Origin of the sequence: Tenacibaculum piscium, assembly GCF_021390715.1 — a bacterium.
GTDB classification, from domain to species: Bacteria; Bacteroidota; Bacteroidia; order Flavobacteriales; family Flavobacteriaceae; genus Polaribacter; species Polaribacter piscius.
In genome coordinates this window covers 154-115,496 of record NZ_JAJGWT010000004.1, presented here as the reverse complement: position 1 = coordinate 115,496, position 115,343 = coordinate 154, and the positions used below count along the sequence as shown (strand labels likewise).

81 protein-coding genes (1 of these 81 running past the window's edge) are annotated in these 115,343 nt (G+C 30.9%); 27 read left to right on the top strand and 54 right to left on the bottom strand.

The features are described from left to right. From L0U77_RS05565 to argS, 5 genes are all read right to left on the bottom strand, one after another. Nucleotides 1-35, bottom strand: the 5' end (the start) of a protein-coding gene (locus L0U77_RS05565; protein WP_233900862.1) for a porin. The gene continues 982 nt to the left of window position 1, outside the view; 35 of the gene's 1,017 nt are visible here — the first part of the coding sequence; it begins with the start codon at nt 33-35; the stop codon falls past the left edge of the window. A 199-nt stretch (nt 36-234) separates the two neighbouring features. Then, nucleotides 235-414 (bottom strand): hypothetical protein, encoded by a 180-nt coding sequence (locus tag L0U77_RS05560; protein ID WP_233860951.1) that lies wholly within the window; start codon nt 412-414, stop codon nt 235-237. A 24-nt stretch (nt 415-438) separates the two neighbouring features. Further along, complete coding sequence (locus tag L0U77_RS05555; RefSeq protein ID WP_233900861.1) at nt 439-6,135, bottom strand: M43 family zinc metalloprotease; 5,697 nt, start codon at nt 6,133-6,135, stop codon at nt 439-441. A 515-nt stretch (nt 6,136-6,650) separates the two neighbouring features. After that, nucleotides 6,651-8,039 carry a dihydrolipoyl dehydrogenase gene (gene lpdA / locus L0U77_RS05550; RefSeq protein WP_233897751.1) on the bottom strand — a complete coding sequence of 463 codons (1,389 nt, stop codon included), beginning with the start codon at nt 8,037-8,039 and terminating at the stop codon, nt 6,651-6,653. Nucleotides 8,040-8,307: 268 nt separating this feature from the next. Continuing rightward, on the bottom strand, nt 8,308-10,101 hold the full coding sequence (gene argS, locus L0U77_RS05545) for an arginine--tRNA ligase (RefSeq protein ID WP_233900860.1): 1,794 nt from the start codon (nt 10,099-10,101) through the stop codon (nt 8,308-8,310). A 113-nt stretch (nt 10,102-10,214) separates the two neighbouring features. On the opposite strand from argS, the gene L0U77_RS05540 reads away from it, so the two are divergent. The 4 genes from L0U77_RS05540 (at nt 10,215) to L0U77_RS05525 (ending at nt 13,968) form a co-directional block, all read left to right on the top strand. Then, nucleotides 10,215-10,742, top strand: coding sequence for a YkgJ family cysteine cluster protein (locus tag L0U77_RS05540; RefSeq protein ID WP_233884228.1), 528 nt, complete (start codon nt 10,215-10,217; stop codon nt 10,740-10,742). 210 nt (nt 10,743-10,952) lie between these two features. Continuing rightward, nucleotides 10,953-11,645, top strand: coding sequence for a toxin-antitoxin system YwqK family antitoxin (locus tag L0U77_RS05535; protein ID WP_233900859.1), 693 nt, complete (start codon nt 10,953-10,955; stop codon nt 11,643-11,645). A gap of 159 nt (nt 11,646-11,804) precedes the next feature. Continuing rightward, a complete protein-coding gene (gene mnmA / locus L0U77_RS05530) occupies nt 11,805-12,992 on the top strand; it encodes a tRNA 2-thiouridine(34) synthase MnmA (RefSeq protein WP_233900858.1) in 1,188 nt (395 codons plus the stop codon). Nucleotides 12,993-13,026: 34 nt separating this feature from the next. Continuing rightward, a complete protein-coding gene (locus L0U77_RS05525) occupies nt 13,027-13,968 on the top strand; it encodes an NAD(P)H-dependent flavin oxidoreductase (RefSeq protein ID WP_233900857.1) in 942 nt (313 codons plus the stop codon). 595 nt (nt 13,969-14,563) lie between these two features. On the opposite strand, the gene ribB is transcribed toward L0U77_RS05525, so the two are convergent. From ribB to tpx, 6 genes are all read right to left on the bottom strand, one after another. Beyond that, nucleotides 14,564-15,715, bottom strand: a complete 1,152-nt coding sequence (ribB, locus tag L0U77_RS05520) for a 3,4-dihydroxy-2-butanone-4-phosphate synthase (protein WP_193699848.1) — start codon at nt 15,713-15,715, stop codon at nt 14,564-14,566. A gap of 2 nt (nt 15,716-15,717) precedes the next feature. Next, nucleotides 15,718-17,169: an LptF/LptG family permease gene (locus L0U77_RS05515; protein WP_233884225.1), complete on the bottom strand. Its 1,452-nt coding sequence runs from the start codon at nt 17,167-17,169 to the stop codon at nt 15,718-15,720. Nucleotides 17,170-17,305: 136 nt separating this feature from the next. Then, entirely contained in the window at nt 17,306-17,956 is a 651-nt protein-coding gene (gene lolA1 / locus L0U77_RS05510) for an outer membrane lipoprotein periplasmic chaperone LolA1 (protein ID WP_101916957.1), read from the bottom strand. 101 nt (nt 17,957-18,057) lie between these two features. After that, entirely contained in the window at nt 18,058-20,958 is a 2,901-nt protein-coding gene (locus L0U77_RS05505; RefSeq protein ID WP_233900856.1) for a DNA translocase FtsK, read from the bottom strand. A 27-nt stretch (nt 20,959-20,985) separates the two neighbouring features. Next, entirely contained in the window at nt 20,986-21,366 is a 381-nt protein-coding gene (locus L0U77_RS05500; RefSeq protein WP_233884222.1) for a diacylglycerol kinase family protein, read from the bottom strand. Nucleotides 21,367-21,372: 6 nt separating this feature from the next. After that, nucleotides 21,373-21,870 (bottom strand): thiol peroxidase, encoded by a 498-nt coding sequence (gene tpx, locus L0U77_RS05495; protein ID WP_101916959.1) that lies wholly within the window; start codon nt 21,868-21,870, stop codon nt 21,373-21,375. Between the two features lie 123 nt (nt 21,871-21,993). Between tpx and L0U77_RS05490 the strand changes: the two genes are divergently transcribed. Then, complete coding sequence (locus L0U77_RS05490; protein WP_145993203.1) at nt 21,994-23,388, top strand: MATE family efflux transporter; 1,395 nt, start codon at nt 21,994-21,996, stop codon at nt 23,386-23,388. A gap of 21 nt (nt 23,389-23,409) precedes the next feature. Further along, nucleotides 23,410-23,634, top strand: coding sequence for a hypothetical protein (locus L0U77_RS05485; RefSeq protein WP_058885356.1), 225 nt, complete (start codon nt 23,410-23,412; stop codon nt 23,632-23,634). 73 nt (nt 23,635-23,707) lie between these two features. Here the strand turns inward: L0U77_RS05485 and L0U77_RS05480 are convergent, their stop codons facing one another. Next, on the bottom strand, nt 23,708-25,915 hold the full coding sequence (locus L0U77_RS05480) for an endonuclease MutS2 (protein WP_233900855.1): 2,208 nt from the start codon (nt 25,913-25,915) through the stop codon (nt 23,708-23,710). Between the two features lie 37 nt (nt 25,916-25,952). Between L0U77_RS05480 and ung the strand changes: the two genes are divergently transcribed. Beyond that, nucleotides 25,953-26,615, top strand: a complete 663-nt coding sequence (ung, locus tag L0U77_RS05475) for a uracil-DNA glycosylase (RefSeq protein WP_233897744.1) — start codon at nt 25,953-25,955, stop codon at nt 26,613-26,615. Here the strand turns inward: ung and L0U77_RS05470 are convergent. The 6 genes from L0U77_RS05470 to L0U77_RS05445 all read right to left on the bottom strand — a co-directional run bounded on the left by L0U77_RS05470 (nt 26,602) and on the right by L0U77_RS05445 (nt 33,627). Then, nucleotides 26,602-27,633: a glycosyltransferase family protein gene (locus L0U77_RS05470; protein WP_233897743.1), complete on the bottom strand. Its 1,032-nt coding sequence runs from the start codon at nt 27,631-27,633 to the stop codon at nt 26,602-26,604. The two genes, ung and L0U77_RS05470, sit on opposite strands and share 14 nt — an antisense overlap. A 14-nt stretch (nt 27,634-27,647) precedes the next feature. Next, a complete protein-coding gene (locus L0U77_RS05465; protein WP_233897741.1) occupies nt 27,648-28,517 on the bottom strand; it encodes a UDP-2,3-diacylglucosamine diphosphatase in 870 nt (289 codons plus the stop codon). 229 nt (nt 28,518-28,746) lie between these two features. After that, a complete protein-coding gene (gene secA / locus L0U77_RS05460; RefSeq protein ID WP_101916963.1) occupies nt 28,747-32,100 on the bottom strand; it encodes a preprotein translocase subunit SecA in 3,354 nt (1,117 codons plus the stop codon). Between the two features lie 133 nt (nt 32,101-32,233). Continuing rightward, entirely contained in the window at nt 32,234-32,455 is a 222-nt protein-coding gene (locus L0U77_RS05455) for a DUF2795 domain-containing protein (RefSeq protein WP_101916964.1), read from the bottom strand. Nucleotides 32,456-32,533: 78 nt separating this feature from the next. Further along, nucleotides 32,534-33,142: a cob(I)yrinic acid a,c-diamide adenosyltransferase gene (locus L0U77_RS05450; RefSeq protein WP_233884214.1), complete on the bottom strand. Its 609-nt coding sequence runs from the start codon at nt 33,140-33,142 to the stop codon at nt 32,534-32,536. A gap of 86 nt (nt 33,143-33,228) precedes the next feature. Then, nucleotides 33,229-33,627, bottom strand: coding sequence for an acyl-CoA thioesterase (locus L0U77_RS05445; protein ID WP_233884211.1), 399 nt, complete (start codon nt 33,625-33,627; stop codon nt 33,229-33,231). A 172-nt stretch (nt 33,628-33,799) separates the two neighbouring features. Between L0U77_RS05445 and dnaA the strand changes: the two genes are divergently transcribed. The 3 genes from dnaA to L0U77_RS05430 are packed head-to-tail and all read left to right on the top strand — an operon-like array spanning nt 33,800 to nt 36,406. Beyond that, nucleotides 33,800-35,224, top strand: a complete 1,425-nt coding sequence (gene dnaA / locus L0U77_RS05440; RefSeq protein WP_101916967.1) for a chromosomal replication initiator protein DnaA — start codon at nt 33,800-33,802, stop codon at nt 35,222-35,224. A gap of 5 nt (nt 35,225-35,229) precedes the next feature. Further along, nucleotides 35,230-35,709 (top strand): low molecular weight protein-tyrosine-phosphatase, encoded by a 480-nt coding sequence (locus L0U77_RS05435; RefSeq protein ID WP_233884208.1) that lies wholly within the window; start codon nt 35,230-35,232, stop codon nt 35,707-35,709. Beyond that, complete coding sequence (locus L0U77_RS05430; RefSeq protein ID WP_101916968.1) at nt 35,699-36,406, top strand: SAM-dependent methyltransferase; 708 nt, start codon at nt 35,699-35,701, stop codon at nt 36,404-36,406. Before L0U77_RS05435 ends, L0U77_RS05430 begins: the two co-directional genes overlap by 11 nt. A gap of 118 nt (nt 36,407-36,524) precedes the next feature. On the opposite strand, the gene L0U77_RS05425 is transcribed toward L0U77_RS05430, so the two are convergent. The 5 genes from L0U77_RS05425 to dapF all read right to left on the bottom strand — a co-directional run bounded on the left by L0U77_RS05425 (nt 36,525) and on the right by dapF (nt 44,597). After that, nucleotides 36,525-37,070 (bottom strand): peptidoglycan-binding protein LysM, encoded by a 546-nt coding sequence (locus L0U77_RS05425; protein ID WP_233884207.1) that lies wholly within the window; start codon nt 37,068-37,070, stop codon nt 36,525-36,527. A gap of 317 nt (nt 37,071-37,387) precedes the next feature. Further along, the gene (locus L0U77_RS05420) at nt 37,388-41,737 is read right to left on the bottom strand and encodes a collagenase (protein WP_233900854.1); all 4,350 of its coding nucleotides are present in this window, start codon (nt 41,735-41,737) and stop codon (nt 37,388-37,390) included. 280 nt (nt 41,738-42,017) lie between these two features. Then, nucleotides 42,018-43,046, bottom strand: coding sequence for an endolytic transglycosylase MltG (mltG, locus tag L0U77_RS05415; RefSeq protein ID WP_233897735.1), 1,029 nt, complete (start codon nt 43,044-43,046; stop codon nt 42,018-42,020). A gap of 170 nt (nt 43,047-43,216) precedes the next feature. Then, entirely contained in the window at nt 43,217-43,765 is a 549-nt protein-coding gene (locus tag L0U77_RS05410; RefSeq protein ID WP_101916972.1) for a GNAT family N-acetyltransferase, read from the bottom strand. A gap of 58 nt (nt 43,766-43,823) precedes the next feature. Beyond that, entirely contained in the window at nt 43,824-44,597 is a 774-nt protein-coding gene (gene dapF / locus L0U77_RS05405) for a diaminopimelate epimerase (protein ID WP_233900853.1), read from the bottom strand. A gap of 196 nt (nt 44,598-44,793) precedes the next feature. On the opposite strand from dapF, the gene L0U77_RS05400 reads away from it, so the two are divergent. From L0U77_RS05400 to L0U77_RS05385, 4 genes are all read left to right on the top strand, one after another. After that, nucleotides 44,794-46,191, top strand: a complete 1,398-nt coding sequence (locus tag L0U77_RS05400) for a trypsin-like peptidase domain-containing protein (RefSeq protein WP_193699842.1) — start codon at nt 44,794-44,796, stop codon at nt 46,189-46,191. Between the two features lie 111 nt (nt 46,192-46,302). Then, nucleotides 46,303-47,745, top strand: a complete 1,443-nt coding sequence (locus L0U77_RS05395) for a glyceraldehyde-3-phosphate dehydrogenase (RefSeq protein WP_193706598.1) — start codon at nt 46,303-46,305, stop codon at nt 47,743-47,745. Between the two features lie 335 nt (nt 47,746-48,080). Continuing rightward, complete coding sequence (gene ligA / locus L0U77_RS05390) at nt 48,081-50,078, top strand: NAD-dependent DNA ligase LigA (RefSeq protein ID WP_233900852.1); 1,998 nt, start codon at nt 48,081-48,083, stop codon at nt 50,076-50,078. A gap of 253 nt (nt 50,079-50,331) precedes the next feature. After that, entirely contained in the window at nt 50,332-51,021 is a 690-nt protein-coding gene (locus L0U77_RS05385; RefSeq protein ID WP_233900851.1) for a lysoplasmalogenase, read from the top strand. A gap of 21 nt (nt 51,022-51,042) precedes the next feature. Here L0U77_RS05385 and L0U77_RS05380 read toward each other — a convergent pair whose 3' ends face one another. From L0U77_RS05380 to fumC, 3 genes are all read right to left on the bottom strand, one after another. Further along, a complete protein-coding gene (locus L0U77_RS05380) occupies nt 51,043-51,516 on the bottom strand; it encodes a nucleoside deaminase (RefSeq protein WP_101916978.1) in 474 nt (157 codons plus the stop codon). A gap of 100 nt (nt 51,517-51,616) precedes the next feature. Beyond that, nucleotides 51,617-52,483, bottom strand: coding sequence for a YkgJ family cysteine cluster protein (locus tag L0U77_RS05375; RefSeq protein WP_233900850.1), 867 nt, complete (start codon nt 52,481-52,483; stop codon nt 51,617-51,619). A 279-nt stretch (nt 52,484-52,762) separates the two neighbouring features. Further along, nucleotides 52,763-54,163, bottom strand: a complete 1,401-nt coding sequence (fumC, locus tag L0U77_RS05370; protein WP_233900849.1) for a class II fumarate hydratase — start codon at nt 54,161-54,163, stop codon at nt 52,763-52,765. A gap of 168 nt (nt 54,164-54,331) precedes the next feature. Here fumC and L0U77_RS05365 point away from each other — a divergent pair, with 168 nt between their 5' ends. Then, nucleotides 54,332-54,505, top strand: coding sequence for a hypothetical protein (locus L0U77_RS05365; RefSeq protein ID WP_193699837.1), 174 nt, complete (start codon nt 54,332-54,334; stop codon nt 54,503-54,505). Between the two features lie 424 nt (nt 54,506-54,929). Here the strand turns inward: L0U77_RS05365 and L0U77_RS05360 are convergent, their stop codons facing one another. The 3 genes from L0U77_RS05360 to L0U77_RS05350 form a co-directional block, all read right to left on the bottom strand. After that, a complete protein-coding gene (locus L0U77_RS05360; RefSeq protein WP_233900848.1) occupies nt 54,930-57,389 on the bottom strand; it encodes a TonB-dependent receptor in 2,460 nt (819 codons plus the stop codon). 385 nt (nt 57,390-57,774) lie between these two features. After that, on the bottom strand, nt 57,775-59,646 hold the full coding sequence (yidC, locus tag L0U77_RS05355; RefSeq protein WP_193699836.1) for a membrane protein insertase YidC: 1,872 nt from the start codon (nt 59,644-59,646) through the stop codon (nt 57,775-57,777). Nucleotides 59,647-59,900: 254 nt separating this feature from the next. After that, nucleotides 59,901-61,520 (bottom strand): CTP synthase, encoded by a 1,620-nt coding sequence (locus tag L0U77_RS05350; RefSeq protein WP_101916985.1) that lies wholly within the window; start codon nt 61,518-61,520, stop codon nt 59,901-59,903. 231 nt (nt 61,521-61,751) lie between these two features. Here L0U77_RS05350 and rpmH point away from each other — a divergent pair, with 231 nt between their 5' ends. Beyond that, the gene (gene rpmH / locus L0U77_RS05345; RefSeq protein WP_058884776.1) at nt 61,752-61,913 is read left to right on the top strand and encodes a 50S ribosomal protein L34; all 162 of its coding nucleotides are present in this window, start codon (nt 61,752-61,754) and stop codon (nt 61,911-61,913) included. A 106-nt stretch (nt 61,914-62,019) separates the two neighbouring features. Continuing rightward, nucleotides 62,020-64,872: a carbamoyl-phosphate synthase large subunit gene (gene carB, locus L0U77_RS05340; RefSeq protein ID WP_101916986.1), complete on the top strand. Its 2,853-nt coding sequence runs from the start codon at nt 62,020-62,022 to the stop codon at nt 64,870-64,872. 182 nt (nt 64,873-65,054) lie between these two features. Here the strand turns inward: carB and L0U77_RS05335 are convergent, their stop codons facing one another. Together L0U77_RS05335 and L0U77_RS05330 are read right to left on the bottom strand one after the other, a co-directional pair. Beyond that, on the bottom strand, nt 65,055-65,600 hold the full coding sequence (locus tag L0U77_RS05335; protein ID WP_233860969.1) for an acyl-CoA thioesterase: 546 nt from the start codon (nt 65,598-65,600) through the stop codon (nt 65,055-65,057). A 25-nt stretch (nt 65,601-65,625) separates the two neighbouring features. Further along, nucleotides 65,626-66,009, bottom strand: coding sequence for a 6-phosphogluconate dehydrogenase (locus L0U77_RS05330; protein ID WP_101916988.1), 384 nt, complete (start codon nt 66,007-66,009; stop codon nt 65,626-65,628). A 166-nt stretch (nt 66,010-66,175) separates the two neighbouring features. On the opposite strand from L0U77_RS05330, the gene L0U77_RS05325 reads away from it, so the two are divergent. Continuing rightward, nucleotides 66,176-67,351, top strand: coding sequence for a GlmU family protein (locus L0U77_RS05325; RefSeq protein ID WP_233897726.1), 1,176 nt, complete (start codon nt 66,176-66,178; stop codon nt 67,349-67,351). Nucleotides 67,352-67,550: 199 nt separating this feature from the next. Here L0U77_RS05325 and L0U77_RS05320 read toward each other — a convergent pair whose 3' ends face one another. From L0U77_RS05320 to L0U77_RS05260, 13 genes are all read right to left on the bottom strand, one after another. Then, nucleotides 67,551-70,616: a type I restriction endonuclease subunit R gene (locus tag L0U77_RS05320; protein WP_233900847.1), complete on the bottom strand. Its 3,066-nt coding sequence runs from the start codon at nt 70,614-70,616 to the stop codon at nt 67,551-67,553. Further along, nucleotides 70,606-73,782, bottom strand: coding sequence for a sacsin N-terminal ATP-binding-like domain-containing protein (locus L0U77_RS05315; RefSeq protein ID WP_233900846.1), 3,177 nt, complete (start codon nt 73,780-73,782; stop codon nt 70,606-70,608). Before L0U77_RS05315 ends, L0U77_RS05320 begins: the two co-directional genes overlap by 11 nt. Before the next feature lie 48 nt (nt 73,783-73,830). Beyond that, the gene (locus tag L0U77_RS05310) at nt 73,831-75,171 is read right to left on the bottom strand and encodes a restriction endonuclease subunit S (RefSeq protein WP_233900845.1); all 1,341 of its coding nucleotides are present in this window, start codon (nt 75,169-75,171) and stop codon (nt 73,831-73,833) included. Beyond that, the gene (locus tag L0U77_RS05305; RefSeq protein ID WP_233900844.1) at nt 75,172-76,161 is read right to left on the bottom strand and encodes a PDDEXK nuclease domain-containing protein; all 990 of its coding nucleotides are present in this window, start codon (nt 76,159-76,161) and stop codon (nt 75,172-75,174) included. Next, nucleotides 76,161-78,512, bottom strand: coding sequence for a type I restriction-modification system subunit M (locus L0U77_RS05300; RefSeq protein ID WP_233900843.1), 2,352 nt, complete (start codon nt 78,510-78,512; stop codon nt 76,161-76,163). Before L0U77_RS05300 ends, L0U77_RS05305 begins: the two co-directional genes overlap by 1 nt. A 754-nt stretch (nt 78,513-79,266) precedes the next feature. Continuing rightward, nucleotides 79,267-80,316: a DUF3387 domain-containing protein gene (locus L0U77_RS05295; protein WP_233900842.1), complete on the bottom strand. Its 1,050-nt coding sequence runs from the start codon at nt 80,314-80,316 to the stop codon at nt 79,267-79,269. A 74-nt stretch (nt 80,317-80,390) separates the two neighbouring features. Further along, the gene (locus L0U77_RS05290; RefSeq protein ID WP_233900841.1) at nt 80,391-83,492 is read right to left on the bottom strand and encodes a restriction endonuclease; all 3,102 of its coding nucleotides are present in this window, start codon (nt 83,490-83,492) and stop codon (nt 80,391-80,393) included. Between the two features lie 5 nt (nt 83,493-83,497). Further along, nucleotides 83,498-85,342, bottom strand: a complete 1,845-nt coding sequence (locus tag L0U77_RS05285) for a site-specific DNA-methyltransferase (protein ID WP_233900840.1) — start codon at nt 85,340-85,342, stop codon at nt 83,498-83,500. A 185-nt stretch (nt 85,343-85,527) separates the two neighbouring features. Next, complete coding sequence (locus L0U77_RS05280) at nt 85,528-86,637, bottom strand: Fic family protein (RefSeq protein ID WP_233900839.1); 1,110 nt, start codon at nt 86,635-86,637, stop codon at nt 85,528-85,530. 154 nt (nt 86,638-86,791) lie between these two features. Next, nucleotides 86,792-87,706: a DUF6371 domain-containing protein gene (locus L0U77_RS05275; protein WP_233900838.1), complete on the bottom strand. Its 915-nt coding sequence runs from the start codon at nt 87,704-87,706 to the stop codon at nt 86,792-86,794. 201 nt (nt 87,707-87,907) lie between these two features. After that, complete coding sequence (locus tag L0U77_RS05270; RefSeq protein ID WP_233900837.1) at nt 87,908-89,374, bottom strand: DNA primase family protein; 1,467 nt, start codon at nt 89,372-89,374, stop codon at nt 87,908-87,910. A 200-nt stretch (nt 89,375-89,574) separates the two neighbouring features. Next, nucleotides 89,575-89,829 carry a hypothetical protein gene (locus L0U77_RS05265; protein WP_233900836.1) on the bottom strand — a complete coding sequence of 85 codons (255 nt, stop codon included), beginning with the start codon at nt 89,827-89,829 and terminating at the stop codon, nt 89,575-89,577. A gap of 1 nt (nt 89,830) precedes the next feature. Continuing rightward, nucleotides 89,831-90,163 (bottom strand): helix-turn-helix domain-containing protein, encoded by a 333-nt coding sequence (locus tag L0U77_RS05260; RefSeq protein ID WP_233900835.1) that lies wholly within the window; start codon nt 90,161-90,163, stop codon nt 89,831-89,833. Nucleotides 90,164-90,768: 605 nt separating this feature from the next. Between L0U77_RS05260 and L0U77_RS05255 the strand changes: the two genes are divergently transcribed. The 3 genes from L0U77_RS05255 to L0U77_RS05245 all read left to right on the top strand — a co-directional run bounded on the left by L0U77_RS05255 (nt 90,769) and on the right by L0U77_RS05245 (nt 92,095). Beyond that, nucleotides 90,769-90,972 (top strand): hypothetical protein, encoded by a 204-nt coding sequence (locus L0U77_RS05255; protein WP_233900834.1) that lies wholly within the window; start codon nt 90,769-90,771, stop codon nt 90,970-90,972. A 138-nt stretch (nt 90,973-91,110) separates the two neighbouring features. After that, nucleotides 91,111-91,386, top strand: coding sequence for a hypothetical protein (locus L0U77_RS05250; RefSeq protein ID WP_233900833.1), 276 nt, complete (start codon nt 91,111-91,113; stop codon nt 91,384-91,386). 265 nt (nt 91,387-91,651) lie between these two features. Continuing rightward, nucleotides 91,652-92,095: a hypothetical protein gene (locus L0U77_RS05245; RefSeq protein ID WP_233900832.1), complete on the top strand. Its 444-nt coding sequence runs from the start codon at nt 91,652-91,654 to the stop codon at nt 92,093-92,095. A gap of 454 nt (nt 92,096-92,549) precedes the next feature. Here L0U77_RS05245 and L0U77_RS05240 read toward each other — a convergent pair whose 3' ends face one another. The 5 genes from L0U77_RS05240 to L0U77_RS05220 all read right to left on the bottom strand — a co-directional run bounded on the left by L0U77_RS05240 (nt 92,550) and on the right by L0U77_RS05220 (nt 96,891). Beyond that, nucleotides 92,550-93,800 carry a site-specific integrase gene (locus tag L0U77_RS05240; RefSeq protein WP_233900831.1) on the bottom strand — a complete coding sequence of 417 codons (1,251 nt, stop codon included), beginning with the start codon at nt 93,798-93,800 and terminating at the stop codon, nt 92,550-92,552. Nucleotides 93,801-93,813: 13 nt separating this feature from the next. Next, on the bottom strand, nt 93,814-94,176 hold the full coding sequence (locus L0U77_RS05235; protein WP_233900830.1) for a helix-turn-helix domain-containing protein: 363 nt from the start codon (nt 94,174-94,176) through the stop codon (nt 93,814-93,816). A gap of 267 nt (nt 94,177-94,443) precedes the next feature. Continuing rightward, the gene (mnmE, locus tag L0U77_RS05230; protein ID WP_233897701.1) at nt 94,444-95,838 is read right to left on the bottom strand and encodes a tRNA uridine-5-carboxymethylaminomethyl(34) synthesis GTPase MnmE; all 1,395 of its coding nucleotides are present in this window, start codon (nt 95,836-95,838) and stop codon (nt 94,444-94,446) included. 30 nt (nt 95,839-95,868) lie between these two features. After that, on the bottom strand, nt 95,869-96,306 hold the full coding sequence (locus tag L0U77_RS05225) for a DUF4268 domain-containing protein (protein ID WP_101917001.1): 438 nt from the start codon (nt 96,304-96,306) through the stop codon (nt 95,869-95,871). A gap of 3 nt (nt 96,307-96,309) precedes the next feature. Next, nucleotides 96,310-96,891 (bottom strand): MiaE family protein, encoded by a 582-nt coding sequence (locus L0U77_RS05220; protein ID WP_101917002.1) that lies wholly within the window; start codon nt 96,889-96,891, stop codon nt 96,310-96,312. 155 nt (nt 96,892-97,046) lie between these two features. On the opposite strand from L0U77_RS05220, the gene L0U77_RS05215 reads away from it, so the two are divergent. From L0U77_RS05215 to L0U77_RS05205, 3 genes are all read left to right on the top strand, one after another. Further along, complete coding sequence (locus L0U77_RS05215) at nt 97,047-102,668, top strand: alpha-2-macroglobulin family protein (RefSeq protein ID WP_233900829.1); 5,622 nt, start codon at nt 97,047-97,049, stop codon at nt 102,666-102,668. A 421-nt stretch (nt 102,669-103,089) separates the two neighbouring features. Then, complete coding sequence (locus tag L0U77_RS05210) at nt 103,090-105,192, top strand: coiled-coil domain-containing protein (RefSeq protein ID WP_233900828.1); 2,103 nt, start codon at nt 103,090-103,092, stop codon at nt 105,190-105,192. Nucleotides 105,193-105,277: 85 nt separating this feature from the next. Further along, nucleotides 105,278-106,114, top strand: a complete 837-nt coding sequence (locus L0U77_RS05205) for a BT1926 family outer membrane beta-barrel protein (protein WP_233897694.1) — start codon at nt 105,278-105,280, stop codon at nt 106,112-106,114. Nucleotides 106,115-106,234: 120 nt separating this feature from the next. Here L0U77_RS05205 and L0U77_RS05200 read toward each other — a convergent pair whose 3' ends face one another. Then, nucleotides 106,235-107,479 (bottom strand): exo-beta-N-acetylmuramidase NamZ family protein, encoded by a 1,245-nt coding sequence (locus tag L0U77_RS05200; RefSeq protein ID WP_233897693.1) that lies wholly within the window; start codon nt 107,477-107,479, stop codon nt 106,235-106,237. A 170-nt stretch (nt 107,480-107,649) separates the two neighbouring features. Here L0U77_RS05200 and L0U77_RS05195 point away from each other — a divergent pair, with 170 nt between their 5' ends. After that, nucleotides 107,650-108,885, top strand: coding sequence for an ABC transporter permease (locus L0U77_RS05195; RefSeq protein WP_233900827.1), 1,236 nt, complete (start codon nt 107,650-107,652; stop codon nt 108,883-108,885). Nucleotides 108,886-109,139: 254 nt separating this feature from the next. Then, nucleotides 109,140-110,498, top strand: coding sequence for a pyridoxal-phosphate dependent enzyme (locus L0U77_RS05190; RefSeq protein ID WP_233899879.1), 1,359 nt, complete (start codon nt 109,140-109,142; stop codon nt 110,496-110,498). Between the two features lie 273 nt (nt 110,499-110,771). Here L0U77_RS05190 and lipA read toward each other — a convergent pair whose 3' ends face one another. From lipA to L0U77_RS05170, 4 genes are all read right to left on the bottom strand, one after another. Then, nucleotides 110,772-111,641, bottom strand: coding sequence for a lipoyl synthase (gene lipA, locus L0U77_RS05185; RefSeq protein ID WP_101917059.1), 870 nt, complete (start codon nt 111,639-111,641; stop codon nt 110,772-110,774). Between the two features lie 59 nt (nt 111,642-111,700). After that, nucleotides 111,701-112,933: an Nramp family divalent metal transporter gene (locus L0U77_RS05180; RefSeq protein WP_193706585.1), complete on the bottom strand. Its 1,233-nt coding sequence runs from the start codon at nt 112,931-112,933 to the stop codon at nt 111,701-111,703. 77 nt (nt 112,934-113,010) lie between these two features. Beyond that, nucleotides 113,011-113,574, bottom strand: coding sequence for an RNA polymerase sigma factor (locus L0U77_RS05175; RefSeq protein WP_233897691.1), 564 nt, complete (start codon nt 113,572-113,574; stop codon nt 113,011-113,013). Nucleotides 113,575-113,733: 159 nt separating this feature from the next. Then, nucleotides 113,734-113,940 carry a membrane or secreted protein gene (locus tag L0U77_RS05170; RefSeq protein ID WP_233884161.1) on the bottom strand — a complete coding sequence of 69 codons (207 nt, stop codon included), beginning with the start codon at nt 113,938-113,940 and terminating at the stop codon, nt 113,734-113,736. A gap of 149 nt (nt 113,941-114,089) precedes the next feature. Between L0U77_RS05170 and aqpZ the strand changes: the two genes are divergently transcribed. Continuing rightward, nucleotides 114,090-114,776, top strand: a complete 687-nt coding sequence (aqpZ, locus tag L0U77_RS05165) for an aquaporin Z (RefSeq protein WP_233897690.1) — start codon at nt 114,090-114,092, stop codon at nt 114,774-114,776. Nucleotides 114,777-115,343: the final 567 nt, after the last annotated feature.

Sequence of the window (115,343 nt, the reverse complement as noted above, 5' to 3'; positions counted from 1 at the left end):
AAAGCCATAGCGGTAAGCATTATTTTTTTTTTCATAGATATTTTATTTTTTAACAAATTTTTGTGATACACAAATATACTATATGAACTGTAATTCTCTGTATTTGATATTATTTAAACGAGTAGTTTTTAGAATATTTGTCATGCTAATTAAGCAAAAAATTAAGCAAAAAAATCTCCAAGAACAACTAAATGTTCTTGGAGATAAATAAATTAAGGGGGTCTTAACTATTAATTAAAAATCAGTACCTGGAGCTTCTGGACCTGTAGGACTTTGAGCTTGTGCCTTTTGAGGGCTTAAAATCATATACGTTCCAAGGGCTGTTAAAGCAGCATATTTTCCGTGTTTTCCGATTTTTTGTAAAGCCTCTTTACGGCTAATATTGGTATCTTTTGATATATGTTGTTTTTTCATGATGTTTTGTCTGTTTTTAAATAATTAATTTAAAATAATTTTTTTGTTTATCTTTTTTAAATCACTTGTTAAATTAACAATATAAACTCCTGCAGATACTTTAGGTAAATTTATTACAGTTGTTCCGTTTGATTTAAAAGTTTTACTTAAAATTTGTTTCCCTATCGTAGAATATATTGCAATCGTATTATTTTCTGATTGTAATCCTGTAATGGTTAACTCATTTTTAGCTGATTGAGAAATGAAGATGTTTGCTGTTTTTGCAACATCATTTACATTTTTTGAAGCTGTGTGTATAAAGAATTGACCTGAATTAGTCGTTTTCTTTAATCGTACACTATACTTTTCTTTTGATAAATTAATGAATTTTTCATTTCCTTTATCCTCTAAATAAACTTCGGTATTTTCAGGTAAGTTAAAAGATTTTGCAGAGAAAACAATAGTTTCATTTGCAGTTGCTTTTACACCAACAGGAACAACAGTTGTTGTTAAATCAGCAATTGGTAACGATTGAACAGCATAATCATTACTGTTTTCGTTGTTTACTAATTTTGTAAATACACTAAAGTTGCTTTTAGCTCCTTTAAATACACTTCCATCAAAACCATTATCAAAACCTGTAGTTGCTTCATTTAAATAATAGATTTTAGCTGTTTTAGCTGTTCCATTATTTGAAGTAACAGTTACGTTTACTTGCGTTTTAGGGTTTGCTTGTCTTTGAAAAGTACCCGCAGTATGTGATTGATTATTCTTATCAAAAGTTACATTGGTATTTGCATTGGCACTTACAAAGAAACCTTGTGTTGGTGCAATTTGATAATCAGTATCAATACCTGCTAATTTTAAATCATAACTATTTGTTGCTTGATTCCATAACCAAATTGTAGCTTCTTTTACAACCGTGTTTAAAGGATTCGCGTTGAAAAATTCTTCTAAATTAATATAAGAAGTATATGGGTTTCCAACTAAGTTATAACTATTTGTAGCAGTTGTTACAGGAATTGTTACATTTTCGTAATTCACATCACCTGTAAATTTAACATCGGCAACAGTCTTTAACTTAACAGAATATCCTTTTCCAGAAACAAAATTTCCTTTAGAACCTATCGTTTGATAATCCCAAACTGTTCCATCATTTTTATAAGAAGCTAAACCGATATTTCCAGCCGTTCCTGAAGCAAAATCATTATTTACAATAATATTTGCAAGCGTTTCATTACTTAGCGGAGAACTTACTAAATACCAGTTATTGGTAGGTAAGTTTCTGTTATAAGTAACGTTCGCATTTAATTTACTATTGGTAATTAAAGTAGCACCAGATTCGATGGTAACTTTATTTAAAGTAACTTCTTGTGTTAACGTAGGGAATTTAGTCGCATTTGCAGGGATAATAACATCATCAGCACTTGTTGGAACGGTATTTCCTATCCAGTTATTTGCATTATTCCAATCAGTATCTGTTGCTCCTGACCATGTAATTGTTGTTGGTAAGGTAGTTGCACCTGCTAAAATTGCTCCTTTTGGTTTAGTGTAAAAAGCATATTCTGTAATAGTGTATTGACTACCATCTGCTAGAACAGTCGCTTTAAACCAACCATATACGGTCGCACCTTGGTATAATGCTTCAAAACCAACATACCCAGTTTTTCCTGCCCATTCAGTATAAGAAGGTGTATGGATATTAGGTCCGTATTTATAAGTGAAATTATCTTTTTCTGAAATTAACTGCCCCTCGTTGATAAGTGTAATATTATCAGTACTATTATTTAGTATTAAATTTTTACCGCTGTTTTCAATTTTTAAATCACTTTCAGATTTCCAAGCACCAAATGATTGATTATTATTATCAGCATCTAAATCATAAAGATTAAAAGGACCCCAACCACTAGCGTTATTAGTACTAGCATTCAAAGTTCCTGTAATAATTTGATAAGGATCAGAGAAATTAAAGTCAAGGGTATTTACTTTATTATTGACATCAGCATAACCATTACTAAAAGCAGTACTGTTAAAAGTAATATCATAATTCGCAGAAGCATCATTTCCGTGACTATTTAACGTTCCTGTAATTGTTAAACGAACTTCTTTTTCATTTAAATAGATAACTTCAACATTGTAATCATTAGGAATTGTTGATGTAAAATCTGTTCCATTTACAAATGTTTTATTATTGAAATTAGCTACACCTCCAATACGAATTGTTGAAGTGAAATTAATAATTCCTGTGTTATCTTCGTTTTCAGCGACAGTTTTAGAATTAAATTCTAATTCAGAATTATCACCTCTAAATACTAATTGTCCTGCTTCGATATCTCCATTTGGTTCTGTAGAAAAAGCGTATTCATAAACAGTAAATGTTTTTCCATCGGCAGAAACACCTGCTTTTATCCATCCGTGAATGGTTTCTCCATCATGATCGGTTGTAAAACCAATATATCCAATTTTTCCGTCCCAATCGGTATATGCTTCATGTCTCATATCTAATTGACCAGGATACGCCTCAGGAGCTGTAAAATTACTTGCTGTAGAAATTAATGCATTTTGTGGTAAAAATGTAATATTTCTTGTTCCTGTATTGGTAACTAATTTTTTACCATAGGTTTCTAATTTTAAATATTCTTTATTAGTCGTATCATCTGTATGTGCCCAAACACCATAAAAATGAGAACCATCAATTTCTGTTAAATTGAAATTAAACCAATTATTAGCCTTGTTTGCTGATAAATCATCATTATCTACAAAAATAATTTCGTAAGGGTCTCTGTATTTAAGAGAAATACTGTTTTCTTTATTTGAAATTTTATCAAATCCAGAAGTAAAAGCACTACTATTAAAACTAATATCGAAACTAGTTGTTTCACTTTTAGCGTGACTTATAGTCGTTCCTGTAATAGTTATTTGTGCTTCTTTAGCATTTACATAACTAACTGCTACGGTAAAATCATTAGGGAAAGTAGTTGTGAAATCAGTTCCGTTTACAAATGTTTTATCGGTAAAGTTTGCAACGCCATCAATCGTAATGGTAGTTGAAAAATTAAAAGAACCTTCGTTATCAGTTGTTTCTCTAGCTTCATTAGATGCAAAAACTAATTCAGAAGCATCTAAATCAAATAATTTTTGTCCTGTTTTGATATCTCCTCTTGGTTCTGTAGAAAAAGCGTATTCATAAACAGTAAATGTTTGACCATCGGCAGAAACACTAGCTTTCATCCATCCGTGGATAGTTTCCCCATTATGTTCAGCTTCAAATCCAAGATATCCTGTTTTTCCATCCCAATCGGTATAGGTATCATAACTCATATCTAACTGTCCTGGATAGGCAGCAGGAGCCGTAAAGTTATCCGTTTTAGAAATTAAGGTGTTTTTAGGTAAAAATGAAATATCTCTTGTTCCTGTATTGGTAACTAATCTTTTTCCGTAGGTTTCTAATTTTAATTTACCTGCTTCAAAAAGCCAAACTCCATACTCGTAATTACCATTTATTTTGGTTAAATTTAAATTATCCCAACCAGCTCCTGTGGTAGCTGTAATATCTACGATGTCATCATAAATAATTTCATAAGGATCTCTAAATACAACATCAAAATCATTTGCTTTATTTACTACACTGTCAAATCCAGAGGTAAATGCACTGCTATTCAAACTAATAGTGTAATTAGAATTATCAGCCACAGTATGGTTTGTCGTTATTCCTGTAACTGTTACTTCAAGTTCATCTTTACTGATGTAATTAAAGGCAACTGCTAAATTACTTGGAAAAGTAGTTGTAAAATCAGTTCCTTTTACAAATATTTTATTTGAAAACTCTGCCGCTCCAGAAAGCGTAACTTTCGTTGAATAATTAAACGCTCCTGTGTTATCAGTTGCTTCTTTAATTTCTTTAGATACAAAAAGTAATTCAGATGCTGATGTATCGAATAATGTTTGTCCTGCTAAAATATCACCATTAGGTTCAGTAGAAAAAGCGTATTCATAAACGGTTAACGTTTCACCATCGGCAGAAACACTAGCTTTCATCCATCCGTGGATAGTTTCCCCATTATGATCTGCTTCAAATCCAATATATCCAGTTTTTGCATCCCAATCAGTATAAGTATCATAACTCATATCTAATTGACCAGGATAAGCCTCAGGAGCTGTAAAATTACTTACCGTAGAAATTAATGTGTTTTTGGTTAAAAGTGTAATGTCTCTTGTTCCTGTATTGGTAACTAATTTTTTACCATAGGTTTCTAATTTTAAATGCCCTGGTTTATATGCCCAAGTACCATAGGTATTACCACCATTTATTTTGGTTAAATTTAAATTATCCCAAGAAGCAGCTGTGCTTGCAGAAATATCTGTAATATCATGATAAATAATTTCATAAGGGCTATAAAATTTAAAGTCTAAACCGATAGAAGTACAGCTTAAGGTTTGCCCTGGACTAAACGCACTAGTATCAAAAGATAAGTTTACTGTTTCATTATTGGTTTCTAGGTGATTTGTTGCAATACCTGATATTGTTAGAGTAGCTGTTGTTGTAGAGGTAATTGCTACTGTAGAAGATAATCCTTGAGGTAAAGCAATACTATATTGATTACCTTGAGTTAAGTTACCCGTTGAAGCGCTAAAAGTAGCATTATCAAGAGTTATCGTTATTTCTTGGTTAAAGCTACCATCGTTTGCTACTAATTCTTTAACTGTATTATTATTTAAAGCAATGGCACCGCCAGTATTATTAACACCTGTATCAATTAAATTCTGAGCTTCCCATAAAGTTTTACGAGCAGGATGTTGTAAAGCTGCTAACATACGGTCTGTTTGACCTTTGGTAAACATTCTGTAACAACCATCAGCTGCACCATTATATCCCATATAATTTTCATAGTTGATAAAATAACCTTCACAGTTTCTTGTAGGAGAACAATTAGCACCAACTACATCTTTATCTTCGGCAGGCGTATCATCTACTTGATCATTTGGGTAGGTACATCCTCCTTGAAACGTATGTATCAGGTTAAAAAAGTGACCAAATTCGTGAGTAAATACAGAGGCAAATTCTTTCCCTGTATTTCCGTGTAAATAGGCTCCGTTATATACAACTCTTGCGGTATTTGCATCTGACATTGAACTGTTAGGGTACCAAGCAACACCAGATTGATTCGTATCACCATCAGCATATAATTCTGCCTGAATATATACATTCATATATTTATAATTATCCCAAGCATCAGCAGCAATTTGGTCATCGTATCCACCACCATTACCGTAACCAGCTTTTTCATCGTAAAAAATAACACCACTTGTACAGTTTCCATTCGGGTCTAATTTTGCTAATTTAAACTCGATATCTAAGGTGCTTTTTACAGTATTAAATGCAGGGTCAGTTCCTGCAAAATCATCATTTAAACCTTGAAAATCAAGATTAAGTTTATCTATAGCTGTTTTAACGATGTCTGTAGTAACTGTTTTTCCATTCTGATTTTCACCATATACATGAACAACAACTGGAATTGTGTATGTTCTAGCACGTTGAAGTTTTTGACCTCTTGCTAATTTTCTTGTTATTTTATTAAATTCAACATATTCTTTTCTAGCTTCAGGATTTTTATTGAATATTAATTCATTTTGGATACTTGCTTTACAAGCATGTTTGTTGTGTTCCGATTTTTGTGCAAAAATTTTGGATTGCAAAGAAGCGACCAAAATTAATAGCATGAGTGTAATTTTGTTTCTCATTTAGTGAGGTTTTTGAACTATTTTTTAGATAGTTAGAGGTTAATTTTGTGTTAAATTTGTATAAATATATAATTCGTAATATAAAAACAGCTGTTTTTGCTTCTTTTTCGATAAAATAATATACATATATGGTTGTATAGTATTTTATTTTTGTAGATTCGTCTATTTTTTTGATTTTTTGGAGGTGTTTTGAATCTAAAAATCTTTATTTTTTTTATGAAATAAAGATTCCATTAAAAACAGATTATTTATTACGAAGTTAAAAAAGAAGTGTTTTTTTCAATAAAAAATTATAATATCATAAATATAGTGAAAAAACATTAAAATAATTACATTTTCTTTAATCTATTATATACAAGAAAACCTCACCAAATTGATGAGGTTTTGTTGTATAAAAGATTATTTAGAGTAAGTTTACGAATAGAAATTATATAATTTACCCGTAATTTACTTAAAATTTACATCAATATTTATGTTTAAAAATTGATGTAAAATTTTTTAAATAATCAGAATCTCTATAAATGAATCACTTCATCATAAGCATCAGCAACAGCTTCCATAACCGCTTCACTCATTGTTGGGTGAGGGTGAATTGTTTTTAAAACTTCATGACCAGTAGTTTCTAATTTTCTACCTAAAACAGCTTCCGCAATCATGTCGGTAACACCTGCACCAATCATATGACAACCTAACCATTCTCCGTATTTTGCATCAAAAATTACTTTTACAAAACCATCTGTAGTTCCGGCAGCAGTTGCTTTTCCTGAGGCAGAGAAAGGAAATTTTCCAACTTTTAAATCGTAACCAGCTTCCTTTGCTTGTTTTTCTGTCATTCCAACAGAAGCAATTTCAGGAGTAGCATACGTACAACCAGGAATATTTCCATAGTCGATAGCTTCAGTATGTAAACCAGCTAACTTTTCAACTAACGTAATTCCTTCAGCAGAAGCAACATGTGCTAAAGCTGGTCCAGGAGTTACATCACCAATAGCGAAATAACCAGGAATATTTGTTTGATAAAAATCATTTACTAAAATTTTATCGCTATCAGTAATAATTCCAACATCTTCTAAACCGATGTTTTCAATATTTGTTTTAATTCCAACTGCCGATAATAAAATATCTGCTTCTAAAATAACTTCACCTTTTTTCGTTTTAACGGTAGCTTTTACGCCATCGCCAGAAGTATCAACAGTTTCAACAGATGAACTTGTCATTACTTTAATACCCGATTTTTTGAAAGAACGCTCCATTTGTTTAGATACATCAATATCTTCAACAGGCACAATGTTTGGCATAAATTCAACAACAGTAACATCCGTTCCCATTGAATTATAAAAATGTGCAAACTCAACACCAATAGCACCTGAACCTACAACAATCATAGATTTTGGTTGGCTAGGTAAGCTCATCGCTTGACGATAACCAATTACTTTTTCACCATCTTGTGGTAAATTTGGTAAAACTCTAGAACGTGCACCAGTTGCGATAATAATATTATCCGCAGCATATTCTGTTACAGAACCATCTTTAGCGGTAACATCAACTTTTTTACCAGTTTTAATTTTACCAAAACCGTCAATAATATCGATTTTGTTTTTCTTCATTAAAAAAGAAACACCTTTGCTCATTCCTTCGGCAACACCACGACTACGTTTAATAACTGCTCCAAAATCTTTATCGATTGCTTCCGCTTTTAAACCATACTCATCAACATGTTTTAAATAATCATAAACTTGAGCAGATTTTAACAATGCTTTTGTAGGAATACATCCCCAGTTTAAGCAAATTCCACCTAAACTTTCTTTTTCAATTACTCCAACCTTAAAGCCTAATTGCGATGCTCTAATAGCAGTTACATAACCTCCAGGACCACTTCCGATTATTAATACGTCGTATTTCATGTTGTTAATTTTTTACTTATTGTTTGTTTATTTTATATATTTTTGTCATTTCGAGTGATTTTATTTTCAAAATCGTATCGAGAATTTGGGCGTTCGGGCGGGCTTTCACTACTCGCTTTTTTTAAATATGAAAAATATTTAAAAAAGAGCTCAAACATGCCGTTCAATCCCTAACGCGAATTTTCGTTTTTTCAACCCTATTTATTTTTCAATTTTTAAAGTTTATCGCTTTTTTATCAAAAAATAAATAGGGCAGAAGCAACATTTTTTACATTCTTTCAGGAACTTCAATTCCTAATAAAGCAAATGCAGATTTAATAGTATCGGCAACTTTTTTTGATAATTGAACTCTGAATACTTTTTTATCTTGGTTTTCTTCTCCTAAAATATGTACATTCTGATAAAAAGAATTGAATTCTTTTACCAATTCGTAGGTGTAATTAGCAATTACGGCAGGCGAATAATTTTTAGCAGCTTGCTGAATTACTTCAGGATATAATTCTAATTGTTTAATTAATTCTTTTTCTTTTGCGTGTAAATCTATAGAAACAGGCTTTGAGTAATCAAAAGTTGCTTTTCTTAAAATAGATTGAATTCTAGCATACGTATATTGAATAAAAGGACCAGTATTTCCTTGAAAATCTACAGAAGCTTTCGGATCGAATAAAATTCTCTTTTTAGGATCTACTTTTAAGATGAAATATTTTAAAGCTCCCAAACCAATAACTCTATATAATTCTTCTTTTTCGATGTCAGAATAGCCTTCTAATTTTCCTAATTCTTGTGAAATAGTACGAGCCGTATCGGTCATTTCGTCCATTAAATCATCGGCATCAACGACAGTTCCTTCACGAGATTTCATTTTTCCAGAAGGTAAATCTACCATTCCATAACTTAAATGATGTAATTGTTCAGCCCAAGAATATCCTAATTTCTTTAAAATTAAGAACAAAACTTTAAAGTGATAATCTTGTTCGTTACCAACGGTGTAAACCATTCCGCCAACATCAGGCATATCTTTTGCACGCTGAATTGCAGTTCCAATATCTTGTGTCATATAAACAGAAGTTCCGTCAGAACGTAAAACCAGTTTTTCATCTAAACCATCTTCGGATAAATCACACCAAACAGAACCGTCTTCTTTTTTAAAGAAAACACCACTTTCTAATCCTTGTTCAACAACATCTTTTCCTAATAAATACGTGTTACTTTCGTAATATAATGTATCAAAATCGACACCTATATTTTTATACGTAACATCAAATCCTTTGTAAACCCAAGAATTCATTTCTTTCCAAAGTGTTACAACTTGTTCATCTCCAGCTTCCCATTTACGAAGCATTGCTTGCGCTTCTAAAAATAAAGGCGCTTGTTTTTTAGCATCATCTTCAGAAACACCTGAAGCCATTAAAGTTGCTATTTCTTTTTTATATTCTTGGTCGAATTTTACGTAATAGTTTCCTACTAATTTATCACCTTTTAATCCCGTATTACTAGGGTTTTCTTTTTTGCCATCACTCCCATTGGGAGCGAATTTTTGCCAAGCCAACATCGATTTACAAATATGTATTCCTCTATCATTAATGATTTGAGTTTTATATACTTTTTTACCCGATGCTTTTAAAATTTCAGCAACTGAATATCCTAATAAAACATTACGAACGTGTCCTAAATGCAACGGTTTGTTGGTGTTTGGCGATGAATATTCTACCATACGAGAAGAATCATCTGCCGAAGGTGAAATAAATCCATAAGAAGAATTTGCACTAATTTTATTGAAAAAATTCGTATAAAAGGTGTCATCAATCACTAGGTTTAAAAACCCTTTAACGACATTATAATTAGTGATTTCAGTAACGTTTTCAACCAAATACTTCCCTAAATCCTCGCCGATTTGAACAGGATTCCCTTTTTTATATCTTAAAAGAGGAAAAACCACGACAGTGATATCTCCTTCAAAATCTTTACGGGTTGCTTGAAATTCTACACTCGGAATTTCGATATTATATAAGGTTGAAAATCCTTCTTTTACTTTGGTTTCTATTAAGGTTTGTATGCTCATTAGTAGTTGAAAATTGAATAACAAAACTACATAATTTATTTTGATTTTCTATTTTGATTTTGACTCGCTGTATTTAAACTGATTCTAACAATTTATATGACTATTTTTGCACTATGGATAAAGATTTAGAGAACTTAGAGAAGTTAGCAAAAGACGTAGAGAAGGAGAATAAAAAATATTTTGCAACCATAAAAAAACGAGTACCTAAAAACTTCGATGTTGTCGTACAAGATTTGCACGACAAGGAGTTTGCAAAAACCGATTGTTTAGATTGTGGGAACTGTTGTAAAACAACCAGCCCTATTTTTACGGATAAAGATACTGAGCGTATTGCCAAGCATTTAAGAATGAAAGTTCGTGATTTTGAATCTCAATATTTAGAGCGAGATCAAGATGATTTTATGGTACTAAAAACAGCACCGTGTTCATTTTTAGATGAACGTGATAATTCTTGTTTTATTTATGATGTTCGCCCAAAAGCGTGTTCAGAATATCCTCATACAAACCGTAAAAAGTTTATCCAAATTTCAGATTTAACGATTGCAAATACGGCTATTTGTCCTGCAACTTATCGAATTGTAGAAGAATTAAAAAAACGTTTACCAGTTCATTCTAACGAAAAAATTAAAAGATTAGGATAATTGAAGCTTATTTTTCTTTAATTTCTTCGATTAATAATTACGAATCAAAAGCTATTTAGCGCTATTTATCAATTTTAATGATACATACGTTAAGTAGCTTTTTCTATTTGGTATGATTTATGTATTTTTGAACTTATTGTTTTTCATGTTTTTTTTGATAAATAAACTGAAAATCAGCTTGAAAATAATTAATCCATAAAAAAAACAGCAATGTTATATTCTAAAAATAAAACAATATTACTTCTTTTAATAGCTACTTTTTTTATGATTTCTGTAAATGCTCAGAAATTAAATAAACTGGATGCTAACGGAAAAAGAACTGGTGTTTGGAAAAAATTATATCCCAATGGAAAAACGCGCTATACAGGAACTTTTCAAAATGGAAAAGAGGTAGGTGTTTTTAAATTTTATGATATAAATTCATCATCACAACCAAGCATCACAAAAACTTTTGTAAACGGTACTGCTACGGTTAAATTCTATAATAAACTCGGAAAGGTAAAAACACAAGGTAAGATGATTGGTAAAAATCGTATTGGAAAATGGAATTATTATTTTTCAAATGGCAAACCTTTTTCCCAAGAAAATTATACAAACGGAAAGTTAGATGGTGAACTTATAAATTATTATCCGAATGGAAAAATTACCCAACAAATAAGCTATAAAAATGGGTTGAAAAATGGCGTTTCTAAAACATTTACCGATGCTGGAATTTTAATTGAAGAAGTACTTTATCTAAATGATAAGTTGGAAGGAAAAGCGAAATATTACGATTTGAAAGGAAATATCAAAGAAGAAGGCGTTTATCAAAAAGGAAAAAGAGTCGGGAAATGGGAGTTTTATATGGACGGTGAAAAAGTCGATAAAAAGAAAACTAGAAAATTAACCGACCTAAAAAATTAATCAAGATTTTATCAAAAGAAAATAAAAAAAAATAGTTGAAATTATAAAAAAACAATAGTAGTATCAATTTAATTGATGTTAGTATTGGTTTTTTCCATTGTAGAAACTTCCCAAAAAACAGAAACTTATTCGTAAATTTGTGGCTTACAAAAGTAAAAAATGAAAAGAGTAGTAGTAGGACTTTCGGGAGGTGTAGATAGTAGCGTAACGGCGTATTTGTTAAAAGAACAAGGCTATGAAGTTATCGGCTTATTTATGAAAAATTGGCACGATGATTCGGTTACAATTTCCGATGAATGTCCGTGGTTAGAAGATAGCAATGATGCAATGCTTGTTGCTGAAAAATTAGGAATCCCATTTCAAACAGTGGATTTAAGCGATCAATATAAAGAACGTATTGTCGATTATATGTTCAGTGAATACGAAAAAGGACGTACGCCAAATCCTGATATTTTATGTAATCGAGAAATTAAATTTGATGTTTTTATGGACATCGCTTTAAGTTTAGGAGCAGATTATGTAGCAACAGGACATTATTGCCGAAAATCAGAAGAAATTATTGATGACAAAGCAGTTTATAAATTACTAGCAGGAAAGGATTCGAATAAAGACCAATCGTATTTTTTATGTCAATTATCGCAGAAACAGCTTGAAAAAGCTATGTTTCCAATCGGTGAATTAACAAAACCCGAAGTGCGAGAAATTGCTCAAAAAGCCGATTTAATTACTGCCGATAAAAAAGATTCTCAAGGATTATGTTTTATCGGAAAAGTACGTTTACCCGATTTTTTACAGCAAAAATTACAACCCAAAGAAGGTGTAATTGTCCAAGTTCCAGCAAGTTTTGAACCGTATAATCGTGAAACTCCATCTTTTGAAAATAAAGAAGCTGAATTAGCTTATTTCGCAACAAAATTTTCTTACAAAAAAGAAAGTGGAAAAACAGTTGGTAAGCATCAAGGGGCACATTATTTTACCAAAGGACAGCGAAAAGGCTTAAATGTTGGCGGAATAAAAGAAGCATTATATGTTATCGAAACCGATGTGCATGAAAATATCATTTATACAGGAGAAGGTAAAAATCACGCAGGTTTATATCGAAATGTATTGTTTGTTTCTAATGAAGAATTGCATTGGATTCGTCAAGATTTAGCATTAAAAACAGGCGAAACGATGCAAGTAGAAGCAAGAATACGCTATCGTCAAAAATTAGAAAAAGCAACTTTGCATAAAGTTGAAAGTGGCTTATATGTCGAATTTGAAAATAAACAATCAGCAATTCAAGAAGGACAATTTGTCGCTTGGTATATAAATGAAGAATTGTTAGGCTCAGGAGTAATATCTTAATATTTTTTGTGAATTTTTATAAAATTTAAAAAAAATGCAAAATAAAATAACACAACTTTTCAAGATAAAATATCCAATTATTCAAGGTGGAATGGTGTGGATTTCTGGTTGGAAATTAGCTTCCGCAGTTTCTAATGCAGGCGGTTTGGGATTAATCGGCGCAGGGTCGATGTATCCTGATATTTTGCGTGAACATATTCAAAAATGTAAAAAAGCAACCGATAAACCTTTCGGTGTAAATGTACCAATGTTATATCCTGATATTGAAAAAATCATCAATATTATCATTGAAGAAGGCGTTAAAATTGTTTTTACATCCGCAGGAAATCCAAAAACTTGGACAGCCTTTTTAAAAGAAAAAGGAATTACCGTAGTGCATGTAGTCAGTTCTGTAAAGTTTGCTTTAAAAGCAGAAGAATCAGGTGTTGATGCTATTGTTTGTGAAGGTTTTGAAGCGGGAGGACATAATGGAAGAGAAGAAACAACTACGCTTACATTAATTCCGATGGTTAAAGAAAAAGTACAAATTCCTGTAATTTCGGCAGGCGGAATTTCATCAGGAAAAAGTATGTTGGCAACCATGATTTTAGGAGCTGACGGCGTTCAAATAGGAAGTCGTTTTGCGGCAACTTTTGAATCGTCAGCACATGCTAATTTTAAAGAGAAAATTATTGCTGTTCAAGATGGTGATACACAACTAACATTAAAAGAATTAGCACCTGTTCGCTTGATTAAAAATAAATTTTATCAAGATATTCAGGAATTATATCAGCAAAAAGCAACCGTTTTAGAACTCAAAGAATTATTAGGAAGAGCAAGAGCCAAAAAAGGAATGTTTCAAGGCGATTTAAACGAAGGAGAACTTGAAATTGGTCAAGTTGCTGGGTTAATTCATCAAATTAAATCCGCCAAAGAAGTTTTAGATGAAATTGTTACAGAGTTTGAACAGCTTAAAAAAGCTGTGCAATTGTTATAATTTTTTTTGAAGCAATTTCCCGCTTTCCGCACTCGCTTTTTTTTGAAGAAAAATCAAAAAAAGAGCTCAAACAAAGCTTCAATCGGGGCTAGGGATTTGAGTTTTATTTTAACTTTTTTACAAGTTATTTTATTTAAGTTCAAAAATATCAGAGCCTGTTTAAATTTCATCTAAAAAAGTTTTATAACAGAAAAATAGTATGGCAAGGGGTTAAAACCCCTTGTTTTAAAATAAAAATGTGTCAAAGGGATTTTATTTCAGTTTCCCATCCTAATTTGCCAGAATTTTTAGCTTTTTTTGTGATTTTAGCTTTTTTTAACAAGGGGTTTTAACCCCTTGCCGTCATTTTTTGCCACTATATTTTTTTCAGATGATTTTGTCAATTCGAGTGATTTTAATGAATAAAAGGAATTAAAATTGTATCGAGAATTTGAATTTTTATGTTGATGAATTTGATACTAAAAAGTTCTCGATACAATTTTTTTGAAGGAAAAAAATCACTCGAACTGACAGTTTATTTAATTTTTAAACAGACTTTAAAATAAAAAAAAGGAAGCTATTTAAAGCTTCCTTTTTTATCTTATAAAATAAGTTTTTAATAATTTACATAATCAACAATTTCCAAACCATATCCGATAATACCGACACGTTTGGTTTGTTGGCTGTTAGAAACTAAGCGTAATTTATGAATTTTTAAATCGTGTAATATTTGCGCTCCGATACCAAAATCTTTAGAATCCATGATAACTTTAGGAGCTTTCATTTCTCCATTCGCTTGATTTTCTTGTAATAAATTCAATCTTTTGAGTAAGTTTAGCGCTTGACTCTGCTGATTGATAAATAAAATAGCTCCTTTTCCTTGGTCGTTTACAAGCTTGAACATTTGATCTAACTTTTTATCGGCATTACTGGTTAGTGTACCAAGAATATCGTTATTAATTAAGGTAGAATTTATACGTGTTAAAACAGGTTCATTATGGTTCCAAGTTCCTTTTGTTAAAGCGATATGTATTTGATTATTCGTAGTTTGTTCGTAGGCTCTTAAACGAAAATCACCAAAACGGGTTTGAATATCAAAATCTTCTTTTTTCTCAATTAAAGAATCATGTTCCATTCTGTAGGCTACTAAATCTTCAATAGAAACGATTTTTAAATCGAACTTTTTGGCAACTTTTAAAAGCTCTGGTAAACGTGCCATTGTACCATCTTCATTCATTATTTCAACAATAACTCCTGCGGGTTGTAATCCTGCTAAACGAGCAAAATCAACAGCTGCTTCGGTATGTCCTGTTCTTCTTAAAACACCACCGTTTTTGGCTCTTAAAGGAAAAATATGACCAGGACGCGCAAGGTCAAAAGGTTTTGTTTCTGGGTTGATTAACGCTTGTATAGTAAGGGCTCTATCGGCAGCAGAAATACCTGTGGTTACGCCTTTTCCTCGTAAATCTACCGAAACCGTAAAACCAGTTTCCATCGGGTCGGTATTATTATGAACCATCATATTTAATGATAATTCATCACAACGATTCTCGGTAAGTGGCGTACAAATTAAGCCTCTACCGTGGGTTGCCATAAAATTAATCATCTCTGGAGTTACTTTGTCTGCCGCTGCTAAAAAATCGCCTTCATTCTCACGGTCTTCATCATCTACGACAATAATTACTTTTCCATCTTTAATATCTTGAATCGCTTCTTCAATAGAATTTAATTCAACTTTGCTGGTTTTAGTGGATGTTTGTGTTGTCATTTTTATGTTGTTTTCTCTTTTTTAGAGAATATGTTTTTAAATAAGTTACTAATCGGGATAAGAATAAAACTTTTAAAGTCAAATAAACCTTTATCTTTACTGGCTCTAATTGTTAATATGATAGCCAAAGGTAGCATTAAAAATACACTTAGCCAAGAACCTGTGATAGCAGTTAGTGAGCTTTCTTCTGCAAGATTTCTCCCAAAAGTGTTGGTGAAAAAATAGAGAACATAAATAGCAATTGCTAAAATCATTGGCAATCCCATACCACCTTTTCTGATGATAGAACCTAAAGGTGCACCTATAAAAAATAACAATAAACAAGAAAGTGAAAAGGCAACTCGATTATAAAATTCGATATCGTATAAATTTAAGTATTTTCGTTTTCTTTTTAAGGTTTCTTTATTCGAATCATGATTATTGATACTGCGTTCAATTTTGGAACTAGCACCATTTAAGATATTTTGTTGTTCAATAAGATTGAAATTATCAAGCACATTTTTAGCTACTTTTTTATTTACTAAAGAATCAGGATATGCGTGTAAATCTTTTATATCGAGGCTTAAAAATAAATTTTTGGCTCTACTAGCAATAAAAGCATCATAATTAACTTTTAATGTAGGAATAGTGTCTTTTAGTTGATTGATGCTCAGCATATTGTATTGAGTCTTGTATCGTTCTTCTTCTAAGTTTCCACCGCTTAATGATGAAATATCAATATTAATAGTATATTCATCAAAAGAGGCTTGTGAGGCGGGCATTTTTTGACGTTCTTTAAGAGGTGCGCCATTTCGAACATGATGTTCAAAATAGTAGCCATCTTCTAAAACAAGGGTCATATATCGGCTACCTTCTTCGGATAAAATTTCTCCTTTTTTAGCGGTGATAATTTTATTATTTCCTTTTTTAGCCGATAAATCATAAATCATTACATTTTTTAACAGATTTTCTTTTTCACCGTATTTTTCATCAAATTTAATTTGAAAATTGGGTAATTCAGTATTAAAACTTCCTGCAACTAAGGCGATAGCGGGTTGTTTCTTTTTGATGTTTACGCGCATATTTAGTTGTTTTAACATTGCGTACGGATACACATTGTTTAAAAACAGAAAATTTAATCCACTTAAAAAGAGTGTTAAAATAACCAAAGGACGTACCATTCTAGGCAATGAAATTCCTGCTGATTTGGTCGCAGCAAATTCATAATTTTCGGATAAACTTCCAAGCGTCATAATAGAGGAGAGTAAAACTCCGATAGGTAGCGCCTGTGGCGTAACAAGTAATGTCGTATACCAAAGGAATTTTAAGATAATTCCGATACTAATTCCTTTTCCTGCAAAACTATCAAAAGCAAGCCATAAAGCCTGCATTACCAATACAAATAGTATGATTAAGAAAGTTGCTAAAAAAGGCTGTAAGAAGCTTTTTAAAATATATTTGTCTAATGTTTTCACAGAAGCAAAGGTAAGTAGGTTAGTGGTGTAAATAAAAAAAGTTTTGTGAATAAATTTTATTTATTCACAAAACGTACTATTAAATATAATATTTAGTGATGTTTTTATAATTGAACATCAATTTTATTTATTTTAATTAGTCTATAAAATAACCTTGTTTTAAATATTTTTGTTTGTCAAATGAAAATAAATTACTTGAAATAGGTTGATTACTTTTAAATTTTACGATAGTAAAAGTTGTTTCAGCACCGTTTGAACCTATTTGAATTAACTTATAAATATGTTTTGTTTTAGCATCGATACCAAGCATTACTTTTACAATATCAGAATTACTATCTATTGGAAATAAATCTACAAATTGGACTTTTCGTCCGTTATTATTCTTTAATTTTCCCATCGAAAAAGTATAGCCTTTCTTATAGAATGTCAATAATTTAGAAGGATAAATAAAGCCATCATCTTCTAAATCGCTATCAGAAATGGTTATTTCTTTTTCATCCTGATTGATAACCACAAGTTTATTTCCATCAAAAATAAAATTATTACCCAGATAGTTTAGGTTATATTTTTCACCAGCGAGTTTAATTTCGCCACGGATAGGGGTATCATTTGTAATTCCTGCTTCTTTGTTGATTAAAGAAGAATTAAAATCGATAAACATATTGGAATAAGCACCCATTTTGTTGGCTACTTGGTCTAATAATTCTTTAGCTTGAGAAGAGGTATTTTGACCGATTGTGTTAAAACTTATAAATAATGCAATTCCTATTAATGCTAATTTTCTCATGTATGTATATTTAATTTTTCCTGTTCTATAACAGGAGTATTTTTATAAGTATGCGTTATAATTCTTGATTATTAGGTACACTTTTAATACTTTAGAAATCGTTATTTTATTTCGTCTTCTAATAATTTTTCTAGTGCGATAAAATCAGGAATTAAAACCTTTCTTGCTTTACTTCCTTCAAAAGGACCTACAATACCAGCGGCTTCTAATTGGTCAATAATTCGACCTGCTCTATTGTATCCTAATTTCAACTTTCGTTGCAATAAAGATGCCGAACCTTGTTGTGCGGTAATAATAACTTCCGCCGCAGTTTTAAATAATTTATCTCTATCATCAATATTGCTATCAAGATTTGTGCCAGTTTCTTCGCCAACATATTCTGGTAATAAATATGCTTCAGGATATGCGCGTTGCGAGCCAATAAAGTCGGTTATTTTTTCTACTTCAGGCGTGTCGACAAAAGCACATTGAATACGAATTAAATTATTTCCTCCAGAATACAGCATATCTCCACGACCAATTAATTGATCGGCTCCAGGAGCATCTAAAATAGTTCTTGAATCTATTTTAGAAGTTACTCTAAAGGCGATTCTAGCAGGGAAATTGGCTTTAATAATTCCTGTAATTACGTTTACAGAAGGTCTTTGTGTCGCTACAATTAAATGAATTCCAATGGCACGTGCTAATTGTGCTAAACGGGCAATTGGCGTTTCTACTTCTTTACCAGCGGTCATAATTAAATCGGCAAATTCATCAATTACCAATACGATATACGGTAAAAATTTATGCCCATTTTCAGGGTTTAATTTTCGAGCTTTAAACTTTACATTATACTCTTTAATATTACGAACCATGGCATTTTTAAGCAAGTCGTAACGAGCATCCATTTCCATACAAAGTGAATTTAAGGTATGTACAACTTTGGTGGTATCGGTAATAATTGCTTCTTCTGAATCGGGTAATTTTGCTAAATAATGACGTTCAATTTTATTAAATAATGTCAATTCTACTTTCTTCGGATCGACCAAAACGAACTTTACTTCCGCAGGATGTTTTTTATATAAAAGAGATGTTAATACGGCGTTTAATCCAACTGATTTTCCTTGTCCTGTTGCACCAGCCATTAATAAGTGAGGCATTTTAGCTAAATCAACCACAAGTGTTTCGTTGGAAATAGTTTTTCCTAAAGCAATTGGGAGTTCCATTTCACTTTCTTGAAATTTCTTTGAAGAAATAGCAGAATGCATAGAAACAATAGTCGATTTTTTATTAGGAACTTCAATACCAATAGTTCCTTTTCCAGGAATTGGAGCAATAATTCGGATTCCTAAAGCCGATAGCGAAAGGGCAATATCGTCTTCTAAATTTTTAATTTTCGAAATTCGAACTCCTGCATTTGGTACAATTTCATATAAAGTAATGGTAGGTCCTACGGTTGCTTTAATTTCAGAAATTCCAATTTTATAGTTTTGAAGCGTGGTTACGATTCGTTTTTTATTGGCTTCTAATTCTTCGGGATCTATAGAAATAACTTCGTTATATTCTTTTAACAAATTAAAGTCAGGAAATTTAAAATGTCCTAAATCTAAGGTTGGATCAAACTCACCAAAATCGTTTACCAATTGGTCTGATAAGTTTTCAGTAACACTTTTTTCTTCAGAATTTTGTTCAACAGCAACTTTAATTTCTTTTATTGTTTCTTCAGGAACTTCAATTTTAGGAGTATCGTTAGGTATTTCTGATATTGTTTTTACTGTTTCAGGTTGTGTTTTTTCTGCGGTTATTTCAGGTGTTATTTTTTGTGTTTCGGATTGTTTTTCAGTTTCTTTTTCAACGGTTTTTTCTTCTGATGGTACTATGTTTTTTTCGTTGATTTCATTACTTTTATTTTCAGGAATCAAAGGTTCATCTAAAGTTTCTTCAGATATTTCAGGTATTTTGCTTATGGTTTCTGTTGGGTTTTCTTTTACAATTTCTGTTGGAGTTTCTTCATAAGAAGGTTCTTCAATAGGAAAATCAACAGTAATAGGTGTATCTTCTAACGCTTCATTAACTGATGCTCTATCAACTAAATATTCATTTATTAACGCTTCATTTTCGGAATTTCTATCTACTGATGCTTCAATTTTTTGTGTTGATATTTTTACTTCAGCAGTATTTTCAATAATATTTTCAGCGGTATTTTCTGGTATATTATTGTTGTGTTCAACGGGTGCTTCAAAATTAGGAATCGGTGTTTGAGTACTTGTTTCTTGTCTTTCTTGTCTTTTTTCGATGGTTTCATCAATTATGATGTTCCTATTTTCGGCAGTAGTTGGTTGGTTGGTTTTAAAGTTTTGGTTGTTTAAACTTTCGTTTCTTAAATTTTCTTTTAGTTCGTTCTTTTTAAGTTGATTTTCTTGAACTATTTTTATTTTCTGATTAATTTTTTCAGGTGTAATTTTAAATCTGATAATTAGATAGGCAATCAACCAAAAAAACAGTAAAATAATAACGCCTGTTTTTCCTAAAAATGTTTGAAAATAAGCATTTAATTCAAAGCCTATAATTCCAGGTAAAATGGCGTTTTTAGGTGCTGAAAAACCTAAGGTAATTGCAATCCATAACATGATTAATAACGACCAATTCCAAGAGGTTATTATTTTCCTTAAATTGGTTTGTAATAAAATTCGAGCTCCTGTAAAAAACAGAGCGACAGGTATCAGAAAAGCACCTAAACCAAAGCCTTTATAAATAAAAAAATTACTTAAAATAGCGCCTATTTTTCCTAATAAATTTTTGGTAACAATTGTTTTATCGGAAAATTCTGATAACGTGCTTTGATCTTCTTGCCAAGAGAAGAAAAAGGAAATAAAAGCAACGATTAAGAATATCGAAAAAAGCACTAAAAAAGCGCCTAAAATAGTTACGTTTTGTTTTTTCGAGAAAAAAGAAGCAAGTTTAGTTCTAAAAAAATTAATTTTAGATTGATTCTTTAGTGTCGGTATCTTTCTTTTTGCCATGTATTTATGTTAGAAATAAATTGAAAGCTACAATATAGCTATTATTTTAGGAAGGTAGATTATTCCAGCAATAATCAAGGAAGTTAGTGCCGCAAAAGCTGGAGCTCCTGCGGCAATATCTTTTATGAATCCTATTTTTTCATGATACTCAGGATGTATAAAGTCAGCTATTTTTTCAACAGCTGTATTTAAAGCCTCTGCTACTAAAACAACACCGATAATCAAACATTGAATTAACCATTGTGTTATCGATATGTTAAAATACCAGCCCAAACAAGTTGCTAAAAAGCCAAAAAAAAGCTGTGTTTTAATACTATCTTCCGTAGTAATTAGAAGCCACATTCCTTTAAAGGCAAAGGTTACACTACGTAATCTTCCTTTTATAAAGCCATCATTTGGGTTTTTCATATAATATTATAAGGCGCTTAAAGCAGCTTGATAATTTGGTTCATCAGCAATTTCGCTTACTTGCTCGGTATGGGTAATTGTTCCGTTTTCGTCAATAATAACGATAGCACGAGAATGTAAACCTGCTAAAGGACCATTTTTAATCTCTAAACCGTAATTTTTTCCAAAATTTCCTGTTGAAAAATCAGATAACATAACCACGTTTTCAATTCCTTCAGCGCCACAAAAACGACCTTGAGCAAAAGGTAAATCTCTAGAAATACATAAAACTTTAGTGTTTTCTAAGTTGGCAACTTTTTCATTAAATTCTCTTACAGATGTTGCACAGGTTCCTGTATCAACACTAGGGAAAATGTTTAAAATTAATCGGCTTCCCGAGAAATCTGCTAATTTTTTAATTGATAAATCGGTAGCTACTAAAGCGAAATCAGTTGCTTTACTACCAACTTCTGGTAAATTTCCGATAGTGTCTATTGCGTTTCCTTGTAATGTTATTGAAGCCATTTTGTGTATTTTTTTCGGTATGTTTTATAAAAAACAAAGATAATTAAATTAATTAAAAAATGAAGAAGATAAAGACCTAGCGTATTAAAAAAGTTATCTTCGCGCTTTGATATAATATACGCTTTGAATTTACAACAATATACATCAGAATTTAAATATAATTGGCAACTAGCGGCTCCTGTAATGCTCGGAATGTTAGGGCATACTTTTGTTAGTTTTGTCGATAATATCATGGTTGGTCAATTAGGAACAGCAGAATTGGCAGCGGTTTCTTTGGGAAATAGTTTTATGTTTATTGCCATGTCATTAGGAATTGGATTTTCGACAGCGATTACGCCTTTAATAGCTGAGGCAGATTCTTCTAATAATTTTAAAGAAGCAAAATCAACTTTTAAACATGGGTTGTTTTTATGTACTGTCATTGGAATTTTAATGTTTTTATTATTATTCTTTTCAAAGCCGTTAATGTATTTAATGAAACAGCCTACTGAGGTTGTTGCTTTGGCGATTCCTTATTTAGATTTGGTGGCATTTTCTTTAATTCCGATGATTATTTTTCAGGCATTTAAGCAATTTAGCGATGGTTTATCGATGACTCGCTATCCGATGTATGCTACTATTTTAGGAAATGTTTTAAACGTACTTTTAAATTATTTATTAATTTTCGGGAAGTTTGGTTTTCCAGAAATGGGAATTGTTGGAGCGGCTTACGGAACGTTACTTTCTCGTTTTGTGATGGTTTTACACCTTTGGTGGATGCTAACTCAAAAAGAGCGTTCGAGAGCATTGGTTACGAATATTAAATTTTTTGTATTGGATAAATTAATGCTTCAAAGGATTATTAATTTAGGAACACCAAGTGCGATGCAAATGTTTTTTGAAGTTGGTATTTTCACTGCTGCGATTTGGTTGAGTGGATTATTGGGAAGAAATGCACAAGCGGCAAATCAAATTGCGTTAAATTTATCTTCGATGACTTTCATGGTTGCGATGGGATTAAGCGTTGCTTCGATGATTCGGGTAGGAAATCAAAAAGGTTTGAATAAATTTATAGATTTAAGAAGAATTGCTTTTTCTATTTTTTTATTAGGGATTCTTTTGGCAATCGGATTTGCAACTTTATTTTATTTATTTCATAAATCGCTTCCTAATTTATATATTGATTTAAGCGATGCTGAAAATTATGCCGACAATATGGAAGTAATGAAAACTGCGGCAAACTTATTGATAGCTGCGGCAATTTTTCAAATATCTGACAGTATTCAAGTTGTTGTTTTAGGTGCTTTGCGAGGTTTGCAAGATGTTAAAATTCCAACATTAATTACCTTTATATCGTATTGGGTTATTGGTTTTCCGATTAGTTATTTTTTAGGAACAGCAGAAACCTACGGAAGTTTTGGAATTTGGTTAGGATTATTAGCAGGATTAACTACGGCATCTATTTTATTATTTATTCGATTTAATAGATTATCATTAAAATTAATTAAAGAAAATCCCGAAATTACAGGGAATAAATAAAATATTAATACTACATTTTTTATGGAATTACCTAAATTTTTATTAGCAGATAACAGCAATCACCCCGAAGACGTTTTCGTATTACATACGGAATATCCACGTTTTTTAATCAATTTAAAAGATGATGAAGTAGAGTGGTTTGAAGATTTATCGGGAGAAATGGAAGAAGATATAACAACAGAACTTGCCGATTTAATGGACAAAGCAGGCGAGTTTTATGATAAAGAAATGGAAGGTTTAGAGTAATTTTCAAGATTTTACATTAAGACCTCACAGGTTTTAAAAACCTGTGAGGTCTAATTTTAACTAAATATAAAATTTATTTTTTGGCACGTTCGACCAATTCTAACTGTTCTATTTTTGCTTTGGTTGTAAAAAAACCATAATTGATAAAAACGGAATTTTTTTCAATTTTATCGATAGTTCCTACGGAGTTTCCATCAATTAAACGTACTCTGTCATTTATTTTATAGATATACGAAGCTTTTTCTAGGGCTATTTTTTTGGCTTCTTCTTTTTTCTGTTCTCTAATTTTGATTACTTTTTGAAGCACTTCTTTTTCTGTTTTTTTGATGGCTTCTTTTTGTTTTTGATTGGTAATTAAATCTTGTTTCTTTTCTATTTTAGATAATTTTTTAAGCGGTGCTTTTTTGATGCGTTTCGTATTTTCGATCGCAACCCATTTAAAGAATTCAGTTGATAATTCTTTTTTATTATTGGTTTGAAAATACTTGTTTAACAGCTCGTTCGTTTTTCTTCCTAAAGAAAGCATTCGTTGATTATTGTCGTATAATTCTTGAAAACCAGAGAGTTTGCTTTGTATTTTTTCTTCTTTTTCTTGTAAACTATCGATATGTTCTTGCCCTTTTGATTTTTGTTTAACCAAGCTATCAGACGTTTTTTGTAAGCGATTTCGCTCTTTCTGAAGATTCGAAATTGTTTTATCTAAACGGATTTTTTCAGTTTCAACTCTCTTTTTAGCTCTATTGATAATGCTATATGGAATTCCATTTTTTTGCGCTACTTCAAAAGTAAACGAACTCCCTGCTTGCCCGATAAATAATTTATACAACGGCTCTAAAGTTCGCTCGTCAAACTGCATATTTGCGTTGGTTACATTGTCCAATTCGTTGGCTAAAACCTTTAAATTAGCGTAATGTGTAGTGATAATTCCGAAAGCTTTTCGCTCGTAAAACTCTTCTAAGAAAATCTCCGCTAAAGCGCCTCCTAATTCAGGATCGGAACCTGTACCAAATTCATCAATTAAAAATAGGGTGTTATCGTTACACTTTCTCAAAAACGAACGCATATTTTTAAGGCGATAACTATACGTACTTAATTGATTTTCTATGGATTGATTATCGCCAATATCGGTTAAAATAGTATTGAATAATGTTGTTTCACTGCGTTCATGCACAGGAATTAACAAGCCACTTTGCAACATTAATTGCAATAAACCGATGGTTTTTAACGTAATACTTTTTCCACCAGCATTTGGTCCTGAAATAACAATAATTTGTTGTTTTTCGTCGAGTCGAATGGTTTGCGGAAAGGTTTCTTTATTTTGGTCTTTATTTTTTTTCCATAAAACAGGATGAAATGCATCTTTAAAAAATATCTTTTTTTCTTTTGATATTTTAGGTAATAATCCGTTGATACTTTTGGCATATTTTGCTTTTGCACCTACGGAATCTAAATGCGTTAAAAACACTAAGTATTCTTCTAATAAAGGCGTATAAGGATGAATTTTACTGGCTAAAGCTCTTAATATTTTAACAATTTCTTGTTTTTCATCATAGATTAAATTTTGTAGTTCTCGGCTAAAAGTAAGTGTTGCTTGCGGTGCGATATACACAATTGCACCCGTTTTTGAAGCGCCTAATAAACTTCCTTTTACCTTACGGCGATGCATGGCAGTAACTGCTAAAACTCGTTGATTATCAATAACAGTTTCTTTAATGTCGTCTAAATATCCGTTGGCAATATTTCGTGTTAAAGCGTGCGAAAAACTTTCCGATATTTTACCACGGATATTACCAATATCTTTTCGAAGCTGTTTTAAAACAGGCGAAGCATTATCGGAAACAGTTCCGTGAGCGGTAATTATTTCTTTAATGCTATCTGAAACAAAAGTTGTAAATTGTATTGTATCACTTAAAGAAAACAGCGTAGGGTAGTAGGTTTGAAATTTCTTCAAGAACTTTTTTTGTTCATTGACTGTTTCGGTAACCGTGGCAATTTTTAAAAAAGCATCGGTTTCTAAAAAGCTGTTTTCGATTGTTAATCGTTTTGTTTCTTGGGTGATATCTTCAAAAAAATGATTTGGAAGTCTGTTTTCATTTTCAAAAGAAGCAAGATATTCGTTTACTAAATTTAACTCAAAAAACAGCTGTCTTTTATTTGATATTGGTTGAATTTTTAGGGTTTGTTCTTTTCCTAAATTTGTAATACAATGTGTTGCAACTTGTTCTAAAACTGTTGTAAATTCTAAATCTTGTAGCGTTTTATCTGAAATGTTTTTATTCAAAATAGTATATTTGAAACCGAAGCAAAAATAACAAACAATGGTGTTAAATATTCCTGATAATTGGAAAAATATTTTAAAAACAGAATTAGAGAAACCGTATTTTAAAGATTTAGCTGATTTTGTAGCTTTTGAATTTAAAAAGAATACTTGTTTTCCTGATAAAAAAGATATTTTCAAAGCTTTTACTGATTGTTCTTTTGATGCGTTAAAAGTCGTTATTATTGGACAAGATCCGTATCACGGAAAAGGGCAAGCAAATGGTTTGTGTTTTTCGGTTCAAGATGGCGTTAAGCATCCGCCGTCATTGGTGAATATTTTCAAGGAAATCGAAGCTGATATGCAAATTCCACCGCCTATTTCTGGTGATTTATCTCGTTGGGCAAAGCAGGGAGTTTTGTTGTTAAATGCAACTTTAACGGTTCGAGAAGGCGAGGCAGGAAGTCATCAAAAACAAGGTTGGGAAACCTTTACAGATGCTGTTATTCAAAAAATATCCGAAGAGAAAACGGGCGTGGTTTTTTTACTTTGGGGAAAATTTGCCGAAAAAAAAGGAAGTATCATCAATTTAGAGAAACATATTGTTTTGAAAGCACCGCATCCGTCTCCATTAGGAGCTTGGCGAGGTTGGTTTGGAAGTAAACACTTTTCAAAAACCAATGCATTTTTGAAAAGTGTAAACCAAGAAACTATACAATGGTAGCAACGGGAAGTGTTGTTTGCGAATTGTAATTTTGATTATAATAAGGAGCTAAAACGCTGTCTAAAATATCTTGGGTAGCATCAGGATAATTTACGTTAATAATTTCTTTAGATGCTGTCCATCGAGTAATTTTTAAGACTTGTTTTTTGTTGAAATTTTTTAAAACGGTAACGCCCATTTCTTTTAATGAAAGTGCGTTGCATTGTTGTTCATATTGATTTTTCATCGGAATTACCAATAATTTTTTCTTTAAAAACAAGGCTTCTGCAGGAGTTTCAAAACCTGCTCCACAGATAACGCCTTTACAAGAACTGATGCTTTTCATAAAACTATCGCCATTTATTGGTTTTATAATCACATTATTTTTGATGATATTTTCTTTGGTATGTTTCGAGAATACTTCCCATTTAATATCGTCAATTTTAGAGAGAATTTTGATGATTTTTTTATCACCATAAGCAGGAAGATAGACGGTATAATGTCCTTTATTAACAACAGTGCTATGTCTTATTTTTTTGCGTATGATTGGCGTAAATATTTTTGAGGAATAGCTTTTAAAATGAAATCCGAATTTCTTTTTTACGGGTGCATAATATTTTAAAATAAGTCTTTCTAGCCTAAGCGTTCCATATTTTGGCGCATTTTTATCGAGTACCGCACTTTGATGACTTAATGAAATAATCGGAGTGTTTTTAAATTTGCTAGCCCAAGCGGTTATGGGTTCAAAATCATTAATAATTAAGTCGTATTGTTCTATCGGAACTGATTTAATTTCATTGAATAAATTTTTAAGTTTTGCTTTTTTGATAGTTTCCCAAAAGTCGATACCGCCTTTTTCTCCGAAGATAAAACTCAAACCATAATATTTATATTTCACTTCAAAAGGAAGTGCTAAATCACATTGGTAGCCACTAATTAACACATCGACTTCTCCTTTTTGTTGTAAATAAGGGAGTATTTCAGTAGCTCTACTTGCATGTCCGTTTCCTGTTCCCTGAAAAGCGTATAAAATTTTCATAAGTGTAAATTTTGTTATTTGTTGATGTTAAACTCTTTTAAAAGTTCTTCAAAAAGTTTGTTATTACTACTTTCTGCGTCTAAAAATTCGACTTCATTACTATTTAATCGGTCGTCTAATTTTTGGGCGATTTCATCTTTTTCGTATTCATATAATGACCACGTTTTATCGGTATATTCTAAGGCTGATAAATTTTCAATCCAATCACCAGAGTTTAAATACGTAGTTTCACCTTCTTCATTTTGTATAATTCTTATTTCAGGCTGATGTATATGTCCGCATACTACGTAATCATAATTGCTAGAAATAGCGATGTCTGAAGCCGTTGTTTCAAAATCATTGATGAATTTTACCGCACCTTTTACGCTGTTTTTTATCTTCTTAGAAAAGGATAATTTTCCATATCCGAGTTTGTTGCTAGACCAATTAACGGCAGTATTTATCAGAATTAAAATATTGTAGCCAATGCTTCCTAATTTTGCCAGCCATTTTGAATGTTGCATGGTAACATCAAACACATCGCCATGAAAAAACCAGCCTTTTTTTCCATCAATATCCAGAACGAGTTTATTGACAATTTCAAAACTTCCAAGTCGAAATCCTTTAAATTTTCGAAACATTTCATCATGATTTCCTGTGATGTAATATACTTTTGTTCCCGAGGTGATAAAAGACATTAATTGCTTAATAATCTTCATGTGAGATTTTGGAAAATAACTTTTTTTGAATTGCCAAATATCAATAATATCACCATTTAAAATTAAAATTTTTGGATTTATAGATTTTAAATAATTGTGCAATTCATTGGCACGACATCCGTAAGTACCAAGGTGAAGGTCGGAAATAACGGCAATTTCTAAAGCTCTTTTCGAATTTTTTTTCATCTTTTTTTTCATCTTAAAAAGGATACTTAAACGATATTAACGACACTTGCTGTGTTTTATCAAATATACTTTTTGAATATGTTTTTAAAGAGAATTATTTGTGAAGTATTGGTAATCAAATAGTTTTGTAAATGTAAAAAGTGATTCTAGAATCATTAAAACGATATCTATAAAACCAAAAAAAGCTCAGTTTTCACCGAGCTTTTTTAGATTTTTATACTATATTATTTTAAGAAACCAATACCCAAGTTCCTGCTTCTAATAGCGGAATTGCTTGTTTATATTTCACTTCTTTTTGTTCGCCGTTCATCACATTTTTGATGACAACTTTTTCGTTACGTCCAACTTTCGGTTCTTCACGTACAATTGTTTCTGTAATTGGTAATTCTTCTTGCGTTTGCTGATTACGAGCGCTATTCATCGCTTGTTGCGAAGAATTTTGAACTTCCTCTTTACGAGTATCTAATTGCTGAATTTCTTGTTGTTCAGGAGCTTCTGTTACTTGATCGACATCTTGGCTTGGTAAATGTCCTTTAAATAAGAAAGATAAAACTTCTTTATTTATTGTATCAACCGTTGCTTGAAATAACTCAAAAGCTTCAAATTTATAAACTAATAACGGGTCTTTTTGTTCGTAGGTTGCATTTTGAACGGTTTGTTTTAGTTCGTCCATTTTACGTAAATGATCTTTCCAGTTTTCATCAATAATTGATAACGTAATATTTTTTTCAAAATCGTTCACCAATGATTTTCCTTCCGATTCGTACGCTTCCTTTAAGTTGGTTACCACTTGTAATGTTTTTGAACCATCAGTAAAAGGAACAATGATGCGTTCGTAGCGGTCGCCTTCGGTTTCAAAAACATTTTTGATGACAGGAAAAGCCGTATGTGCGTGTCGTTCGGTATCATTTTTATAATGTGCCGAAACAATAACATATAATTTATCGATTATTTCTTGTGCAGTTAACTTATTGAATTCTTCTTCTGAAAAAGGAGAAGTCATTGCAGAGAAACGAATCAATTCGAACTCGAAATTTTTGTAATCGTTATTGGCTTTATTTTGAGTTACGATAGAATTACAGGTATCATAAATCATGTTGGCGATATCAATCTGTAAACGTTTTCCATCTAAGGCATGACGACGACGTTTGTAAACAAATTCACGTTGTGCATTCATAATGTCATCATATTCTAATAAACGCTTACGAATACCAAAATTGTTTTCCTCGACTTTCTTTTGCGCTCTTTCAATAGATTTTGAAATCATCGAATGTTGAATTACTTCCCCATCTTTTAAGCCCATTCTGTCCATCATTTTGGCAATTCTATCAGAACCAAATAAACGCATTAAATTATCATCCAAAGCCACATAAAATTGGGTTGAACCAACATCTCCCTGACGACCTGCACGACCACGTAACTGACGGTCAACACGACGAGAATCATGACGTTCTGTACCTACAATTGCCAAACCTCCAGAGGCTTTAACTTCTTCGGATAATTTAATATCTGTACCACGACCTGCCATGTTGGTAGCAATGGTTACAATACCAGGTTTTCCAGCTTCGGCAACTACGTCGGCTTCTTTTTTGTGTAATTTTGCATTTAATATATTATGAGGAATTTTACGCATTTGTAACATTCTTCCTAATAATTCTGATATTTCTACGGATGTTGTTCCGATAAGTACTGGACGACCTGCGTTTGATAATTTTACAACATCTTCAATAACGGCGTTGTATTTTTCACGGGTAGTTTTGTAAACTAAATCTTCTTTATCATCTCTTTGGATAGGTCTGTTTGTTGGAATTTCAACAACATCTAATTTATAAATTTCCCAAAATTCTCCAGATTCTGTAATTGCCGTACCTGTCATTCCAGATAATTTGCGATACATTCTAAAGTAATTCTGTAAGGTAACGGTTGCAAAAGTTTGGGTAGCATCTTCGATGTTTACATTTTCTTTTGCTTCTAAGGCTTGATGCAATCCATCAGAATAACGACGACCATCCATAATACGTCCCGTTTGTTCATCAACAATCATTACTTTGTTGTCCATCACTACGTATTCCACATCTTTTTCAAAAACAGTGTATGCTTTTAAAAGTTGATTCATGGTATGAATACGTTCACTTTTTACGCTAAAATCACGATATAACGCTTCTTTTTTATTGGCTTTATCTTCAGGAGCATCATCGCTTTTGTCAATTTGACCAACGATAACACTAATATCAGGCAATACGAAAAATGTATTATTTTGTGTTTTTTCTGATAAATGATTAATTCCTTTATCGGTTAAATCAATTTGATTATTTTTTTCTTCTACGGTAAACCATAATTCGTTATCTACCTGAGGCATTAACTTATTATTGTCTTGCATATAAAAGTTTTCGGTCTTTTGAAGAATTTGTTTGGTTCCTTCTTGAGATAAAAACTTAATTAAGGCTTTATTTTTAGGAAGTCCTCTGTAAACTCTAAATAATAAGAAACCACCTTCTTTTTCGTCGCCAGCTTTTAATAATTTTTTAGCTTCTGCTAAAACGCCTACTAAATATTTATTTTGAATAGCGACTAAGTCGGCAACTAGCGGTTTTAACTCGTTAAATTCATGACGATCTCCTTGTGGTACAGGTCCAGAAATAATTAAAGGGGTACGAGCATCATCAATTAAAACAGAATCGACTTCATCAATAATGGCATAATTAGGCGCTCTTTGTACTAAATCATCTTTTGATGATGCCATATTATCACGTAAATAATCGAAACCAAATTCGTTATTTGTTCCGTAGGTGATATCGGCATTATACGCTTTTCTACGTTCTTCGGAGTTTGGCTGATGAAAATCAACACAATCCGTAGATAATCCGTGGAATTCAAAAATAGGCGCCATCCACGCTCTATCTCGTTTTGCTAAGTAATCATTTACCGTTACAACATGTACACCGTTCCCTGTTAGGGCGTTCAAATAAACGGGTAGGGTAGACACTAATGTTTTCCCTTCACCAGTCATCATTTCGGCAATTTTACCTTGATGTAAAACAGACCCACCAATTAATTGGACATCATAATGAATCATATCCCAAGCAACTTCTTTACCCGCAGCATCCCAAGAACTTGCCCAAAAAGCTTTCTCATCTTGTAAGGTAACGTGGGCTCTTGTTGCTGATAATTCTCTATCAAAAGCAGAAGCGGTTACTTCAACGGCTTCATTTTGAGTAAATCGTTTTGCGGTTTCTTTAACTACGGCAAAAGCTTCAGGCATAATGTCTAATAAAACAGCTTCTGATTTTTCGTATGCTTCGTCTTTTAATTTGTCAATTTTAGTATAAATTTCTTCTTGACGATCGATATCCGCAGTTAAAACTTCTTCTTCTAATTTTGCAATTTCTTGTGTAAAAGATTTTGTAGCATCATTAATTTTAGTTTTAAATTCGATAGTTTTCGTTCGTAATCCATCGTTTGATAAACCACTTAATGAATTTTCGAAATATCGTACTTTTTCAACAATTGGTTGTAAAGATTTGAGGTCTTTTTGTTGTTTATCACCAACAAAAATTTTTAGAATCGAGTTTAACACGCTCATTTTTAAAATATTTTTTTATGACTTATTAACCGTTATTATAAGTCTTTGATAAGTCTATTATAGGTATGTAATTTGATGCTTAAAAGTAAGCAAAAAAAAAGCCTCTTAAAAGAGACTTCTTATATTTGTATTCTTAGTATTCGTCCTCGTTCCAAAGATAATCTTCTTCTGTCGGATAATCAGGCCAAATCTCAACGATTGAATCATAAGAATCACCTTCATCCTCAATGTCTTGTAAGTTTTCAACCACTTCTAGGGGTGCTCCCGTACGAATAGCATAATCGATTAATTCGTCTTTCGTGGCAGGCCAAGGTGCATCTGCTAAATATGAGGCTAGTTCAAGTGTCCAGTACATTTTTTTTATCTGTTTAAGTAAAGATTATTACAAAAATAATTTTTTATTTGTAATAAGCCAAGTGTTTTTTTATTGTTTTTATCGTTTTTCAGGAGTCCATTTAACCTCCGTTACTTTTAAGTTTTTGGTCAATTTTCGTGCCAGTACAAATAAGTAGTCAGAAAGTCGGTTTAAATAACTTAAAATAGCTAAATCAATCGCTTCTTCTTCGTGTAAAGCCACCGATAAACGTTCCGCTCTACGACATACACATCTCGCTATATGACAAAATGACACAGTTTCGTGTCCGCCAGGTAAAATAAAATGAGTCATTTGTGGTAAATCGGCATTCATTGCGTCAATTTCATCTTCTAAAAATTGAATAGAACCATCGGTTATTGTATCAATATTTAAGCGTTTTTTACCATTCTTTAACGTTTCTTTTTCGGGAGGTGTAGCAAGCATTGCTCCTAAAATGAATAAATCACCTTGGATTTTAAGTAACGTTTTTTGAATGTTTTTAGTGCTATTTTTATCGGTGTTTTCAGTATTATTTTCAGTGTTGTTTTTATCTCTGATTAAGCCGATATAAGAATTTAATTCATCGACTGTACCATAACTTTCAATGCGTAAATGATGTTTTGCAACACGAGTTCCGCCGAATAAAGCAGTAGTGCCTTTGTCGCCTGTTTTCGTATATATTTTCATTGATTTTTACTTTTTTATACGTTTTTATGATTTTTTTTACCTACTTTTTGTTGATTTTAGAAATTGATTCGGCTAATTATACCGTGTTATTCTGTTAATTTTTCTAAAATATATTCAGGACAACGCATTGGTTTTTTAATTTTTTTGTTCATAAATGCTAAGGTTGTCTTAGCGGTCGCAATTAATTCGTTGTGCTGATTTGTTATTTCATAGTCAAATTCTATCTTAACGGCAGGCATTTTTTTGATGCTAGTTGTAATGGTTATTTCATCATCATATAAAGCCGATTTTTTGAAATTACAGGACAATGAAATAACAGGAAGCATTACTCCTGAAAGTTCCATGTTTTTGTAAGTAATGCCCATAGAACGTAGTAATTCAGTACGTCCGACTTCTAAATATTGTGCATAATTACCGTGGTAAACTACGCCCATTTGATCTGTTTCAGCATAGCGAACTCGAATGGTAGTGTTGTTTTTTTTCAAAGTATATTTTGTGTTTAATTCACAATAACATTACGCAAATAATAATTAAGAACCAATAGGGGATTGGTTTTTTTATCCTGAATTTTATTCACATTTTTGCAGTCTGTTATGGCAACCCTCTAATCCTTATAAAACAGATTAAAATTAACACCTAAAATTGTTTTTAACACACATGACTAAAACTGCTGATTCAGTTTGGAATGAATGTTTGTTTTTCATCAAAGATAACATTAAACCCCAGGCATATAAAACTTGGTTTGAGCCAATTAAACCTGTTAAGTTGGCGGAAGAAGCTCTTACAGTTCAAGTACCTAGTAAATTTTTTTATGAATGGCTAGAAGAGCATTATCTTAAATTATTAAGAGTTGCGTTGGTTAAACAATTAGGGAATGATGCAAAGTTAATTTATGATGTGCGTATGGAAAATACGTACAGTAGTAATAGTCCGCAAATAGTTAAAATCCCTAGTTCTAATCGCAGGGCTGTAAAGCCTCAAAAAGTAGCCGTTCCTACGGGGGCTAAAAGAGAACTTAAAAATCCTTTTGTAATTCCTGGTTTACAGAAAGTTAAGATAGAATCACAACTAAATCCGAACTATAATTTTGTTAATTATATTGAAGGTGCCGCCAATAGATTGGCACGTTCAGCAGGAATGGCAGTTGCCAATAAGCCTGGAGGAACATCGTTTAATCCGCTGTTGGTTTATGGACCCGTTGGACTCGGAAAAACACACTTGGTTCAAGCAATTGGCGTTGAGGTAAAAGATAAATATCCTGATAAAACAGTTTTATATATTTCTTCAGAAAAATTTACCCAGCAATTTGTTGATTCCGTAAAATCGAATACTCGAAACGATTTTATTCATTTCTATGAAATGGTCGATGTTTTAATTATTGATGATGTCCAATTTTTATCAGGAAAAACAGGTACGCAAGAAGTGTTTTTTCATATTTTTAATCATTTACATCAAAATGGAAAACAGGTAATTTTAACCTCGGATAAAGCACCCGTGGATATGAAAGATATCGAATTACGATTATTATCTCGTTTTAAATGGGGATTATCCGCAGAATTACAAGCACCCTCTTTTGAAACACGTGTGTCTATTCTTCAAAATAAATTGTATCGAGATGGGCTTGAAATGCCTGAAGATGTTATTGAATATATCGCCAAAAATGTAAAAGCAAATGTGCGAGAATTAGAAGGTGTAATTATTTCGATGATCGCTCAAGCTTCTTTTAATAAAAGAGAATTTACCGTTTCATTGGCTAGAGAAATTGTTGATAAATTTGTTAAAAATACCAAACGAGAAATCTCTATTGAATATATTCAAAAAGTAGTTTCAAAATATTTTGATATGGATGTGGCAACTTTACAATCGAAAACACGTAAAAGACACATTGTTCAGGCACGTCAATTGGCGATGTATTTTGCTAAAAGATTAACTAAATTATCTTTGGCAAGTATTGGAAGTCAGATTGGTAAGCGAGATCACGCCACCGTATTACACGCCTGTAAAACAGTCGATAATTTAAGAGAAACAGACAAGCAATTTAAAAAATATGTTGATGAATTAACATCAAAATTAGCACTTTAATTACTATGTCAATCAAAAAAAAACAAAAATATAAAATACTGATGGTTTGTTTGGGGAATATTTGCCGTTCGCCATTGGCACAAGGTATTTTAGCTTCAAAATTAAATGAATCTTTTACAGTCGATTCTGCAGGAACATCGGCACATCATGTTGGCGAAACGCCCGATAAAAGATCGGTTGAAGTTGCTCAAAAATACGGTATCGATATTACAAAACAACGCTCACGTCAATTTAAAAAATCAGATTTTAATGAATTTGATGTAATTTATGCGATGGATTTGCAAAATTATAAGAACATTATTGCAATGGCAACGACATCAGCAGAAATTGAAAAAGTAACCATGATTTTGAATGAAATTGCTGCTGAAAATAACGAAGTTCCTGATCCGTATTATGGCGGAAATCAAGGCTTCGAAAATGTATATAAAATGTTAGATAAAGCGTGTGAAATCATCGCTTCAAAATTAGAAAATAATGAAAGGTAAATTATACTTAATTCCAACGACGTTAGGCGATACCGAACCTTTAGAGGTAATGCCTATTTCTGTTAAAAAAGTAATTGAACATCTTGATTATTTTATTGTAGAAAATGAAAAATCAGCAAGAGCATTTATTAAAAAAATTACACCTCATAAATCGCAACCTGCTTTAGAATTATTGTTGTTAGATAAATATTCAAATGACATTGAAATACAACATTATTTAGATACTTGTGAGAAAGGAATTTCTATCGGGTTACTTTCCGATGCAGGTGTTCCTGCAGTTGCTGATCCTGGGGCAAGTATTGTGAAATTAGCTCACGAAAAAGGAGTTCAAGTAGTGCCGTTAGTAGGTCCTTCTTCTATTTTAATGGCGATGATGGGTTCGGGAATGAATGGTCAAAACTTTGCCTTTAATGGGTATTTACCTATTGATAAATCAGAAAGAAAAAGAGCGATTAAAGACCTGGAAAAGCTTTCAAATGTTAAAAATCAATCGCAAATATTTATTGAAACGCCGTATCGAAATGAAAAAATGTTAGATGATTTAAGAAATACATTATCGGCGGATACACGTGTTTGTGTTGCCTGCGATATTACGCTTCCATCAGAATATATTAAAACATATACGGTAAAAGAATGGAAAAATACAAAAACAGATTTGCATAAAAGACCGACTATTTTTATCATTCATAAGTCCTAATTATTGAAAATTATCATAATTAAGAATTATCAAAAAAACATCAAAAAAAGACCACTTTATAAAGTGGTCTTTTTTGATGTAAAATAGTTTAAAATCTGTTATGTTTTAATTAAAGAGATTAAAGAGTTGGTTTTTTATTCGCATCAATACGAGAAACATCGTATCCTGAAAAATCATTCATATATGATTTTATTGAGGTTCCATAAGCATCATTAAAGCGAATAACACCATGTGAACGTAAATATTTTTTAACATTACCAGCACCGCTTAAATGAGCTGCCGCTAAAATCCCAGATTCTGTAATTTTAGTTCCATTGATAATTTTTCCAACACTTCGTTTAATATCTTTTCTTAAAATCCATTTATTTACCTGACAATATGCGATAAATGCTTTTTCTTGTAATTCTGGCGTTTTAAGAAAATTACTGATATTGTAAATTCTAAATCTTTTTAAGGTTTCTTTTCCAAATTGATATTTTCCTAAATAACCAAGCGTATTTATTACTCGATATTTTCCTTGTGATTCTTTAAAAGCCAAGGCTTCTTTAAAACCAACAAAGTTTTTTAATAAAAAAGGGAAACTCAATTCTTCAACAGGATATCCTGTTCTTTTTGGAGTAGTAGTAGTTTTTTCAATCTTTGTTTTTGGTGTTGTAAAACTCATCAGTAGTACAAACCCTATAAATGTAATTCCTAAATACTTGATAATTAGCTATCTTTCTATTTTGCGGTGCAAATGTACACTATTTTTTCAAAAATAAAACTAATTTTAAAAGTTATGTTATTGTTGCTGTTTTGTTATTTTTTTCGCTGTTTTTTGTACTTGTTTTCTTAGTGAAAACAACTTGTAAGGCATTTTAAAAACAATTATAAATAATTAAGAATAGTCTATAAATAATTAAAAAGGTACTCTAAAAAATAAAACAGGTTGCTAAAAAGCAACCTGTTTCGTCTCTAAAAAATAAATAAAAATATAAAAAATTATAAAATAATCTTCTTGTTAACTTCTCCTATTTCTGAAATTATTTTAACTAAATAAACACCTGAAGCTAATTTTGGTAAATTAACAGTCGCATTTTCTTTGGATTTAATTTCTGTTGAGAATACTTGTTTTCCTTGTATTGAATATAAGATTACACGTGCTTTTTTAGCTTCTAAACCAGTAATTGTTACTGTAGATTTAGACGATTTATAAACAGCTAATTTATTTAAAGAAGCAATATTTTGATTTGCGTCTAACCTTTTAGATTTGGTATGAAGATAAAATTGACCGATTTCCGTAGCGTCTTTTGTTACCGTTACTGTGTAATTTCCCTCACTTAAATTCGTGAACGTATTATTTTCTTTATCTTCTAAATAAACGATTATATTTTCAGGTAAATTCGTTGTTTTTACTGAAAATTCTACTTTTTTACCAGCTCTTACTTTCAATCCGATAGGAACAATAGTGTTTTCTAAATTGTTGGTAGGCAATGATTGAACGGCATAATTTTTACCGTTATTATCGCTTACTAACTGTGTATAAAGTTCATAATTAGTGGTTGTTCCTCCAAAGACAGTTCCGTCATAACCGTTGTCAAAACCAGTAGTTGTACCGTCGATATAATATAATTTGGTAGATTTTACCGTATTATTTTCGCTTACACTTAAATTGATTTCAGTTTTTGCTTGTCTTTGAAAAGTATCCGATTGATGACTTTGATTTTCTTTGCTAAATGTTACATTAGTATTAGTTGCAGCACTTACAAAAAATCCTTGTCCTGGAGCTATTTGATAATTTGCATCAGCAGTACCTAATTTTAAATCATAACTATTTGTTGCTTGATTCCAAAGCCAAATCGTAGCTTCTGATAAAACAGTTCCCGTGGCGTTGTCTTTAAAGAAATCACCAAGTTTAACGTATGAAGTATAAGGATTTCCAATTAAATTAAAATCATTTACATTTTTTGTAATGCCATAATTCACAGCTGTTGAATTGATATTTCCTGTAAAAACTAAATTAGAAGCACCGTTTAATTTAACAGAATACCCCTGTGCAGAAGTAATATTCCCTTTAGAATTGTTTGATAAATAATTCCAAACTGTTCCGTCATTATTATAAGATGCAAGTCCGATATTTGTTCCTGTTCCTGATGCAAAAGTGTTGTTTTCTTTTAATTCTTCAATGGTTTCATATTTTAAAGGTGAAGCCACTAAGTACCAATTGTCAGTTGTTAAGTTTCTAATATACGTTACTGTTCCTGTTAATTCTGCATTGGCAATTAAAGTAGCTCCTGAAGCAATTGTAATAGTTTTTACTTCTGTAGGAGTTTCAATTACAGGATACTTTGTTAATCCTGCAGGAATAATAACATCGTCATAACTTGTTGGAACAGTGTTTGTATTCCAGTTTGTGATATCTGTAAAGTCGGTGCTTGTGTTTCCTGTCCAGGTAATGGTACTTGCTTCAATACCTACAATAACTGAATAATCTTCAACCTCTCCAAAATAAGAGTCTTCTCCACAAGCGAATACTTCTTTATCATATCCATAACGTACTCGCATTCTTGTTACCCCTAAAACAGCATTTGAAGGTACTGTTACACTTCCTTCTTTAAAGGCTCCTATATGTGCATAAACTTCCTCTTCTGCATCCTCAAAATCACCATCTTGATTCCAGTCAATCCAAGCTTTTATGTTATTTTTATCCCAACTAGCAATTTCTGCTTTAATAGCAATAGGGTATGTTTTGTTTAAATTAACTTCTGCAGCGTATGATGTATAATCAGAATACCTTTCTTCGTTATAAACAAAATCTTCATTATCTAAATTGCTAAATTTAACACTATGAATACCAACACCTTTTGTACCAATACTTATTGGACAATAATCTGTGTCACTCTTGCCATGTACTTTTATAAAAGTGTTTTTTGTTCTTGTATTATTACCGCTTTTAGCACTTGTAACAGTTAATGTAACATCATAATTCCCTGGAGAACCATACACTACCGTAGGATTTTTTTCGGTACTTGTACTAGGCGTTCCTCCTGGAAAAGACCAAGTATATGAATTAATATATCCTGTAGATTCATTCGTAAATTGAATGCTTCCGCCAACGATAGTTGATGGTAAATCACTTGAAAAATCAGCAATAGGAGCATCACTTATAGTAGCATCTCTTAAAGAACCTGTAATTACAAATGTTGCATTTGAACCAGAAACTTCTTTATAATATCCTCCGATATAGTCAAAATTATTAACGGTAGGACTTTCTTTTAATTGGGTCATTAATTCGTTTAATTCTGTTTCAAATTGACCAGAAGTTAAACTTCCTGTTACTTTAAATCGTCTAATTGAGGTAGAAGCATCTAAAGTAACGGTAACATCTTTCCCTGTGATTGCCTCAAATTCTGTTTCAATATCGGCAATATTTCCGACAACAAAAAAGTCATCAACTTCCCAAGGCGTAACTACTTCCCACCAATTATTTTCATCAATAACTACGTTATTTAAGTAATTTTTAAAATCTGATTCTAGTCTCCAGCTTGATTCTAATCTGTTGATTTCTGTATCAAAAGCAGCGATGTCATCGGCTCTAACAAGGTTTATAAGTTTTCTCGCAGTATTGATGTCATTTTTAAACCAATACGACCATAACATGTTTCCATATCTATAAAATTTAAAACCACCAGCATAGCTTGCATTTAAAACTTCATTTACGGTCATATATTCACTAGCACCTTCATTTTTTACAGAACTACCTTGGCTTTCTCTAATTCGAACACCGTCATTATCGGTACTTCCTGCAAAATGTTCTGCCATACCTTCTTCAAACCAAATTAAACGCCCATCTTTATAAAAATCTGATTCACCCCAAGAACCATTAGCAATATAACGTCCTTGTAAATAATGTACATATTCATGTCTAAATAATTCCTCTAAACTAAACGTACTTTCTTCGTATGTTCTTTGGTAGGTATAAAAAGTTGCACCTCTTTCAATGTACATTCCTCCATTATTAGTAGCTAAACCGTTTAAAATTGTTTGCCAGTCATGGTAGTTTTTCATCGTACCATACACCACCATATTTAAGTTTACATTGATGTCACCAGTAACAGGTTCATCAGTTTCTAAAGCTCTAAAAAACTGAGTTTGTACTTGTTTTGATGCGTAGTATAATTCTTGCACTGTTTTATAATCTAATGGAGTTCTTACTTTTAAACGTCCATCATCAAATGTCCAAGTATTAGGAAAAAGCATAGCTTCAACTTCTGCTGTTATCTCATCCATGTTTTCACATAAGTTGTATTTAGCACAATTTCCTGATTCATTAATAGATTTAATAGATTTGTACCAGTTAGGTGTTAATCGCTCATAACTTTGTGCAATTTCTGCAATAAAAGGTTCTGTTTGATCTTTTAAAACATCTGAACTATCAGCAGTTCTAGTCATTTCTCCAATAGCGTTATTTACCATTAAAGCTAAATCTTCATTTTCATCTCGTAATTCAGTATCCGTAGCTAAATCTGATAATAATTGTAAAAATTCAGGATCATTATTTAGGGATGCTTCATATTCAATATCTACGGGTTGCATTCCTCTAAACATTAAGAAGAATATTCTGTTGTATGCAGAAATATATTTTGTTAGCATTTGTTGATTATCAACAACTTCTCTCCAAGTATCATTTTCTGTTAAATTACGAATCGCTGTTTTGATTACATCTAATACAAAATCTTTATCTCTTATACCATCGTAATCACACATTACTAAAAACTCGTCTAAAACACCTAAGTTATATTCTGTATTATCCCATAATCGAGGGTTTTTAGCAAGGTATTGAACTGCATATTTATAGGCAGTTTTAGCATTTGCATCTAGGGTTATTTCTGCTTGAAAAAATTCATGGTATCCTGCGCAATGTAAGTAGGTTACCATTCCTAGCATTCCACTAGATTCTCTACCATCATAAGCGACTGAAATATTATATACAGCATCTGCAACTGCTTTAACATTGGCACTAGAAAATAATGAGCCACCGTATTGACCATAGTCAAAAAGAGGTCTTAAATTAGTGTCATAATCGGTCGCTTCTTTCAATTCACGGACTAAGTCAGCTCCACCATAAGATGCCCAAGCAGCAAAAGTACTAGGAGAATCGGGTCTAGCCATTCTGTTTTGGCTAGCGTGTTCGTTATGATTTTTATGACTATATCCTTTAGTACAGGCTACAGTTTCTTTTACTTTTGATTTAGGAAGCGCTGGTTCAGCTTGTTGACTAAATCCATAAGAGTAGCATAATGTAAGTAATGCTACAGCTTGTTTTTGAAAGGTTTTTTTAGAGAATATCATAAAATTAATAGCGGTTTTTAACGAGTATTAATGAAGGGTTTTTTAATTTTATGTAAAATTAGTTTTAATATAATATTAACATTGATACAATATTAACTAAATGTTATATTAAATTGTGTTTTTTAACTTAAAATGTAACTAAAATGCCTAATTTTAGATATTTGTATGTTAAAGTGATTGAAATTTTATCATTTTAATAAAGAATAAAATAAAACACCTTACAATAATTAATTATTGTAAGGTGTTTGTAAGATTAAAAGGAAAATTATTTAACATTTCATTAACGTATAATTCCTTTTTTGTGTATCCAGTTTTGATATTTGACAGCATTTCTGTTGTGTTGTGCTAAGGAATTTGCAAATTCATGAAATCCTATTTTTTCGACACTTGCACACATATAATAGTAATTGTGTTTTTGATGATTTAAAACTGCATCAATTGCGGAAACATCAGGCATTGCGATTAATGCAGGAGGTAATCCTATATTTTTGTAGGTATTATAAGGCGATTCAATTTCAAGATCTTTTGTTAATACTCGTTTTATGTCAAAATCATCGCCTTTTAGCTGTTTAACGCAGTAAATAACGGTTGGATCGGCTTGTAATGGCCAATTATTTTGCAATCGATTTAAATACAAACCTGCCACAATTGGGCGTTCACTTTTTTGAGCAGTTTCTTTTTGAACAATCGATGCTAACGTGCTTACCTCTTTTTTTGATAAGTTTAATTTTCTAGCTTTTTCTAATCTTTCCGAATTCCAAAAACGCTTGTATTCGGTCAGCATTTTATCGCGAAATTTTTCTGCGGATGTGTTCCAGTAAAATTCATAACTATTAGGAATATACATTCCTAAAGCTGATTTTTCATTAAAATTATTTTCTGATAAAAATTTTTCATTCATCATTTGTTGTAATAAATCGCTAGAATCGGCTTCAATTTGTTCTGAAATTCGTTGTGCTAATTTTTCCAAAGAATCTTGATTGTTAAAAGACAATTTTATCGGCGTTTGATTTCCGCTGCGCAATAAGTTTACAACGTCATTTAAGTTCATGCCTTTTTTTAGCAGATATTTTCCACCTTTAGGTTTGGTGAATTTTTTCTTATCGGCTACCCAGTTAAAATTTTCGGGTTTGTCAATATAAGTAGCAAGTTGTTTTTTAACATCTTCAAATGTATCGTTTGATTTTATATAAACAGCGCCATTTTTAGTAATTGCTTTTCCGTAAATTTTCTGATAAAAATTAAAGCCAATAATTCCACCAATTAAAAAGATAGTCGCAATAATTCCGTATATTATTTTCTTATTCATGTTTGTTTTTGATAAAATTATTTCTAAGAGCTTGTTTAAAAATTAAATAAAAACTAAATTCTCGTCATGCTGAATTTATTTCAGCATCGCATCAATAGGAGAACAGTGGCGAATCAGGATGCGAAACTGAAATAAATTCAGTTTGACGGATTCGATTCGATTATTTAAAATTATTTATTGATTAATTGAAATAAAATTTCGTCTTTATATTTTTCATCACTAAAAATCCATTCTTTTTTGATACCAATTTGTTTAAAATGGTGTTTGTTAAAAAGTTGGATACTTTTTTGATTATCGCTGATAATATTTGCATATAATTGATGCACTTGCAACTGTGTAAAACAGTAATTTATCAATAATTTTAGAGCTTGAGAAGCGAATCCTTTTTGTTGATAATCGGGATGAATTAAAATACCAATTCCCGCTCTTTTATGTTGCGGATTAAAATCAAAAAGGTCAATCATTCCGATAGCTTTTTTTGTTTTTTTGGCTTCTTTTTTATCTTCAATAATTAGTTCAATAACTAATCGTAATTGTTTTGCTTGATAAATATCTAAATGTGCATTTTCGAGATATTGTTTTAAAACAAATCGTGAAAATGGTGTTTGCGTATGGCTAATTTCCCAAAAAGATTCGTTGTTTTCAATATCAAAAAGAAAGGCTAAATCTTCGGGTTCGATGGCTCTTAAAGTTAGATTTTCGCCTTTTAAAGTTGTCATTTTTAGCTATTTTAAATTTAATTTACATTTTTTTTGATGAAATATAGATGAAATTTAGTTACAATTTAATTTCTCCTTTAAAAACGAATTCGGCTTTTCCTGTTAAGAAAATATTGGTGTAATTTCCATTTTTTTCTTGAAAACGAACTTCTAACAAACCGCCTTCAACAGGTAATTTTATGGTATTTTCGGTAGTTTTTTTGGTGGCGTGCATGGCAATTGCAACGGCCGTAACACCTGTTCCACAGGCTAAGGTTTCATCTTCTACGCCTTTCTCATAGGTTCGAACTCTAAAGGTATTGTTGTTTATTTGTTCGACAAAATTAACGTTACTTCCTTGGATTCCGTAGTTGTTATATCTGATTTTTTTACCATTTTCATACACAGGATAATCAGCTAAATTTTCTACTAATTCCACATGATGCTGTGTGCCTGTATTGGTAAAAACTGCGTCTTTTTTGATGATAATTTCACTAACATCAATCATCTGTAAAGAAACAATATCGTTGGTTATTTCGGCATAATGTTCGCCATCAAAAGCCGTAAATGTTGTTTTTTTATCAATAATATTTAGCTTTTTAGCAAAAGCAACTGCACATCGTCCGCCATTTCCGCACATCGTTTGGCTTGCATCAGCATTGAAATAAAACATTTCAAAATCGGTTGTTGCGTGGTTTTCTATTAAAATTAAGCCATCAGCACCCACGCCAAAATGTCGATGACACAATTTATTAATTAATTTCGTGTCGTCTTTTGGAAATACTTTAGTTCGATTATCTAGGATAATAAAATCGTTTCCAGTTCCTTGGTATTTATAAAAAGTCAAATTCATAGTAGGCAAATATACATATTTTAAGCAATCTAGTTTTATGTGATTTAACGTAATTTTAAGTGTTAAAAACACGTTAAACAATTTTTTAAAACTTTAATAAAAATGTTAAAAATACTATCTTTGGTAGTATCTAAACGTTGATGTGAAATTTTGTACGTTTTATTATAATCAAATTAAAAACAACATACATAACAAAATGAAAAACATACTTAAAACGCTATTTATAGCAGTCTTAGGAGGCGTAATTGCACTTTCAGGATATACACTAATTATTGAAAAATCAGCTATAAATACCGAAAATTCTATAGAAAATAGTCGCCAAAATAAAGTAATTACTTCGGATAGTGTTCCTGTAAATTATATGCCAGAAACGGCTATTAATTCGTCAGCACCCACCGATTTTACCGATGCTGCCGATAAAACGGTTCACGCTGTTGTACACGTGAAAAATACCGCGGTAAAAACACAACAAAATCCATTTGCACAATTATTTGGAAGAAATGAAATTCGAAAATATGAACAAGTAGGAACGGGAAGTGGTGTTATTATTTCGCCCGATGGCTATATTATTACCAATAATCACGTAATTGAAGATGCTTCCGAAATTGAAATTACACTCAATAATCGAAAAAAATTAAAAGCTGTCGTAATTGGAACCGATAAAAATAATGATATCGCCCTTTTAAAAGTAGAAACACCCGAAGTTTTACCGAATTTAACTTTTGGTAATTCTGATAATATCAAAGTTGGCGAATGGGTTTTGGCAGTCGGAAATCCATATAATTTAACATCCACCGTAACCGCAGGAATTATTAGCGCCAAAGGACGAGATTTAGACGGAAATAAAAATATAGATGCTTTTATTCAAACCGATGCCGCTGTAAATCCTGGAAATAGTGGCGGTGCATTGGTAAATACGAGCGGAGAATTAATCGGGATTAATACCGCAATTTCTTCAAGAACAGGCTCTTTTATAGGATATTCTTTTGCTGTACCTTCTAATATCGCCAAAAAAATAGTCGATGATTTATTGGAATTTGGAACAGTTCAAGAAGCAATTATTGGAATTAGTATTGATAATTCTATCAAAGATATAGAAGGCGTACTTATCGGTGAAATTGAAAAAAATAGTCAAGCAGTAGCCTCAGGTTTGCGTAAAGGCGATGTTATCACCAAAGTAAACAATGTTGAAATTATTACTTTTTCTGACTTAAAAGGACAATTAACTGCAAAACGTCCTGGCGAATATGTTAATTTAACCGTACACAGAAACGGAAAAATACTTATCAAAAAAGTACAATTAACCAAAAAAAATACCTTTACATCACGCTCTTTTGGTGTGAAATTAAAAAATGTAACATCCGAAGAAAAAGAAAAATACCACATAAAAGGAGGTGCTAAAATTATTGCAACCAATAATAAAGGTTTTCAATATTATAATGTCGGAGCAAATTATATTTTAACCAAAATAAATGGAAAACAAATTATCAGCGCCTCAGAAGCCGTAGCAATTCTAGATACTTACACAGGAAATGAACAAATGTATTTAGAACTATTAAGTCCGTCAGGAAAAATCGAACGCTACCGATTTTAACATATATAGCAACAGATAAAACTTTTAAAAAGCTGTTTGAAAAACCTATGTTTATAGTATTTTTATATTATTTTTGTGTCAAATTTTTTTAAATTTAGTTAACACACAACTATGTCAACAATAACAAATTACGAAAAAGAAGTAGTAAATCAAGCGCAAGTAAGAAGAGCTACCGTTGAATTTATTAATATCGTAAACGATTTATGGTACGATAAATCAATCGAATTAGTTTTATTTAGAAACCAATTAGTAGATAAAAGAGCATCCGAAGTTTTAAAATTAATTGATTATGCAAAACAATTTGTAGCAAAACCAATTTCAATAAACGATGCTCTAGAAATAGCAAAAGCAATACAAAATATTGAGTTACCAGCATCAAAATTAGATATCGGTAAATTAGCGTACGAATATCATTTACAAGATGATGCAACAACCGATAAATTATCTTTTGTAAAAAATAAATTAAAAGATGCTACTAAAGCGGAAGAAATTGAACCAAAAGATGTTGTTTTATATGGTTTTGGTCGTATCGGGCGTTTGTTAGCACGTGAGTTAATGAGCAAAATGGGGAAAGGTTCTCAATTAAGATTAAGAGCCGTAGTTACTCGTGGAGAAATTAACGAAGCAGTTTTAGAAAAAAGAGCCTCTTTATTAAGTATCGATTCTGTTCATGGAGATTTCTTAGGAACTGTTCAAGTAGATGCTGACAACAATGCGTTAATTATCAATGGAACTACTGTATATATGATTTCTGCTGGAAAACCAGAAGATATCGATTATACCGCTTATGGAATTAACGATGCCTTAATTATTGATAACACAGGAGCATTTAAAGATAAAGAAGCATTAAGCCGTCATTTAGTGCCAAAAGGAGCAAGTAAAGTATTATTAACTGCCCCTGGAAAAGGAATTCCTAATATTGTTCACGGTGTAAATCATGAAGAAAATAATCCTGATATTGTGGATATTTTTTCAGCAGCATCTTGTACAACAAATGCAATTACACCAGTCTTAAAAGTCTTAGAAGATAACTTCGGAATTAAAAAAGGACACTTAGAAACGATTCATGCGTATACGAATGATCAGAACTTAGTGGATAACATGCACAGTAAATACCGTAGAGGTAGAGCAGCCGCTTTAAACATGGTAATTACCGAAACAGGCGCAGGAAAAGCCGTTGCAAAAGCATTACCAGCTTTAGAAGGAAAATTAACTTCGAATGCAATTCGTGTACCAGTTCCAAACGGTTCTTTAGCTATTTTAAACTTACAATTAAACAGTACAACAACTGTTGAAGCGGTAAATGCAATTATGAAGCAATATGCTTTAGAAGGCGATTTAGTAGAACAAATTCAATATTCAATGAATAATGAATTGGTTTCTTCGGATATTATTGGAACGACTGCACCATCAATTTTTGATAGTAAAGCAACTATCGCCGATGGTGATACAATTGTTGTCTATGTTTGGTACGATAACGAATACGGATATTCGCACCAAGTAATGCGTTTGGCAAAACACATCGCTAAAGTTCGTAGATTTACCTATTATTAATCGAAGATTTTTTTGTAAAACATATAAAAAAGACCGAAACATTATTGTTTCGGTCTTTTCTGTTTTAGGTATTTGTTGAGGTTTGTTATTTCTTTGGATAAAGAAATAAAAACAAGCCTAATAGGTATTTTTTTGATGTTTTTCATTCTGATTTGCCGTAGTTTTCCTGTTGATGCGATGCTGAAATAAATTCAGCATGACGAAAATATAGTCTTTATTTAATTTTTAAACAGGCTCTTAGTTTTTTTCTTAATTTAGCAACTAATAAGTAAAAAAAAAAGGGTGTTTTTAAATGCAAAAACACGTAAAAATAATTTATCAGAATTCCTGTTTTAATGACAATCAACCAAACAATACAAGCGCTTCGCGATGAACTAAACCAGCATAATTATAAGTATTATGTATTAGATAACGCCACTATTTCAGATTATGATTTTGATATCAAACTAAAAGAATTAGCCAACTTAGAAGCCGAAAATCCGCAGTATTTTGATGCCAATTCTCCAACGCAAAGAGTTGGCGGTGAAATCACTAAAAATTTTAAAACCATTACCCATAAAAATCGCATGTATTCTTTAGATAATTCCTATTCAAAACAGGATTTATTAGATTGGGAAAAACGCCTTCAAAAAATGCTTGGTACAGATGCTATTGAATATACCTGTGAGTTAAAATATGATGGCGCATCTATCAATTTAACTTTTGAAAACGGTAAATTTATAAAAGCAGTAACCCGTGGCGATGGTTTTCAAGGTGATGAGGTAACGGCAAATATTCGTACGATAAAATCAATTCCGTTGCAAGTAAATAAAATTTTTTTAGGTGATTTTGAAATGCGTGGTGAAATTATTTTACCGCTTGATGGATTTCATAAAATGAATCAAGAACGCCTTGAAAATGATGAAGAACCGTATAAAAACCCAAGAAATACCGCAAGCGGAAGTTTAAAATTACAAGATAGTGCTGCGGTTTCAAAGCGTCCGCTTGATTGTTTGTTATATCAAGTTGTTACGGAGAATCGCAAGTATAAAACCCATTTTGAAATTTTAGAAAATGCTCGAAATGTTGGTTTTAAAGTTCCTGAAACCATTACGTTAGTAAGTTCTATTGATGCTATTTTTGAATTTATCAATTATTGGGATATTGAGCGTCATCATTTACCGTACGAAACCGATGGCGTTGTTGTAAAAGTAAATAATTTACAGCAACAAGAAGAATTAGGCTATACGTCAAAATCCCCACGTTGGGCAATTGCGTATAAATTTAAAGCAGAACAAGTATCCACAATTTTACATGAAATTACGTATCAAGTTGGACGAACAGGAGCTATTACGCCTGTCGCAAATTTAGAACCCGTACAATTGGCAGGAACTATTGTAAAACGTGCTTCGTTGCATAATGCCGATCAAATTGAAAAATTAGATATCAGAATAAATGACACTGTTTTTGTAGAAAAAGGCGGAGAGATTATCCCTAAAATTATAGCCGTTGATTTATCTAAAAGACCTGAAAATTCTAAGCCAACACAATATGCAACGCATTGCCCAGAATGTAATACCGAATTGGTAAGAAGCGAAGGAGATGCCAAACATTATTGCCCAAATGAGTTTGGCTGTGCGCCACAAATTACAGGAAGAATCCAGCATTTTATCAGCAGAAAAGCCATGGATATTGATGGTTTAGGCGGTGAAACAGTCGATTTATTGCGAAAAGAAGGTTTAATTCAAAATTATGCCGATTTATACGATTTGAAAACCGAACAGATTATTCCGCTAGAAAGAATGGCAGAAAAATCAGCACAAAATATGATTGCAGGAATTGAGAAATCAAAAGAAATTCCGTTTGAAAAAGTATTGTTTGCTTTAGGAATTCGATTTGTTGGTGAAACAGTCGCTAAAAAATTAGCAAAACATTTTAAATCAATCGATAAATTAATGACCGCTGATTTAGAAACACTAATTTCCGTAGATGAAATTGGCGATAGAATTGCACAAAGTATTATCGATTTTTCAAATAATTTAGGGAATATTCAATTAATTAACCGATTAAAATTACATGGAGTTCAATTAGAAGTTTCTGCGGAAAGTTTAGAGAATCAAACCGATAAACTTGCCGAAAAAGTATTTGTTGTTTCGGGTGTTTTTCATCAGATGAGTAGAAATGAATTGAAAAAAGCGATTGAAGATAACGGCGGAAAAGTAAGTTCATCAATTTCTAAAAAAACAAGTTTTATTGTGGCAGGCGATAATATGGGACCAAGTAAATTAACCAAAGCCGAAAGTTTAGAAATACCAATTATTTCTGAACAAGATTTTATAGATATGATTAAATAATCAAGAAAAATAATTAGAGAAATAATTAGAGAAATAATCAAGAAATAGTAAGAGCCTGTTTAAAAATTAAATAAAAACCAAATTCTCGTCATTCTGAATTTATTTCAGAATCGCATAAAGAGAAGAACTACGGCAAATCAGGATGCGAAACTGAAATAAATTCAGTTTGACGGATGCGATTTTTCAACTATAAAATGTTTTTAAATGAAATTTAAACAGGCTCTAAAAGAAAAGAATTAAATAAATATCGAAAATGACTAAACAGCTAAAAATAAAAATAGCATCACTCGTATTTTTAATAATTGCAATTTTAGATATTTACGCAGTAATTACACAACATAAAAGTTTAGAAATTATTTGTAAACCTTTACTGATGACAAGTTTGGTTGTTGTGTATTTACTAAATATAAAAAAAGACAAAAAAGCTAATTTCTGGTTAATTTCGGCATTGTTTTTTTCCTTTTGGGGTGATGTTTTTTTATTAGATAAAAACAGTTATTTTGTATTTGGATTAGGATGTTTTTTAATCGCACATTTGATGTATATAAAAATGATAGCTGTTTTTTTAACTCAAATAAGAATCGTTGAAATATTCAAATATGCTTCTATTTTTGTAGTAGTATTCTTAGGTATTTTCTTTTTGATTAAAGATAATTTAGGTGAAATGTTACTTCCTGTATTGATTTATGGAATGGCAATTTCAGGGTTCGGAACTTGTGCGTTGTTAAATTATCAGCAAGAAAAAACACGTCCGAATTTATGGTTGTTATTAGGTGCGATTTTATTTATAGCATCGGATAGTTGTATTGCTTTAAATAATTTTTATAGTTCAAAATACATTTTTGATATCGCTATAATTACCTTGTATATAATTGCTCAATATTTAATTGTACAAGCGATTATTTTAAGAGAAAAAACATTTATATTAAAAAATCCGAAGTAATATTACTTCGGATTTTTAGTTTTAATAGGTAATTTTATCTTGTTTTTCTGTCCATTTTTCAAAGGGTTCTAAGGCGATTTTTTGTCCTATTTGTTCAAAAGAAATACTACGTTTATTGTATGGAAGTGCAATTTCTTTATAAATAAAAGCATCATCAAAACCAATATTTGCCGCATCTTGCTGATTACATCCGTAGTATACTTTGTCTGGGCGAGCCCAATAAATTGCGCCTAAACACATCGGGCAAGGTTCGCAAGAAGTGTAAATAATACAGCCGTCTAACTGAAAAGAACCTAGATTTTTACAGGCATCTCTAATTGCTGTAACTTCTGCATGTGCTGTTGGATCGTTGGTAGAAGTTACTTTATTGTTTCCTATTCCTACAATTTCGCCATTTTTTACAACAATACAACCAAAAGGACCTCCTTCATTATTTTGCATTCCTTTTAAAGCTGATTTTACAGCTTCACTCATATATTTTTCGTGTTCGTTCATTATCTGCTAATTAAGAAAAAGTTTGGTTTCTGTGTGTTATTTTGAGTATAATTTCAAGAATTAAAAATAGGCAATAAACTTGATATCGTAAAAACTTTAACTATTCCTTAGCACCGTGGTTTTTTGCAGTTGCAATCCAATGTTCTGAAAGTCCTTTTGTATCAGCTCTTAAACCTCTTGATAAATGCAATGCCACGGCAATTATTAAAACCGAAGCTTCGTGAAGTTCTTGAAGCGTTTGTAAGTTTCCGAATTTTTCTTGAGCTTTTAAAAGCAGAAAATCGTTGTGTTTTTGAGCAAAAATAACAGGGTTATTCTCATGATTTGTTATGTTTGGAATCATTAAATAATCTAGCCATTCTTTACCAATTCTTTCTGCGGATATTTCATGTGTTTCTTGTCCTATTTCTCTCCAAGAAGCCAGTGTTTTGGTATCGTCAGAATCGGATAAACCAGAATCTAAAAGTAATTCAAAACCAATATCGGCAATGTTTTGCATCACCATTAAATAGGCATCTAATGCTTTTTCATACTGATGCGCTTCTTGTCCTTTTAAATATTCACCAACACTAAGTTTAGGTAAATCTAATACTTCGGAACAATCTGTTAAACACGGAAAAGCGTTTCCTTCATAAATATATTCGGCTTTTTCAAATTGCACTTGTCGCCCTAACGGATACAAACGACAGGCTAACGGACGACCAACATGAACGCTACATCCCATATTATCTAAGTATTGACTGCATGCTTTTTGTCCTTTTTTGTCTGATTTTCCATCAAAAAGTAATTGAATACCGCCAAATTCGGTATAAAGATTTCGAAAATCTTTTGTTGTGATTTTTTTCTCTTGACTAAAACTAAATAATTCCCACGGATTCAGCATTACATCTTTTCCAAAACAACACGATCCAGAACGGGAGCAGGTAAGCGGTAATATACTTTCAGAATTTAGTTTTGTTACTTGCATTTTGTATGTTTTATTTTTGAAATGAATTGTTGAAAATGAGTAATAGTTATTTTTATAGCGAGGGCAAAAATAAGATTTAAAAAACAAAAATCCCTACAATTATAAATTGCAGGGATTTTTTTAAGTTTAATAAGAGCCTGTTTAAATTTTATCTGAAAAAAAACATCACATCCGTCAACCTGAATTTATTTCAGGTTCGCATCCTGATTTGCCGTAGTTCTTCTGTTAATGCGATGCTGAAATAAATTCAGCATGACGTTTATATCTAATAAAAAAAGCTTATTTCAAGCCACCAATCATTTCTTCAGGTTTTACCCATTGGTCATATTCAGCTTCGGTAACATACCCTAAACGAACCGCTTCTACTTTTAACGTAGTTCCGTTTGCGTGTGCCGTGTTTGCAATTTCCGCAGCTTTATAATATCCGATTTTCGTATTTAACGCAGTAACTAACATTAAAGAATTATTTACTAATTCTGTAATTCTAGTATGATTTGGCTCAATACCAGCCGCACAATTTACATCGAAAGACACACAAGCATCTCCAATTAATTGAGCAGATTGTAATACGTTTGCCGCCATCATCGGTTTAAAAACGTTTAATTCGTAATGACCTTGCGTACCACCAACAGTAACCGCAACATCATTCCCCATCACTTGCGCACAAACCATCGTAATTGCTTCTGCTTGCGTAGGATTTACTTTTCCTGGCATAATAGAAGAACCTGGCTCGTTTGCAGGAATAATTAATTCACCAATACCAGAACGAGGTCCTGAAGCCATCATACGAATATCGTTGGCTATTTTATTGATAGAAACTGCTAATTGTTTTAAAGATCCGTGCGTTTCAACAAAAGCATCGTGAGCAGCTAAAGCCTCAAATTTGTTTTCGGCAGTAATAAAAGGTAAACCTGTAAATTCAGCAATATATTTTGCAACTAAAACATCGTAACCAGCAGGCGTATTTAATCCTGTACCAACAGCAGTTCCACCTAAAGCTAATTGCGATAAATGCTCTAAAGAATTTTTTAAAGCTTTTAATCCGAAGTTTAATTGTGCTACATAACCAGAAAATTCTTGTCCTAAGGTTAGGGGAGTAGCATCCATTAAATGCGTACGTCCAATTTTTACAACATCTTTAAACGCTTCCGATTTTGCTTTTAACGTATCACGTAATTGCTCAACTCCAGGAATGGTAACTTCTACAATTTTTTTGTAGGCTGCAATGTGCATTCCTGTAGGAAAAGTATCGTTTGATGATTGCGATTTGTTCACATCATCATTTGGTTGAATGGTTTTTTCACCTTCACCAATAACGTTACCGGCAATTTCGTGCGCTCTGTTGGCGATTACTTCGTTACAGTTCATGTTACTTTGCGTTCCCGAACCTGTTTGCCAGATTACTAATGGAAATTGAGTATCGTGTTTTCCTGTTAGAATTTCATCACAAACTTGTGCGATTAAGTCTCTTTTTTCTTCTGATAAAACACCTAATGCTGCATTTGTATACGCCGCGGCTTTTTTAAGATATGCAAAACCATGTACTATTTCTAGAGGCATTGAGCCAGCAGGACCTATTTTAAAGTTATTACGAGAACGTTCTGTTTGCGCTCCCCAATATTTATCCGCAGGAACTTCTACATTTCCCATGGTATCTTTTTCGATTCTGTATTTTGTCATTTTAAAATTATTTATAAAATTATTTAAAAGAATATCATTTTAAGTTGATTCAAATTTACAAATTCTTATAGTTTTTAGTCGTGATTTTTATCATATTTTCTATTATTTTATTGGATAAAAAGAAAAATAGTTCTAATTTTGCTTTATAACAATTATTACAGAAAACAAATGTTAGATTTTTCACAATTTTCAGGATTAGTATTATTCATGTTTATTTTTACAACTGGTTTTTGGTTGTTAATTTTCTTATTAACATTTGTTGTTCCTTATTGGATTGGTGGAACAATTTTAGAGAACTTGAAATTAAAAAAAGAAGCAAAGAGAGCTGCTGAAGGTAAGTAGTTTTAGCTAGTTTTTTAACAGATATACATAACAAAAGCTCGTTCATTATTTTGAACGAGCTTTTGTTGTGGTTATTATTTTTATTTTTTTGAAGCTATTTCCCGCTTTCCGCACTCGCTCTTTTTTGAAGAAAAATCAAAAAAGGAGCTCAAACAAAGCTTCAATCGGGGCTAGGGATTTTTGCTAAAATTTTTCTTTTTTACTAAGTTTTTTAAGCTGACAATTTATTGCATATTTAGACCTCACAGGTTTCTAAAACCTGTGAGGTCTGTCCTGTCTGTTCTCGAATTGAGAAAAATCATCAAAAAAAACTAAGAATTGCGTTAGGGATTGAATGGCATGTTTGAGCTCTTTTAGTTTGGTGCTTTTTTGCATCAAACTAAAAAGCGAGTAATGAAAGCCCGCTCGAACGCCCAAAAGAAAATTAGCCACTAAATTCTGAATCACCGCCATTATTTTGAGATCCATTTTTTTCCATTTTTTTCTTCTGATTAAAACGATACGTAAAACTCAATGAAATCTGACGTTCACGCCATTGAAATGTTCCGTTTGAAATTGTTGAAGGATTTTCACGTCCGCCATAATAAGTCGTACTTTCCCGCTTACGAGAATTGAATAAATCACTAACATTAAGGATGATAGAAGCTTTTTCTTTCAAAATATCTTTACTAAAAGCTACATTTACCATAAACATACCTTTTCTATCAGTTTGTGCATTATTTTTTGCTCCTCGATACATTAAACGTGTTTGCCAATCTATTTTTCCAGGAAGCGTAATGCGTGTATTAAAACGTGCAAACCAACTATTTTCATTGACCTCGGGTAATTTTGTCGTTATTTCTGAACCATTTTTTGCCGTATATGTGTATAGAAAGGCATCGGTATTAAATTTAAAATAGTTAAAACTTGCTGATAATCGCACTTTTTTTATGGGATTATAAGTACTCGTAAACTCGAATCCGTAGCGTTTTTCATTATTCAAATTCAAGGGCTGACGCACAAAAACATTCGTGTTATTTCTTTCTTCGATAATTGAAACACCTTCAATAATATCTGTTGAATATTGATAATATAATGAAGTTCCAAAATTAAATTTTCGAATTTTTGTGTTATATCCTGCTTCAAAAGAGCTGGTAAAGGTTGGGTTTAAATCGGGATTTCCTCTAAATATATTGGTCGCTGAACTTCTACTTTCAAAAGGATTTAAAAACCAATGACGAGGTCTTTTTAAACGACGGCTGTATCCCAAACTAAGGTTTTCGGAGTCGCTTAATTCATAGCCTAAATTTACGGTTGGAAACCATTCTGTATATTTTTTTGTTGATTTTTGCTGGGTCGTTAATACCTCTAAATCAATGTCTGTAATTTCTGAACGCAGTCCTAAAAGATATGAGAATTTATGTATTTTACTTCCATATTGCGTATAAAATGCATAGATATTTTGCTTGAAAGTGATTGCATTTGAAGGGTCGAAATTATCTTTTGGATTTAAAATATTTACGCTAAAATCAGACGTTAAATCTTGATAACTTGCTTTGTGTCCTATTTCAAACTGACTGTTTTCGCCAATTGGCAACACATAATCTATTTGAAGTAATTTTTCTTTAGAATTTGTTATTTGTGAATTTAATTCAGCTAAAATTCCATCAACACTTACAGGTGATTTTTCTGTTTCTTGACTATCGCCATATTGCAAATCGATGGTTAATTTCTGTCCTGAATCATTTAAGTTATTGGTGTAATTTATTGAATATTGTTTGTCAGTTCCGTCTTCATTTTCATTTTCAATTCGGATTTCATCATATAAAGGTTGTGTTTTATCAGCAAGTAAAAAACGATTGGTTATGTTGGTAGCAACATCATCTCCGTTTGTTTTTCGGTACACAAAATTACCTGTAATCGAGCTATTTTGATTGAGGTAATATTCCAATCCAACTGAAGCGTTGAAACTATTATTTTTTCTATCGAAAGTTCTATCTTCGGTTTGTGTGCTGTCTAAAATGCCATTTTTTAAATATGAAAAAGTAGTTTGTGAATTTCCAGGACCTTTTCGGTACGAATAACCAAGATTGGAAAATAAGTTAAATTTTTTGGTGCGATAATTTAAATTAGGTGCAATTTTAAATAAATCAGGATTTCCAGCAGTAACATTTACCGAACCGTTAATTCCTGTTATTTTTCCTTTTCTAAGGATGATATTTAAAATTCCTGCTGTTCCTTCTGCATCATAACGTGCCGATGGCGAGGTAATTACTTCTATTTTTTCAATAGCATCGGCTGGTAAATTACGCAAAGCATCTGTACCTGTTAAGCCAACTAGGGCAGAGGGTTTTCCATCAATTAAAATACGGACATTTTCATTTCCTCGTAGGCTTACAGCGCCTACTGCATCTACATTTACCGACGGAACATTGTCTAAAACATCGGAAGCTGTACCGCCTTTTAGTGTCATATCTTTACCAACATTATAAATCTTTTTATCTAATCGAATTTCTACGGTTGATTTTTCGGCAATTATTTCAATTTCATTTAATGTTTCTAAATCTTCGGATAATAGAATAGTGCCTAAATGGGTGTTTTTTGTGAAACTCGTATTTTTAAGATTCTTTGTTTTAAAGCCAATAAATTCTACTTTTAAACCATAGGTTCCTGTTGGGATTTCAATAGAAAAATTTCCGTTAGCATCTGTAATTCCTCCTGAAATACGATTATTTTTTAAGTGAGTTACTACTAATGTTGCGTATTCTAATGGTTGTTTGGTGCTTGCTTCTATAATTTTTCCTGTTACGGTTATTTTAGAAATTTCAGCCCGATTTCTTGTTGATTTTTGTGAAAACAAGGTTATAGAAAATAAAATAGTAATTAAAAGTAGAATTTTTCTCATCTTTTGTTGATTTTTTTATCAAGTATGTATTGTACAAAAAAGCGATTCAATAATAATTGGTAAGACTTCTGGTAAGACTTCAAAGTTCAGTAAAGGTTTAATAACGTTTCGTTAAAAACATGTTAAATAAGTTGAGTAAATTATCATAATACTTAAAAACCTGTTTAAAAATTAAATAACCTGTCAGTTCGAGTGATTTTTTTCCTTCAAAAAAATTGTACCGAAAACTTATTTAATAGCAAAGTGAATTAAAATTCATCAACATAAAAGAATTCAGAGCCTGTTTAAATTTCATCTAAAAAAAATATAGTGGTAAAAAATGACGGCAAACAAAAAAGACCGCTATAAATGCGGTCTTTTTAATATTTAAACTAAAGAAAATAACTTATTTTTTCTTTGCTTTTTGTTGTATAGCTTGTTGTTCTTGAGCTTGTTTCATAGCGTTATCTAAACGTTCACGAAACTTACTTTTAGGTTTTTCAGGCTTCTTTTTATTCTCTTGAATTTTAGCATGGATTTTAGCTTCATCAATTACATAATTTTTAATAATTAACATAATTACGATAGTAAGTAAGTTCGAAATAAAGTAATATAAACTTAATCCACTTGCATAATTATTGAAGAAAAATAGCATCATAATAGGAGAGAAGTAAATCATATACTTCATCATTTTTTGCATATCAGGCATTCCTTCTTGCGTTGGAGCTTGCATGTTTGCTTGCTGATTTTGATTCATTCTCATATAAAAGAAAATCGCAATCGACGCTAATATTGGAAATAAACTAATGTGATCGCCATAAAAAGGAATGCTAAATGGTAATTGATAAATCATATCGTATGATGATAAATCATTTGCCCATAAGAATGTTTTTTGTCTGAAGTCGATATTTGTTGGGAAAAACTTAAATAACGCAAAGAATACAGGCATTTGCAATAAGGCAGGAATACATCCCGACATCATGCTAACTCCAGCTTTTCGCTGTACAGCCATGGTTTCTTGTTGGCGTTTCATCGCATTTTCTTTCCCTGGATATTTCTTGTTGATTTCTTCCATTTCTGGACGAATTACTTTCATTTTTGCACTCGATAAATACGACTTGTAAAGTACTGGCGACATAATAATACGTACAACAATCGTCATCAAAATAATAATTAATCCGAAGTTGCCAATAAAACCTTTCAAAATATTAAATACAGGATAAAATACCGTACGATTTAAGAAACCAAAAATTCCCCAACCTAAATCAGCAATTTCGTCTAAACTTGTTCCTTTATATGTTTTTAATAAATTGTAATTTGTAGGTCCGTAGAACCATTGCATATTATAATTTAACTCTCCATTTGTTAATGCTAATGGTGTTTTTAAAGCATAAGTTTTCGTAAATACGCTATCGTTTTCTTCACCAGCAAAATCAACTGATTTTAAGGTTGCATTGTTAAAAGGTGTATCCGAAGATAAAATAGAAGAAAAGAAATGCTGTTTGTAAGCAACCCAATTAACATCACTTATTACCTCGTCATCGTTCATCTGTAAATATTCAACATCGCCATCGGCTTTGTAATAATAATACGAGTACATATTTTCGGTTTTTAAACTTTTTTCATGTCTAAAACCTTTTAAATTCCAATCTAAATTGATAGCTTGTGAGCTGTTTATTACAGTATTTAAACCTTGTGAACGCACAGAAAAATCAACACGATAATCATCTTTTTTAATCTCATAGCGATATTCTAAAAACTGAGTTTCCGATACTTTTAATTTCATTGAAAGTATTTGAGAATCGCCATTTTTAGTTAACGTAGGCGCAAAAAATACATCTTGTGTATTTAAAATACGATTATCGGTTGTACCAAAATTAATATTAAACGAGGCATTTTTATCCTTTACCAAATATAAAGGAAGTGAATCGTGTGTCTTAAATTTTTTAATTAACGCTTGTGTAATTTGTCCACCTTTATTGTCGATGGTTAATTTTACTAGATTATTTTCAATAACCGTTTCCCCATTTTTGGCGGTTGATGCTCCGTAAGCAAACGCTCCTAATTTATTTTTCAGCGCAATTTGTTGTAGCGAATCATTTAAAATTGGTGTTCCTGCTACATTATTTTGAACGCTAGAAGCATTCGTAATTTCTGTTGTTTGAGCAGTAGTTTCAGGAGTTACGTCAGGTTTACGAGAGTTCATCCACCAAAGTAATATTCCTCCTAATAAAAGCATTCCAATAAAGGAATTTAAATCAAATTTTTTTTGTTCCATTGATGTTTGTTATAATGTCAAGTTGTCATTTTTTTATTTTTCTAATCATTTTTAATTCTTTATTTTGATTAAGAATGATTGAAAAACCAGACAAATGTAGTAAAACCATATTTTTTATATGATTTTACGAGGATTAATTTTCAATAGGGTAGTAGTTCAAACAGTATTCCATACTGATGAAAATCAATAAAATTAAAATTATTTTTTAAAAAATAGAAAAAATCCTGTAACTAAAAAATTACAGGATTTTATATTTATTTTTTAATTTTTGAATGTTTTAAACCAGCTTTAATAAAACTCACAAATAAAGGATGCGGATTTAATACCGTACTTTTATATTCTGGGTGATATTGTACACCAACAAACCAAGGATGTGTAGGGATTTCAACAATTTCTACCAATCCAGTTTCAGGATTTATACCTGTTGATTTCATGCCAGCTTCTTCTAATTGCGTTTTATAATCGTTGTTATATTCGTATCGATGACGATGACGTTCGCTAATTAAGGTTGTTTTATAGGCTTCAAATACTTTAGAATCTTCGATAATTTGACAATCCCAAGCACCTAAACGCATGGTTCCACCTTTTTCGGTCACTTCTTTTTGTGTTGCCATCAAATTGATAACAGGATTGGCTGTTTTGCTATCCATTTCGGTAGAGCTCGCATCTTTCATTCCTAAAACATTACGAGAATATTCAATAACTGCCATTTGCATTCCTAAACAAATTCCTAAAAATGGAATATTATTTTCACGTACGTATTGTACGGCGGCAATTTTACCTTCAATTCCTCTGTCTCCAAAACCTGGAGCTACTAAAACACCATTTAATCCTGCTAATTGTGACGCTGCATTTTCGGGTGTTAATTCTTCCGAATGAATCCAACGAACAACTACTTTTGTTTTATTGGTCGCACCTGCGTGAATAAATGCTTCGGTAATTGATTTATAAGAATCATGTAATTCTACATATTTACCAACCAAACCAATTTCGATGGTAGAAGTAGGATTTTTATGACGTTCTAAAAACTGATTCCAAGCTCTTAGTTTAGGTTGTTTTCTGGTAGATAAATTTAATTTATCTAAAACAACATAATCCAATCCTTCTTTAAACATTAGGTTTGGTACATCATAAATAGTTTCAGCATCTAACGACTGAATTACGTCTTGTTTTTTAACATTACAGAATAAGGCTAATTTACGTTTGATGGTGTCGTTAATTTCGTGTTCAGATCTACATACTAAAATGTCGGGGCTTACACCACTTTGCATTAGCATTTTAACAGAATGTTGTGTCGGTTTGGTTTTTAACTCCCCTGCAGCGGCTAAATAAGGCACTAAAGTTAAGTGAATAACAATAACGTTATCATCGCCAAGCTCCCATTTTAATTGACGGACAGCCTCTACGTAAGGTAATGATTCAATATCACCAACAGTTCCTCCAATTTCGGTAATTACGATATCGTAATCTCCTGTATTTCCTAAAATTTGAACACGATGTTTAATTTCATCGGTAATGTGAGGAATTACTTGCACCGTTTTTCCTAAAAATTCTCCTTTACGCTCTTTATTTATTACAGATTGATAGATTTTACCTGTAGTAACATTGTTTGCTTGTGAGGTCGGAATGTTTAAAAAACGTTCATAATGTCCTAAATCTAGGTCTGTTTCTGCGCCGTCATCAGTTACATAACATTCTCCATGTTCGTATGGATTTAATGTTCCTGGATCTATATTGATATACGGGTCTAATTTCTGGATAGTCACTGAGAAACCTCTTTGCTGTAATAATTTAGCTAAAGAAGCGGCTATAATTCCTTTTCCTAGTGATGAAGTTACGCCTCCTGTTACAAAAACGTATTTAGTGTTGCTCATGGTATTGTTAGGTTTGGGCAAAAGTAAGAAGTCTAACAATTCGAACAAAATAAAAAAAGTAAAAAAAATACATAAAAATTTCATAATTTTGTGAATTGAACAAATATTCAAAAAAAAATAAAACTAGTTTTTGTAAAAACGAAAAACTATTGTATATTTGCAAACGCTTTTAGCAGACGGAATTTCAAAAAAGCAAAGTATAATAAAAGACCATTTTTAAAAACATAAATAATGCCGAAAAGAACTTACCAACCATCGAAAAGAAAAAGAAGAAACAAACACGGTTTCAGAGAAAGAATGGCATCTGCTAACGGACGTAAAGTATTAGCTAGAAGAAGAGCTAAAGGAAGAAAGAATTTAAGTGTATCTTCTGCTCCAAGACCAAAGAAATAATGATTAGCATTTGTTAATATATTAGGTGTTACTATTTTTATAGTAACACTTTTTTTGTATACAAACGTTTTTTTACTTTTACAGATTAACACAACACCTATTTAAAATGCCTAAAAATCAAGACCTTAAATCTATTTTAATAATCGGATCAGGGCCAATTGTTATTGGACAAGCCTGTGAATTTGATTATTCAGGAACACAAGCTTTACGCTCGTTACGTGAAGACGGAATTGAAACTGTTTTAATCAATTCGAATCCTGCAACGATCATGACAGACCCTACTATGGCTGATCATGTGTATCTTTTACCATTAAATACCAAATCATTAGTACAGATATTAAAAGAACATCCACAAATTGATGCCGTTTTACCAACAATGGGTGGACAAACAGCCTTAAATTTATGTATTGAAGCCGATGAAAAAGGTATTTGGAACGATTTTGGTGTAGAAATTATCGGTGTTGATATTGATGCAATTAATATTACCGAAGATCGTGAAAAATTTAGAAACTTGATGTTAGATATTGGTATTCCAATGGCGCCTCAAGCTACGGCAACATCATTTTTAAAAGGAAAAGAAATTGCACAAGAATTTGGATTTCCTTTAATCATTAGAGCTTCGTTTACTTTAGGTGGAGAAGGAGCTTCTTTTGTGTATAAAGAAGAAGATTTTGATGCCTTATTAACTCGTGGATTAGAAGTTTCTCCTATTCATGAGGTCATGATTGATAAAGCACTTATCGGTTGGAAAGAATATGAATTAGAATTGTTAAGAGATGCCAATGATAACGTGGTTATTATTTGTTCAATCGAAAATATGGATCCTATCGGGATTCACACAGGAGATTCAATTACAGTAGCTCCAGCAATGACACTTTCTGATAGAACATTCCAAAAAATGCGTGATATGGCAATCCATATGATGCGTAGTATTGGTGATTTTGCAGGAGGTTGTAACGTACAATTCGCTATTTCTCCAGATGAAAAAGAAGACATCATTGCTATTGAAATTAATCCAAGAGTTTCTCGTTCATCAGCATTGGCAAGTAAAGCAACAGGATATCCTATTGCAAAAATTGCTGCTAAATTAGCCTTAGGCTATCATTTAGATGAATTAGATAATCAAATTACAAAATCGACATCAGCTTTATTTGAACCAACGTTAGATTATGTAATCGTGAAAATACCTAGATGGAACTTTGATAAATTTGAAGGTTCTGACAGAACCTTAGGTTTACAAATGAAATCCGTAGGAGAAGTAATGGGAATTGGACGTTCGTTTCAAGAAGCATTACACAAGGCAACACAATCATTAGAAATTAAACGTAATGGTTTAGGAGCTGATGGAAAAGAAAATAAAAACTACGATGAAATTATTGAGAAGTTAACATACGCTTCTTGGGATAGAGTTTTTATTATTTATGATGCTATCAAAATGGGAATTCCGTTGAGTAAAATCCACGAAATTACACAAATTGATATGTGGTTCTTAAAGCAATATGAAGAATTACACGAAATAGAAAAAGAAATTTCTAAATATACCGTTGATACGCTTGATAGAGATTTATTATTGGAAGCAAAACAAAAAGGATATGGAGATCGCCAGATTGCTCATATGTTAAAATGTTTAGAAAGTCAAGTATATAGTAAAAGAGAGGAATTAAATATCAACCGAGTTTACAAGTTAGTTGATACCTGTGCGGCTGAATTTAAAGCAAAAACGCCATATTATTATTCAACTTTTGAAAGTGATATCGTAACCAAAGAAGGTGTTACAATTATCGCTAATGAAAGTGAAGTGACTCCAAAGAAAAAAATTATCGTTTTAGGTTCAGGACCAAACCGTATCGGGCAAGGAATTGAATTTGATTACTGTTGTGTTCATGGTATTTTAGCAGCTGCAGAATGCGGTTACGAAACCATCATGATTAACTGTAATCCTGAAACGGTTTCTACCGATTTTGATACGGCGGATAAATTATATTTTGAACCTGTTTTTTGGGAACATATTTATGACATCATTAAGCATGAAAAACCAGAAGGAGTTATTGTTCAGTTAGGTGGGCAAACTGCTTTAAAGTTAGCGGAGAAATTAACGAAATACGGAATCAAAATTTTAGGAACGAGTTTTGAAGCCTTAGATTTAGCTGAAGATAGAGGAAGTTTTTCTGATCTTTTAATGAAAAATAATATTCCTTTTCCAGAATTTGGAATTGCAGAAACAGCAGATGAAGCTTTAGCTTTAGCAGATCAATTAGATTTCCCAATTTTAGTACGTCCATCGTATGTTTTAGGAGGACAGGGAATGAAAATTGTTATCAACAAAGAAGAATTAATAGAACACGTTGTTGATTTATTAAGAAGAATGCCTGGTAATAAATTATTATTAGACCATTATTTAGATGGTGCAATTGAAGCAGAAGCAGATGCAATTTGTGATGGTGAAAATGTACAAATTATCGGAATTATGGAACATATTGAACCTTGTGGAGTACACTCTGGAGATTCAAATGCAACCTTACCAGCCTTTAACTTAGGAGATTTAGTAATCCAGCAAATAAAAGACCATACCAAAACCATCGCTTTAGAATTAAAAACGGTTGGTTTAATAAATGTTCAGTTTGCTATTAAAAATGATATCGTTTATATTATTGAAGCAAATCCAAGAGCTTCTCGTACCGTACCTTTTATTGCAAAAGCCTACAAACAACCGTATGTAAATTACGCAACAAAAGTAATGTTAGGTGAAAATAAAGTGACAGATTTTGATTTCAATCCGCAGTTAGAAGGATATGCTATTAAGCAACCTGTATTTTCGTTTAATAAATTTCCGAACGTAAATAAAAAACTAGGACCTGAAATGAAATCAACAGGAGAAAGTATTTTATTTATTGATAGTTTAAAAGACGATCAGTTTTATGACTTATATTCAAGACGTAAAATGTACTTAAGTAAATAATTTTTTTAAGATTAAACATTAAAAAGTCTATTAGAAATGATAGGCTTTTTTTTTGAATTATTCTTTAACGGCACAAGCAAGATGCTTGGCGCTAGCTTTATAGTTAACAAATAGCTCCATAAAAAAACCTTGAAAGTTCTAAGACGATCAAGGTTTTTAATTTTTTAGTAAAATAAAAATGATTATAGTTCAATTTTTACATTGTATTTCTCTAAATCTTTAATGTAATTATGATGTACAAAATCTTCACTATCAAACTCTTCTTGTCGCTTATTTTTCATTTCGATACGTTTTATTGCCTTTAAAAAACGTCTGATTTCAATATCATCATTTACAATTAAACCAGGAACTTGTACGCTTTTCCCATCTTTATCTTTCGCAACCATCGTAAAATACGAAGAATTACAATGTTTCTTTTTTCCTGTTCTGATATTTTCGGCCTCTACACGAATACCAACAACCATCGAAGTACGACCCGCATAATTTACCGAAGCTTTCATGGTTACTAATTCGCCAACTTCAATCGGTTTTAAAAAATCAACCGTATCAACCGATGCTGTAACGCAATATTCGCCAGAGTGTTTTGAAGCACACGCAAAGGCAATTTGGTCTAATAATGATAAAATATATCCTCCGTGAATTTTACCGCTAAAATTAGCGTGTGAAGGCAACATTAATTCTGAAATAGTAATGCCTGTTTCCTCTACGTGTTTAAATTTTTTCATCATTTATTGTCTCTTTTAATAACATTTTTTAATTATCAGAAGCCTCTTCTAAACTTCTAAAATGTGGTGAGTTTTCTTGCTCTACATTTGTTACAAAATATTTCGTGTCACCAAGCCAAGCAAAAGTACTGTAAAGTTCTTTATAAGTGATTTTTACATACCTTCCTTGAAATTTTTGCAAATCGGCAATAACTTCTTTCTCATGATCTTGCACCGAAAAAGAGAAAATTTGAGCTCCAGAAATACCTTGGCTAATTTCACCTTCCCAGCTTTTAATAACAACGCCTTTATAACTTATTTTGATAAGTTCACCAGAACGAACGCCTTTGCTGTAAGGTACATAATAAATAAAAGCATAATAAGCAAATAAAGATAATGTAATAACAAAAATAAAAGCAACTATTTTTTTCATGATAACAATTTAGGTTGTGCAAACAAAAGTAAGGCTAATATTTAAACTTCTAAAACGATTTCAAATCATTTCAAATTAGTAAGTTTGTGAGTGTTCATTAAAAATTTATAATTAGCAATAATCATCAAGGAAACTATAAATAATTTATAAAATAAATAATAATAAAATGAATTATATTTTATTCGATAGCGCTGTTAGAACTGCGCTACTACCATTTACCTATACAAAGCCCGTTGCCGATATTAGAATCGGAATTTTAACAATTCGTGAAAAATGGGAAAAATACTTAGGATTAACTACTACCACAATTACCGAAGAATATTTAGAAGAAAAATATCCAATGGTGGAATTATCAGAAAATATTTTGATAAATGCCTCTTTTTTACCTACGGAATTATTGGTCGATACCATAAAAACATTAACCAAAAATCAGGCAATTTTTAAAGGAGAAGATGTCATTGCTTTTTATACCAATGATACGCAAGATGAGGTAGATTTTTCAACATATCAGCAAATCGAATATGAAGAAGAAGTAATGCAAGTCAAAAACACGTGGGATATTTTTTCGTTAAATGACAAAGCAATTCGTGCCGATTTTGATTTAATTACCGAAGGTAGAACGTCTGAACCAATCCCTGAAACGGTAAATTATATCAATAAAAAAGCTATTTTTATCGAAGAAGGTGCAAAACTAACATTTGCAACTTTAAACGCTAGTTCAGGACCTATTTACATCGGAAAAAATGCCGAAATTATGGAAGGCGTTGTCGTGCGAGGTGCATTGGCAATGTGTGAGAGTTCGGTGTTAAAATTAGGAGCAAAAATATACGGAGCAACTACTTTAGGACCTCATTGCAAAGTAGGAGGAGAGGTAAATAATTCGGTATTAATGGGATATTCCAGTAAAGGACACGATGGCTTTTTAGGAAATTCTGTACTTGGAGAATGGTGTAATATTGGAGCAGATTCTAATAATTCAAACCTTAAAAATAATTATGCTGAGGTAAAATTATGGAGCTATGAAACAGGTCGTTTCGCAAAAACAGGCTTACAATTTTGTGGTTTAATGATGGGCGATCATTCAAAATGTGGTATCAATACGATGTTTAATACAGGAACTGTTGTGGGAGTTTCTGCCAATATTTTTGGTAGCGGATTTCCTCGAAATTTTATACCTTCTTTTAGTTGGGGCGGAGCAGCTGGATTTACAGAATATAAAACCAATAAAGTTTTTGAAGTTGCTGAAGTAGTCATGAAAAGAAGAAATATCCAATTTGATGAAAAAGAAAAAGCAATTCTTGCAAACGTTTTTGAACAAACAAAACAATATCGAAACTATTAAAATAAACCTTAAAATAAATCAGGAATAAATAAAATGGCTATTTAATAATATTATTAAATAGCCATTTTTTTAGAGCCTGTTTAAATTTCATCTAAAAAAATATCACAAAAATAAGGAATCGAATCCGTTAACCTGAATTTATTTCAGATTTGCATCTTGATTTGCCGTAGTTATTTAATTTTTAAACAGGCTCTAAAGTCTAAATAGAGTTACCAATACTAGAAAGTCGCTTCATTGTATCAAAAAAAGCAGTTTTAAAAGTATCGTCTTTAGCGTATAATCTATATAGCTCTAGTTCTTTTTTTCGCTGTTTAGACATTACTTCATCTAGTATTTTTTTAAAGGCTAATTCTTTATTTTGTTGATCTTTATTCTCAACTACTTTAGGTTGAAAATCAGGATGTGCTTGAATAGATTTTGTTAAACTAACAAATTTTACACGTTGATCTTCTGGAGTTACTTCCCAGTTTTGAAACCATTTTTCATTAAAACTTTTTATAATTAAATCTAAAGGATCTTTTTCTTCTTCTGAACCATGTGCTCCTCTTGGGTTTGGGTTTTGCGGGGTAACTTCACTCTCGCTATCATCTAACCCAATAGATTCATTTAAGCGTACACGTTCTAATCCATAAGTTGATAAATCTACAGATTCTAATAACTCATCTAAACCATCAATTCCACCAGGTTTTATAGGTAATTTAGGTATTAAAAACTTTAAAAACCAATATAATTTTTCCCAAACAATAATTTCAAAATCGATAATAGAAGCCATCTGTCCGTAAATTTTTACAAACTGCTTTGCTTTAATTTTAAAATCTGCTTTTTCATCATCTTCTAAATCAAGTTCATTACTAAAACGTTCTGCTGCTCTTTCGATAATTGGGCTTAATACCTGTGCATCTTCTTTATTAAAAAACTTTTCATTAAAATCTTCTACTTCATGCCATTCATAAACGGCTACATCGTCTAGTACTTCTTTTAATTCATGTAATACATTTACATCTGTAGCTTCACTTAACGTTGTTGCTGTGTAAAAAGGATCAAAAGAGTTTTTTATATCTGTTGTTGAATTGAAAAAATCTAACACAAATAAATCTTCTGTTTTCTTTCCTAATTTATTTGCAGACCTATTTAAACGCGATAATGCTTGTACCGCTAATACTCCTTGTAGTTTTTTATCTACATACATAGCACACAATTTTGGTTGATCAAATCCTGTTAGGTATTTGTTAGCGACCACCAATATTCGATAAGCATCTTCATCAAATTTATCTTTCGTATCTTTTTCTGCAAAACCATTCATTTCGGCTTCGGTATATTCAATACCATCTACTTCTTTAGTTCCCGAAAATGCAATAGCTATTTTAAACGGATTTCCTTTATCTTTTAAAATAGTTTGAAGTGCTTTATAATAGCGAATAGCGGATTCTATGCTTTGTGTAATAACCATTGCTTTGGCTTTTCCTTTTAGCTTTTTTTGATTTACTATTTTCGGAATAAAATGGTCGAGTATAATTTCGGCTTTCGTATTGATAGTTTGTTGATGTTGTTCTACATAAGAACGTAATTTTTTCTGTGCTTTTGAAGAGTCAAACAATGGATTATCTTCAATAGATTTTTCTATTTCATAATAACTTTTCAGTGTCGTATAATTCGATAAAACATCTAAAATAAAACCTTCTTCAATAGCTTGTTTCATAGAATATAAATGAAAAGCATTAAAAGTACCATCTTCTTGTTTTTCTCCAAATTTTTCTAAAGTGATCGGTTTTGGTGTTGCTGTAAACGCTAAATAAGAGGCATTTCCACGCATTTTACGAGATTGCATCGCTTGTACAATTTTATCTTGTGCATCTAATTTATCATCTTCATTTACTTGTTGTCCCATAGCAGTATTCATACTATCGTGTGCCGAACCACTTTGGCTACTGTGTGCTTCATCAATAATAACAGCAAAACGTTTTTCACTTAAATCTGCAATGCCATCAATAATAAATGGGAATTTTTGAATAGTCGTAATAATTATTTTTTTGCCTTGCTCTAAGCTTTCTCTTAATTCTTTTGAAGAGTAGGCGGGGGCAATAATGTTTTTTATTTCTGAGAAACTAGCAATATTTTCTCGTATTTGTTTGTCTAACAATCTACGGTCGGTAACTACAATAACCGAATCAAATAAAGGATGTTCTACGCCTTTATTTCCTGGTGTATTTTCGTTTTCAGGGTAGGTTTCTATTAATTGATACGCCGCCCAAGTTATCGAATTCGATTTTCCTGAACCTGCCGAATGTTGAATTAAATAAGTCTGTCCAACGCCTTTTATACTGGCATCTGCTACTATTTTACGAACGACATCTAGTTGTTGATACCTTGGAAAAAACAATGTTTTACCTTGTAATGGGTCTTTTATTTTGCCATCTAAACGGACAAAATGTTGAATAATATTAGCTAAACTTTTACGGGTAAAGATTTCGTTCCATAAATAATTTGTTCGATGTCCAATTGCTCCTTTTGGAAGTATAGGGTTTCCTTTTCCGTGGTTATTTCCTTTGTTAAATGGTAAAAAGAAGGTGTTTTTACCATTTAATTTTGTGGTCATATAGGCTTCATCTGTATCTACTGCAAAATGAACCATGCAACGTGCGAAATTTAACAAGGGTTGTTTAGTATCACGTTGCGTTTTGTATTGATGTTGCCCATGAACTCTTGCATTTTGCCCTGTCCAAGCATTTTTAAGCTCCATCGTAACAATAGGTAAGCCATTGATGAACAACACCAAATCTATTTCTTCTCTAGGATTGTCAATAGAATAGCGTAATTGTCTGGTAATACTAAATTTATTTTGTTCAAACCTGTCTTTTATCGTTTGGCTACTGCTCGCTAAAGGCAACTGATAAAATAAGGTAAAATTAGCATCATCTACTTGTAAGCCTTTCTTTAAAAGGTATAGAATACCGTATTTTTTAACCAATCGATCAAAACGATTGAGTATTTTTAATTTCCAATCGTTTTGTCTTTGAATTTTCTCTAATTCTTCTTTTTGTGTGTTTTCTAAAAACTCCCAAAAGAACTGCTCATCAATAGCAAAACGTGCGTTAAAATTAGAGGCTTGTCCAATATAATAACCTTTTCCTGTGCGGTAAATTTCCGTATCTTCATTTACAGAATTTATATTTTTACCATCTGCTTTTATATCTTCTAAACAAGTTCCTGTTAATATTTTTTCTATAGCAGATTCTAATGCTTGTTCGTTAGTTTTAGTGTGCATAGCTTATTTCTTTTTCTAAAAAGGTTACTAAATAGTTTTCAAACTCAAGAACATTCATACCTTTTTCATTTACAATTGTTTGTGGAATGGTAGTTTTATATTCACCATTTAATCTAATTTCACTATCAATATTAGTTTGATATAGCACATCTGTTAAGTGCTTTACTCTTTCGCCAATATCAATAACAAATTTCACAGAATTAATAATTTTATTAAAATCGGTAATTTCATACCTATCTTCTCCTTCATATTTAGTCATGTCAAATGAGCAAAGGGCGTAATTATCTTTTTCTTCGAAAGAACGTAAAGTTTGATTCTTTGACATTTGAATAGAACTTCTAGAATCCCATCTAGATTTTACTTCTATAAAATATTTTGGAATATCATCTATTTTTATAATTATATCTTGACCATTTTGTTCTTCTTTAATTTCATAATTAATACTATCAGGGACAACGTTTTCTAACCTTGCTCTTAAAACTTTTTCAATATGAGTACCAATTTGATGTTTAAATTGAAAATTTGCATTGTATTGTTTTTCGTTTTCAAGATTAATTATTGCTTGGTTTAAAATATTTTCAAAATTATCATTTTGAACTAATAATCCAAGTTTTTTTAATTTATCTTCTTTTAGTGTTACTATTGAAAAAATATCTTCTTTTGTATTTTCATTCGTAACGATATCAAGCATAAGATTCGCTTTTTTATCATCTAATCGAGGGAATAACTCTTTATAAAGTTTCGTGTTAAGTTTAGAAATTATAGATAATATTTCATCTTTAAATTTATGCTCGTTGACATTTTTAATATCTGTTTCAAAAAATATTTCTTCAATTTGTGTTGTTAAATATTTATTAGTTCTATAATCTTCTTCATTTATAAATTGATTAAAGTTTTCTGGTGCTAAAATTTTTCTTATTTCAGTACCATTAACAGTGTTATATAAATTTTTTATTTCTTCTAATAATTTATTATCTCTTTTTAATTCGGAAGTTTTTTTTAATTCATATACTTGATTAGGGTAAATGCTAGAATCTAAATAAACCTCTTTTAAGCTATCTTCAAAACAAAGAGCAATATCTTTCAATAATTGTAAATTTTCTTCAACCCAATTATTGTTATGATATGCTAAAAGATTAAAAAATATTTTTACTAAAACCTTTCGAGCAGATCTAATATCAATATTTTCTTCAGTATCAGTAATGTTTTCTAAGTGAATTAAATTTGGATTTAAATTGTAATAGTTACTCAATAAACGTAAAAGTTTAGATGGCTTACTTTGAGATTCAATATTATTATTAAGCTTACAATAATCAATTAAGGCTTTAAAGAAAATAAAATCTAGTTTATTTTCTACTTTAATTTTAATTGGGTTATATATTGTTTTATCTAAATTTTGCGGTAAACAAATTTTGATTGTTGCGTTAATTTCATCTAATTTATTTTTAACTTTTATAGAAAAATCTTTTCTCGTAAATGATTCTAAAGGAAATTTGAATTTAAAGTTACTTAAAATTAAACTAGAAATAGTTTCTGGTATAAGAATATTACCAAGTTCTATTAATTTATCTGAAATATTAGTTGGTAGCGATAATGAGTTTATATAGCAAAAATCACCATTTAAATTAGGAATTAATTTATAATCTGAAAAAAAATAAAGTTTATCTTCTTTAACTAAGCTAGCGTAATAATTTAAAAGGTTAGAAGAGTTAAATTTAGATAAATTTTCTTTTGAAATACAATTAATCAGTTCTTTATGACTTATGTAGTTAACTTTATTATTATCCCATTTTGTTAAATAAGTTGTCCATTTTTCACATTTTTCTTTCCTTGGAATTTCTTTATAAAATTGTGAAACTAATTTATAGATATCATCAAATACTGAAGGGTCAGAAAATAGTTCTTCATCAAAGAAATAAATATCTTCAATACTTTTATAACCATCAATCGTATCGACTAGTGGTAATATAAATAATTCGTTATTCCAATACTCTTGTAATTCTTTAAAATAATTATTTAATAAATGATTTTCTGAAGTTCGCTTGAAGTTAACATCAGCATAATACATTGGGTTTTTAACGGTTAATACATTACTTTTTATAAAATCTAAAATTAGTTTAGATGCTATTTTTAATATATTCCTATTAGCTTTTTCTTGTTCTTTAACTTGATCTTTATTACTATTAAGGTGTATGCCACTTCGGGGTTCATTAGGTAAAAAAACATTACAATTAATAATGAAATTTGAACCAAAATCTTCTGAACCAACTAAGGGGTAATACAAAAATAAACGAGCTATTCGTTTTGGAAATTCAAATAACTCTAAATCTTTATTTATTGGTAATATAACTTCAATTTCATTTTCTGAATCCACTAAAGAATACAATTCAATAGTTTCATCATTTTTTAAAATTATAGTTTTAAATAAATTAATTCCTTTATCATTTGCAATAGGAAATTTATCTTTACAAACAAAGGTTGTATGTGTACCTTGTTCATTTATAATAGATAAAGATTTTAATCTGTCATTTATGGTAAGAACTAAGGGTACATAATCGACTAAATCTTGGCTAGATTCGTTAACATATTTATTTTCTTGTCCTGTTTCTTGCAAGTAAGTGAATGTAGTTTTAAACTCAATAGGTTTTTCTACTATTGTACCACTTTTAATAATTTCGTAAACATTCTTTTTTTGAATTCCAATATTATCACTTAATTTCTTCCACTCTTTTGGTCTTCTATCAATTTCAAAATTATTTAATTGAAAATATGCTCCGTCAGCTTCCATTATTGAATTTAGAAGAAATTTTCTACCAAAAGCATGTGTAGTTAAAAATCCTGTTCCATATTTACCTACCTCTGGAATATTTTCATCTTCACCATATTTACCACTAACTTGCTTAATTAAAGAATTTAAAGAGTTCGTTGTAAATGGTTTTCCATTATGGCTAAATGAAAACCCTTTATTCCTATAATCTATTGTAATTTTACTTTCAGTACTTAAATCACAAGCATTTTGAACCAATTCCCAAATAGCTCTGTTAGAAGAGAAGTCATTGAAATTTTCAAAACCTCTAATCATTTTGTCGGCATGTTGTTTTAAATCTGAACGTTCTGACTCTCTTTCTGCTTTGTTAAGAATTTCTTCTCTGTTTAATCTTTCCATAATTTTTCTTTTTCTCTTTTAATCTTTTTCTAATTTGTTATTTTCACATTAACAAACCCTAACTTTCCCTGTAACCACCGAATTTATCAAACTACTTTTATACTCTTTTAATTTTTCTATTTCTTCCGATTTTAAACCTATCGCTGTCGCTATTTTTTCTGATGATTTTTCTATATAAGATGATATTTCTTTTTGTTCGGATAGTGGGGGGAGCGCAATAGGTAATTGTTTTACTAAATCGGTATTTAAATTTGGTTGAGTTGCTCCTTGATTCATCTCATCTCTTAATCTTTTAGTCTGTGAACTAAAATAATAATACAGAAATATTTTGTCAATTAAATCTTCTTTTAAATCTAAAAAAGCTAAAATACCATCATTGATACATCCTGAAATATTTAAGATTTTAGGCACACCTAAAGTTGCTCCGCTATTAGATAAAACAAACGTTCCTTTTAAAATATATCTACTTTGTTTTTTACCAGCTTTAGTTAAAAAATTTACAGATTCATTTAAATATATATTTTCATCTTTGGTGATATCTCCAACAGCTAACCAAGGAATGTCTATACCATCAAAATACATTGGATGTCCAGCAGGTCTAGGCGATGCCCCTCTAATAATTCTAGATATATAACCATTTTTACTCACTTCCCAATGCACAGGAATATCCCCAATCCATTCCACGCCCGAATTTTTCAGTTTTACGTTGGTATCTAAACCACGAGTTACGGCTTTGTGAATTAAAATTTGTTTGCGTTCTTTTAATAAATTTATTTGTTGCGATTTTATGGCGATTGCCTCGTCTATTTTTTGGGTTTTATCGTCTAAAAATTTCGCTATTTTTGTTTGCTCGGATAGGGGTGGGAGTGGAACAGATATTGAATTCAAATTACCAATAGTTAATTGATTTATAGTTGATGTCAAAAATGAACCAGCCAAAATCTTAAAAATTGATGAATTAAGAATACAGAATATATAAGGATTAATTTCAGACCTAAAAACAGTAGTAAAAGCACCAAAAGAAGCTCCAATCTCTTTTTTTGAAATCAAAGCACATTTTCCAATTAAATCTCTACTTCCATTCCTAGAACAAATTAAAATATCGTTTTCTTTAACCATTAATTTATCTGAAATTTTTGAATCGACATAAACGTTTTCTTTTTCACCATATTTTATTTTTCCTTCAAATAAATTAGAAGACCTAAAGACTAAAGTACCTTCGTTTTTTTCACATAAATTATTAGGACTATATGTTAAACCAATAATTGAATTTCCGATAAACTTCAACCGCTTCACTTCCCAATGCTCAGGAATTTCTCCTAACCATTCCACACCAGAATTTTTATATGTTAAATATTTTTTGATGTTGTTTTTCGTTATAATTTCCATTTAGCTTTTCTTTTTTAATTGTGCTAATATTTCTGCTTCGCTAGGCAAATACATTTGATATTTACTTGCTAAGATGGCTTTGTTATTTTCTGGTAATGCAAACTTTACCATACTATCATTTTTATCGGCACATAATAAAATACCAATGGTTGGGTTTTCTTCGGGTTGTTTTTCTATTCTATCATAATAATTAACGTACATCTGTAATTGCCCAATATCTTGGTGAGTAACTTTATGTGTTTTTAATTCAACCAAAACAAAACATCGCAACAAACGGTTATAGAAAACGAGGTCAATAAAAAAATCATCATCTTCTAATTGAATTCTTTTTTGTCTGGCAACAAAAGAAAACCCATTGCCAAGCTCTAATAAAAAAGATTGGATATTGGTAATTAGTGCTTGTTCTAAATCTTTTTCGTAATAATTAGCTTTTTGTTTCAGCCCTAAAAACTCTAAAACCATAGGGTCTTTAATTATATCTGTAGGATTTTGTATTGTTGCTTCATTTTTTGCAATTGCCAAAACTTTTTCTTTGTCGCTACTTAAAAGCAAACGTTCATAAAGTTGACTATTTATTTGTCGTTCTAATTGTCTGGCACTCCAATTATTTTTGCAAGATTCTTCTATATAATAACTTCTTTTATCTTTATTTTCTATTCGTAATAATAACCGATATTGCGTCCAGTTCAATTGCGAACGCAGTGCATTCGCAATTGGAAATGTAGTATAAAATTGTCTGCATAATTCCAATTGCCTTATAGAAAATCCTGAGCCAAAATCGGTGGTTAATTCTTTTGCTAATGTTTTAATAAGATAGCTACCGTAATTTGCTCTTTCGTTACCGTTTTGTTCTTCTTCTACAATGTGTTTTCCGATATTCCAATACAATAAAACACGTTCTTGATTTATTGCTCTAACAGCATTTTTTTGTGCATTTTGTATAAGTAACCTTACTGAATTTACAAGTATTGATGAAATTTCTTTTTCCATTATACAAGGTTTAAAATTTCTTGAATTAAACCATCGCTTTGTTTCTCAAGATTAATAATATCATTGGTAACGTCTTCTATATTGCGTAAAGGCGTGTGTTTATAAAAATATTTATTGAAGCTGATTTCGTAGCCAATTTTTGTTGCGTCTAAATTTATCCACGCTTCGTTTACGTGAGGTTTTACTTCTCTTAAAAAATAACTATGGATAGCATCTTTTAAAGGCACATTTTCAGTGTCACGCAAATCGCTTTCGGTTTCGTAGGTTGTGTATTCTCCTTTTTTATTGGTAGCAAAATAACCGAAATTTGCTAAATCTTTTTGTTTACAATCTAAATGATTTAAAAGTTTAGATAGTTTTTCATCATTTAGTTTTTCAATTTTTTTGATTACTTTTTCAGCATCGGCACTATACCAGCTAACGGCATTTAAAATGGTTTTTTTATCGCTTGCGGAAATACTTAATTTTTGATTTTTAATTTCAGTATCAACTATTTTTTTAAACTCGTTAAAATTGTTGAACTCATTATTTCCAATAGCATTTGATAAAGCGTTTGCATTTTTTATGAGGTTAAAATGTTTTTCCCAAGTAGCTTGTTTAAATAATTTATTTTTATTTGCTGATGATAAATTAAGCTCATTTTTTTCGCACCAATTACTAATATTTTCTTTCTGATTTAAAATATCGGTATATACTTTTTCGCCAAAAGTTTCAAAGGCGTATTGCATCGGTTCTTTTATGGCTTTATCAAAACGTAAGGTTTCAATTTTTTCTGCTGTAAATTGAGCTTTTAAACGCTTCGGACGTTCAATTTGTGCTTTATAATATCCGAAATCGGTATTATCAAAAACTTTAGCAGAAATACCTTGTTCGCCTTCACGTTCGGCAACACTTAAATCGGTATATGTTTTTACAATTTCGGTAATATGTTCTGGAGAAAATTCGCAATTTTTGTTACCTAAATTTTTACGCAATTTTCTGAATAATTGTCCAGCGTCAATTAATTGTACTTTTCCTTTTCTTTTTGATGATTTATTATTGCTTAAAATCCAGATATACGTAGTAATTCCTGTATTATAAAATAGGTTGTTTGGCAATTGTACGATTGCTTCTAACCAATCATTTTCAATAATATGCCTACGGATATTACTTTCACCGCCACCAGCATCACCAGTAAATAAACTAGAACCATTATGTACCGATGCAATTCGAGAACCTGACGGGCTTTGGTTTAAAGTTTTCATTTTTGATACCATTTCCATTAAAAACAATAATTGACCATCACTAGAACGTGGTATGGCATCGACTTGTTCTAAAGAGCCAAAATAGTTTTTTAAGTTGATTTGAAAACGAGTATCAATAACATCTTTACCATCTTTGATATATTTTTGTTCGCTACTCCATGATTTCCCATACGGCGGATTAGACAACATAAAATCAAAGGTAGTACCTGCAAATTCATCAGCAGATAGGGTAGAGCCAAGACGAATATTTTCAGGGCTATCACCTTTAATCATCATGTCACTTTTACAAATGGCATAGGTTTCGTCATTTATTTCTTTTCCGTATAAATAGACGCTACTATTTATAGCTTTTATGCTTCCATTTTCATCTTTAATAAAATTTTGAGATTCTGTAAGCATTCCACCCGAACCACAAGCGGGGTCATAAATGGTCATTACAGGCGGGATATTTTCTTTGATAGGTTCAAAAATAATATGCGTCATTAGGTCGATAACTTCACGAGGCGTAAAATGTTCACCAGCTTCTTCGTTATTTTCTTCGTTAAATTTTCGGATAAGTTCTTCAAAAACATATCCCATTCCTAAATTAGAAAGTGCTGGTAATTTTTTACCATCAGAATCTTCTTTTTCAAAAGGCGTTAAATTGATGTTAGATGAAGTGAATTTTTCTAAAACATCTAATAAAACATCTTTAGTAGCCATGTGTCTTATTTGGCTACGAAGTTTAAATTTTTGAATAATTTCTTTTACGTTCGGGCTAAAACCGTTTAAATATTCTTCAAAATTAGCTTCTAAAATTTGCGTACTATTGGTTGCTGTATTTTTTATTTTTTGAAGTGTCCATTTGCTGGTATTATAAAATACATATCCAGAAGCATCTTTCATTCCGTTTTCGTCCCATTCGGTAAATTTCATTTCTTCTTTTTGAAATATTACTTCTTCTAAAACGGCTTCTTTAGTTGGTTCTAAAAGGGCATCTAAACGTCGTAAAACAATCATTGGTAAAATTACGTCACGGTATTTTCCACGCACGTAAACATCGCGTAAGCAGTCATCAGCAATTGACCAAATAAAAGATACTAATTTATTATGTGATGATTTATTCATGTAATAAGTTTAAAGTTGTGATAGTTTTATAATTGTTGTTAGCAATTTTTTTTTGAAAAACTAAAAGTAGTGTTAAAGTTTGTAAATATGAATTTTATAAGTGAAAATAGTATGCCAAGGGATTGAAATCGCTTGTTTAAGAAAATAAGACATTACCCTAAAAAAATGTGTTAAATCTCGTCAAACTGAATTTATTTTGCATAAAATTTAAACAGTATTTAAAACAAACTAAAAATAATCTTTAAAAGATTAATCGGCTCAAATACAACCAAAAAATGAGCCGATTATATTTTTTAATCGGCTCATTTTATATTGAAAATTATTTAATACCTAAGATAAGGTTTTAATATTTTGGTTTGTGTACTTACTTTCCTATACAGAAAGTATTTTGTTAGTATTTGTAGGGGTTTCAAAAAAAAAGGTACAATAGAGGTACAAAATTACAGGAAATCGTGTTTTTTCGTGTTTTTTTCTGAACCAAAGATATTAACTAATATTTCATTATTGAAATATATTTAAACTTTTACTCTAAAAATAAGTTTTTGTTTTAGGCTACATTTACTACATTATCTACATAGAGTATAAAATCTTATTAAAATTAATTGGTAGGAGTTTTAAATATTTCGTGTATTTTTTTTACGACAAACCAAAATAATCCCGTACTAAAAAATAGCACGGGATTATATATAGCATTGCGTATTTGAGTACCTAATTTAATAAATAAAAACCCTCAAAATTTTTGTAAGAAGTTAAATTATGCCATTTGATATTTCTTAAAATTTTCTGCTTGTTCAAAAATTTCTTTAAATACTTCATCTTTGGTAATAGGAGGGTAGTCGTTTTCTGCTAAAAGAATAATTAAATCAACTTTTAATTCTGCTTTAATATCATCTCGTTGATTCCAATCGGTGTATTTAGCTTTGTCATCAACTACTTTTTTTACTTCTTTGGCTAAATGGATTAATTTTTCCTCAGGATAATCAAAATCGTATTTGTGTGCTATTGCTTTTAAAATATCATAAAATGCTTTTTCTTCAAAATCTATTCCTATTTCTGAAAAAGAATTTTTTTCTTTTCTAAGATTATGATAAAGTTCGATAATATCATCAGTAAAATCTTCTAAAACATTACTTTGTAAAATATCAGATTCTTTACGCTCGTTATATTTATCAACAATAGTTTTAAATTTTTTAGAAAAATCTATTCCTTGTATTTTATTGGTTTTCTTTAGCTCATCAATTGCCTTTAAAAGTAATTGCTGTAATAATTTTATTTTAGTATTCGGAAGTTTTATTTTTTCGATTTTAGCTAAATAATCTTCATCAAAAATATCAATTTCATTTTGAGTTTCATCGCCTAGTTTAAAAATTTCTTCTACGCCATCACTTTTTAATGCTTCTTTAATAAGTTCGCTAACTTTAGCATTCATTTGTGCAGTGTCGGGGGCGTTTCCTCTTGTTAATTTGAAAACAATCGAACGAATGGCTAAATAAAAATGAATCGTATCTTTTTGTATTTCTGTAAATTCATCTGCACCGCAACAAATATCATAACCAGCTTTTAAACGCTTTACAATATTCATAAAACGGGTTTCGATATTTTTTGTTAATTGCACAAATTCAGCTCCTTTGTTTAAACATTCTAATTGCTTTAATCCGTTTCCAGAAAAGTAATCAGAGGCATCAAATTTGTGAAATAGTTTTGCTAATAAATCTAATTGGTCTTTAACAATTACTACGGATGCTTGTATATCTTCAAAATTTTGCCCATCAATTTTAGAGTATTTCTTTAAAGCTAAATTCATTTGCTTTTTAAAACCAATATAATCGACTACTAAATGTTTTTTGGAATTTTTTTTTGAAAATTATGATGAGTTAATTACAAAATCTTATTCATTAAATCTTCATAAGTTGCTACCACATCGTATTGAATATTTTCTGTTCCTAACTTTTCAAAATGCTTTCTTGCATATTCAATTTTTAGTTTTTCCGCTCCTTTTAATTGCAAAGTACTCATAGAACCTTTTGTTTCTGCTATAAAATACACTTGTTTAACCTCTTTATTATCAAACACAATTGCCCAATCGGGGTTGTAAGTTCCTATGGGAGTTGGTATTTTAAATCCGCTAGGTAATTTAGCATACACAATTGCTTGACCGCTTTCTAGTTCTTCTGCAAATTTTCGCTCTATTTTCGAATCGGTTTTTACGTAATCGTAAATGTGTTTTTGAACTTCTAATACATTTTCTTGCAACGAACCGTTAAAGTTATTTACTGTAAAAATATCATCAGAATAAGTTTCATCTGTTTTATGATAGGTAATATTATTTATTAATGTTGTTGCTTTCTCTTCGTTTATTAAGCGTGAAACTTCCGTTATAAAATGTTCGGGGTTTTGCTTAAACTGTTCAAAACTTGAAGCATTGATTTTCGTAAGAATATTGGTAGCCGTTTTTCTGGTGATATGTGCATTTTTGGCTATTTCTTTAATTAAATCATACCTTGTGTTTCCTAAAATACTTGCCGTTTTATAAGATTGTTGCTTTGTTTTATTAAAACTATTATTCATTTTTAAAGCATCAGAACTCATGTTTTCTTTTTGTGTTCCTGTGGCAATATGTACCGAAACTTTACGAACATTTAATTGACTATCTATTGTAGTAACACTCTTTTTTATTAGTTCATCAGTATCAAAATCTACATCGTATAATGTTCTTACTTTTATCTTATTCCATAAAGCTTGAAACTCTTTTTTAGCAAAATTTTCGTTTACTTTTAATTCTTTTGGTAAATTACCTGCTTTTGCATTTTCACTGGCTTTAAACGTAGCTACTTCATGAATTTCAATAATAATATTTTTTAATTCTTCTTTGTAGTTTTCTAGTTCAGGAATTGTGGTAAACGTATTTGTATCAATAGCATCAATTAAGGTTTCTGTTGCTTTAAAATTTTTATCAATATAATTTTTTTGTGTAAAATCTATAATTACACGCATTGCTGTCATTTCATCAAAAGAAAAAGTTTCGCCTGCTTTATTTTTTAATTCTAAATCTTTAAAAACAGAAACTTCTAAATGTGTTGGTCTGGCAGATAAAGAGGCTAAAATTTCATTTTGTAATTGCTTGGCAAACGTATCATACGATTCATTAGCAATTACAGTTAAAGTATTTACATCAAAAAAATCGGCATCTAATATTTCAGAATCCATACGATTTCCGTACTTATCTACACAAATACGCAAACCACGACCTATTTCCTGACGTTTAGAAGTTGTAGAAATACTATGTTTTAGTGTACAAATTTGAAAAATATTAGGATTATCCCAACCTTCTCGCAATGCCGAATGTGAAAAAATAAAACGTACAGGCTCATCAAAACTTAGCAAACGTTCTTTGTTTTTCATGATTAAATCATAAGCCGAAATATCATCACTTCCGCCTTGTCCTTTGGTTTCTTTTGAATTAACTGCCTTTCCTTTTTTATCAATAGAAAAATAACCGCTATGCACTTTTTTTGCTTCGTGCTTTTCTAAATAAGCATTATATGCTGGGCTAAAAAGTGATTTCTGTGCAATGGCTTTTTTATATTCTTCTTCAAAAATTTGCTCGTATTCGGCTTTTATTTGTTCGCCTTTTTCGCCATTTTCTTTTATGTTGTAAGCTCTGTATTTTGCTACTTCATCAATAAAAAATAACGAAAGCGTTTTAATGCCTTTTTTAAATAATTCTCGTTCTTTTTCAATATGCGATATTACTGTTTCTCGTATTTGTATGCGTCTAACGTGTTCTTCCGAAATATTTCCGCTGGCTTGTCCTACAAAAAGTGTTACGCCGTTGGTAAAACTTACTGTATTGGTTTTGGCATTTATTTCTGAAATTATATAGCCTTTATACTGTTCTAATTCGTTGGATGCTGAAAATAAATCATCATTTTGAGAAAAATTCTTGCTTATTTTTTTAATGCCCGTTTTTTGTTTTACCTCAAATTCTATTTTTGCCGTTGGATATTTGTTTTTAGAAACTAAAATATTATCTAAAAATAAAAAGGAATTTGTACCTGTATTTTCTTTAACTTCAATTCCTTTTACTTGTATTTTTTTAACCAATTTCTGATTAAAAGCATCTACCGCATCTAAACGATATACTTTGTTAAACCGTTCTTTTTCGATGCTTATAAATTTTCCTTTAGCGTTTTTTTTGTCAGTTTTTACTTTTACTTTTTTATGGGTTGCCGAAAAACGAGTAACAAATAACGAATTAAATTCTTCTAATTTCTTTTCAGCAACATCACCAAAACGCTGTGGCTCATCAATAATTAAAATAGGGCGGGTGCGTTTTATTATATCAATAGGTCTTTCCGATTGTAAAGAATCTAGTTTTTGATATATTTTTAACGCCTCTTTTCCACGCCTACCAAAGGCTTGAAAATTCATAATAATTACTTCAATTTCCGAACTATTTCCAAACTGTTTTATGTTTACTAAATTCGATTTGTTTTTGTTATCATAAATAGAAAATCGTATTTTTTTACCAAATTCTTCTTGAAAATGCTCTGCCGTAATTTCTAATGATTTACGAACTCCTTCTCGAATAGCTACCGATGGAACTATAATTATATATTTGCTCCAGCCATAAAGTCGGTGCATTTCTAGCATCATTTTGGTATAAACGTAGGTTTTACCCGTTCCCGTTTCCATTTCTACCGTAAAATTATAACCGCCATCTAATTTTTTTGAAGGTTTTAATTGTTGCTCACGTTGTAAGTTTTTTACGTTTTCTAAAATAGCTTCTTCCGTAATTTCAAATTTTTTATTTGAAAATATACTGTCTTCTACGCTATGTTCATTTTGTAATAAATCGGCTTTTACGGTTCTTCTTCCTATGGTTTCTTTACGAAATCCTTTGGTTTGCCCACTAAATACACGCACCAAATTATTAACCGCATCGGTTTGATACTGCTGTTTTTTAAATTTTAACTTCATAGCTTTTATATTACGTGTACTTTAGTGTTTGGTGCTAATTGTTTAAATCGAGATTCTACCGTGTTTATAAGGTCTTTATCATCTATAAAACAAGCGTCTCTAAAAACGGCTCTTATAGGTTGCATTTTTGCCATCGCATCTACCACTTGCATATCTATTGCGGTATCAAAACAAGCAACTAAGGCGTTGGTATCTACTATAAAAATTTCGGAATTTGCAATTACTTGCTTTTCTATTGGATGGTCTAGTTTTTCGCTAAAATCTAACAAAACAGCGGTTAAAATATCTTCTGAACTAGCATCTTTTCTGATGTTGTCTTCACTTTCAAATAAATTGGTTTGCGTTACATCGTTCGGATGTTTTGCAACATCTTTTAAAATACTTTCGGAAGTTTTATAAACTCTAAAACCAATATCTAAAGGAGTTTCTCGCTCTTTTAATTTCTCCGAATTATCTTCTAAAATCTTTTTTCCAGCACGGCGGATGCGTTCTTTTCCTATTTCTGGTATGGTTTTGTAACCTGCTTTAAAAGCTTCTGATTTTTCATCGGTTTCTTCTGGAATTTGAACCATAATAAATTTACGGTTTCCGCCATCTTCTGCATTTAATTGCATTGTTGCGTGGGCAGTTGTTGCTGAACCTGAGAAGAAATCTAGGATAATAGAGTCTTTTGTATTTGACATTTCTAGCATTTTATGTACCAGTTCTATTGGTTTTGGAGTGTCAAAAACGTTTGTATCTAATGTTTTTTTTAATCTTGCTGTTGCTGTAGAAGTATATAATTTTTCATCCCACCAAGTTGTGGCAGTTCTTCTTGAATTTTGAGCATCTTTTAGATAATATTTTTGCTGAAGATTGTTAGTGGTCTTGGTTATTAGACCTTTATCAAACATTTCTTTCATTCTTTTTTCAGAAAAACGCCAATAACCTGTAACACCTTCAAAAGTATAATGAGGATTACCTTTTTTAGCTCCACCAGGGCCATCAACAGGAACTAGCTTGTATTTACCTATTTCATCTAAATAATTAAAACCCTCTAATTTTGGATTTAATCCAATTTTTTTTCTGTCAGAAAAAATGATTTCTTGATTTTTAGCATAAAAAAGAATAATATTATGATTTGATGAGATAATTTTATCATTTGAAACAGAAGCTCTTGCTTTATGACATATTTGTGATATTAAATTATTTTCTCCAAAAACTTCATCGGAAATTTTACGTAAATTATGCACTTCATTGTCATCAATAGACATAAAAATAACGCCATCATCGGTTAATAAATCTCTAGCCACTAATAAGCGTTCGTACATCATAGAAAGCCAATCGGAGTGAAAACGTCCGTTTGTGTCGGTATTTTTAAAGAGTTTTCCGCCTTCTTCGTCTTCTGTACCAATTTCGGTTTCGTAAGCATCTTTAGAAACTTTAAAATTGTCTTTATACACAAAATCTTTCCCTGTATTGTAGGGCGGGTCTATGTAAATCATTTTTATTTTTCCTAAGTAAGATTCTTGTAAAATTTTTAAAACCTCAAAATTATCGCCTTCAATATATACGTTTTCGGTTTCGTTAAAATTTACAGAACTTTCACGGTCTGGTTTTAGGGTTTTATTTATTGGCGTGTTTGCTTTTAAAATACTGGCACGTTTTCCTGGCCAATCTAGGCGGTAACGCTCGTCAGAACCTTCTACAATTTCTTTAGATAAATGTTGTTTTAATAGCTCAAAATCTATGGCTTTTATAGTATTGCCGCTTTTGTCTTCTTTTTCGGTAATTACTTGCGGAAAGAGTAGGGCAATTTTATTGATGTTTTCTGTGGTTATATTTTTGGTTTGTGGAATGATTTTGTTCATGGTGTTTTTTTTGATGTAGTTGCCCTAAGTTTTAATTTAGAAGATGATTTTAATCAAGTAAAAAAAGTGCAAATTTACGAAAAAATATATTGTTAAAATAGTATGCCAAGGGGTTTCAACCCCTTTTGGTGATGCTATACTGATTTGCTATTATATATTTTTTTGCATAAAATTCAAACAGATTTTTAAACGTCAAAATTTATTTCATAAGAAGTATTTCGTCCTTTTCCTAATAGTTTAAAAACGCCTAATTCTAAAAGATTTTGTAAATCTCTTGTTGCAGTTGCTTTAGATGTTTTGGTAATTCCAATATATTTTCTTGCAGTCATACCTCCTTGAAAACCATTAAAACCTTCATCGAGCATTCTGCGTATTACTTTTAATTGTCTTTCATTTAATTTTGATTGATAAGTTGTAAAAATAGTTGTCTTTTTTAGCGTAAATTCTATAATTGCTTCGGAAGTATCTAAAGCATTCAAAATTAAATTGATAAAATAATGTAACCAAGGTGTTATTTCATTACTTCGTTGTCCTTTTTCTAACGCTTTATAGTATTCTTTTTTTTCTTTTTCAATACTTGTAGAAAGACTAATTAATAAAGGGCTATCTAAGGTTTGTAAAAGCGATTTTTCGGCAATAGCTCTTCCGATTCGTCCATTACCATCTTCAAAAGGATGAATACTTTCAAAATACAAATGAGCAATAGCGGCTCTAATAGCGGCATTTTTTATAGGTTTTTCACCTTTTGGAGAAGTCGTATTAAACCAGTTTATAAAATGATTCATTTCGTCATTTACATTTGCAGAAGCAGGTGCTTCGAAATGTATTTTTGTTTTGCCCATAGCTCCTGAAATTACTTGCATAGGTTCTTGGTGTGTTCTCCATTTTCCAACTTCAATTAGGTTTTCGTGTTGTAATAATTGCTGATGCCATTTAAAGATGGTTTCTTTTGTAAGTTCTTCTTTAAAGTTATTTTGAACATTTGTAACTAATTCACCAATACCTTTAGCTTTAATATCTTTTACGTTTTCATGTGAAGTATTTATATTAAGATTATTTCTAACGGAAGACATTACATCTGTTCTACTTAAAAATTCTCCTTCTATTTCGGAAGTTTTAATAGCTTCTGAAACTAAAATATTTATTGTAGTTTGAGTATGAGATATTTTTGATAATCCTTTGGTTATACCTTTTATTTTGCCTGTTTTTTCGATGAATTTATAAAGATAATCTTCTAATTCATCAATATTATAAGAGAAATTTCTCCAATCTTTTTGTTGCCAATTATATTTCATGAGCCGAATAATTTAATTAATCGGCTCAAATATAGTTGAAAAATGAGCCGATTATATTTTTTAATCGGCTCATTTTATATTAATACATTGAAATAAAAAACCCTCTGCAATTAAGCAAAGGGCTGTTATAAGGTTGGTAAATATTTACTAATGATTAAAACCGTACTAAATAATCAGCAATATCAAAACCTTGCTTTTTTTCGTAATCCGTGGCTTTATTTTTTAATAATTGATTAGTTACAAAGATTGCTTTTTTTTCAAGTTTAGGTATTTTATCATTCCATAAATCAAAACAACCAGCATCAGGAAACAATACTACATTACGCCCCTTTAATACCTTTGTATTTGCTTCATTCAAATTATTAAGTGAACCACAAGCCAGCCATACATACTCAGGAATATAAAGGCTTGAAATAAAAGCTGTTTTTTCACTTTCTACAATTGCTACTGTTTTCGTTTTCTCTTCATTTAGTAGATGTTCACCAAAATAACATTGTTCTAAATTAAAGTTATCAATTTTTGAGTGTTCCCAACCGATATGATTATACGGCTTCTTAACTCGTTTGCCTGTTTCAGGATTGTATAACATTACTTTGCCACTTCTTATTTTTCCGTTAATATCCTGTTGCCAAAAAGTGGTTGCACCGTTCCATTTAGTAGAAGTTCCGATATTGTATTTCTTAGCTAAAAAATAGATCAGTTCTTTATCACTCCAAAGAGTAGTTAAATAATCTAAAAAAAAGTTAGGAGCTTTACTACTCAAACTCTTTGCCATAACCTCAGGATTAAAATAAGTTGTTTTCGGTTTTGGTGGTGGTGGCTTTCGTACAAATGGAATTGAAGAAGAAGTTTTATCAAATGAAATATTATTATCCTGAAAGTATTGCTTTGGTTTATAATGATAACCGCATTTTATAAGCCTACTGCATACACCTACTTTGTCGTTTAGATGTTCGTTAGTTTGTGTATCAATGTATCTAGTAAATTGATTAGGCTTGTTACAATTTGGGCAATGGTAACGGCTTTTTATTCCGTTATATTTCTCTAAAATGTATCTGTAATCATTCATAAAATTAAAGGCTGTTTTTTGTAGTGGCACGAAAATAAGTTTTTGTTTTTAGCTACATTTGCTACATTATCTACATGGAATTAGAATTTTAAAAAATCAAACACCTGTAAATTAACGAATTAACTTTTTTGATAAAATCCGTACTACTCAAATGTTTGTCAAGTAGTACGAATAATAAGTTTTTGTTTTGTGCTACATTTACTACACTAATTTATTTTCAATGTAAACTACATTACCTTGCATTTTACGTTTAATTACAAAACCGTTCTTTTTTAATCTAGTAGAAAATGTACGATTGGAACAAGTACCATAACCGCTCTCTAAACAGTAAATTTTATACTCAGCATAAACTTCTTTTAGTGGGCGTTCAATTGTTACCGATTTTTGATAGTTTTCATCTTCTAAAAACATTAATGTACTATCGCTTTCTTTTTGATACTGTTTTATTTCGTCTTCTACTATTTTACTTTCTGTAAATGATTTTGTTTTTAGTATTCTAATTAAACCAACTAAAACCCAATTAAAAACGCCTGAAAGTTCCGTATCAATTATCTTTTTAGAAAGTCCTTTGTCTTGTTTATGCGGTGGAATTGTTACTCTAAAAGGCAATATTATAAACCTACGAAAAAAAGCATTTGTATTTTCTACTTCTTTTGGTAGCTCGTTACAATTAAACATAAACCGTGCATAATCTGAAATAATTTGTACATTCTTATACAAAAGTCGAGCTTCTACTGGTTCGCCTGAAATAAGTAATTTGAAAATATTACTTTCTAATTTTCCGTTTATTTCACTAGCATAATTAAGTAACTTATTTACCAACATTGCTCTCGAATTTCCATTTTCAGCTGTTAAGGATTGCAAAGAATAGTTAGTTACATTTTCAGTTCCTAGCAATGCCATTAAAACCTCAAACAGTACACTTTTACCGTTTGCACCTGTTCCGTATAACAATAGTACTTTTTCTAGTTTTAATACGCTATTTTTAGTGAATACGTAACCTAAATATTCAGCCAGTATTTCCTGTAATTCTTTTTCAGGCAAAACCTCGTCTAAAAACTTTTGAAATTGCGGTGCGGTGGCTTCTACATCGTAATCAAATGGTAATTGATACGTTAAGAAGTCCGACTTTTTAAACTCCCTTAATGATTGTTTATGCGGTGTTATTTCAAAAGTTCCATTATTGAAGTTTATCAAAGTGGTTGTATTATCTGATTTTATTTCTTCAAGTCCAGCATCTGACAGAAATTGTTTATACAAGTCATCTTTAAATAAATGATGTTTAGCATCGTATTTTTGTACTCCTTGTTTTAATGATACTTTACCTAGAAAATCCTTAAAAACTTCTTCATTTAGTAGCTCCCAGTATTCGGTGTTAAATAAATAGATTTGTTCGTTTTTTCTACATAAACTAAAACCGTTATCATTTACATTTTTTAGTAATATTTCAATAGATGCAACTAAATAATGTTTTTTTTGAAGTTTATCTTTGTCATTATCCAAATTACAGTATTTTCTAAAATCAATTCTTACTGTATTTTTTAGTATTTCAGCTAAAATATTTTCTACGTTATTTTTTATTGACTTCTTTAATTTAAGTTCTTTATTGTTGTTTTCTACGGTTGCTAATACATCATTTACATTGATGTTTGTTGTATTATCTTGCATTTTTTACTATCTTTACTATCGTTAAATTTTGGCATAAGTAATGCCGTATTGCTTAGAATTAAGCATTTTTTAAGAATAGGGGCGTATCAAGGAACGCCCCTATATTTTTACATTCTAATTAAATACAAAGTAATTAGAGTAGGTATCGTAAACATCTGTTAAGAAAAGCCTTTGCTTTCTTTTTACGGTGTTTCCATCAATTAGTAAGGATTGTTTATTTCTGTAACCAGATCGTTATTTGTTGTTAGATACCATGCTAAACGATTCGTATTTTCGCAACGCTTTTTTTTAACTTCAGCCAATAAGCCTATTTTTTCAAGGTCTCTTTTAATTCTAGTAAAACTCTTTTGTGTTATACCGATAGCATCGCATACCATTGTACCTGTGGCGATGTTATTTTTAAGATAGTTAAGTACTTTTTTTCTTTGTGAAATTTCACGGTTTGTTGTAGTCATCTTAAACCGCTTTTTTAGATAGTAAAAAATCAGCATCAGCTTCAATTTCTGATACTGTTTTAATTTTGGAGCTTTTAATCCAGTCGATAATTTCGGATTTAAAAAACCTTAATTTATTGCCTTGTTTGTAGTGAGGGATTTTACGCTCCGATACGTAATGATAGATTGTTGGAACGCTTAACTGAGTAAGTTTTGCGACCTCTTTAATATTTAGAGGTATTTCCGTTTCGGATTGTGAGCTTGTTTCCTGAGATAGGATTAAATTTTTTAGCTCTTTTTGTAGTTCTAGTACTTCATTTAGTACTGTTGGTAAATCATTAAATGATAAAAGCATAAGCTTGAAATATTAAAAAGTTATTAAATTATGCTTACAACTCCCTTTAATTTCATACTTTTGCAGTAAATAAATGTACGTCAGAAATACAATTTTACTACAAAAGTGTTTATTAGCTGGGAAGCTGTAAGCACTTTTTTTTGTGCCTTATTTTGATAAGGACTTTGCAAAGGTAAACATATTAATTAATAAATAACAAAAAACATTACAAATTATTTAATTTAATGTGTGTTTTAGGCATTTTCTCATTGTTGGTGTACTATTTCGTTAATTAATCAAAAATAGGTGTTATTACGTGAAGTTTGCATATATGCAAACTATTTTACTTTCAAGATAAAAATAAATTTAGGTGTACTAAATGTGGGGTTAGGTGTACTAAATGTCGGTTTGACGGGATTAATGTAGGTTTGACGTGATTAATACATATTTTTTTTGGGGATTTTCCTGAATTTTCCGAAAAAGACGAAAAAGACGAAAAATGCGAAAAAAGTATAACAGGAACAGAAGTCGAGCAGAAAAAAAGCAGATACATAGATATTGCTAATGTTTGCACTTATCATTTAGCCATATTCTTAATTTTCCGAAAAACCCGAATTTTCCGAAAAATGCGAAAAAAGCAGAAAGCATTATTCTTGTACACATTTATTTACGGCTGTTTGTGTTTCCTGAATTTCCTGAAAAAAGAGAAAAAAGAGAAAAATACTATCTTAAACAAAAATTTCATCTTCGTTTATATCAACTTCTTTTTAAAAGCAGAACTAGAACAGAAGGGAACAGATGCCGAACAGGTTCGAACAGAATTAGAATAGGTTTGAACAGAAAAAGCAGAACTGGAACAGAACGGAACAGATGCCGAACAGAATTAGAATAGGTCTGAACAGAAAAAGCAGAACTGGAACAGATGCCGAGCATAAAAAACAGAAAATTCAGATACATAGATATTGCTAATGTTTGCACTTATTATTTTTACCATATTCTTTAATTTTCCGAAAAATCCGAAAAATCCGAAAAACCCGAATTTTCCGAAAAATGCGAAAAAAGCAGAAAGCATTATTCTTGTACACATTTATTTACCGCTGTTTGTGTTTCCTGAATTTCCTGAAAAAAGAGAAAAAGGAGAAAAATACTATCTTAAACAAAAATTTCATCTTCGTTTATATCAACTTCTTTTTAAAAGCAGAACTAGAACAGATGCCGAACAGGTTCGAACAGAATTAGAATAGGTCTGAACAGAAAAAGCAGAACTGGAACAGATGCCGAGCATAAAAAAACAGAAAATTCAGATACATAGATATTGCTAATTTCTCATTGTTGGTGTACTATTTCGTTAATTAATCAAAAATAGGTGTTATTACGTGAAGTTTGCATATATGCAAACTATTTTACTTTCAATATAAAAATAAATTTAGGTGTACTAAATGTGGGGTTAGGTGTACTAAATGTCGGTTTGATGGGATTAATGTAGGTTTAGGTGTACTAAATGTAGGTTTGACGGGATTAATACATATTTTTTTTGGGGATTTTCCTGAATTTTCCGAAAAAGACGAAAAAGACGAAAAATGCGAAAAAGACGAAAAAGACGAAAAAAGCATAACAGGAACAGAAGTCGAGCAGAAAAAAAGCAGATACATAGATATTGCTAATGTTTGCACTTATCATTTAGCCATATTCTTAATTTACCGAATTTACCGAATTTACCGAATTTTCCGAAAAATCCGAATTTTCCGAAAAATGCGAAAAAAGCAGAAAGCATTATTCTTGTACACATTTATTTACGGCTGTTTGTGTTTCCTGAATTTCCTGAAAAAAGAGAAAAAAGAGAAAAAAGAGAAAAAAGAGAAAAATACTATCTTAAACAAAAATTTCATCTTCGTTTATATCAACTTCTTTTTAAAAGTATTTCAAAATAGCATTGACTTCACTATCATCTAAATTTTTGATGTATTTAATTTCATTGATTGGACGTTTTCTGTTTTTAGAAACAACCAGCCAAGTTACTTTTTGGAATTGTTTATATTCTACGTTGTTTAAAATAGCTGAAAAGTTGGGCTTTTGTCATTTATTTAGTTATAATAATAGGAACGCGCGCGCGTATAATGTTTTAATGTCATTAAAAATATTAATATAATCATTTTTTACTAGATTAAAAAAGAACGGTTTTATAGTTCAGCGTAAAAAAATATAGCAATGTAATTTACATTGAAAATAAATTTATGTAGATAATGTAGCTAAAAAACAAAAACTTATTATTCGTACTACTTAACAAAAAGTTGAGTAGTATGGATTTTATTAGAAAAGTTAATGTATTAATTTATAGCTGCTTAATTTTTATCTATGTAGCTAATGTAGCAAATGCACCTCTAAACAAAAACTTATTTTTACGCTGTTAAAATTTCAGGTTTATTTTATTGGTGGTTTCTCTTTTACTTTCATCTACTACTTTTGCATAAATTTGAGTAGTTTTTAAATCTTTATGCCCTAGCATTTTTGATACCGTATAAATATCAGTTCCAGCTGATAATTGTAAAGTAGCGTATGTATGCCTAAAACTATGGAACGTTAAATGCTTCTGTACCCCAGCATTAATTGCCCACTTCAATAAAAACGTATTTTGGTGTGCTGAATATTTCAAACCCTCAAACACTTTTTGCTGAGGCTCTTTTGGTTTACCTAATAAATTATGCGCTTGTTCTGATATTGGTAAATATTCATTGCTTTTGGTTTTCTGTTGTTTGAACTCTAAAAAATAACCTCGTTCTTCATTGTTTATAATTTCCGACCATTTTAATTTTTCAATATCTGAAAACCTTAATCCTGTTAATGCTGAAAATAAAGAGGCTTGTTTTAAAATAGGGTTTACACAATCAGCTATTACTAATTTGTTAAGTTCTTCAATTGTCAGAAATACTCTTTTAGTATCAGCTTCTTTAATAGTATCAATTTTAGCGTTTAAATCAATTGAAATAATACTATCCTTATATGCTTGTTTTAACGTGGCTTTAAATTTATTAAAATAGGTTTTTGCGGTGTTTTGTGATAGTGTAGAAGTAGTACTTCTTTTGCTTTTAGCAGTAAGTAAATAACCTCTAAAATCATTACAAAATTTTTCATTCAAATCAATAAATAATAATTCGCCTTTAGTGTATTCATTAAGATAATTATAAGCTGATAACCAAACATTATAATTGTTTCCTTTGGCTTTGTCCATTTGTTGCTGATAGTAGGCAATAAAAGATAGTTTACCTTTTTCAGTTGCTTTGCGTTGTTCCAGTTCAAAGGCAGTATAAATTTCAGGTTTATTTAATTCGTTAATTCGTTTCTGTTTGATAATTTCAGCTGTTGCGAGTGTTTCTTTATTTGTGTTTTTTTGCCCTGCTGATAATGGTTTTAAATTGTTTAGCACTTCTTTTTTCTGTAAAGTTGCTTTTGATAATTCACCTTTTTCTTTTAGTTCCTTGTTTTCAATTGCTTCAAGTTCTTTTTTAAAGGCTGTTTTATCAATAAGAAGAAACAAGCCTAGAAATTCCCTTCTAGTGGTTTTTTCTGTTCCTGCTATTGCTAATGGTGGGTAAAAATCTAAATATAAACTGTTACGTCCTTTGCTGATTGGCTTTTGTCTTAATGTTACTTTTATCATAGTATTGTTTTTTTTAGTTGGTAAAAAGTTTGTCAAGATGAATACGTTTTACCCTTGTTATTCTTTTACCTAGATTAATGGCTTTTAGTTTTTTTGTATCAATTAAATGATAAACTGTTCTATTGGTACAATTCAATAATATTGCAACTTCTTTAACTGTTAAAAACTCCTTATCTTTTATATTGACTTCAATTTTAGGAGCTGTTATTTTTCTTTTAGTGGCTTTATTTGCTTTTTGAACTTTTTCAACTTGTTTTCTTTTTTTCCATGCACTTTTTCCGCATTTATTGGAACAGTATTTTGTTACGGTGGTTTTCGCTGTAAATTCAATATTACAGTTTAAACAGACTTTTTGTACTCTAATATTACTACTCATAAAAGTATAGCTTTAAATAGTTATTAATAGTTTTAAGTATCGCTAAGAACAAAATAGGGGGAACATTACCGACGAAAAAGACTAATATTTGTACCTCAAACCCTGTTTTTGTACCTCGGATTTGACAAAGGTACAAGTAAGGTACAAATATTTACGTAATAAACAGATAATAGCAATAAGTAGATAGTAAGTAGAAATAAGAACCCCCCCTAAAATAGAGGGTTTTGTGCGGTTTAGTGTGTTTTGGTATTCCTTTGTTTTGTGTACTTACTTTCCTATACAGAAATTACCGAAAATATGTCCTAAAATATCTTTATCGACATCATATTCACCTGTAATATTTCCTAAATGACGTAAACATTCGCGAATATCAATAGAAAATAAATCTGTAGAAATTTCTAAATCAATTCCTTGTTGTACAGATGTTATTGCTGTTAAGGCATTGTTTAAAGCTTCAAAATGACGAGAATTAGTAACAATTGTTTCATTATTACTTAAAGCACCTGTATTTACTAAAGATGTCAATTCGGCTTTTAGCTCAATAATACCTGTTTTTTGTTTTGCTGATACTAAAATTAAAGGATCAATTTCTGATTTTAAAATAGCCGTGTCATGACACGATAACGTATCTATTTTATTAGCGATAACTAACAAACGTTTGTTCGGAAAACGTTCTTTTATAGTTTCAATTTCTTGTAAAAATTCTTCACTAGCATACGAGAATTTATTAGCATCAATTAAAAATATAATTAACTGTGCATTTTCAGCTTTTTCGTACGCTTTTTTAATTCCGATATTTTCAATAATATCTTCAGTTTCTCGAATTCCTGCGGTATCAATAAAACGAAAGGCAACACCATCAATAATTAAATCATCTTCAATGGCATCACGAGTAGTTCCTGCAATATCTGAAACAATAGCTTTTTCTTCGTTTAAAAGCGTGTTTAATAAAGTCGATTTCCCAACGTTTGGTTCTCCGATAATTGCCACAGGAATTCCATTTTTCATCGCATTTCCAAAGGCAAAAGAATCAATTAATCGTTTTAAAACAAACGTGATTTTAGCTACTAATTCTTTAAATTTAGTTCGGTCGGCAAATTCTACATCTTCACCAGAAAAATCTAATTCAAGCTCAATTAATGCCGCAAAATCTAATAATTGTATACGAAGGTCTTTTAATTCGTTGGTAATTCCGCCACGCATTTGCTGAATCGCCATTTGATGACTTGCCGCAGAATTTGAGGCAATAACATCTGCAACAGCTTCGGCTTGGCTTAAATCCATTTTTCCGTTTAAAAAAGAACGCATGGTAAATTCACCATTATCCGCCATTCTACAACCATTTTTTAAAAATAATTGAATAATTTCTTGCTGAATAAATACCGAACCATGACAAGAAATTTCTACGACATTTTCGCCAGTATATGATGTTGGATTTTTAAAGATAGAAACTAAAACTTCATCTAAAACAATATTATTATTTATAAGATGTCCTAAATGTAGCGTGTGTGTTTTTTGAGTAAGTAGCGATTTTTTTTTCTTTATCGACTTAAAAAAAGTGTTCACTATTTCAATAGCTTTTTCACCAGAAAGTCGGATAACGGCAATAGCACCAACACCTGATGGAGTTGCCATAGCAATAATAGTATCATTTTGTATCATACTTAAAATAGTGATTTTAATAAGAATAAATTAAATTGCATCTTTAATAATGTCTTCATATTCATAAAAGAACAGTTCAAATTGTTCCATTGTTTTTACATAAAATTCGTAGCAATCTCGCCACGTATTTTTATTGTGGATGCTAAATTTTTTATCAAAAGGAACATAAATACGACGAATAATTTTTCGATTATCTAATTCAAAATTTTCGTGATAAATAACTTCGGATAAATATTCTGTTTCTAAAATATTTTTTAAAGACAACAATTTATCGTACAATAATTCATTGGCAATTTCATCGGGATGTTCAAAATCTAAACAAACGGAAGCGGTTTTGCGATCGCCTTGAAATTTAAAAGCAAACCCTTTAATTTTAGTATTATATAACAGCCACTTTCTAGGAAAGGATTTTCCAAAACTTGTCCAAAACTCCTTGCGCATTGCCGCTGATTCTTCTTTGCTAAACATCTATTATCCGTGTATTTTTGCTTCGGAACCTCTATTTTTCATCATTTCGGCTTCAAAAGCAAGTAAGTCGTTCCATTTTTTATTCACAATTTCTTTATCTTGATATTGACGTGCAAAACCTAAAAAAATCGTGTAATGATTCGCTTCTGAAATCATTAAATCTTTATAAAATTTTGATAATTCCTGATCGTCCATATTTTCAGAAAACACTTTGAAACGCTCACAGCTTCTCGCCTCAATTAACGCTGCAATTAATAAACGTTGCACTAAAGCATTGGTTCTGTCTTTGGTTTTGGTGAAAAATTTTTGCAATCGAATTGCGTAATCATTTTTTTGCTCACGTCCTAAAACCATGCCTCGTTTTACCATAAAATCATGCACCATTTTAAAATGTTGCATTTCTTCAATCGCAATTTCACTCATACTTTGTACAAGTTCAGTTTCTTCAGAATAATTAATAATGATAGATACCGCATTAGATGCTGCTTTTTGTTCTAAAAAAGCGTGATCTGTTAATATTTGTTGTAAATTATCTTTAGCAATATCTGCCCAAGAAGTGGCTGTTTCGAATTGTAATCCTAACATGATGTAAAATTATGTGTAATATATATGATAAGTTGCAAAATTACTGTTTTTCATCAAAAATAATTCGTTTAAAAAAATAAAATAATTAACTTTGATTCCTGCCTTAAAATCAGTCTGAATAGGAATCTTAAAACCAGTCTTTAAAAAACATTTGTATGCTTAATTTAATAAAAATTCTAACCATAACGCTCTTGTTATTTGGTGTAAATGGATGTAAAAAATCCACAAATTCTCAAAATCAAGATGAAAATCAACAACATGTAAACTATCAAAAATATGATGAATATCTTGCTAGTTTCCCTCAAAAAATAGTTCCTGCAGTTACTGATTTTGAATTTATTTTGAAAAAAACACCCAAAATAACGACAATTGATCCTTCTGAAACGTCTATTTTTTCGATACATCCAAAGGTAAAAGGAAACGTTTTTTTAGATGAAAATACGCTTAAATTTGTACCATCAGAAAAATTAAAAAGTAATACGGAATATAAAATAACACTTCATTTATCAAAATTATATGATAAAATTCCTGCCGATTTACAAAATTTTACAACAACAGTAAAAACCAATGAATTGCTTTTTAATATTACTTTTTCATCACCTGTGGTGGTTACTCAAAACACCTATGAAGTTGAAGGAATGGTAACATTAAGCGATGTTATTGCTTCTGAAAATTTATCAAAATTACTAAAAGCGACTTATAATAAACAAAATATTTTAATCAATTTTGATACTTCTCAAGAATTTGTTTCCAAAGCTTCTTTCAAAATTAAAAATTTAAAAAGAGCCGATGACGACAAAAATTTATTGGTTTCTTGGGAAGGAGACGCGATTAATTCTCGCTCAAAAGGACAACGAGAAATAACCATTACGGGAAAGAAAAATTTCAAGGTTTTAAATGTGGAAATTGTCGATGCTGATAAACAACATATTGTTGTTAGTTTTTCGGATCCAATTAAAAAATCGCAAGATTTAAAAGGCTTAATTCAATTTAAAAACACCCAAAAAAGACAATTTACGTATCAAATTTTGAACAATACGATTACGATTTATCCGAAATCAACGTTTAAAAGTAAAGTAACTATTGAAGTATTTAAAGGTATCAAAAATACTGCTGGTTTTGGATTGAAAGAAACCTATCAAACGATGTTACATTTTGAAGAATTAAAACCAACCGTTAGTTTTATCAAAAGTGGAACAATTATTCCAGCTTCAAAAAATTTAAAAATTAACTTTAAAGCCGTAAACCTAAAAGCAGTCGATGTGTTAATTTATAAGATTTATAAAAATAATGTGTTGCAATTCTTACAAAATAATAATTTAGATACACAACATAATTTGCAATATGTCGGTCGTCCAGAAGCAAAATATACCGTTAATTTAACCAATCAAGGTGTTGATTTAACCAAAGAAAATGCGTTTGCTGTTGATTTATCAGAAATTTTATCCGTAGAAAATGGTGCAATGTATCGTGTCGAATTTTCTTTTATTCAAGAATATTCAAATTATACTTGTCAAGAAAATTCTCAAGAAAATCTAGAAGAAAATAAATTAAATACCACAATTATTTACGGAAAAAAAGAAATAGCGACCAAACAATATGATACCGATACTTATTATGGCAATTATGATTATCGAAATTACCGATGGAGCGACCGAGAAAATCCGTGTACAAACTCTTATTATTACAATAAAAATATCAGTTTAAATATTTTAGCGACCAATTTAGGAGCAATTGCTAAAAAAGGAAATAATCAAACGACTTTTATTGCCGTAACCGATTTAGTAACGACAAAACCTGTCGCCGATGCTACCGTAACGTTGTATAATTTACAGCAACAATCAATTGTTAGTGCCAAAACAAATACTGATGGAATTGTCAATTTTGATACGCCTCAAAATACTTTTTTTGCTGTCATTTCTAAAGATGAAAGTACAACATACGTAAAATTAAATGACGGAAACGCCCTGTCAATGAGTAAATTTGATGTTTCAGGAACAAAACTTCAAGAAGGAATTACAGGATATATTTATGGCGAACGTGGCGTTTGGCGACCGGGAGATAACTTATTTTTAACTTTTGTTTTAAATGATAAAGCCAATCCAATTCCTGAAAAACATCCGATAAAATTTGAATTAATTAATCCGCAAGGAAAAATTATCGAACGAAAAATAGTATTTAAAAATAATAGCAACGTATATAATTACGCTCCAAAAACAAATCCTGAAGCAATTACTGGAAATTGGAACGTAAAAATAAGCGTTGGTGGTGCCGTTTTTAATAAAACACTCAAAATTGAAACCATTAAACCGAATCGTTTAAAAATCAACTTAAAAACAACTAATAACCTAAATAATCCAAGTGATTTTATAAAATCAAACGAAAATATTCAAGGAGATGTTGCCGTAAAATGGCTACACGGAGCAATTGCTAGAAATTTAAAATTAGATATCAATGGAAAATTTACCCAACTAAAAACTGAATTTTCAAAGTTTAAAAATTATCATTTTGATGACCTTACCAGACGTTTTAGAACCGAAGAATTTAAAGTGATAAAAGGAACGTTAAATAATGATGGAGAAATTAATTTTTCAGTAAAACCAAGCCTGAAAAATAAAGCTCCTGGAATGTTAAAAGCAAGTTTTATCACCAAAGTTTATGAAAATGGTGGTGATTTTAGTACTGATGTATTTTCGAAAAAAATATCGCCCTATAAAAGTTATGCAGGAATCTTAAATGCCGAAGAAGAAGGATCTAAAAATTATTTATTTACTGATAAAAAATATACGTTTAATATCGCCTCTGTAAATGAAAATAGCGAAGGAATAATTAATGATTTAGAAGTGAAAGTGTACAAATTATCGTGGCGTTGGTGGTGGAGTACTTCTGATAATGGACTGTCGAATTATGATGGAACACGTTATCATGAACCGTATAAAACAGTTCATGTAAAAACAAATGCAAACGGTAAAGGTACTTTTGATTTAAAGGTAAGTGAAAATGATTGGGGACGCTATTTAATAAAAGTTACCGATAAAAAAAGTAAACACGTTACTTCAAATATTGCTTATTTTGATTGGCCATCTTGGTATGGAAATAAAAAAAATCAAGATAAAACCAATGCGACAATGCTCGTTTTTACCACCGATAAAGAAGCCTATCAAGTCGGTGAAATTGCCAATGTGAAATTTCCATCATCCGAAGGAGGAAGAGCTTTAATTACCATCGAGAATGGAACGCAAGTTTTAGACCATTTCTGGGTTGAAACCTCTGAGAAACAAACCGAATTTAACTTCCCCGTATTGGAAAATTATACGCCAAATGTATTTGTAAATATCTCCTTATTGCAAAAACACAGTCAAACGGTAAATGATTTGCCTATCCGAATGTACGGCGTTATTCCGATGTTGGTTTATAATCCTGAAACAAAATTATCACCAGAAATTAAACTGCCAAACGAATTAAGACCCGAAGAAACAGCAACGCTTAACATCAAAGAAAAAAATGGCAAGCCGATGACTTATACAATCGCTTTGGTCGATGAAGGTTTGTTAGATTTAACCCGTTTTAAAACCCCAAATCCGTGGAATACTTTTTATGCACGACAATCTTTAGGCGTAAAAACATGGGATATTTTTGATGAGGTAATCGGAGCGTATGGCGGAAAAGTAAATCAAATACTAAGCATCGGTGGAGATGAAGCCGAAGCAGGAAGTAAAAATAAAAAAGCCAATCGCTTTAAACCAATGGTAACTTATTTAGGCCCTTTTAAATTAGAAAAAGGAAAAAATAAAACACATCAAATTAAAATACCGAAATATGTAGGCGCGGTTCGTGCAATGGTCGTGGCTACCGATGCCCAAAATAATGCCTACGGAAGTGCCGAAAAAACAGCATTCGTGCGTAAACCTGTGATGATTTTAGCCTCATTACCTCGTAAAATTACACCACAAGAAACCGTAACATTACCCGTAAATGTGTTTGCGATGTTGCCATCTGTGAAAAATGTAAAGGTAACTGTAGAACCAAACGAATCATTTACGATTTTAGGAAGTAAAACACAATCCGTATCTTTTGAGCAACCTGATGAAAAAATGGTCTATTTTACCTTAAAAGTAAACGATTTTAAAGGAATCGGAAAGGTTAAAATTAAGGCCGTTTCTGGACGTGAAAAAGCATCCTACGAAGTAGAAATTGATGTGTTAAATCCGAATCCTGTAACCACAGAAGTAAAAGATTTAATCCTAAAATCAAACGAGAAAAGCCAACTCAGTTTTACAACATTCGGAAGTCTTGGAACAAATACTGCAAGTGTCGAGTTATCAACATTGCCTCCAATGAATTTTACAAAACGTATGGAATATTTAATCCAATATCCGCACGGTTGCGTAGAACAAACAACATCAAGTGCATTTCCACAGTTATATTTAGCCGAAATCTTTGAATTATCCGAAGAAAAACAACAAGATATAGAACGAAATATAAAAGCAACAATCCAACGATTATCAGATTTTCAAGTAGCAAATGGCGGATTGTCCTATTGGCAAGGAAATAGTAATGCTGATAATTGGGGAACTTCTTATGCAGGACATTTTATGATAGAAGCTAGTAAAAAAGGCTATGCGTTGCCTATCGGTTTTAGATCGAAATGGGTGAATTATCAAAAACAACAAGCACGAAATTGGCGAAATAATTCAAGATATCAAAACAATTCGTTAGCACAAGCCTACCGATTATATACCTTGAGCTTGGCAAATAGTGCCGATATGGCATCGATGAATCGTTTGCGAGAAACAAACGGAATTTCTAATCAAGCAAAAATAAGATTGGCAAGCGCGTATGCCTTAATCGGTAAAAAATCAATAGCAAATCAAATTTTAAATGAAGCTTTAAATCAGGCTTTAAATCAAGAAACCAATAATTCAAACAAAAATAAATACACGAATTATGGCTCTGAAACTCGAAATAAAGCCATGGAATTAGAAACCTATATCCTATTAAATCATCAAACAAAAGCAATTAAAATAGCCAAAGAAATTGCAGATAAATTATCCAGCCAACACTGGATGAGTACACAAACCACCGCATATAGTTTACTCGCAATGAGTAAATATGCCTTGCAAAATGGTGAAAATACAGGAATTAAGGCAAGTTATATATTCAATCAAAACAATAAATCAAGAAATATAAACACTTCCAAAGCCTTATTTATCGAAGATTTAAAAAATGTTTTAGAACAAAATAAAACAGAAAATAAACTTGAAAATAAACTTGAAATTTCCAATAAAAGCAATGGCGTATTATATGTCCGTGTTTTTAATAAAGGAATTTTACCCGTAGGAGAAGAAAAAGTATTTCAGCATAATTTACAAACAACAATTACATATCAAACAAAAGATGGGGTTCAAATAATGCCAGATATCGTATCGCAAGGAACAAATTTTATAGCAGAAGTTACCGTGAAAAACACGACCAATACTAGTTTAGAAAATGTCGCCTTAACGCAATATATTCCATCTGGTTGGGAAATTATCAATACCCGTTTTACCGATTTTGGAAACAATACGACTTCTTCTAAAGTTGATTTTATAGATATTCGAGATGCGAGTATTCATACGTATTTTAGCTTAAAAGGATATCAAACAAAAACATTTAAAATACTGTTAAATGCCTCGTATTTAGGAACCTATTATTTACCTGGAGTTCAAGTACAAGCTATGTATGATAACGATTATATCGCTAGAACAAAAGGAGAATGGATTAATGTAATCAAGTAAAATCATAAAAAATGTTATAAAAATTTACATGAGTAGTAAGTTTTAAAAAAATCGCCTAAAAATATTTTTAGGCGATTTTTTTATGTTTTATAATATGTTAAAGTATCGTTATCCTCTTTTGTAAAAAAACAAGTTAGTTAAAGTTTTGTTAAAATTTTATTAATTTTTTCATAAGTAGTTGAAATACAAAAACATTTATATACATTTGACGCAGAAATTGCTTTCTAAAAAAATAGTGAAAAAATAAAAAATTGCTGAAAATTTATTTTTTTATTTTATAACAAAACAAATACTACCCAAGTATAATTGAAGATTAATTTTTGTCAAAAAAAATGTCTTCAACATTTATAGGGCTTAATTTGTTGTTTTTCACTCAAAATTGTGTATAAATAATTACAAATAAATATTAAAAAGAAAAAGAATGAAAAATTTTGGAAAATTTACGCTTGCCGTATTATTAGCTGGTACTTTAGGTTTAACATCTTGTGTTGAAGAAGAAATGTCTACTGAAGTAGAAGCTATTTATAAAGGACATGCAGAGCTACTTTCTGCTAGAAAAACTTTAAAAATAGCAGAACTTGATATGGAAAAAGCTAAGTTAGCTTTAAAATTATTAGAAGTTAAAAGTAAAGAAAATTCAAATGCTACTGAATTAGTACAAGGTGAATTAGCAATTGCAGCTGCACAAAATGCACTTGAATTAGCAAATCAATCACATATTAAAGCTTTAGCAACCTTAAAATCAGAAATAGAAGACGTTAAATCGGAAACTGTTAGAGATTATTTAGGGAAATTCTTCGCAGAAAAAGGACAAATTATTAGCTCTGAAGCCGATTTAGCAAAGAAAAATCGTCAATTAGTGAAGTTAAAAGCTGATGTTGTTGATGTTTTTAATAAAGATAACACAATCAAAAGTCAAGAATTATATATCTTGGAATTAGAAAGTGATTTATTAAAAGAAACTGATAAATTAGCATTATTAGAAGCAGTTTTATCTGACCCAACAACTGTTGGTGCTCAAGTTCTTGAAATTCAAAAAACAATAGATGCTTTAAAAGCAACAAACAAAGAAAAAACGGCTAGAATTACCGAAATTGAAACTACAGAATTATCGGTATTTGGTGACTATAATCAGAATTTAAATGAGTACCAAAACGAAAAAAACAATCTAAATTCTTATAAAAGACAAATTGAATATACTACTAATGATTTAGCAACTGCTAAAGAAAATTTAGCAGTTGCTAAAGAAGAATTAACCGAGTTAACAGCAGGAACAGTAGTAAGTTATGAAGTTGCTTTAAGTAATAGAACAACTGCAGAGGCTCTTTATGATGAAACAAGAGAAGCGTATCAAGATGCAATGAGATTTTCTTCAAACTATAGCAATCTTATTACGAATATTCAAAATAGAAAGAATGATATCGCTTCTTATGAAACGACGATTGAGTCTTTAGAGAATAATATAAGTTCTTTAGAAGCAGAATACAAAGCGGCTAAATTAAAGTTTGATGCAAGCCCGTCTGATGTTGTAATTACTTATAATGGTAATGATGGTAAAGCAGGTATTGCGAATAATGGTTCATTATATACTTACTATGAAGTTATCAGTAATGATAATGGACAGGTAGTTTTTGGTACAACAGCCTATACTTCATATTCAGATGTTGTAAATAATGGAGGTGAAACTACTAGTTATCAATATGGAAGTTCTAATGTTGGTAAATTCTTTGATGTTGAGCAAGATGACCAAACAAAAACAAATACACAAGTATTTAATGATGCTCAACAAGTTTTAGGAAATACTAAAAGAAACTTGAGTAATTATGAGTCAATGTTAAATTCTAGTAAATCAGCATTAGCTGAGTATGAATTAGAATTAGCGGAAAATGATGGTATTGTATTAGGGACTGATTTATCAACAGCTAGAACAGCTTATGATAAAGCTACCGAAGAGTATAATACAGCTAGGGATATTGTAACTTCTTTAGAAAGCACAATGGAATTAGAAAATGAAATTTTAAGTGCAGAAAATAAATTAGAAGAAGCTAAGAAAGATAAAGCAACTTCTGAAACAGAAATTACGCGCTTAGAAGCTTTAATTGATACGACTCAATTGGCAGAATATCAAGCTTTAAAAGATAAAATAACTGCTTTAGAATTAGAAGCAAAAGTGAATCAAGAAAAAATTGATGATCTTCAAGGAGATATCGTTTATTTTAATGGTTTAGAATTAGAGTTAGAAGCAAACGAATACTCAGGTCAAGATTATGAAGATCGTATGGAGCAAATTACCGAACAAATCAAAGATCAAAAAGCCGAAGTTTTAGAGGTAACTGATAGAATATCAGAAGTTAAATATCAAATTGAACAGGTTAAAAAAGGTAAAACTGATCTTACTGATGAAAGAGCAGAAGAAATTGCTGATTTAGAAAAAGAAATCGCTGTTTTAGAAGTTAAAATTGAAAAAAATCAGAAATCGGCAGAAATGTATAAGGCTTTAATGGAATCAGCATTATCAGCATAGGTATTTTCTTTAAGGTAAACACAATAGTACCCAAGTTTTATCTTGGGTACTTTTAACTCAAAAAAATTTCTTAAAGAATCTAATTATGAAAAAATATAAAAAATATATACTGATAACATTATTCTCTTTATCAGGTTTTGTAGCGAATGCTCAAAATGAAACTGATATAGTTGTTGATAATGAGATAACTAGCGATGTCGAAAATAATGAATTTAGACCTAAAAAAGGAAGCTATACTGTTTCTTTATTGATGGGAAGAGGTTCTTATATAGAACAAGGAGGGAGTTATATTGGCAATGCAAATCAAGTAAGCGGTCAAGCTCCTTATGTCAATACGATTAATAGTAATGACAATAATATGATGAATATGGCAGGAGTTGAAGGTAAGTATTTTATTTCTGATAAAATGGCACTTTCTTTAAATGGTGGTTTTACTTTTAGAACTACGCCTTCTGATGTTAATATTCCTGCTGTTTTAGATGATGAAAACACTGTTGTTGTTCCTGCATATCAAGCAATTATTGGAGAGGATAAATACAGTTTACATGCTGGTTTGGGTTTACAATGGTATTTGAAACTTAAAAGCCCTAAATTGGTGCCGTATGTAGGTTTTTCTTTACCTGTAGATTATACAAGAACTTCTACTTTTGATCCTACTGTTAATTTTGATACTACCGCAACGGTATCAAATTTAGGATTAAGTCATGTTGAACTATTTGGAGTTGGAGTACAAGCTGTTGCTGGTTTGGATTATTTTTTAACTAAAGATATGTTTATAGGTTTTGACGTAAAACCTTTGAGCTATAATTATGTAGTAAATACTAAGAAGAAGAATTCAGGAACTCTGGGTCGTAAGGCTTCGAATTCAACATTTTCTTTTTTCGGACAGTATTTTTTCAAGATAGGATTTAAATTAAATTAATAAGTATTTTTAATTTAGTTTGATTTTACAAGAAATCATATACTGAAACGTTATATAAATCGCCTAAAAATATTTTTAGGCGATTTTTTTGTTTTAGAGCCTGTTTAAATTTTATCAATTTTATTTATAAAGTAAATACTTTGCTCTTATTTTTTTAAATTCTGATATTTCTTTTTGCCACGATTTTTTAATTTCTTTTTCAGACAAACCTTGTTCAATTTGATGTTGTAATTTTTTTGTTCCTGCTAGTTTGGTAAAAAAGGTTGTGAAAAAATATTTTTTAGGAGCTTCTTTATACGTTTTCAATAGCCAAGATAAGTTTAAGCTCGAAAGTTTTTTATTTCCTTGCAAGTTTTCTCCATGGCATATTTGTGCTTTATATTTTGGATGTTTTGCACCTTCATTGGCTTGTGGCGTAAAGCTAAAAGGAGTTTTTTTCAAATAAGGTGCGCCATAAATTTGAAATTGTTTATCGGTTCCTCTACCTGCCGATACATTTGTTCCTTCAAAAAAACATAAACTTGGATATAGATTAATAGCCGTTGCATTTGGTAAATTTGGGGAAGGTTTTATGGGTAAATTATAGGGCGTATTGTGCGTATAATTTTCTAGAGGAATTACGGTTAAATCACATTTTATATTGTTATTTAAACTATTTTTCAGCCAATTTTCACCATTAATCATCTGTCCATATTCGCCGATTGTCATTCCGTAAACCACGGGAACAGGGTGCATTCCTACAAAACTTGTATGTTTCATTTCTAAAACAGGACCATCAATATAATGGGCATTTGGATTAGGTCTATCTAAAATAATTACAGGAATTTTTGCTTCTGCACAGGCTTCCATCACGTAATGTAATGATGAAATATAGGTGTAAAAACGTGCGCCAACATCTTGAATATCAAAAATTACGACATCAATATTTTTTAATTGTGTTTGCGATGGTTTTTTATTTTTCCCATATAATGAAATAATCGGTAATTGTGTTTTGGTATCAACGCCATCGATTACAGTTTCGCCTGCATCGGCTTTTCCTCGGAAACCGTGTTCTGGAGCAAATACTTTTTTTACAGCAATATTTTCATCGGTATATAAGTAATCAACAATATGTTTTGACGTTCCTTTTATGCTTACAGTTGAGGTTTGATTGGCAACAATTGCCACATTTTTCCCCTTTAATTTCGAAAGATATAAATTGGTTCTATCGGCACTTATTTTTAAAATTTTTGTTGATTTTTCAATATTAATTGCTTTATTTTTTTGAATTTTATCGTTGTCTGATTTCTGTTGTTGTGCGCATGACGAAAATTGAAAACTAATACAAACTAAAAATAGGGCAAAAGACGTGTAACTTTTTTTCATATAATTTTGAGATGAATTTTAAGATAATTTTTGATTTAAAAGTATAAAATTACTACTTAAAAATCTTTTAGCAACAAAATAAGGAATAAAAGAACAATAAGAAGCGTTAAAATTAGGTTTAGAATCAGTAAGAATTAATTACTTTTGAATTTGTTAAAAAAACGTAACTTTTGAATTTCGAATTATTTATAGCCAAACGAATTATTGCTGGAAAAGCGTATAAAAGTAGTATTTCATCGCCGATTATTAAAATTGCAACGAGTGCGATTGCGTTAGGAATTGCTATTATGTTGGTGGCAGTTTCTATTGTTGCTGGATATCAGGAAAAAATCAGTGATAAAATGACAGCTTTTAAAGGGCATGTTCAGATTGTAAATTATGATACAAATAATTCGGATATTTCTACGGTTCCGATTTCAAAGAATCAAGATTTTTATCCGAAGTTTAAAAATATAGAGGGCATTAAAAACGTGCAAGTTTTCGCAAATGTTGCGGGTATCATTCGAACGCCTACTGATTTTGAGGCGATTATTTTTAAAGGAGTTTCTTCCGATTATGATTTTTCATTCTTCAAAGAATATTTACAACAAGGGCGTTTGCCTAATTTTAATCAAGCTCGAAATAAAGAAATAATAATTTCTCAGGCTATTGCAAATCGGTTGGGTTTTAAGTTGAACGATACGATTCAAACGTTGTTTAGTGCCGAAAAAAGTAAGTTAAAATACAAAATGCGTACGCCTATTATTGTTGGTATTTTCAATACAGGTTTTACTGATTTTGATAAAACGATGGTTATTGGCGATATTCGAGAAGTGCGTCAAATCAATCGTTGGAAGGCTGATCAGGTTGGAGGTTTTGAGGTTTTGCTTGATGATTTTGACACATTACAATCAAAAGGAGATGAGATTTATAGTACTATTGGAGCAACATTAAATAGTAGTACTATTGTCGAAAATTACCCATTAATTTTTGAATGGATTAAATTATTTGATAATAATGTATGGTTTATTATCGGAATTATGATTTTAATTGCAGGAATTAACATGATAACAGCTTTACTTGTTTTAATTTTGGAGCGTGTTCAAATGGTTGGAATTTTAAAAGCTTTGGGAAGCACGAATTGGAGTATTCAAAAGATATTTTTATACAATGCGTCTTATTTAATAATCAAGGGATTATTTTGGGGAAATTTAATAGGGATTTCACTGTTGTTAATTCAGAAATACTTCAAGTTTATTAGTTTAGATTCAGCGACTTATGCGGTTTCTACGGTTCCTGTAAGCATCAGTATTACAGCGGTATTTTTGTTGAGTTTTGGCACACTTTTATTGTGTTTTTTAATGTTGATAATTCCTTCGTATATTATCACGAAAATCGAGCCTTCAAAATCCATTAAGTTTGCATAGTTTAAGTTTTGTATACTTTAAGTTTGATTGATTTTTTTGGAGCTATTTCCCGCTTTCCGCACTCGCTCTTTTTTTGAAGAAAAATCAAAAAAAGGAGCTCAAACAAAGCTTCAATCGGGGCTAAGGTTATTTATGAAGTTTCGGCAGGTATTTAATTTCGTTTTTTTTTTAGATAATTAATAACGAATACTAAACAAATAGGATACTTGTAAAACGTTTAAAAAAAATTACCTTTGTTTTTGTAAAACGAAGAAATGAGATACGCAAAAAATATTTTAGAGACTATTGGAAATACGCCATTAGTTCAGTTAAATTCTGTGACTAAAGAAATTGATGCTTTAGTGTTGGCAAAGGTAGAAACGTTTAATCCAGGAAATTCTATTAAAGATAGAATGGCATTAAAAATGATTGAAGATGCAGAGGCTGACGGTCGTTTAAAACCAGGAGGAACGATTATCGAGGGAACTTCAGGAAATACAGGAATGGGTTTAGCATTGGCGGCAATTATAAAAGGATACCAATGTATTTTTGTAATTTCGGATAAGCAATCTAAAGAAAAAATGGATATTTTACGAGCTGTTGGAGCAGAGGTTATTGTCTGTCCGACCAATGTAGAGCCAGAAGATCCTCGTTCATATTATTCGGTTTCTAAGCGATTAGGGGAAGAAACGCCAAATTCTTGGTATGTGAATCAGTATGATAATCCATCAAATGCGATTACACATTATGAGCAAACAGGACCAGAAATCTGGGAACAAACAGATGGGAAAATCACGCATTTAGTGGTTGGAGTAGGTACAGGAGGAACGATTTCAGGAACGGCAAAATATTTAAAAGAGCAAAATCCGAATATAAAAATTTGGGGAATTGATACATACGGTTCTGTATTTAAGAAATATCATGAAACAGGTATTTTTGATGAAAATGAAATTTATCCGTATATCACCGAAGGAATTGGCGAAGATATTCTTCCTAAAAATGTTGATTTTTCAGTAATTGATGGATTTACCAAAGTTACCGATAAAGATGCGGCGGTTTATACTCGTAAAATAGCTTTAGAAGAAGGGATTTTTGTAGGAAATTCGGCAGGTTCGGCAATTAAGGGAATGTTGCAATTAAAAGAAAATTTCAAAAAAGATGATGTGGTGGTGGTTATTTTTCATGATCACGGAAGTCGATATGTAGGAAAAATGTTTAATGATGATTGGATGCGTGAGCGTGGTTTTTTAGATGAAGAAATTACAACGGCAGCCGATTTAATAAAATCACATCTTGACAAAGATTTAATTACGGTTCAAACTGAGGAATTAGTTTCTCATGCTATTGAGCGAATGCGTGAATTTAAAATTTCGCAAATTCCTGTAAGAGATGTGAATGGTTTGGTTGGTTCTGTTGATGAATCGGCATTATTGCATCGTTATATTGAAGATAAAAATATTGCAGATACTCCGATAAAAAATGTGATGGGAGCAATGTATCCTGTGGTGCAATTAAATGCTTCGATTGATGCTGTTTCGAAATTAATAACCAAAGAAAATCAAGCCGTAATGGTTGATTTAGGAAACGGAAAACATCATATTATTACAAAACATGATATTATAAATGCTATTTAACATACGTTTTATTTAAAAATAAGAATACATAAAAAGAAAAACAAAAAGAAAAACAAAAAGAAAAGCCCAACATGAGATTGGGCTTTTTTTTATTAAATAATTCAAATAATTTACATAATGAAAACAGTTTACAAAGCTGATTTCATAATACCTTATCACAAGTACACTACAAATTTAGCTATAAAACTATTAATTTATATTTGTTTTTAATTATTTGACATTTTTTTAACGCTTTTTTGTTAAAGTGTTAAAAAATCATTAAAAAACAATGCTTTATTGTGCGTGTTTGTGTGCTTTGTATGAAGAACGTACTAAAGCGCCACTTTCTACGTACATAAATCCCATTTCTAAACCTAAGGTTTCATATTTTTTAAATTGTTCAGGCGTAATAAATTCTTTTACAGGCAAGTGTTTTTTACTTGGTTGTAAATATTGTCCAATAGTAATGATGTCTAAACCAACATTACGTAAATCTTTCATGGTTTGAATTACTTCTTCTTCTTTTTCTCCTAAACCGAGCATAATCCCCGATTTTGTACGCATTCCGTTATCTTTTAGATATTTTAAAACACCTAAACTTCGGTCATATTTTGCTTGAATACGAACTTCACGAGTTAATCTACGAACGGTTTCTACATTATGAGAAACTACTTCAGGAGCAACGTCAATAATTCTATCAATTAGTTTTTGATTTCCTTGAAAATCAGGAAGTAATGTTTCGATTGTTGTTTTAGGATTTGCTCTTCGGACTGCATTTACAGTTTCTGCCCAAATAATAGAACCGCCATCTTTTAAATCATCTCTATCTACCGAAGTTAAAACGGCATGTTTGATGTTCATTAATTTAATAGAGCGGGCAACTTTTTCGGGTTCATCCCATTCTACGGTTTCTGGTCTTCCTGTTTTCACGCCACAAAAACCACAAGAACGGGTGCAGATATTTCCTAAAATCATAAAAGTAGCCGTTCCTTCTCCCCAACATTCTCCCATGTTTGGGCAACTACCGCTGGTACAAATAGTGTTTAATTTATACTTATCTACTAATGTTCTTAATTCGGTATATTTTTTCCCAACAGGTAACTTTACACGTAACCATTTTGGTTTTTTTACTCTTTCTGGTACTATTACTGATTCGTTTGCCATTTCGATAAAAATTCGATAAAATTGAATAGCAAATTTACAAAGATTTACAAAGAAATGTCTTATAAATTCATTAAAAACCAAATACTAAATGCGAGTAAAAAAATGATTCCTAGAATACTTAAAATCCGCAAGGGTAATTTTGGTCGGTTTTTTACAGGAGTATGTTTTCCTGTGATCAAAATATAGTTTAAAATAGCATAAAATGGTGCTGTTAAAAATGATAAAACCGTTGCTATTTTTACTAAAAACCCCATATCTGATAAAAAATAAGATAAGATTACGAAGGTTCCAGCGGTTAAAAAAAGCATCCAAAACCAATAATTTAGTTTATTTTTTTTGTTGAATAATGCTTCGGATAATAATTCTGAAGTTTTTGTCATGGCTCTAGGAGAGGCATCTAGGGTTGTTAAGGTGGTGCTAAACATGGTCGTAAAAGCGGCAATTCCTATGAATAAATAAGAAAAATCTCCTAAGTTTTTGGTATATAAATGAATTAATTGTTTTGCAAAAACAGTTCCTTTATTAGAGAATGTTTCTCCTGATTGATACATGACTAATGCTCCTAAAATAACAAAACAAACACCTAAAAAAAAGGTAGCGATGTAACCGACATTAAAATCAAAAATAGCATGTTTGGGTTTTATTTGTTGAAAAGTAGTTTTACTTTTTTCGACCGACCATAATGAATGCCAAATAGATACATCTAAAGGCGCGGGCATCCATCCTAAAAAGGCAATTAAAAAAGTAATTTGTGCCGTTCCGCTAGGCAGTATTTGTTGAAAATTGAATCCTTTTTGAGTGCTAAATAAGGCGACAATTACAGAAATAATAGTGCTTATTGTTAATATGAAGATAATATATTTCATTAAATTATCGAGTAATTTATATTTCCCAACACTTAAAAGAAGCATACTGATTCCTAAAATAAGTACTGACCAAATAATTAAATCACTTGTAAAACCAAAAATTGTTGCTGCTAAACTAGCGGTAACAATTGTAACAGCTGCTTGAATGGTAAACATAGTTGCGAAATTTAATATAAAATAGCAAAGTAGTACTCCTTTGCCTAATTTTTTATACCCGTCTAACAATGTTTCTCCTGTGGCGGCAGCGTATCTGGGACCAAATTGAAAAAAAGGATATTTAAATAAAGAGACAATTAAAAGTGCCCAAAGTAACCCGAAACCAAAATCGGCACCAGCTCTTGTTGCTTGCACTAAATGAGATACACCTATGGCAGCTCCCGCAAATAGCAATCCAGGCCCTAATATATTTGAAAGTGATTTTTTCATATAAAGAGATCAAAAAAAGATAAAACAATGTATTGATAATCTTAAAATTAACGTTTAGGTTACGTGTTTTTTTTAAGTTATGGTTTTTTTATTATTTCTGCTAATAGTTTTTTAGCTCGTAATAATTTTATTTTTACATTATTGATAGGTTCTTTAGTTTTATCAGAAATTTCTTTGTAGCTCAATTCTTGAAAAAAACGCAAATGAATAACTTCTTGATATTTCGGTTTTAGTTTTTTAATATCTCTTAGAAGTTTGGCTAAATTTTGTTCAGTAATAATTTTATCTTCAGGAGAAGGAGCATTGTCAATAATTCTAGATGCGGCTTCTTCTTGTTCTTTGGAAGTATCGAGTAAAATACGGCTATTTTTTTTTCTTAAAAAATCAATATATACATTTTTAGAAATAGCGATTAGCCAAGTTTTAAATTTATATGTTGTATTAAACGTATGAATTTTATCAAATGCTTTCGAAAAAGTTCGGATAGTAATATCTTCGGCATCGTTATCGTTTTTTATTTTTGATAATTGATACCGATATACATCATTCCAAAAAGTATCGAGTAAAAAATTAAAAGAAATTTGATTTCCTTTTTTAGCTTTCTCAATATGTAGTTGTACTTTTTCGTTTTGTATTTCCAAGATTTTCCAAGATATTTTTAGAAATGGTTTTTGATAGTATTAAACACTAAAATAACCCTGAAAACATTATTTTAGTATTTAATACGAATCATTTATTTTTTTTAGGTATAGAATAGGTGTAAGAGTAGTGAAGTACTGATTTTTGAATTAAAAAGTTTTTTATTTTTCGTGTTCAGGTTCACTACAAGAGTTGAATTGGTCGGGTGTTTTACCGCAAAACCCACAAGATTCACCAGATTCATTTAAAACAGGATTTTGACTTGCACAAGTTCCTGCAAATTCGCCATCTTTTTTAGCCCAAATTTTTATTGCGATTCCAGCAAAAGCAAGTGCTAATAATCCGATAGTAATAAAAACTAATTTCATAATTTAAAATTTTTTGTTTTACAAAGATACGAAAAGATACGAACTTCTTTTTTAGAGAATTATTTTATTGTAGGTTTATGTGCGTGACTTTTATTTTTATTTGGTGTCATAATTAAAAAACAATAACAATTAATTTAAACTTTAGAGGTATGAAAAAATATTTAGCGGAATCATTCGGAACATTTTGGTTAGTTTTTGGAGGTTGTGGGAGTGCTATTTTTGCGGCGGGTTTTCCTGAGTTAGGAATTGGTTTTGCGGGAGTTGCTTTAGCGTTCGGATTAACTGTTTTAACGATGGCATATGCTGTTGGTCATATTTCGGGTGGTCATTTTAATCCTGCGGTATCATTAGGATTATGGGCAGGAGGAAAATTTTCAGCAAAGGAGTTGTTACCTTATATTATTTCTCAATTATTGGGAGCTATTTTGGGAGCTGGAGCATTATATTTAATTGTTTCTGGGAAGTCTGATTTTGAAAGTATTGGTGGTTTTGCTGCGAATGGTTATGGCGAATTATCGCCAGGAGGTTATAATATGACATCTGCTTTTGTAGCGGAATTTTTATTAACGATGTTTTTCTTGTTGATAATTTTAGGAAGTACGAATGAACGTGCGCCAAAAGGTTTTGCACCAATAGCGATTGGTTTGGGTTTAACATTGATTCATTTAATTAGCATTCCGATTACGAATACTTCTGTAAATCCGGCACGTTCTATGAGTCAGGCGTTGTTTGCAGGTGGAGGATATTTAGCACAATCTTGGTTATTTTGGGTAGCGCCAATAGCAGGAGCAATGGTTGCAGGTTTTATTCATAAAGCACTGTTTGATAAAGCGTAATATTTTAATTATTTCATAGTAGGATTTTTAAGATTACAAATCACCTTTTATTTTTATAAAGGGTGATTTTTTTTTTGGAGCTATTTCCCGCTTTCCGCACTCGCTTTTTTTGAAGAAAAATCAAAAAAGAGCTCAAACAATTGCTTCAATCGGGGCTAGGTCTATTTATTAAAATTGTTCAAGTTTAGAGCCTGTTTAAATTTCATCAAAAAAAAGTTTTATAGCATGAAAACAGAAAATCGAATCCGTCAAACTGAATTTATTTCAGTTTCGCATCCTGATTTGCCGTAGTTCTTTCCTTTTTTTTTGATGATTCTTGTCAATTCGAGTGATTTTAATGATTAAAAGGAATTAAAATTGTATCGAGAATTTGAATTATTTTATCTTGATGAATTTTGATGCTAAAAAAGTTCTCRATTTATTTCAGTTTCGCATCCTGATTTGCCGTAGTTCTTTCCTTTTTTTTTGATGATTCTTGTCAATTCGAGTGATTTTAATGATTAAAAGGAATTAAAATTGTATCGAGAATTTGAATTATTTTATCTTGATGAATTTTGATGCTAAAAA

What these genes read in the sequence shown, in the direction of transcription:
- dapF (WP_233900853.1), bottom strand. Translation starts at nt 44,597, where the DNA reads ATGAATTTGACTTTTTATAAATACCAAGGAACTGGAAACGATTTTATT.
- L0U77_RS05180 (WP_193706585.1), bottom strand. Translation starts at nt 112,933, where the DNA reads ATGAAAAAATCACTTTCAAATATATTAGGGCCTGGATTGCTATTTGCG.
- L0U77_RS05220 (WP_101917002.1), bottom strand. Translation starts at nt 96,891, where the DNA reads ATGTTAGGATTACAATTCGAAACAGCCACTTCTTGGGCAGATATTGCT.
- dnaA (WP_101916967.1), top strand. Translation starts at nt 33,800, where the DNA reads ATGACTAAAACTGCTGATTCAGTTTGGAATGAATGTTTGTTTTTCATC.
- L0U77_RS05190 (WP_233899879.1), top strand. Translation starts at nt 109,140, where the DNA reads ATGAGATACGCAAAAAATATTTTAGAGACTATTGGAAATACGCCATTA.
- yidC (WP_193699836.1), bottom strand. Translation starts at nt 59,646, where the DNA reads ATGGAACAAAAAAAATTTGATTTAAATTCCTTTATTGGAATGCTTTTA.
- L0U77_RS05215 (WP_233900829.1), top strand. Translation starts at nt 97,047, where the DNA reads ATGCTTAATTTAATAAAAATTCTAACCATAACGCTCTTGTTATTTGGT.
- secA (WP_101916963.1), bottom strand. Translation starts at nt 32,100, where the DNA reads ATGAGCGTGTTAAACTCGATTCTAAAAATTTTTGTTGGTGATAAACAA.
- L0U77_RS05305 (WP_233900844.1), bottom strand. Translation starts at nt 76,161, where the DNA reads ATGGAAAAAGAAATTTCATCAATACTTGTAAATTCAGTAAGGTTACTT.
- L0U77_RS05240 (WP_233900831.1), bottom strand. Translation starts at nt 93,800, where the DNA reads ATGATAAAAGTAACATTAAGACAAAAGCCAATCAGCAAAGGACGTAAC.
- L0U77_RS05425 (WP_233884207.1), bottom strand. Translation starts at nt 37,070, where the DNA reads ATGAGTTTTACAACACCAAAAACAAAGATTGAAAAAACTACTACTACT.
- L0U77_RS05485 (WP_058885356.1), top strand. Translation starts at nt 23,410, where the DNA reads ATGGAATTACCTAAATTTTTATTAGCAGATAACAGCAATCACCCCGAA.
- L0U77_RS05410 (WP_101916972.1), bottom strand. Translation starts at nt 43,765, where the DNA reads ATGACAACTTTAAAAGGCGAAAATCTAACTTTAAGAGCCATCGAACCC.
- L0U77_RS05200 (WP_233897693.1), bottom strand. Translation starts at nt 107,479, where the DNA reads ATGAAAAAAAGTTACACGTCTTTTGCCCTATTTTTAGTTTGTATTAGT.
- L0U77_RS05450 (WP_233884214.1), bottom strand. Translation starts at nt 33,142, where the DNA reads ATGAAAATATATACGAAAACAGGCGACAAAGGCACTACTGCTTTATTC.
- L0U77_RS05435 (WP_233884208.1), top strand. Translation starts at nt 35,230, where the DNA reads ATGTCAATCAAAAAAAAACAAAAATATAAAATACTGATGGTTTGTTTG.
- L0U77_RS05330 (WP_101916988.1), bottom strand. Translation starts at nt 66,009, where the DNA reads ATGAAAAAAATAGTTGCTTTTATTTTTGTTATTACATTATCTTTATTT.
- L0U77_RS05290 (WP_233900841.1), bottom strand. Translation starts at nt 83,492, where the DNA reads ATGAAGTTAAAATTTAAAAAACAGCAGTATCAAACCGATGCGGTTAAT.
- L0U77_RS05360 (WP_233900848.1), bottom strand. Translation starts at nt 57,389, where the DNA reads ATGAGAAAAATTCTACTTTTAATTACTATTTTATTTTCTATAACCTTG.
- L0U77_RS05315 (WP_233900846.1), bottom strand. Translation starts at nt 73,782, where the DNA reads ATGGAAAGATTAAACAGAGAAGAAATTCTTAACAAAGCAGAAAGAGAG.
- L0U77_RS05335 (WP_233860969.1), bottom strand. Translation starts at nt 65,600, where the DNA reads ATGATGAAAAAATTTAAACACGTAGAGGAAACAGGCATTACTATTTCA.
- L0U77_RS05265 (WP_233900836.1), bottom strand. Translation starts at nt 89,829, where the DNA reads ATGACTACAACAAACCGTGAAATTTCACAAAGAAAAAAAGTACTTAAC.
- L0U77_RS05280 (WP_233900839.1), bottom strand. Translation starts at nt 86,637, where the DNA reads ATGAAATATAATTGGCAACAAAAAGATTGGAGAAATTTCTCTTATAAT.
- L0U77_RS05325 (WP_233897726.1), top strand. Translation starts at nt 66,176, where the DNA reads ATGAATTATATTTTATTCGATAGCGCTGTTAGAACTGCGCTACTACCA.
- L0U77_RS05505 (WP_233900856.1), bottom strand. Translation starts at nt 20,958, where the DNA reads ATGGCAAAAAGAAAGATACCGACACTAAAGAATCAATCTAAAATTAAT.
- L0U77_RS05250 (WP_233900833.1), top strand. Translation starts at nt 91,111, where the DNA reads ATGTTTGCACTTATTATTTTTACCATATTCTTTAATTTTCCGAAAAAT.
- tpx (WP_101916959.1), bottom strand. Translation starts at nt 21,870, where the DNA reads ATGGCTTCAATAACATTACAAGGAAACGCAATAGACACTATCGGAAAT.
- mnmA (WP_233900858.1), top strand. Translation starts at nt 11,805, where the DNA reads ATGAAAAGAGTAGTAGTAGGACTTTCGGGAGGTGTAGATAGTAGCGTA.
- L0U77_RS05525 (WP_233900857.1), top strand. Translation starts at nt 13,027, where the DNA reads ATGCAAAATAAAATAACACAACTTTTCAAGATAAAATATCCAATTATT.
- L0U77_RS05170 (WP_233884161.1), bottom strand. Translation starts at nt 113,940, where the DNA reads ATGAAATTAGTTTTTATTACTATCGGATTATTAGCACTTGCTTTTGCT.
- L0U77_RS05380 (WP_101916978.1), bottom strand. Translation starts at nt 51,516, where the DNA reads ATGAACGAACACGAAAAATATATGAGTGAAGCTGTAAAATCAGCTTTA.
- carB (WP_101916986.1), top strand. Translation starts at nt 62,020, where the DNA reads ATGCCTAAAAATCAAGACCTTAAATCTATTTTAATAATCGGATCAGGG.
- ung (WP_233897744.1), top strand. Translation starts at nt 25,953, where the DNA reads ATGGTGTTAAATATTCCTGATAATTGGAAAAATATTTTAAAAACAGAA.
- aqpZ (WP_233897690.1), top strand. Translation starts at nt 114,090, where the DNA reads ATGAAAAAATATTTAGCGGAATCATTCGGAACATTTTGGTTAGTTTTT.
- L0U77_RS05420 (WP_233900854.1), bottom strand. Translation starts at nt 41,737, where the DNA reads ATGATATTCTCTAAAAAAACCTTTCAAAAACAAGCTGTAGCATTACTT.
- L0U77_RS05235 (WP_233900830.1), bottom strand. Translation starts at nt 94,176, where the DNA reads ATGAGTAGTAATATTAGAGTACAAAAAGTCTGTTTAAACTGTAATATT.
- fumC (WP_233900849.1), bottom strand. Translation starts at nt 54,163, where the DNA reads ATGACAAAATACAGAATCGAAAAAGATACCATGGGAAATGTAGAAGTT.
- L0U77_RS05260 (WP_233900835.1), bottom strand. Translation starts at nt 90,163, where the DNA reads ATGCTTTTATCATTTAATGATTTACCAACAGTACTAAATGAAGTACTA.
- L0U77_RS05270 (WP_233900837.1), bottom strand. Translation starts at nt 89,374, where the DNA reads ATGCAAGATAATACAACAAACATCAATGTAAATGATGTATTAGCAACC.
- L0U77_RS05455 (WP_101916964.1), bottom strand. Translation starts at nt 32,455, where the DNA reads ATGTACTGGACACTTGAACTAGCCTCATATTTAGCAGATGCACCTTGG.
- L0U77_RS05350 (WP_101916985.1), bottom strand. Translation starts at nt 61,520, where the DNA reads ATGAGCAACACTAAATACGTTTTTGTAACAGGAGGCGTAACTTCATCA.
- L0U77_RS05375 (WP_233900850.1), bottom strand. Translation starts at nt 52,483, where the DNA reads ATGCAAGTAACAAAACTAAATTCTGAAAGTATATTACCGCTTACCTGC.
- lipA (WP_101917059.1), bottom strand. Translation starts at nt 111,641, where the DNA reads ATGGCAAACGAATCAGTAATAGTACCAGAAAGAGTAAAAAAACCAAAA.
- ribB (WP_193699848.1), bottom strand. Translation starts at nt 15,715, where the DNA reads ATGACAACACAAACATCCACTAAAACCAGCAAAGTTGAATTAAATTCT.
- L0U77_RS05285 (WP_233900840.1), bottom strand. Translation starts at nt 85,342, where the DNA reads ATGAACAAAATCATTCCACAAACCAAAAATATAACCACAGAAAACATC.
- L0U77_RS05395 (WP_193706598.1), top strand. Translation starts at nt 46,303, where the DNA reads ATGTCAACAATAACAAATTACGAAAAAGAAGTAGTAAATCAAGCGCAA.
- mltG (WP_233897735.1), bottom strand. Translation starts at nt 43,046, where the DNA reads ATGAATAAGAAAATAATATACGGAATTATTGCGACTATCTTTTTAATT.
- L0U77_RS05535 (WP_233900859.1), top strand. Translation starts at nt 10,953, where the DNA reads ATGTTATATTCTAAAAATAAAACAATATTACTTCTTTTAATAGCTACT.
- mnmE (WP_233897701.1), bottom strand. Translation starts at nt 95,838, where the DNA reads ATGATACAAAATGATACTATTATTGCTATGGCAACTCCATCAGGTGTT.
- L0U77_RS05540 (WP_233884228.1), top strand. Translation starts at nt 10,215, where the DNA reads ATGGATAAAGATTTAGAGAACTTAGAGAAGTTAGCAAAAGACGTAGAG.
- L0U77_RS05555 (WP_233900861.1), bottom strand. Translation starts at nt 6,135, where the DNA reads ATGAGAAACAAAATTACACTCATGCTATTAATTTTGGTCGCTTCTTTG.
- L0U77_RS05365 (WP_193699837.1), top strand. Translation starts at nt 54,332, where the DNA reads ATGTTAGATTTTTCACAATTTTCAGGATTAGTATTATTCATGTTTATT.
- lolA1 (WP_101916957.1), bottom strand. Translation starts at nt 17,956, where the DNA reads ATGAGAAAATTAGCATTAATAGGAATTGCATTATTTATAAGTTTTAAC.
- L0U77_RS05385 (WP_233900851.1), top strand. Translation starts at nt 50,332, where the DNA reads ATGACTAAACAGCTAAAAATAAAAATAGCATCACTCGTATTTTTAATA.
- argS (WP_233900860.1), bottom strand. Translation starts at nt 10,101, where the DNA reads ATGAGCATACAAACCTTAATAGAAACCAAAGTAAAAGAAGGATTTTCA.
- L0U77_RS05205 (WP_233897694.1), top strand. Translation starts at nt 105,278, where the DNA reads ATGAAAAAATATAAAAAATATATACTGATAACATTATTCTCTTTATCA.
- L0U77_RS05400 (WP_193699842.1), top strand. Translation starts at nt 44,794, where the DNA reads ATGAAAAACATACTTAAAACGCTATTTATAGCAGTCTTAGGAGGCGTA.
- L0U77_RS05295 (WP_233900842.1), bottom strand. Translation starts at nt 80,316, where the DNA reads ATGAATTTAGCTTTAAAGAAATACTCTAAAATTGATGGGCAAAATTTT.
- L0U77_RS05560 (WP_233860951.1), bottom strand. Translation starts at nt 414, where the DNA reads ATGAAAAAACAACATATATCAAAAGATACCAATATTAGCCGTAAAGAG.
- L0U77_RS05500 (WP_233884222.1), bottom strand. Translation starts at nt 21,366, where the DNA reads ATGAAAAACCCAAATGATGGCTTTATAAAAGGAAGATTACGTAGTGTA.
- L0U77_RS05430 (WP_101916968.1), top strand. Translation starts at nt 35,699, where the DNA reads ATGAAAGGTAAATTATACTTAATTCCAACGACGTTAGGCGATACCGAA.
- L0U77_RS05310 (WP_233900845.1), bottom strand. Translation starts at nt 75,171, where the DNA reads ATGGAAATTATAACGAAAAACAACATCAAAAAATATTTAACATATAAA.
- rpmH (WP_058884776.1), top strand. Translation starts at nt 61,752, where the DNA reads ATGCCGAAAAGAACTTACCAACCATCGAAAAGAAAAAGAAGAAACAAA.
- lpdA (WP_233897751.1), bottom strand. Translation starts at nt 8,039, where the DNA reads ATGAAATACGACGTATTAATAATCGGAAGTGGTCCTGGAGGTTATGTA.
- L0U77_RS05210 (WP_233900828.1), top strand. Translation starts at nt 103,090, where the DNA reads ATGAAAAATTTTGGAAAATTTACGCTTGCCGTATTATTAGCTGGTACT.
- L0U77_RS05465 (WP_233897741.1), bottom strand. Translation starts at nt 28,517, where the DNA reads ATGAAAAAAAATTCGAAAAGAGCTTTAGAAATTGCCGTTATTTCCGAC.
- L0U77_RS05225 (WP_101917001.1), bottom strand. Translation starts at nt 96,306, where the DNA reads ATGTTTAGCAAAGAAGAATCAGCGGCAATGCGCAAGGAGTTTTGGACA.
- L0U77_RS05470 (WP_233897743.1), bottom strand. Translation starts at nt 27,633, where the DNA reads ATGAAAATTTTATACGCTTTTCAGGGAACAGGAAACGGACATGCAAGT.
- ligA (WP_233900852.1), top strand. Translation starts at nt 48,081, where the DNA reads ATGACAATCAACCAAACAATACAAGCGCTTCGCGATGAACTAAACCAG.
- L0U77_RS05275 (WP_233900838.1), bottom strand. Translation starts at nt 87,706, where the DNA reads ATGAATGATTACAGATACATTTTAGAGAAATATAACGGAATAAAAAGC.
- L0U77_RS05300 (WP_233900843.1), bottom strand. Translation starts at nt 78,512, where the DNA reads ATGAATAAATCATCACATAATAAATTAGTATCTTTTATTTGGTCAATT.
- L0U77_RS05320 (WP_233900847.1), bottom strand. Translation starts at nt 70,616, where the DNA reads ATGCACACTAAAACTAACGAACAAGCATTAGAATCTGCTATAGAAAAA.
- L0U77_RS05255 (WP_233900834.1), top strand. Translation starts at nt 90,769, where the DNA reads ATGCGAAAAAAGCAGAAAGCATTATTCTTGTACACATTTATTTACGGC.